Source organism: Streptomyces justiciae, from assembly GCF_015163075.1.
Classification (GTDB): Bacteria; Actinomycetota; Actinomycetes; order Streptomycetales; family Streptomycetaceae; genus Streptomyces; species Streptomyces justiciae.
The window spans coordinates 1-113,120 of sequence record NZ_JADDXU010000009.1 but is presented as its reverse complement, the minus strand read 5'-3'; the positions used below and the strand labels follow the sequence as shown (position 1 = coordinate 113,120).

The following is a 113,120-nucleotide window of genomic DNA, read 5'->3' as shown; positions in this document are numbered from 1 at the left end:
AGGTAAGGGGGTTGCCGGTAATATCCGGCATGTGACGCGCCTCGGGTGCGCCTCCCTTGTTCCGGGTCCCTCCCGTCGGGGCCCGGCCCGAAGCGGGGCGGTTCCGGGTAAAGAAAAAGGCCGCCTCCCTATGGAAAGGGAGGCGCACCCTATGAGACGTCATGCCAGGCCGAAACCGACTCTCGTGTGTCGGCTCACCCGGTGTCTGCCGGAATCGTGGGCCAAGCATGTGAGGCGGTGGTGGCTCTGGTGGCTCGGCAGGTAGCGGGAGATCCCTATACCCAGTAGGGACCTCCCCGTAGCTCCTGGCTGAGCTGAGGCCCCTGTCACGGATTCCGGCCGTGGCGGGGGCTTCTTGCTACCAGGAAAGTACACCGACGGCCCCCTCCGCAACCGGAAGACGCCGTCGGTGTTCAGTTCGACGCGGTGCCCCGCGGACTACTTGCCGTAGTACGCGTTATAGATCGACACCGTCGACTTGTTGTTCTTCTTGTCGGTGATCTTCGCGTGGAACGAGATGCCCTTGCCCTTGTCCGGGTTCTTCACGGTGATCTTGCCGTCCTTGACCGTGACCTTCTTCCAGGTCTGGCCGTAGTCGTACGACACGTACACCGTCAGGGACTTGAGGTTCGAGCCCTTCGCCGCGCCCTCGACCGTGACCGGGAAGGTCACCGTCTTGCCGGCCTCGACCCTGCTGTCCAGGCCCGTCTTGGCACCGAAACGGGCCGTGGAGACCGGGAGGGAGACGAGGTCCGCGGAGGACTTCTTGGAGCGGAACACGAAGCTCGCGTCGATCCGCGTCGACGCCGCCGCCACCTTGACGCTCCGCTTCACGGACGTCGTCAGCTTGTACTCGGCGTCGGAGGCGGGCACCTTGAACAGGCCGTCACCGAACAGCGGGTCGGTGTTGGAGCCGACCTTGGTGCCGTTGCGGTACAGCTCCGTCTTCACCGAGCTGAAGTCGGACGAGCCCGCGTGCTTGCTGCCGTCCGCGAACAGCGGCAGGAAGCCGTAGATGTTGTTGCCCTCGCGGAAGACGCCGTAGTCCTTGCTCAGGTGCGGACCGAAGACCGCGGTGTTGAAGGTCTTCGTGTACTTCTGGCCCGCCTTGAAGGTCTGCGGGTTGCCCAGCGTGTAGTAGGCCTCCGTGATCGGGAAGCCGTCCGCGTCCTTGCCCTTGTACTGCTCGAAGTCCAGCGTCCACTGGATCTTGTCGGACGTCGAGACGTACAGCGTGCGGGCACCGGGCAGCGCCTGCTCCACGGGGACGCCGATCACGACGTCCTCGGGGAAGACACCCCAGCTGGTGAGCCCGCCGGTCTTGCCGGCCGCGGCCGCGCCCAGGTTGTTCTTCACCGTGGCGAGCTCGGACGCCTTGAAGTGGCGGACCTTGTCGCCCTGGATCTTCTTCACCTTGGCGGTCGTGGCGACGTCGTACTCGGCGTCGTCACCCTTGGTCCACTGGCCGCTCCAGGTCTGGCTCAGACCGCTCGCGACCTCCGCGCCCTGGTGCGCCATCCGCAGGTCGGCGAAGGTCGGCAGACCCACCCCGATACCGACGCCGGCCGGCTCGTAGTAGTAACTGGCCATGCCCGACAGCTGCTTGGCGGCGGCGTCCGGCACCGTGATGTCGGCCGACTTCGTCTTGCGGGCGTCGACCGTCACCGAGGAGTTCTTGGTGAGGCTCAGCTTCGGCTGGACCACCCAGTCCAGGCCGCCCTCCAGGTTCACCCAGTCCTTGGCGATCCACGCGTCCAGCAGATACGTGCCCTTCGGCAGCCGCATCTTGGTGGTGCCGGAGTCGTCGATCGTCACCTGGTAACCGCGGTCGGTGGCCAGGCCGCTGTAGCCCATCAGGATCGTGTTGTAGTCCTTCGTCGGCTGACCGTCCTTGCCGATGTGCTTGATCGTGAGGTCGTACGACTCCACCTCACGCTGCACGGCGGCCGCCGTACGGACCGTCTGACCGCCGCCCGTCGCCGTCACGTACGCGGAGTACGCGCCGTCGACCGTGCCGCCAAGCTTGGTGTTCACGGTCGCCTTGACGGTGGCCTTGCCGCCCGCCGGGACCGTCACCTTGCTCGCGCCGAGCTTGAAGAAGCCCGAAGGAGCGGCCTGGCCCTTGGGGTTGGTGGCCTTCACCGACAGGGTGAGGGTCACGTCCTTCGTGCCGAGGTTGCGGTACGTCAGGTCCTTGCTGACCGGCTTGTCGTCGGTGTGCGGCCACGCCTGCGTGCCGAAGCTCACCGACACCGGGTCGGCGATCACGGTCTGCTTGATGGCCTTGTCGACCTGGATACGGCCCGAACCCTGCTCGAACGGGTTGTACTTGCCGCCCTTCGCGGAACCCGTCAGGGCACCCTTCAGCTCGGCGTACGTCCAGTCCGGGTGCTCCTGCTTCAGGATCGCCGCCGCGCCCGCCACATGCGGCGTCGCCATCGACGTACCCGAGATGGTCAGATAGCCGGCCGGCTTCTCGCCGACCTCCTGCTCGATGACGCTGCCCTTGGCCGACGCCGCCGTGATGTCCACGCCCGGCGCGGTCACGTCCGGCTTGATGGCGCCGTCGCCGACGCGCGGGCCGGTGGAGGAGAACGGGGCGAGGACGTCCTTGTCGTCGACGGCGCCGACGGTGAGCGCGGCGTCCGCGCTGCCCGGCGAACCGACCGACTCAGGACCGGAGTTGCCCGCCGCGATCGCGAAGAGGATGCCCTTCTCGGCGGACAGCTTGTTGACCGCCGCCTCCAGCGGGTCGACCTCCGGGGTGTCCTGGCCGCCCAGGCTGAGGTTGACGACGTCGGCGCCCTCCGCGGCCGCCCACTCCATGCCGGCGAGGATGCCGGAGTCGTCACCGGAACCGGTGTCGTCGAGGACCTTGCCGTTGAGGATCTTGGCGCCCGGCGCGACACCCTTGTACTTGCCGTTCGACTTGGCGCCGGTGCCCGCCGCGATCGACGCGACGTGCGTGCCGTGACCGAAGTGGTCGGTGGCGTCGGCGGCCGTGGAGAAGTTCTTGGCGTCGATCACCTGGTCCTTGAGGTCCGGGTGGCTCGCGTCGACACCCGTGTCCAGGACGGCGATCTTGACGCCCTTGCCGTCGTAGCCCGCGGCCCACGCCTTGGGGGCGCCGATCTGCGGGACCGACTTGTCGAGGCTCGCGGTGCGGACACCGTCCAGCCAGACGTGCGCGATGCCGGACGCCGTCTTGTCGCCGTTGGTGACCGCGTCCCACAGCTCGGGCGCGTCGGCGGTCGGGGTCTGCACCGCGTCGGCGTTCAGCGTCTTCAGGGACTGCCGCAGGGTGCCCGCGTCCCGGACGTCGTCCTTCGCGGCGGTGGCGGCGCCCTTGTAGCCGACGATCACCTTCAGGCCCTTGGCCTGAGACTTGCGGGTCGCGGACTTGTTGAGCTCGGTGATGTCGAACAGCCGCTGGTCCAGCTTGCCGGCCGCGACCAGGCGGGCCGCGTCGCCGGGTATGACGAGGGTGTGCCCGTCCGCCTTGCGGACCTGGAAGGGTATCTTCTCCCGCCCCTTGGCCCGCTCCACGCTGACGACCCGGCCCTTGGTGTCGACGGCGACCCGGTCACCCGTGATCAGGGTGATGCGGTGGTGAGCGGTGAACGGCTGGCTCGACCAGCCCGCCGCCTGTGCCTGAGCCTTCGGATTCGCCGCTGCCGGGCTGGTCATGCCCGCGGCGAGAGCGACCGCCGCCCCCGTGGCCACGGTGGCAGCACAAACTCTTTTCACTTGTCTGCGCAAGACTCCCCCTTGCTGAAGGTCCGGGTGAATTCCCCGTTCACCCGGCCGGGGGTGGTCCCGCACAGACAAACGCGCGCCCCCCGGAATACGCAGTATGCCGGGGGGTGATCAGGCACCTCAATAGACAGGTGACGCACAGCGGGCGACTGTTACGCGTTGCTCATACTCAGGGGCACCCGCTCTCGTACTCAGGAGCTCGCGTTCTCCTTCACCGTGATCTTTCCCTTGCGAATGGTGGCCAGGCGCGGGGCCTTCTTCGCGATCGCGGAGTCGTGCGTGACCATGATGAAGGTCAGCCCCAGCTCCTTCCACATGCGTTCGAGTACGTCCATGATCTCGTCGCGCATCGACTCGTCGAGGTTGCCGGTCGGTTCGTCGGCGAGCAGCACCTTCGGCTGCTTGACGAGGGCGCGGGCGATGGCGACGCGCTGCTGCTGGCCTCCGGACATCTCGGAGGGGAGGTGCGCGAGGCGCTCGCCGAGGCCGACCGACTTGAGGGCCTCCGCGGCTCGTTCCCTGCGGTCCTTCACCTTGACGCCGAGCGGGACGAGGGCCGTCTCCACGTTTTCCTGGGCGGTGAGGGTGGGGATGAGGTTGAAGCTCTGGAAGACGAAGCCGATGTTCTCGCTGCGGACCTTGGTGAGCTTGGCTTCGGAGAGCCTTGCCAAGTCGGTGCCGTCCAGGACTACTTCGCCGTCCGTGGGCTTGTCGAGGCCGCCGAGCATTTGGAGGAGGGTGGATTTTCCGCCACCGGTGGGGCCCTGGATGACCAGGCGGTCGCCATCGGCGATGGTGAGGTCGACTCCGTCGAGGGCGTGGACTGTTTCCTTGCCTCGGGTGTAGCGCTTGGTGACGCTTTTGAGTTCGTACATTTTGGGTGGCTCCTGAGTGTTGTTCGACTGCGGGTCGTGGGGGCTGGTCGCGCTCACGCGGCGGAGCCGCATATCAGATACAGCCCCGCGCCCCTAAAAGCCCTCGACTCCCGTCCGTCGAAAAGTGATTGCTACTCGACTCGGCGCAGTGCGTCCGCCGGCCTCAGCCTCGACGCTCGCCAGCCGCCGAACGCTCCCGCGATCAAGCCGCCCGCCACCGCCAGGCCCACCGCGATCGCCACCGTCGTCGTGCTCACCGGGGCCGTCAGGGCGACCTCCAGGGTCTTGGCCGTGGCGCGGCCCGGGCCGCCGCCGAAGCCGCCGCCTCCGCCGGGGCCGCCGCCCATGCCGCCACCGCCTCCGCCGCCCAACTGGGCTTCCAGCGTGGGGCTGATGGCCGTGACGACGTACGCGCCCGCCAGGCCCAGGGCGATGCCCAGTGCGCCGCCGAGGAGGCCGTTGACCATCGCTTCGCCGACCACCTGCCGGGTGACCCGGCCCGAGCGCCAGCCGAGGGCCTTGAGGGTGCCGAACTCGCGGACGCGGCGGGAGACCGCCGAGGAGGTGAGCAGGCCGGCGACCAGGAACGCGGCGACCAGGACCGCGATCGACAGCCACTTGCCGACGTTCGTCGCGAGGGAGGACGCCGTGGAGAGGGAACCGGAGACGGTGTCGGCGAGGTCGGCGGAGGTCGTCACCGTCGTACCGGAGATGTTCTTCTGGATCGTCGACTTGACGGTGTCGATCTGCTTCGAGTCGGTCGCCTTGACGTAGATCGTGGTGACCTTGTTCTTCGAGTCGCTGAGGGTCTGCGCCTGCTTCAGCGGGATGTAGAGGTTGGCCGCCGCGTCACCGCTGCTGGCGGTGGCGATGCCGATCGTCTTGTACTTGGTGCCCTTGATCGTGATCGTCGAGCCGACCTTGTACTTCTTCTCCTTGGCGTACGCCGAGTCGACGACCACGACCTTGGCGTTCGTCTCGGAGGTCTTGAAGGTGCGGCCGCTGGTGATCTCCGAGGAGGTCAGCGGGCCGAGGGCGGGCTCGGTGACGTCGGTGCCGAAGACGGAGTAGTTGTTGACGTCGAAGTCCGCGCCGCCGCCTTGGACTTCACCCTGGGGCTGGCCGGTGCCGCCACCGCCGGGGCCGCCCTGCTGGCCGCCGCCGTTGCCGTTCTGCTGGAACTGGCCGCGCGTGAACTGGCCGCTGACCTTGATGACCTGGAGGCTCAGCCCGCCCACGGCGTCCGAGACGCCCTTCTGGTCGCCGACCTTGGCGACGGTCGAGGTCGCGAGGGTCTGGAAGCCCTGGACCATGACGCGGTCGCTGCTCTGCTCCTCGTCGGAGTCGCTGTCCTGCGCGTCGAAGTTGAAGCGCGGGCGCTCGGAGCCGTTGGCGGAGGGCGCGGCGGCCGCCTTGGTGACCGTCATGTCGGTGCCGAGGCCGTACAGCGACTGGAGGACCTTGTCCTGGGCCTTGCCCATGCCCGAGGACACGGAGTTGACCACGATGACCAGCGCGATGCCGAGCGCGAGCCCGGAGGCGACGACGAGGGCCGCCTTTCTGCGGCGGCGCAGTTCGCGCCTCAGGTAGGTGAAGAACATGGCCGCAAGGTAGGTACGGCGCGTGATGGCTGGATAAGGCTGAAATAAGAGAACGATGAGAAGGCTGTCCACGGGCCAGGAGAGAGCCCGTACGCACCTGTCAGGCGGAGCGGGAGCGTCCGGGGGGTGTGGCGTGTTTGTGTGGGTGCATGACCGCAGAGACCGTCGAATACATCCGTTATCGCATCCCGGAAGACCGTTCGGCCGAGTTCCTGTCCGCCTACACCCGCGCCGCGGCACAACTGGCGGCGGCCCCGCAGTGCGTCGACTACGAACTCGCCCGCTGCGAGGAGGACTTCGAGCACTACGTCCTGCGCATCACCTGGACGTCCACGCACGACCACGTCGAGGGCTTCCGCAAGTCCGAGCTGTTCGCCGACTTCCTCGCCGAGATCCGTGCCTACGTCGGTGACATCGAGGAGATGCGGCACTACAAGCCGACGACGGTACGGGGGACGGGCGCGGCCGTGCCCACCCTGTACGCGTGGGCGGGCGGCGAGGAGGCCTTCGCCCGGCTGACGTCGGTGTTCTACGAGAAGGTCCTCAGGGACGACCTCCTCGCACCGGTCTTCGCGGGGCTCGCGCCCGAGCACGCCTCGCACGTGGCCATGTGGCTCGCGGAGGTCTTCGGTGGCCCGGCGACGTACTCCGAGACCCAGGGCGGCCACGGTCACATGGTCGCCAAGCACATGGGCCGCGGCATCACCGAGCCGCAGCGGCGCCGCTGGGTGAACCTGATCCAGGACGCGGCCGACGAGGCGGGCCTGCCGACGGACGCCGAATTCCGCTCGGCGTTCCTGGCGTACGTGGAGTGGGGCACGCGACTCGCCGTGTACTTCTCCGGCCCGGACGCCAAGCCGCCGACGGAGCAGCCGGTGCCGCGGTGGGGGTGGGGGGTGACGCCGCCGTATCGCGGGTGAGGCCTCGGCCTCAGGTACGCGGTGTCGTGGAGTCCTGGCCCACCCGCGTCGCGTCCGTGCCCCAGCTCGCCAGCAGGCGCAGGGCCTCGGCGGACGGGGAGCCCGGCTCGGCGGAGTAGGTGATCAGGGTCTGCTCCGTGCCGTCCGTCAGGCGGAACGACTCGAAGTTCAGGGCGAGTTCGCCGACCAGCGGGTGCATCAGCCGCTTGACGCCGTAGCTCTTCTCCTTGACGTCGTGGGTGGCCCACAGCCGCCTGAAGTCCTCGCTCTTGACGGAGAGTTCACCGACCAGGGCGGCGAGACGCGGGTCGTCGGGGTGGCAGCCCGCGTCCATGCGCAGGAAGCTGACCATGTCGTACGCCTTCTGGTCCCACTCCACGAACAGGTCGCGGTACTCGGGCCGCAGGAACACCAGCCGCGCCCAGTTCCGCTCCTGCGGCGGCAGCTCCGACCAGTCGCCGAAGACGGCGGCGGCCATCCGGTTCCAGACGAGAATGTCGGAGCGTCGGCCGGTGATGTACGCCGGGACGCCGTCCATCGTGTCCAGCAGCTGTCCGAGCGCCCCGCGCACCTGCTCCGTGCGCGCCGCCTGCTTCTTCTTGTGCTGCTTCGGCTTCGCGAGATGGGTGAGGTGCGCGTGCTCGGCGTCGTTCAGCCGCAGCGCGCGGGCGATGGCGTCGAGGACCTCCGCCGACACGTTCCGCCCGTTGCCCTGCTCCAGGCGGGTGTAGTACGCCACCGAGACGCCCGCCAGCTGCGCCAGCTCCTCGCGCCGCAGCCCCGGCACCCGCCGGTGCCGCCCGAAGTCCGGCAGCCCGACGTCCTCCGGCTTCAGCCGGGCCCGCCGGGTGCGCAGGAACTCGCTGAGCTCGGCCCGCCGGTCCAGCGTGCCCCCGGCTCCGCCGTGCTCCGCAGCCCTCTCGCCCGTCTCGGCTCTCTCGGCCCTTTCGTCCATACGTCAAGTATTCACGGTCGTACGTCCAGCATCCTGTCCCCGCCAGTAGTAGGACCAGCGAACGTACGCAAAGCTGTGACCTGGGTGAACGGCGATCGCTCGGGCACGCTGGACATCGTGCCCGGCCGGAAGGCAGCCGGGTGCGACCCCCCTCTTGAGGAGAACCCCCGCATGACCACCGTTGCCGCGTACGCCGCCCCCGCCGCGAAGGCCCCGCTGGAGCGGACCACCATCGAGCGGCGCCCGGTCGGCGAGTTCGACGTCCTGATCGACATCAAGTTCGCCGGCATCTGCCACTCCGACATCCACCAGGCCCGTGAGGGCTGGGGCGAGGCGATCTTCCCGATGGTCCCCGGTCACGAGATCGCGGGCGTCGTCTCCGAGGTCGGCCCCGGCGTCACCAAGTACGCCGTCGGCGACCGGGTGGGCGTCGGCTGTCTCGTCGACTCCTGCCGGGAGTGCGACAACTGCAAGGCCGGCCTGGAGCAGTACTGCACCGGCGGCAGTGTCCCCACGTACAACGGCGTCGGCAAGGACGGCGAGCCGACCTACGGCGGCTACTCGGAGAAGGTCGTCGTCGACGAGAACTTCGTCGTCCGTATCCCCGACGGCCTGTCCCTCGACGAGGCCGCGCCGCTGCTCTGCGCCGGCATCACCACGTACTCCCCGCTCAAGCACTGGAACGCCGGCCCCGGCAAGAAGGTCGCGATCCTCGGCATGGGCGGCCTCGGCCACATGGGCGTCAAGATCGCGCACGCGCTGGGCGCCGAGGTCACCGTCCTCTCCCAGTCCCTGCGCAAGAAGGACGACGGTCTGAAGCTGGGCGCCGACCACTACTACGCCACCAGCGACGAGGCGACCTTCAAGGAGCTCGCGGGCACCTTCGACCTGATCCTGTCGACGGTCTCGGCCCCGCTGAACCTCGACGCCTACCTGTCCCTGCTGAAGACGGACGGCGCCTTCGTGAACGTCGGCGCGCCCGAGGAGCCGGTCAAGCTCAACCTCTTCTCGGTGATCGCCGGCCGCAAGACCCTCGCCGGTTCCGGCATCGGCGGCATCCAGGAGACCCAGGAGATGCTGGACTTCTGCGCGGAGCACGGGTTCGGTGCGGAGATCGAGCTGATCAGCGCCTCGGAGATCAACGAGGCGTACGAGCGGGTGCTGGCGAGCGACGTCCGGTACCGGTTCGTGATCGACACGGCGACGATCTGACGCCTCCGGCGACGGTCGGTGTGGGGCCGGACGGCGAGAGTAGCCTCGGAACGAGGAGGCCAACACGATGACTGTTCAGCTGAACCACACCATCGTCGCCGCTCACGACAAGCAGGCGTCGGCCCGGTTCCTCGCCGACATCCTGGGACTGGAAGTGGGCCCGCAGTACGGTCCCTTCATCCCCGTCGAGATTCCCAACGGAGTGACCCTGGACTTCATGGAGGCGCCTGGGGACATCACGCCGCAGCACTACGCGTTCCTGGTGTCGGAGGACGACTTCGACACGATCTTCGGCCGTATCGAGAAGCGGGGTCTGACGCACTGGGCGGACCCGTTCCACCGACAGCGGGGCGAGATCAACCACAATGACGGCGGCCGCGGCACGTACTTCGACGACCCGAACGGCCACAACCTGGAGATCCTGACCAGGCCCTACGGCAGTGGCGACTGACGTCTGATTGCGCACGAGTGCCGGGGGCGGAACAGAATCCGCCCCCGGCTGTCACATCGCTCCAGTCCCTCGCGTCATGTCCGCGAAGGCAGTTCCTCGGCTCACAGAACTGGAGCAGTCATGACGACGACCCCCATCCTGATCACCGGCGGCACGGGCACCCTGGGCAGCCACGCGGTTCCGCTGCTGCGGGCGGCGGGCCGCACGGTGCGGGTCCTCAGCCGCCGCGACCGCGAGGACGCGGACGGGGTCGAGTACGTCACCGGCGACCTGATGACGGGCGAGGGCATCGACGCGGCACTGTCGGGTGTCGACACGGTCCTGCACCTCGCGGGCGGCCCGAAGGGCGACGACGAGGCGACCCGCACCCTCGTAAGGGCGGCCCGCGCAGCCGACGTACGGCACCTCGTCTACATCTCGGTCATCGGCGCCGACCGCGTCCCGCTGGCCTGGCTGCGGACCAAGCTGGACTCGGAGCGCGCGATCGCTGACTCGGGCATCCCCTGGACGACGTTGCGGGCCGCCCAGTTCCACGACCTGACCCTGACGATGATCGAGAAGCTGACGAAGCTCCCGGTCCTGCCGATACCGGGCGGACTACGCCTCCAGCCGGTCGACTCGGCGGAAGTGGCGGCGAGGCTGGTCGAGTTGACGCTGGGGGAGCCTGCGGGGCTGGTCCCGGACATGGCGGGGCCGGAGGTGCACGACTTCGCCGAGCTGGCCCGTCCCTATCTCGAACTCCGGGGCGCGCGGGGGCGGTTGCGGCTGCCGGTTCGTATTCCGGGGAAGGCCGGGAAGGCGTATCGGGCGGGGGCGAATCTCACGTTGGAGGGGGCGGAGAGGGGGAAGCGGACTTGGGGGGAGTTCTTGGCGGGGCGGGTGTGATGGACGGGTGCTCCGGGGTGGGAAAGGGGCGCTCCCGCGGCAGTAGCCGCGCCGCTGCGTCGAGGTCGCCGTCCTTGACCAGGGCGTGGATCTCATGGGCGAGCGGTGTCACGTCCCGGATGGCCACCGTCCACTCGTCGGCGTAGCGGCGCGCTGCCTCGCCGGACAGGCCGAGTTGCAGGGAACGGTACGGCAGGGGCTGTAGTCGGAGGTCACGTTCGGGGTCCCACTGCACGCGGGCCGGAGAGCGCTTCAACTGCCGTTGCCAGGTGGCCCGGTCGGGGTGCGCGTCGCGGACGTAGCTCGACAGGCACGAGTTCCGCAGCGCCCACTCGAAGCCGTCGCGGGTGATCTCCACGGCCAGGACGGTCTCCTGGCCTTCCTTGGTGCCCCATCCGCAGCGGTACATCATCCACAGGAAGCTGGGCTTGATCCATGTCATACGGTCGCGCTTCCAGGCGGCGGGGAAGCGGCCGTCGCGGGCGGCGGGGAGGCCGATCGTGGGGGAGTAGGCCTGGTAGACGGTGACGGTGGACGGGGTGTGGAGGGCGCGGATCTGGTGATGCTCGGGTACTTCCATGGCGTACAGGGTGTGGTCGGGGGGTGAGGGGCGACCACTGAATTTCTGCGTCGGTGCTTTTTTTGGGGTGCTTTTAGATGGCGCGAGTCCAGAGCGTGAGGTCGCTGCTGGTGGCGACGGCGAGGGTGCGGCCGGAGGGGGAGAAGCCGACCGCTCGTAGTTCGCTGTAGTGGGAGTGGAAGATGTGCCACCATCCGTCGCCGTGCGGTTCGCGGTGCGGCATGCCGCTGCCGTGGGTGAGCAGGACCCGGTCGTGGGGCCAGGCGGGTTGGACGACCTCAAGTCCCCATCCGCCCGCGGCCGTCATGTGCAGCCCTCCGCCGTAGAGCCCGGCGATGTGCACCCTGGTGCCGGCGAGCGGACCGAGCCCCGGGCAGGTCAGGTCGTCGGTTCCGTCAGGGGCGCAGTCCTCGTCGTCGGGGTCCCGGTCCCGGGCGATCTTCTCCCCGCTGACGGCGTCGAAGAGCCCGTGCCCGTCGTGCGAGACGACCATGACCAGGTCGTTCCCGTTCTCGGGATGCGTCCCGAACCCGATCCCGAGCAGCCCTCCGACCGGTGCGCAGGAGGCGTGACGCGGGGAGAAGACGGGCTGCCAGGGCGCGGGCGCGGGCAGTACGGGGGCGGCGAGGAGCCGGTCGCGGAGGGCCTGTTGGTAGGGGGTGAGGGTGTCCATGGCGTCATGATCCATGACGTACGACTGCTGCGTGCGCCTACCGCTGACCGGTCAGCGCTCGATGAAGCGGGGGTCGGGCCATGCGGTGATCGGTTCGTCGGACACCGAGTAGATCTCCAGGAGGGAGTCGACGATCACGCAACCGCACCGCATCCACACCGCCCCACCACCCGGGCATGCGGAACCTGGGCCAGCAACGCCCTGCAGACACCTGCTCTCCCTTGTCGGCTTGACCCGCCTACCGCCATCCTCCCAGCGCCCGCTCCGCGTTATCCACCAACTCCTTGTACGTCACCGCCTCGACGCGGCTCAGGTGGGTGTTGAGAGTGCGCAGGGCCTCGTTGATGGCTTCCTCGGGCACGTCCGGTTGTAGGGACGGGTGGCCGATCAGTACCAGAGCGCTCGCCCGGCGGGTCTCGATGCCGAGTTCGTCCCTGATCCGCTGTCGATGTTCGTCCAGGCCGACGAGGTAGTTCACCGCTTGGCTCACCGCGTCGTGCACCTCGGCCGTCGGCACCCAACACCCTCGGTGTCTTTTGACGAGGGAGCCCTTGAGGCTCATGGCGCGCTTCAACTCGACGATGTGCAGCGCGCCGTCCCCACGTATCAGAGGGATGTCGACCTCATCGCCCGGCACGAGCCTGCGCTGGACCGCCTGGCCCACGAACTGCCCGCCGAAGATCCAGTGTTGGCCGTCCAGCGCACGCTGCAGATCGCTCTCGCTCGCTCGCGGGTCCTCCACCGTCGTGCGCAGCGCCTTGAGCCCCCGCCGACGCCGTTGGACCTCCGCGGCCCGCAGCAGCAGTTGCCCGTCTCGGTCCGCTGCCAGAACCGCGAGCGACTCCGGGGACATCACGATGCGGCGAGCGGTGGCCTCCGGGTCCTCCACGTCCACCCGCTCCTGGAAGACCTGCTCGAGCCACGCCGCCACCTCGGCGCTGCCCCGCAGGATGCGACAACGGCCCGTCCGTTCCTGCGACTGCTGCATGTAACGCGCGTCCTGGGCAACGCCCTTCACGTGGGTGAGCACTTCGCCCGCGCCCGCGTCGGGATGCTGGGCCAGGTATTCGTCGCCGAGTTGCATGAAGAAGGCGAGCGTCGCGGAGAGCGTTCGTGCCAGGTAGTCCTGATGTGAACTCAGGGGTTCTGTCGACCGTTGGAAGAGCCGGTACCGCTCCTCGAAGTCCGGCCGGAGGATCCGTCCTTCCGCGTAGTCCAGCGAGTCCTGCACCAGCCGTACGACGTGCCATTCGTCGAGCGCCGCCGCGGTGGCCCGCACGTCCCGCAACAGGGCGACGAGCGTGCGGCCTCCCCGGTAGGGGCTTCTGCCGCTGTTCATGTGCCGGACGACCGCTTCAAGGGCGTCCTTGACCTTGGGGTCGCCGGCTTGCTCGGCCACGTGATCCAGCTGGAGCTTCAACGCGAAGTCAGATCTCACATCCACGGACGCGATTATCTGTGGGCGCTGCTATTCCGATGCGATCATCCGGTAACGCGCCATGACGTCGAGAAGCAGCGCGACGCGACTTCGGGTCGGTCCGTCGACGGCCCCCTGCACACTCACCGACACCTCACCGCCGCCCACGGACTGAGCTACGTGCAGCTCGACCCGCCGACGTCCGACGAGCGGGTAGACGTACCAGGCCGAGAGCGGTTGTTCGTCATCCGTGCCCGGGAGCGCCGTGTCGATCGCCAGCCAGTCACTGTCGTCGAAGTCGTAGGCCACCTCCGCGGCGAGCGACTCGCAGAAGGGGCGGAGGTTGGTCTCCCAGATCCAGCCTGCCGCGACGGTCGTGTCCCGAGCCGCTTCGGCCCCTGGATCAAGGGTGTTGAGGTCCTCGTACACGGCACCCAGGACCCGACCCGTCAGCTCGCCGACCGGTGTGGTCTCCACGAGGGCCCAGCCGGGCAGTTGCCGCTGAAGGTCGACGGGGAGGTCGTCGCTGTCCGGGTCCGACAGCCGGTACAGGACGCTGAAGGTGGTCTCCCGCGCGACGGCGCGAGCGATGTCGATGACGTCTTCAGCCTGACTCGTGCCGTACCGAAGGGCAGCGACCGTGACGGCGTCCCAAGCCTGGACATCCTGCGCAAGGGCACGCAGGAGCCGGTACCGGGCCAGTTGCGGAAACCCCTCCCTGACCTCGGACTCCGCCCAGCCCCGTGCGTCGTCGGCGCCGGCACCGAGAGCCGTGAGCAGGCGTACGAGCATCTCGGCGTCCGTCACCTGGCATCAGCCGCCGGCCTTGGCAACGCCGACAGGACAGGACACACCCGTCCCGCCTATGCCGCAGTACCCCGCCGGGTTCTTGTCGAGGTACTGCTGGTGATATTCCTCGGCGGCATAGAAGGGGCGGCCCTCCGCCGGGAGGATCTCCGTGGTGATCGTGGCGTGGTGGCCCGACGCCGTCAGGGCCTTCTGGTAGGCCTCGCGGGAGGAGTGGGCCCTGTCGGCCTGCGCTGGGGTGTGGGTGTGGATCGCTGAGCGGTACTGGGTGCCTACGTCGTTGCCCTGGCGGAAGCCCTGGGTGGGGTCGTGGGATTCCCAGAAGGTTTTCAGGAGGCGGTCGTAGGAGATGACGGTCGGGTCGAAGACCACGCGGACCACCTCCGTGTGGCCGGTGAGGCCCGAGCAGACCTCCTCGTAGGTGGGGTTCTCGGTGTGGCCGCCCTGGTAGCCGACCACGGTCGTGTACACACCGGCCGGGAGCTGCCAGAACTTGCGCTCGGCTCCCCAGAAGCAGCCCAGGCCGAAGTCGGCGATCTCCAGGCCCTCGGGGTAGGGGCCCAGGAGCGGGGTGTTGAGGACGGTGTGGTGGTCGGGGAGGCTGAACAGCGGCTCGGGGCGGCCCTGCAGCGCCTGTTCGGGCGTGGGGAGGACAGGCGTACGGCCGAACAGCATGGCGTGCTCCTTCGTCGGGGGAGGGCGGCGCAGCCGTCAACACCAGGCCGCCGCCCCCGCATTCCGGCGCCCCGCCTCAGTGCGGAAGCGTTGCCGGGCTGCCGCCGTTCGCCTCGTAGCCCGCCACCGCCAGCGCCCGGTAGACCGCGAACTCCGCCGCCGGGTCGGGGGACAGGGTCCACGGCAGGGCGCCCACATGGCCGTCGATGTGGAGGAGCTGGTTCATGGCCTCCGCCCAACGCTCGCCGCGGACCAGGAAGAAGACCAGCATGTGCCGGACGTGCGCCAGCATCGGGTCGTCCGCGCGGGCCGAGTGCACGGCGTGCAGGGCGCCGTGTATCGCCTTCGTGACGACCTCGCTCTGATAGAAGCCGGCGACCAGGTTGACCTCGGGCAGGTGCTCGAAGACCGCGAACAGCGGCATCGCCGAGAGGAGGGAACCCTGGGGCGCGCGGGCCGCGGCCGCCTCCGCGAAGGACATCGCCTGCTCGCGCGAACCGTGCCACTTCTCGCACCAGTAGTGCAGCGCCGCCAGATGCGCGCCCATGTGCGCCGGCGCGCGGTCCAGGATCTTCAGCCAGAGCTGCTCGAACTCCTCACGGGGGTACGCGAGTCCGCGCGCCACCGACAGCTCGACGATGTACGGGATCGGGTCACCCGGAGCCAGCAGCGCCGCCTCGGCGCACGCCGCCTTCGCCTCCTCCATGATGATCCGGAAGTCGTCCGTGCCCGGCGTCGCCGTCCGCCACGCCTGCTGCACCAGGAACTCCGCATGCACCGCCGCGCCGCCCGCGTCCTTCGGTGCCTCGGCCCGCCACACCCGCAGCCACTGCCCGCCCGGCGTCTCGCTCACCCCGCCCGGACGCCGCGCCAGCTCCAGGGAGGCCGCCCCCGCGAACGCCTGCACGCGCTGCCAGCGCAGCTCGCCCGCCGCCTCGGTGCCGGCGAGGAGCTGGGAGGCCGCGCGGTGGTCCTGGGTGCGCTGCACCAGGTCCAGGACGTCCAGCAGGTCCTGGTCGGGGCCGGGCATCCGGACGTCCAGCTCCTCCTGCCGTACGAAACCGTAGTCCGCCGGGTCCGCGGCGTCGGGGTGGCCCGGCGGGACCCGCTCGATCATGCCCCGTCGGCGCCTCAGGACGGGCAGCACCACGAAGCCCAGCATGACCAGCGCCATCAGGACCCAGAGAATCTCCATGCCACAAGCGTTCCAGACGCCGCCGACAATTGGCCAACCCGGTCCCCTGCCTGTGGAAAACCCGGCCCGGACGACTCTCCCGTCGGGGGCATGTACACCTCACCGCCGACATCGGTCCGGAATGCGGACTACGCTCGGGGCCCATGAGCGACAGGCACACCAGTCAGCACTTCGAGACCCTCGCGATCCACGCGGGCAACACCGCCGATCCCCTCACCGGCGCGGTCGTCCCGCCGATCTACCAGGTCTCCACCTACAAGCAGGACGGCGTCGGCGGCCTGCGCGGCGGCTACGAGTACAGCCGCAGCGCCAACCCGACCCGCACCGCCCTGGAGGAGAACCTCGCCGCCCTCGAAGGCGGCCGCCGAGGTCTCGCGTTCGCGTCCGGACTGGCGGCCGAGGACTGCCTGTTGCGTACGCTGCTCAGCCCCGGCGACCACGTGGTCATCCCCAACGACGCCTACGGCGGCACGTTCCGCCTCTTCGCGAAGGTCGTCGCCCGCTGGGGCGTGGAGTGGTCGGTCGCCGACACCAGCGACCCCGCCGCCGTGCGGGCCGCCATCACCCCGAAGACCAAGGCCGTGTGGGTGGAGACCCCCTCCAACCCGCTGCTCGGCATCACCGACATCGCCGCCGTCGCACAGATCGCGCGGGACGCGGGCGCGAAGCTCGTCGTCGACAACACCTTCGCCACGCCGTACCTCCAGCAGCCGCTGTCGCTCGGCGCCGACGTCGTCGTGCACTCCCTGACCAAGTACATGGGCGGCCACTCCGACGTCGTCGGCGGTGCGCTCATCGTCGGCGACGAGGCGCTCGGCGAGGAACTGGCGTACCACCAGAACGCCATGGGCGCGGTCGCCGGGCCCTTCGACTCCTGGCTGGTGCTGCGCGGCACCAAGACGCTGTCGGTGCGCATGGACCGGCACAGCGAGAACGCGACCAAGGTCGCCGACATGCTGACCCGGCACGCGCGCGTGACGAAGGTTCTCTACCCGGGTCTTACGGACCACCCCGGGCACGAGGTCGCCGCCAAGCAGATGCGCGCGTTCGGCGGCATGGTCTCCTTCCAGGTCGAGGGCGGCGAGGAGGCGGCCGTCGAGGTCTGCAACCGCGCCAAGGTCTTCACGCTGGGCGAGTCCCTGGGCGGCGTCGAGTCCCTGATCGAGCACCCCGGCCGCATGACGCACGCGTCCGCCGCGGGCAGCGCCCTGGAGGTGCCCGCCGACCTGGTGCGCCTCTCCGTGGGCATCGAGAACGTCGACGACCTGCTGGAGGACCTCCAGCAGGCGCTGGGTCGGTAACCCGTCCGGCTCACCAGCCGGTCAGCGGTGGAGTCGTCTCCGACGGCGGCTCCACCCAGGGGCGGGCCATCACCGCCCACACCACGAACGCCACGCTCGCCGCGAACAGCAGGAACCACAGCACGCGGCGGGCCGCCCGCCTGCGCCGCAGCATCCGGGCACCCCGGCGCACCACCTCGTCATGCAGCTCCGGCGGCACCGGCGGCGGCACCTGCTCCATGACCCGCCGCACGGCGGCCTCCCGCTCCGGTCGGTTCACGGCCGCCTCCCACGCACGGTGGCCTCACGCTCCGGACGGTTCACGGCCGCCTCCAGCCCGTCGTACGTCCGATCGGCACCGGCCCTCTCATGACGCCGCCACCTTCGCCCCGCCCACCGTCGGGGCCGGGCCCCGTGGCGGGTGGAGCAGCGTCGCCGTGGCCCGGTCGCAGATCGTGTGGACGCGTTCCGTCGGCAGGCCGAGGAGGGCCGCCGTCTGTTCCTCGGCGACACCTTCGTAGAGCCTCAGGACGAGGACGAGCCGCTCCTGCGGCGCCAGTCCGGCCAGCGCGCCGGCGGGATGCGGGCGGGCGCCGAACAGGCCGCCGTACTGGTGCCATGCGCCGCGGGCGAAGCGGGTGGCCAGGTACTGGCGGGTGCGGTCGTACGGGTCCTCGCCGTGCAGTCCGTCCCAGCACGCGTACGTGTGCGCCAGCGACAGCGTGAGCAGGCGCCGCGCGCGCGGGTTGTCGTCCGGGGCCTCCGCCGTGAGGAGCGTCGCGGCATGCAGCAGTCGCCCGGCCGCGCCCGCGACGAACGCCTTGAACTCCCGGGCCCGGCGGGCGTCTTGCGACGCATGCCGTTGTCGCACCGCGCCTCCCGCCTCAGGCCGACCGTACGAGGGAACCGGACCCTGGTCGCGTACGGGATACGGAACCGTGTGCGACTCGGGACCCGGTCTCATATGAGGCCCATGGCGGCCTTTCGGTCAAGAGCCGCGCGCCGTTCCGCCCCGGCGGGTGCGCACGGGAACCCGGGAACCCTCCGGTGTCCCTCAGGAAGCGGTCGGCGCATCCGCCCCCGGCAGCCCCTGTGCCGCCATCCGCGAGGAGAGCGCGGTGTTGAAGCGCGTGAGGAGCGTGCAGAACGCCTCGCGCTCCTCCGGCGCCCAGTCGTGTGTCAGCTCGGCCATCAACTGACGCCGGGAGGAGCGCACTTCCTCCAGGCGCGACAGCCCGCGCGGGGACAGCTGGAGCACCACCGCGCGCCCGTCCTCCGGGTGCGAGGTGCGCTTGACGAGCCCGGTGTCCACGAGCGGCGCCACCTGCCGGGTGACCGTCGACGAGTCGATGCCCATGCTCGCGGCGAGCGCCTTGACGCCCATCGGGCCTTCTTTGTCGAGGCGGTTGAGCAGCAGGTATGCGGCGCGGTCCATGGAGTTGCGCACCTGCCCGACCCCGCCGAGCCGGGTCTGTTCGGCACGGCGGGCGAAGACCGCCACCTCGTGCTGCAGCGTGTCGAGGAGACCGGTGTCACCGACGGTCGTCATGTCCATCGACATTTCAGGTGTTGTGGGCATGGCCGGGGGCTCACTTCAGATAAAGGGTGCTGGGTTGGGGGACAGGGTACGCGGCCGGAAGGCGGGCCGTACCGGCGCTGCGCAAACCGGTCTCGGAGGTTGGTCACAGCGGCCGCTCGCGCCTGTGAACTGCGATGCTTGTGTCATGAGCTACGGCACGGCTGACTCCTTGCACTCCCTGCGGCCCGTCACCCTCGACGACGTGCGCGGCGCCCAGAAGATGCTCACGGGCGTGGCGCGGGTGACCGCGATGGAGGGCAGCCGGCACCTCTCGCAGCTGGTGGGCGCGCCGGTGCACTTCAAGTGCGAGAACCTCCAGCGCACGGGGTCCTTCAAGCTGCGTGGCGCCTACGTCCGGATCGCCGGGCTGCTGCCCGAGGAGCGGGCCGCCGGGGTCGTCGCCGCGAGCGCGGGCAACCACGCGCAGGGCGTCGCGCTGGCGTCGTCGCTGCTGGGCGTGCGGTCGACGGTGTTCATGCCGAAGGGTGCCCCGCTCCCCAAGATCAGCGCGACCCGGGAGTACGGCGCCGAGGTGAGGCTGCACGGGCAGGTGGTCGACGAGACGCTGGCCGCCGCGCAGGAGCACGCGGAGCGGACCGGGGCGGTGTTCATCCACCCCTTCGACCACCCCGACATCATCGCGGGCCAGGGCACGGTCGGCCTGGAGATCCTGGAACAGTGCCCCGAGGTGCGCACGATCGTCCTCGGCATCGGCGGCGGCGGTCTCGCGGCCGGCGTCGCGGTCGCCGTGAAGTCGCTGCGGCCCGACGTACGGATCGTGGGCGTGCAGGCGGCGGGCGCGGCGGCGTACCCGCCCTCGCTGGCGGCGGGGCGCCCGGTGTCGATCGAGAACCCGGCGACGATGGCCGACGGCATGAAGGTCGGACGGCCCGGCGACGTGCCGTTCGAGATCGTCGGCGAACTGGTCGACGAGGTGCGCACGGTCACCGAGGACGAGCTGTCCGCGGCGCTCCTGCTGAGCCTGGAGCGGGCCAAGCTGGTCGTCGAGCCGGCCGGCGCGAGCCCCGTCGCGGCGCTGCTGAGCGACCCCGGCGCGTTCGAGGGACCGGTCGTCGCGGTGCTGTCCGGCGGCAACGTCGACCCGGTGCTGCTCCAGCGCGTCCTGCGGCACGGCATGGCCGCGCAGGGCCGCTACCTGGCCGTACGGCTGCGGCTGACCGACCGTCCCGGTGCCCTCGCCACGCTCCTCGGGGTGTTGTCAGTGGTCGACGCTAACGTCCTCGATGTGAGCCACGTGCGGACCGACCCACGGCTCGGGCTCACGGAGGCGGAGGTCGAGCTGCACCTGGAGACAAAGGGCCCCGAGCACTGCGCCGAGGTCGGCCGAGCCCTGCGGGACGCGGGTTACACGGTCATCGACTGAGGTCAGCGGCTTGGATTCACCCTTTCGGGAAAGTCCGTTGAGACTCGCGATACATCGCGTTATGGTGTGTTGCGGGAAAAGGACAGGCGACAGAACCAGCGCAAACCTAGGCTTTTCGAAGAATCCCCGAAGACGTGGAGACTCATATGCCAGGCGCCATCTACGCCGAAGGTCTCGTGAAGACCTTCGGTGACGTAAGGGCTCTGGACGGCGTCGACCTCGACGTGCCGGAAGGCACCGTCCTGGGCCTGCTCGGGCCGAACGGCGCGGGCAAGACGACGACCGTCCGCTGTCTGACGACCCTGCTGCGGCCCGACAGCGGCAAGGCGGTCGTCGCCGGCATCGACGTCCTCAAGCACCCCGACGCGGTGCGCCGTTCCATCGGACTGTCCGGCCAGTTCGCGGCGGTCGACGAGTATCTGACCGGCCGCGAGAACCTCCAGATGGTCGGCCGCCTCTACCAGATGAGGGCGAAGGCCGCGAAGGCCCGGGCGGCCGAGCTGCTGGAGCAGTTCGACCTCGCCGACGCCGCCGACCGCCCCACCAAGACCTACTCCGGCGGCATGCGCCGCCGCCTCGACCTCGCGGCCGCCCTAGTCGTCTCCCCGCCCGTGATGTTCATGGACGAACCGACGACCGGCCTCGACCCCCGCAACCGCCAGATGCTGTGGGACGTCATCAAGCGACTCGTCTCCGGCGGTACGACACTCCTGCTGACCACGCAGTACCTCGAAGAGGCCGACCACCTCGCCCATGACATCGCCGTCGTCGACCACGGCCGGCTCATCGCCCAGGGCACCTCCGACCAGCTCAAGGCCCGCACCGGCGGCGAGCGCGTCGAGGTCGTCGTCCATGAGCGCGAGGACATCGCGACCGCCTCCGAGGTCCTGCGCGGCTTCGGCAAGGGGGACACCACGGTCGAGGAGCACACCCGCAAGCTCACCGTCCCCGTCACCGGCGGCGCCAAGCTGCTCGCCGAGGTCATCCGCGAGCTCGACACCCGGGGCATCGAGATAGACGACATCGGACTGCGCCGCCCCACCCTCGACGACGTGTTCCTCTCCCTGACCGGCCACGTGGCCGAGGCGAAGGACGAGGAGAACGGCGCCGGGAGCGGCGACGCGAGCGGCAAGGAGGCCGTCAGGAAATGAGCGCCGTCACCGACACCGCACGCGTCGCACCGGCCGGCAACCCGGTCAGCCAGTCCGTCCGGGACTCCATGGTCGTCGCCCAGCGCAACCTGATCCGGATGTCCCGCATCCCCGAGATGATCATCTACGGGCTGATCCAGCCCATCATGTTCGTGGTGCTGTTCACCTACGTCTTCGGCGGCTCCATGCAGATCGGCGGCAGCACCAGCGCCGTCGACTACAAGAACTTCCTGATGGCCGGCATCTTCGCGCAGACCGTCACGTTCGCCACCGCCAGCTCCGGCGCCGGCATCGCCGACGACATGCACAAGGGGCTCATCGATCGCTTCCGCTCCCTGCCCATGGCCAGGGGCGCGGTGCTCACCGGGCGCACCTTCGCCGACCTCGTCCAGACCGCGCTCACCCTGATAGTCCTCGCGGTGGTCGCCCTGCTGGTCGGCTGGCGCGTCGGATCGGACGCGCCCACCAACGCCGGCAAGGTGCTGGGCGCCTTCGGGCTGCTGCTCCTGCTCGGGTACGCCTTCACCTGGATCGGCGCCCTGATCGGCATGTCCGTCCGCACCCCCGAGGCGGCCACCTCCAGCGGCCTGATCTGGCTCTTCCCGGTCACGTTCATCTCGAACGCGTTCGTGGACACCAGCCACATGACCCCGTGGCTGCGCCATGTCGCCGACTGGAACCCGTTCAGCGCCACCGTCCAGGCCTGTCGTGAGCTCTTCGGCAACCCTGGCGTCTCACCCTCCGAGGCCTGGCCGATGCAGCACCCGGTGTGGGCCTCGCTGATCTACTCGATCCTGATCATCGTCGTCTTCAGAACCCTGTCGGTCAGGAAGTACCGCTCGGCGACGGCGTGACAGCGCCGGAATGACTGCGCCGGAATGACCGCGACGGAATGACTGCGACGGCATGACAGAGCCCCCGGCGCCGGGAGGCGCCGGGGGCTCGTCGAAGAGAACGGCTCAGCCGTTGTAGGGCTCCGCCTTGAGGATCTTCACGGACGCCTTCTTGCCGTTGGGCAGCTCGTACTCCGCGTCCTCGCCGACCTTGTGGCCGATCACGCCGGAGCCCAGCGGGGACTGCGGCGAGTAGGTCTCGATGTCGGAGCTGGCGTACTCGCGGGAGGCGAGCAGGAAGGTCATCGTGTCGTCCTCGTCGCCGTCGAAGGCGATCGTCACGACCATGCCGGGGGCCACCGCGCCATCGGCGGACGCCGGGGCCTCGCCGACCTTGGCCTTCTCCAGGAGCTGGGTCAGCTGGCGGATGCGGAGCTCCTGCTTGCCCTGCTCTTCCTTGGCCGCGTGGTACCCGCCGTTCTCGCGCAGGTCGCCCTCCTCGCGCGCGGCCGCGATCTTCGCGGTGACTTCCTCGCGCGCGGGACCAGACAGGTACGCCAGCTCTTCCTTGAGCTTGGTGTACGCCTCCTGCGTAAGCCAGGTGACGTCTTCGCTGGTCTGGGTCACAGGTGCTCCTCGTAGGTACTGGGAATACAAAGCATCGCCCTACCCAGAAGAATGTTCCTTCACGGATGGGCGAAACCACGAGCCTAACAATTCAGCGGCCCAAGGGGGAGGACATAAGCCATCAGAATCACGTCAACGCAGGTCAGCCCCTACGTAATGCGGCTGAACTCAGTCGGCGTGGCAGCCCAGGAGCTCGGCGGTGGTGCCCGGAGACGTCGTACGGAGCGTGACGACCTTGTCGATGCGGGTGGCGTCGCCGGAGAAGCGGAAGTCGGCCCGGCCGACCTCGGCGCCGTTCTCGGCCTGGGAGCGGATCGTGCAGTAGCCGCTGGCGCCGGCGTCCTTGCGGACCTCCAGATGCACCTGCACCGAGTCCTTCTTCTGCTCGAAGGTGATCACCTCGGCACTGATCTTGTTCTGGCCGACGTAGTGCCAGGCGAAATAGCCGATCATCGCGAGCAGCAGGGCCCCGAGGACGGCACCGGCGATCTTGAGCTTGTGGTCGGCGCGCTCGTCCGAGGAGCGGCCGTAACGGCCCTCGGGCAGCTTCGTGGCGGCCGTACTCATGATCGTCCTCCGGACCCCGGAATTATTCGCCCCCCGATTCGGTCACTATAGAAGCGCCGATCGCCCCCGAAGACACCGGGGCGCCGACTTACTGAGGATCGAGTCTTGACTGACCAGCTGCGACTGATGGCCGTTCACGCGCACCCCGACGACGAGTCGAGCAAGGGCGCGGCCACCATGGCGAAGTACGTGTCCGAGGGGGTGGACGTGCTGGTCGTGACCTGCACGGGTGGGGAGCGCGGCTCCATCCTCAATCCGAAGCTGCAGGGCGACAAGTACATCGAGGAGCACATCCACGAGGTACGCAAGAAGGAGATGGACGAGGCCCGCGAGATCCTCGGCGTCAAGCAGGAGTGGCTCGGCTTCGTCGACTCCGGCCTCCCCGAGGGCGACCCGCTGCCCCCGCTCCCCGAGGGCTGCTTCGCCCTGGAGGACGTCGACAAGGCGGCCGGCGAGCTGGTCCGCAAGATCCGCGCGTTCCGTCCCCAGGTCATCACGACGTACGACGAGAACGGCGGCTACCCGCACCCCGACCACATCATGACCCACAAGATCTCGATGGTGGCGTTCGAGGGCGCGGCGGACACCGAGAAGTACCCGGAGGCCGAGTTCGGCCCCGCCTACCAGCCGCAGAAGCTCTACTACAACCAGGGCTTCAACCGCCCCCGCACCGAGGCGCTGCACCAGGCGATGCTGGACCGCGGCCTGGAGTCGCCGTACGGGGAGTGGCTCAAGCGCTGGAACGAGATCGAGCGCACCGAGCGCACCCTGACCACGCACATCCCGTGCGCCGACTTCTTCGAGATCCGCGACAAGGCCCTGATCGCGCACGCCACGCAGATCGACCCCGACGGCGGCTGGTTCAAGGTCCCGATGGAGGTCCAGAAGGAGGTCTGGCCGACGGAGGAGTACGAGCTCGCGAAGTCCCTCGTCGATACCTCCCTCCCCGAGGACGACCTCTTCGCGGGCATCCGCGACAATGCCTGACATGAGCGCAAGCGTGAGCCTGGCAATGACGCATCTCGTCCCCCTCGCCAAGGAGGTGGACGAGAACAAGGTCACCCCCGGTGTCCTCGGCTTCATCGTCTTCGCGGTGATGGCCCTGGCGGTGTGGGGGCTGATGAAGAGCATGAGCCGGCAGCTGGGGAAGGTCGACTTCAAGGAGACCCCGGACCCGGACGCCGAGACCGCCTCCGAGACGGCCTCGGCCAAGCCCGGCGCCGGCCAGAGCTGACGCAGGTCATGGCGGGTGGCGGGCGGAGCTGACCCCGGTCACCCGGCGGTCAGCTCCTCGCCGCCACCGCCACCCCCATGACCTCCCGCGCATGCCGGTTCGGGACCATCCCGAGGCGCCAGGCCTGCCAGCCGGACTCCAGGCTGATGCCCCGTTCCAGTAGCAGCAGGTACGCCTCGACGTAGTCGTCCAGCTTCTCGTCCCGGGACGGATGGCCGCCGCGGGCCAGCTGTGACAGCTCCTCCTGCGCCACCGCCGTACCGATCTCCACACCGCCCGGGGCCGCGTACGGCAGCAGCGTGCAGCGCAGGAAGCGGGCCCAGTCCTCGCCGCGGCGGTCGCCGTACGACGTGAACAGGCCGATCGCCTCGTCGCACAGGGCGAGCGCCTGCGGCGTGCGGGCGTTGCCCGCGTCCACCACCGCCAGCTCCAGGCACGTCCACGCCTCGCCGTGCGCGACGCCGATGCGCTGGAAGTCGGCGCGGGCGTCGACGAGGAGTTGACGGGCGAAGCCGGAGTTGCGCAGGGAACCCGTCTGCGCCGCCCGCTGGTCGCGGGTCACGCGCGCCGAGTGGTGCCGGGCGCAGGCCAGGCCGTACACGTCGCGGATGCGGGAGAACATCGTCCGGGAGCGTTCCAGCTCGCGGACCGCCAGGTCCAGGTTGCCCGTCTCCTCCAGCGCCTGGCCCAGGTAGTACACCGACCAGGCCTCGCCGCGCGCGTCCTCGTTCTCGCGGTGCCGGGACGCCGCCTGGCGCAGACCGTCCACCGCCGGGGAGGGATCGCCGGCGACCAGACGGGCGCGGGCCAGCTGGGTCAGGGCCCAGGCCTCGCCGCGGGCGTCGCGCGTGCGGCCGTAGAGATCCAGGGCGGTGCGCAGCTCCTGCTCGGCTCTGGACACGTCGCCCATGCGCAGGCCCAGCTGGCCGAGCTGGAAGTGGGCCCAGGCCTCGCCGTGCACGGACTCGCCCGCGTGGTGCAGGACCAGGGACTGGGTGAGCAGGTCCATGGCCTCGGACAGGTGGGCGCGGTCGCGTTCCACCGCCGCCAGCGCGTGCATGGTCCAGGCGCGGTCCGTCGCCAGTTCGGGGGCCGCCTGGAGGTCCAGGGCCTCGTGCAGCTTGGTCGCCGCCTCCGTCAGGTTGCCCTGGTGGTGGAGGGTGATGCCGAGGGAGCAGAGGGCGCGGGCCGCGCCCGCGTCGTGGTGGGCCTCCATGTACAGGTCGACCACCGAGGTCAGGGTGGTGCGGGCCTTGTCCAGCTCGCCGAGCTGGCGGGCCGCGATGCCGGTGCGCCACTGGACCGAGCGCACCAGCAGGCCCTGGTCGACGGCCTGCGCCAGCTCGCTGATCTCGCCGAGGCGGTAGAGGTCGCCGCGCAGCAGGCAGTAGTCGCACAGCGCGCCGAGCAGGTTCAGCACCGCCGCCTGGTTCACGCCCTCCGCGTGCCGCAGGGTCGAGGTGATGAAGCTCGACTCGTCGTCCAGCCAGCGCAGCGCCTCGTCGAGGGACGTGAAGCCGTGCGGGCTGAAGCGGTCCGAGCGGGTCGACATGTTGCCGTCGACCAGGCGCAGCACGGAATCCGCCAGCTCGGCGTAGTTCACGATGAGACGTTCCTGCGCCGAGGTGCGCTCCGCCGGTTCCTCCTCGTCGAGGAGGCGGGCCTGGGCGAAGGCGCGGACCAGGTCGTGCAGGCGGTAGCGGTCCCCGCGGACGTGGTCCAGCAGTCCCGCGCGGGAGAGCGCGACGAGCTGCCGGGTCGCCTCCGACTGGTCGGTGGCGAGAAGCGCCGCCGCCGCTGCCGCGCCCAGGGAGGCACGCCCTGCCAGCGCCAGTCGGCGCAGCAGGCGGCGGGCGGTCTCGGACTGGTCGGTGTAGCGCAGCCACAGCACCCGCTCGGCCGGCTCCACCGGGCCGTACGCGCCCAGGTCCGAGGCCAGTTGGCGCGGTGAGCGCGGGCCGAGGGACGAGCCCGCGATGCGCAGCGCGAGCGGCAGGCCGCCGCACAACTCCCTGATCCGGTCGGCGGATTCGGCGTCGTACGGCCCCGACTTGTCCTGCGCGGTCGCGCCCAGCAGCTCTTCCGCGCCCGCCGGGTCCAGGGCCTCGACCGGCAGATGGTGCACCCAGGCCGGCAGATCGGCGGGCAACCGCAAAGGGGTGCGGCTGGTGACCAGGACCAGGCTGTCCGAACGCTCGGGGACGAGGGTGCGGACCTGCTCGGGGTCCGAGGCGTCGTCCAGGACGACCGTCACCGGCAGGCCCGTCAGATGCTGGTGGTACAGCTCGCTCAGCCGCTTGACCTGCTGGTCGGGGGAGGAACGCTCCCGGAACAGCAGCTGCTCGCGGGGCGCGCCGAGCCGGTTCAGCAGATGCAGCAGCGCGTCGCGGGTGGGCAGCGGCGGCTCCTCCGGGCTGTCGCCGCGCAGGTCCACCACGCACGCGCCACGGAAGTAGTCCCGCAGATCGTGCGCGGCGTGCAGGGCCAGGGCGGTACGGCCGCTGCCGGGCGAGCCGTGCAGCACGACCACCGTGGGCCGGGTCTCGGTGCTGGCCCGCGCCGACTGCACCCACTGCCTGATCCGCCCCAGCTCCTGCCGACGCCCCGCGAACTCGGCGACGGGCTCCGGGAGTTGGCCGAACGACTGCTCCAGCACGTTCCGCCCGCGGGCTGCCGCGCTCTTGTCGGCGCCCTTCAGCCGCGGTCCCGTCTTCTTCGGCCCGGTCGACGCGCTCAGCACCCTTTGCTGGTCCAGGAACGGCCGGATGCCCCGCACCTCGAGCGCGGTCAGCCACGACAGCCGCAGCTGCTCGGGCCCGCCCGGCTGACTTGCTGCGCCCGCCTGGTGATGAGCGGCCGGCAGATGCGACCCGGCGACCTTCACCACCGTCGCCGCGGCCCCTACGACACCCACGGTCACCCCGGCGCCCAGGGCCGTCCCCGCGCCGGTCCCCAGCGCCAGGTCGGCGACGACGGCCGCGGCGGCGGCAACTCCGGCCACCAGCAAGGGAGTTCCGCCGCCCTGCTGGGCGTACCGCTGCCCGAACGTCAGCTGCCCGGCCGCCGCCTCGTCCAGCGCGCGCGTATAGGCCTCGTACTCCTCGGCGGCCGTCTCGGCCATGGCGTCCAGCGCGCCGCGCGCCCGGGACAGCAGCACACCCCCGTCGATCCGCCCGCCCGACCGCCGCACCTCCTCCTCCACGGCCCGCACCACCAGCCGCTCGGCCTCCACCCGATGGCTGTCCCGCATGTCCGGTCCCCCTCCGACGACAACGGTTTCTTGGTCAAGTGTGCTGCGGACGGGGCATCGGGGCGAGAGGGCGAGCGGAGTCAACAACTCCGTGGAGGGTTTGTGAATTGACGCTGTGGAACGGCTGTGTGGCTATCGTGATCGCCGACAACGCAGCAAGAGACGGGGAAAACGCATGTCCGCGGACAACACCACACCGGCCCGGCCACCCCAGGGGCCCCATCAGCCGCGCTGGGCCTGGTGGGTCGTCGGAATCGTCATCCCGGTCGTGGGCATCCTCATCACGGTGCTGATGAACGGCCCGGGTTCGTCGGACGACAAAGCCGCGGACGACACCGACACGGTCCGGCCCACCACATCGGCCGACGAGAAGACCGCGACCACGCCGCCCCCCACCAAGAGCCCCGCCGCGGACCGCGTGCTCTACGGCCCGGACGAGGTGAAGGTCGACCTGAGCGGCGGCGGGGCGATGTACATCGACCTCGACACCTCCGAGCCGCTGCTGTCGGGCTCCGACATCAAGGGCGCCGACCTGATCTACCAGACCACCGGCGACGACCCGACGCTGTACACCCCGGACTCCGCGCTGACGCTGGCACCGCTGGCCGGCTCCGGCGACGCCCCCGCCCCCACCGCCTCGGAGTGCGCGGACGCGGTGGAGAGCAACGGTGCCTACACCGGAACGGCACAGCGCGGCGGCCGCTTCTGCCTTCTGACAGGTGAGGGCCGCGTCGCCTACCTCCGTGTCGTCGCCGTGCCCCCGGGCAGGGGCGTCGGCAGGCTCGACGTCACCGTCTGGGACACGCCTGCCGCCTGACCTCCGGGGTACTGCGGCAGGATGGACCCCATGCCGAACCGACTGGCCCAAGAGACGTCCCCCTACCTCCTCCAGCACGCGGACAACCCCGTCGACTGGTGGCCGTGGTCCGGCGAGGCCTTCGAGGAGGCGCGCAAGAGCGGGAAACCGGTGCTGCTCAGCGTCGGATACTCCAGCTGTCACTGGTGCCATGTGATGGCCCACGAGTCCTTCGAGGACCAGGAGACCGCCGACTACCTCAACGCCCACTTCGTCAACATCAAGGTCGACCGTGAGGAACGCCCCGACGTCGACGCCGTCTACATGGAGGCCGTGCAGGCCGCCACCGGGCAGGGTGGGTGGCCGATGACCGTGTTTCTCACGCCCGATGCCGAGCCCTTCTACTTCGGTACCTACTTCCCGCCCGCGCCCCGGCACGGGATGCCGTCCTTCCGGCAGGTGTTGGAGGGGGTGCGCAGTGCGTGGGCCGATCGGCGGGACGAGGTCGCGGACATCGCCGGGAAGATCGTGCGGGATCTCGCCGGGCGGGAGATCTCCTACGGCGACTCGCAGGCACCCGGCGAGGAGGAGCTCGCGCAGGCGCTGCTCGGGCTGACGCGGGAGTACGACCCGCAGCGCGGCGGGTTCGGCGGGGCGCCCAAGTTCCCGCCGTCCATGGTCGTGGAGTTCCTGCTGCGGCACCACGCCCGGACCGGCGCCGAGGGTGCCTTGCAGATGGCGACGGACACGTGTGAGCGGATGGCGCGTGGCGGGATCTACGACCAGCTCGGGGGTGGGTTCGCGCGGTACTCCGTCGATCGGGAGTGGGTCGTGCCGCACTTCGAGAAGATGCTCTACGACAACGCGCTGTTGTGCCGCGTCTACGCTCACCTCTGGCGCGCCACCGGCTCCGAGCTCGCCCGCCGTGTCGCGCTGGAGACCGCCGACTTCATGGTGCGGGAGCTGAGGACCGCCGAAGGCGGGTTCGCCTCCGCGCTCGACGCCGACAGCGACGACGGGAGCGGGAAGCACGTCGAGGGGGCGTACTACGTCTGGACGCCCGCGCAGCTCACCGAGGTGCTGGGCGAGGCGGACGCCGAACTCGCCGCGCAGTATTTCGGGGTGACGGACGAAGGGACCTTCGAGGAAGGGGCCTCCGTTCTTCAACTGCCGCAGCAGGAAGGCGTGTTCGACGCCGAGAAGGTCGCGTCCGTCAAGCGGCGGCTGCTTGACGCCCGCGACGCCCGGCCCGCTCCGGGCCGGGACGACAAGGTCGTCGCCGCCTGGAACGGGCTCGCGATCGCCGCGCTGGCCGAGACCGGTGCCTTCTTCGACCGCCCCGACCTCGTCGAGGCCGCCGTCGCCGCCGCCGATCTCCTCGTACGACTGCATCTCGACGAGCAGGCGCGGCTCGCCCGGACCAGCAAGGACGGTCATGTCGGCGCCAACGCGGGGGTGTTGGAGGACTACGCGGATGTCGCGGAGGGGTTCCTCGCGCTCACGGCCGTGACGGGGGAGGGGGTGTGGCTGGAGTTCGCCGGGTTCCTGCTCGACCATGTGCTGGCGCGGTTCGTCGACCCCGAGTCCGGTGCCCTGTACGACACCGCCTCCGATGCCGAGCAGCTCATCCGGCGGCCCCAGGACCCGACCGACAACGCCGCGCCGTCCGGGTGGACCGCCGCCGCGGGGGCGCTGCTGAGCTATGCCGCGCAGACCGGTGCCGAGCCTCATCGCACCGCCGCCGAGCGGGCGTTGGGCGTCGTGAAGGCGCTCGGGCCGCGGGTGCCGCGGTTCATCGGGTGGGGGCTCGCGGTCGCCGAGGCGCTGCTCGACGGGCCGCGGGAGGTCGCCGTCGTGGGGCCCGCCCTCGATGATCCGGCCACAAAGCTGTTGCATCGCACGGCACTTCTGGGGACGGCTCCCGGTGCCGTCGTCGCCGTGGGAGCCGTGGGGAGTGACGAACTTCCGCTGCTCGCCGACCGGCCGCTCGTCGGCGGTGAACCGGCCGCGTACGTCTGCCGTAACTTCACTTGTGACGCACCGACGACCGAGGTCGAACGGCTTCGATCATCCTTGAACGGGTGAAGTCACCACACCCCTACGAAACATAGTATTTATCGGAAGATCCCTCGCACTTCACAGATCACCCATAACCTCTCCACAGTGACGCGGCAGGAGCGACGACCGGCCTGCCGCGACCGGGGGTTTTCGGGATCTGGGGGGATCTTTGCTGACGTCTGTCTTCATCGCCGCCGTTTCACTGGCCCTGTTCTGGATGGCGGCGTTCACCCTGTGGTGGCAGATGCACGCGTGGCGTACGCCCGAGGTGCTGGCCTCCACCCGGTTCAGCAGACCGGACGGGGGTGAACATGTCTCGTTCTCGCTCCTGCTGCCCGCGCGGCACGAGCAGGCCGTCCTCGACCACACCATCCAGCGCCTGCTGGAATCCAGCCACACCGACTTCGAGATCATCGTGATCGTCGGGCACGACGACCCCGAGACCACGGCGGTGGCCGAAGCGGCCGCCGAGCGCGATCCGCGCGTCCGGGTCGTCGTCGACACCCACGACAAGAAGAACAAGCCGAAGGCGATGAACACGGCGCTGCCGCACTGCCGCGGCGACGTCGTCGGGGTCTTCGACGCCGAGGACCAGGTCCACCCGGAGCTCCTCGCCCACGTCGACCACGCCTTCCGGACCACCGGGGCGGACGTCGTCCAGGGCGGCGTCCAGCTCATCAACTTCCACTCCAGCTGGTACTCCCTGCGCAACTGCCTGGAGTACTTCTTCTGGTTCCGGTCGCGGCTGCACCTGCACGCGCAGAAGGGGTTCATCCCGCTCGGCGGCAACACCGTCTTCGTCCGCACGGACGTCCTCCGGGAAGCCGACGGCTGGGACCCCGACTGCCTCGCCGAGGACTGTGACCTGGGGGTGCGACTGTCGTCCGTCGGCAAGAAGGTCGTCGTCGCCTACGACTCCGACATGGTCACCCGCGAGGAGACCCCGGGCAGCCTGATGTCCCTGCTCAAGCAGCGCACCCGCTGGAACCAGGGCTTCCTTCAGGTCTACCGGAAGAAGGACTGGAAGCAACTCCCGGGCTTCGGGCAGCGGTTGCTCGCCCGGTACACCCTCATGACCCCGTTCCTCCAGGCCTTCTCCGGCGTCGTCATCCCGCTCAACGTGGCGATCGCGCTCTTCCTCGATGTCCCCGTCAGCATCGCCTTCATCACCTTCCTGCCGGCCGTCACCGCACTGGTGACCTTCGTCTTCGAGCTCGTCGGACTGCACGACTTCGGCAAGCAGTACGGCCTGCGGGTGCGCTTCGTGCACTACCTCAAGCTGATCGTGGGCGGCCCCTTCTACCAGGTCCTCCTCGCCGGGGCCGCGATGCGCGCCGTCTGGCGTGAGCAACGCGGCCGCAACGACTGGGAGTTGACCAGCCACGTCGGGGCCCACCTCAACAACACGGCGGTTATCCGAGAGGACGTCCCTGCGTGACCTCCACCCTTCCCGCGGTGACCGCTCCGAAGGTCCCCGCGCAGCGGCAGCCTGCGCCTGAAACGCGTCCGGCCGGTCGAACAACCCCGTCCAGGCGCCCCGACCTCCTCCTCTGCGGTGCCCTCCTCGTCGCGATCCTCGTCGTGCAGGGCTGGAACATCGCCTCCTACCCGACCCTCAGCGACGACGAGGGCACCTACCTCGCCCAGGCCTGGGCCGTCCAGGAGGGCAAGGGCCTCGCCCACTACACCTACTGGTACGACCACCCGCCGCTCGGCTGGATCCAGCTCGCCCTGCTCACCTGGATACCGAAGCTGCTCAGCCCCGACTCGATGACCGTCGGCTCGATGCGGGTCATGATGCTGCTGATCAGCGGCATCAGCGCCGTCCTCGTGTACGTGCTCGGGCGGCGGCTGTCCCTGCCCCGCTGGGCCGCCGGGCTCGGCATGGCCCTGTTCGGGCTCTCGCCGCTCTCCGTCGTCCTCCAGCGGGAGATCTTCCTCGACAACCTCGCGGTGATGTGGACCCTGCTGGCGTTCACCCTCGCCGCCTCCCCGAGCCGCCACCTCTGGCACCACTTCGGCGCGGGCATCGCGGCGGCGACGGCCGTGCTGACCAAGGAGACGATGCTCTTCGTCCTCCCCGCGGTCTTCGTCACCATGTGGCGGCACAGCCACCGCGAGACCCGCAAGTTCGCCCTCACCGGCGCCGTCACCGCCTGCACCCTGATCGGCCTGGCCTACCCCCTCTTCGCCCTGCTGAAGGGCGAGTTGCTCCCGGGCAGCGGGCACGTCTCGCTGTGGGACGGCGTCAAGTACCAGATGACCAGGCCCGGTTCGGGCTTCATCCTCGACGCCGGGTCCGGCTCGCACGGGGTGCTCACGTCCTGGCTCTACTACGACCGGGTCCTGCCCCTCGGCGGACTCGCCGGCGCGCTCCTGCTCCTCGCCACCTGGCGCTGGTCCGTCACCGCCCGCGCGCTCGCCGGACCCTCGCTGGCCGTGGGCATCCTCGCCCTGGTCGCGATGCGGCCCAGCGGCTATCTGCCCGCGATGTACATCATCCAGGCGCTGCCGTTCCTCGCCCTCGTCCTCGCCGGCGGCACCGCCTCGATCGCCCACGCGGTGCTCAACAGGCTGCGCTGGGTGGGCCGTTACGGCATCGCCGCGGTCCTCGCCGTCGCCGCCTGCGTGTACGTCGTACCGCGCTGGTACGACGGTGACCGCACCGCCGTCACCGCCGACGCCAACGCCCCCTACCGGGCCGCCGCGAAGTGGCTGGGGAGCGAGGTGGCCGAGCCGGAGGAAACGCGGGTACTCGTCGACGACGCGCTCTGGCTGGACCTGGTGCACTCCGGGTACCGGCCCGGGCTCGGCGCCATCTGGTTCTACAAGGCCGACCTCGACCCGGCGGTCACGAAGACGATGCCGCGCGGCTGGAAGGACCTCGACTACGTCGTGGCCTCGCCGACCGTGCGCCGCGACGCGGCCGACCTGCCCAACGTCAAGGCCGCCATCCAGCACTCGACGCCGGTCGCCGTCTTCGGCACCGGCGCGGACCGGATCGAGATCCGGCAGATCCAGCACGTCCAGGGAGGCGTCCGATGAGCCAGGAGTACACCGCACCGGTCCCGGACATCGAGGCGGCCGAAGTCGCCGAGCCCGCCGCCGTCACCATCGTCGTACCGACGTACAACGAGTCGGCGAACGTCCGCGAACTTCTGCACCAGATCACCGAGTCGGTGCCCGCGCGGCTGCCCTGTGAGGTCGTCTTCGTGGACGACTCCACCGACGACACCCCCGAGGTGATCCGTGAGGCCGCGAAGGACTGTCCCTTCCCGGTGACCGTCCTGCACCGGGACGAGCCGGTCGGCGGACTCGGCGGGGCGGTCGTGGAGGGCATGAAGGCCGCCGGGTCGGACTGGATCGTCGTCATGGACGGCGACTGCCAGCATCCGCCGTCCCTGGTACCGGAGTTGGTGGCGACCGGGCAGCGGGCGAACGCCGGGCTCGTCGTCGCCTCCCGGTACATCAAGGGCGGCAGCCGCGCCGGGCTCGCCGGCAGTTACCGCGTGGCCGTCTCCCGCGGGGCGACCTGGCTGACCAAGTCCCTGTTCCCGCGCAGACTGCACGGCATCAGCGACCCGATGAGCGGCTTCTTCGCGATCCGGCGCAGCGACATCGCCGCGGAGGCGCTGAGGCCGCTCGGCTACAAGATCCTGCTGGAACTGGCGGTGCGGAGCCGGCCGCGCGCGGTCACCGAGGTGCCGTTCGTGTTCCAGGAGCGGTTCGCGGGCGAGTCCAAGTCCACGGCAGAAGAGGGCCGCCGCTTCCTGCGGCACCTCGCCGGACTGCGCACGGCGACCCCGCTGGCCCGCATGGTCGTGTTCGGGCTGATCGGGCTCACCGGATTCGTGCCCAACCTGGTCGCGCTGTGGGCGCTCACGCACGCGGGCCTGCACTACCTGCCCGCCGAGATCGTCGCCAACCAGTTCGGCGTGGCCTGGAACTTCCTCCTCATCGAGAAGGTGCTCTTCCGGGACCGGCGCCGCCACCGGCACTGGGCCGACCGCACGGTCCGGTTCGCGCTGCTCGCCAACGCGGACCTGGTGCTGCGCATCCCGCTGATCGCGCTGCTGGTCACGCACTTCGGCCTGTCGGCGCTGCCCGCCACCGCGCTGGCCCTGGTCATCACGTTCGTCCTGCGCTTCGTCGGGACCGAAGCGCTGGTCTATCTCCCACGCCGTAGGAGCCGCACCGCATGAAGAACCGCCGCAGACCCGCCCTGTTGGGGGTGACCGCCCTCACGGCCGGTCTCCTCCTCGCCGTACCCCAACCCGCCTCCGCCGCCAACCTCATCAAGAACCCCGGCTTCGAGACCGCCGGCAGCGGCGACATGCCGTACTGCTGGGAGAAGTCCGGCTGGGGCGACAACGACTTCACGTTCACCACCACCGCCGACGCCCACTCCGGCTCCAAGGCCATGAAGGTCGAGCTCACCCGCCGGGTCGAGGGCGACCGCAAGGCGCTGATCACCGAGTCGGCCGAGTGCGCGCCGGGCGTGACGCCGGGCAAGCAGTACGACCTGGGCCTCTGGTACAAGTCGACCACCCCGGACACCGCCGTCACCCTCTTCCGGCACGACACCACCGCCGGCTGGCAGTACTGGACGGATCTGAAGACGCTGGAGATGGCGGGTAGTTGGACGCAGGCGAGCGTCCGCACCCCCGAGGTCCCCACCGGCACCGACCGGATCACCTGGGGCGTCTCCGTCTACGGCACCGGCTCCGCGACCACCGACGACTACACGATGGAACAGGTCGCCGACCCGCTCCCGCCGGCGCAGTGCACCGGCACGGCGAACGAGTGCGCCAACGGCCGCTGGGACGTGCTGCCCACGCAGAACCCGGTGCGCTCCATGCACTCCGTCGTCCTCAACAACGGCAAGGTGCTGCTGATCGCGGGCTCCGGCAACAGCGAGGAGCAGTTCAACGCGGGCACCTTCACCTCGGCCGTCTACAACCCGGCCACCGGCACCTACAAGGTCATCCCGACCCCGAAGGACATGTTCTGCGCCGGGCACGTCCAGCTCCAGGACGGGCGGGTGCTGGTGATGAGCGGCAACAAGGCGTACCCGGTCGTCGGCGGCCACGGCTACGAGGGCTTCAAGGACTCGTACATCTTCGACCCGGTCACCGAGACGTACAGCAAGACGAACGACATGAACGACGGCCACTGGTACCCGTCGGCGACCGTCCTCGGCAACGGTGACGTCATCTCCTTCGGCGGGCTGCGCGAGGACTCGACCGGTTCGGTGACGGCCGAGCTGTTCTCCCAGGCGGAGCAGCAGTGGCAGCCGCTGTGGAAGGTCAACCAGACCTGGTCGTACTGGGGTCTGTACCCGTCGATGATCCTGATGCAGGACGGCCGGCTCTTCTACTCGGGCAGCCATGTCTTCGGCAACAACATCCCGGGCACCGGCAGCGCGATCTACGACTACGGCGCCAACACGGTCACCCAGGTGCCCGGCCTCCAGAACAAGGACGAGCGCGACCAGTCGGCGAGCGTGCTGCTGCCCCCGGCGCAGGACCAGAAGGTCCTCACCCTCGGCGGCGGCAACATCGACTCCAACCCGGAGGCGAACCGGCTGACCGACGTCATCGACCTCAAGCAGCCCAACCCGGCGTACGTCGCCGGTCCGCCGCTCCCGCAGGGCACGGTCGACCTCGGCAACGGCCCGCAGCCGGAGACCGGCAACCAGGGCAAGATGTACGTCTCCGCGGTCCTGCTGCCGGACGGCAAGGTGCTGGAGACCGGCGGCGGTCTGCACAACCGGGCCAACCCCGTCCACGAGTCCTCGCTCTACGACCCCGACACCGGCACGTTCGACCCGGTGGCCGCCGACCCCGAGGCCCGTGGCTACCACTCCTCGGCGTTCCTGCTGCCCGACGGCCGGGTCATGGCGACCGGTGACAACCCGGGCAACGGCACCTGGAACCACAACGTGTCGATCTACACCCCGCCGTATCTCCTCAAGGGCACGCGGCCGTCGATCACTTCGGTCATCGACACCGAGTGGACGTACGGCGACACCCAGCGCATCACCGTCGACCGGCCCATCGCCAAGGCCGAGTTGATCCGCCCGGCCGCGGTGACGCACTCCTCCGACCCCAACCAGCGGTTCGTGGACCTGCCGCTGTCGGTGGACGGCAACAACGTCGACCTGAACGTGACGAGCAACCCCAATCTGGCGCCGCCCGGCTGGTACATGCTCTTCGCGGTGGACGCCAACGGGGTGCCGTCGGTGGCCAAGTGGGTCCACTTGCAAGGCCCGGCCGCGCTGAGTGCGACGGACGCCTCGGCCCACGTCCACTCCTTCGCCGACGACCTCTCCGGCAAGGTCACCGGGCCCGGCAAGAAGCGCACCTCGCAGAAGGTCAGCCCGACCGTCTCCGGCTGCGACCGCCACTACGGCTCGCTCAACGTCTGCGTGCCCACGGCGTTCCCGAAGGAGGTGAAGGCGACTACGTCGGCCCGCTGCACCTGGCTGAAGAAGAACGACTACGGCCGCCTGAAGGTCAACGGCAAGGACGACCCGCTGGGGTTGGACCGGAACAAGGACGGGATCGCCTGCGGAAAGGCGGACATCAGGAAGGGGTAGCCCCCGTAGCCCCCGTAGCCCCTATCCCCTATCCCCTAACCGCCGAACTCTTCCAGGGCGCGCGTCACGATGGCCTCCAGCTGTTCGTGGTGCGCGCCCTTCCAGTACGCCCGCCCGCAGTCCGCGCACTGCGCGAACACGTCGTACGACCGGTGCGTGCCGCCCGCCAGCTGGTCCGCGACCTCCTCCTTCGTGGCCTCCTTGAGCAGGCCGTTGCAGGCGGTGCAGCGGGTCCAGGGCCGCAGCTCGGGGCGGAAGCGGTCGAGGATGTCGTCGAGCTGTTCCTCGGGGCGGGTGCTGTAGACGTACGCGCCGGCCCACAGTTCGCGGCGCCGCAGCAGCCCCCGGTCGCGGCTGAGCATGACGCGCCGCTCGGCGGCGGAGAGTGCGGCGAGGGCCGGGTCGCCGAGGTCCGTCGACTCGTACGCCGTGTCCACGCCGAGCAGCCGCAGCCGGCGGGCGAGGGTGCCGAGGTGGACGTCGAGGAGGAAGCGGAGCGGGGCGCCGGGGACCCGCTGGGGCCGGGTGACGGGCCGGACCTCCACATGGTCGCCCGCCACGGGGACGTACGACGTGGGCACCTCGCGGCCGTCGACCACCAGCGTCCCGGCCTCGGTGAGCGGGACGCCGAGGGACTCGACGACATGGCCGAGGGTGGAGACGCCGTCGGTGGTGACGGGGGTGGCTCCGGACCGGCGTCCGTGCGGGACGAACAGGGCCAGTTCGGGGGCGACTTCGAGGTGGATCTCCGGTCCGTTCACCCGGCCAGGATGTCACGGCCGACGCCCATGGCCTCAGCTGTTTTTCGTGGTGAGGCCGTTGGCGAGGACGTCCAGGGCGCGGTCGAGGAGGTCGGCGAGATCGTCCTGGAAGTCGTTCTCCGCCCAGTAGCGGGAGATCTCCGCGAGTCCGGCGACCACGGACATCGTGTAGACGCGCACCTCCAGGCTGTCCACGTCGCGCCCGGTGCGTTCCGCGATGCCCTCGGCGAGCATGTGGGAGGCGACCGACATGCTCTCCATCATCCGGGCGCGCACGGTGGGGACCTGGACCATCAGGTGCGCCCGGATGCGGGTGATCTCGGGTTCCCGGTCGTGGCCGAGGCGGACGGCCTTGTGCATGATGTGCCGCACCGACTCCGTCCACGGCTCGTCCTTGGGCCGGGCCTTCAGCTCCTCCAGGATGAGCGCGTCGTGCTCGTCCGTGAGGACGATGTCCTCCTTGGTGGGGAAGTAGCGGAAGACCGTGGACGGCGACACCTCGGCGCGGTCGGCGATCTGCTCGATCGTGGTGGCGTCGTAGCCCTGTTCCTCGATGAGGGCGTACGTCGCGTCGCGGATCGCCGTCCGGGTCTTGATCTTCTTCCGCTCACGGAGTCCCAGCTGGGGGACGTCCGTGGGCGGAGAGGTACGTGCGGGTGTCATGGATGCCATTGTCAGGCATCCGCCGGCTCGGGAGCCATGTCCGGGGTGGTCGCGGTCTCCTCGGTCTTCGGGGTTCCGGGCAGGAAGGCCGCCGCGAGGAGTGCCGCTACGAGGGCGGCGGCGCCGCAGACCAGCAGGATGACGCTCATGCCGTGGACGTAGGCGCTGTCGGCGGAGGCCAGCAGGTCGGCCGAGCCGGTCTTCTGGGCCACGAGGTGGGCCGCGATCACGGATTCTCCGGCGGTGTCGGCGGCCTGTGCGGGCAGCCCGGTGACGTCGAGCCGGTCGCGGAAGATGCTCGCGAGCAGGCTGCCGAGGAGGGCGATGCCGATCGCGCCGCCGACCTGGCGCAGGGTGGTCAGGAGGCCGGAGCCGCTGCCGGCGCGGTCGCGGGGCAGGGTGCCGAGGGCGCCGTTCATGGAGGGGATGAGGGAGAGGCCGAAGCCGAGGCCGGTGACCGAGAGCCACAGCGCGGTGAAGCCGTAGCCGGAGTCGGTGGTCGTACGGCTGCCGAGGAACGCGGCGAACGCCAGCACCACCAGTCCGGCGCTGACCGTGGCCCGGGCGCCGAAGCGGGTGACGACCAGTGGGGCGAGGCGGGTGGCGACGAGCAGTCCGCCCATCATCGGCAGCAGCCGCACGCCGGTGCCGAGGGCGTCGTTGCCGAGGACGGCCTGGAGGTAGGGCGGCAGGACGAACAGCAGGCCGGACAGGACGAACATCACCAGGGTCGCGGCGAGGGTGTTGAACAGGAAGCCGCGGTGGGCGAGCAGGGACATGTCGAGCATCGGGCGGGCCTGCCGGCGCTCCCGCAGGACGAGGGCGGTCAGCAGGACGACCGCGCCCGCGATCATGCCGAGGACCAGCGCGTCGGTCCAGCCCCGGGTGGGGGCCTCGATGATCGCGTAGATCAGGGCGCCGAGGCCGGTCGCGGTGAGCGCGGTGGAGACGGTGTCGACCTTGGGGGAGGCGGGGTCGCGGGTCTCGGGGAGCAGCAGCACGCAGGCGATGATGCCGATCGCGGCCATCGGGACGTTGATCAGGAAGACCGAGCCCCACCAGAAGTGGTTGAGCAGCCAGCCGCCCATGATCGGGCCGAGCGGCAGGCCGAGCGCGCTGGCGGCGGAGATGATGCCGACGGCCTTGGCGCGCTCGTCGGCGCCGAACAGCGAGGGCAGCACGGAGAGCGCGAGCGGGGTGACGAGGGCACCGCCGATGCCCATCAGGGCTCGGGCGGCGACGACCCAGTTCACGTCGTCGGCCAGGGCGCCGACCAGGGACGCGGCGAGGAAGACGCCGAGCCCGACGACGAGCATCCGGCGCCGGCCGAACCGGTCGCCGAGGAGGCCGGCGGGGAGCATCAACGCCGCGAAGACGACGACGTACGCGTCCGCCATCCACTGCTGCTCGCCGGTGCTCGCGCCGAGGTTGGCGGCCATGGTCGGCAGTGCCACGTTGAGGATCGTCATGTCGAAGCCGAGGGTCAGCATGCTCGCGACCAGGGCGCCGAGGGCCCACCAGCGGCGGGGGTCCGGAGTGAAGGTGTCCATGAAATGAGAGTAGCTGTCAAAATAGGGCGCCTGTCAATAGGGATTGCATGTCACAAGCTTGGGGGCACGAAAAAGGGCCACGGCTCGCAAGCCGTGGCCCTTCGGGAACTGCGGGTGGGTGCCGCTACGCGTGCTGGTACGCCACCAGGGAGATCCCCACGTAGTGGACGACGAACGCCGCCAGCGTGAACGAGTGGAAGACCTCGTGGAAGCCGAACCAGCGCGGGGACGGGTTCGGACGCTTGATGCCGTAGATGACGCCACCGGCGCTGTAGAGCACGCCGCCGACGATCACCAGGACCAGGACCGCGATGCCGCCGGTGCGCATGAAGTCCGGCAGGAAGAAGACCGCCGCCCAGCCCATCGCGATGTAGCAGGGGGTGTAGAGCCAGCGCGGGGCGCCCACCCAGAACACCCGGAAGATGATGCCGGCGAGCGCCGCGGCCCAGATGCCCCACAGCAGCCACTGCCCCTTCGCGCCGGGCAGCAGCAGCATCGTCAGCGGGGTGTAGGTGCCCGCGATGATCAGGAAGATGTTGGCGTGATCGAGTCTGCGCAGGACACCGTCCATGCGCGGGCTCCAGTTGCCGCGGTGGTAGAGGGCGCTCACGCCGAACAGCAGGCAGGCCGTCAGGGCGAAGATGCCGCAGGCGATCCGGCCCCGGGTCGAGTCGGCGAGGGCGGTGAGCACCAGGCCCGCTATGAGTACGGCCGGGAACATCCCGAGATGCAGCCAGCCGCGGAGCTTGGGCTTGACCGGGTGCGGGAGGGAGAGCGCCACGGGACCACGGCCGGCGGCCGAGGGGTCCAGGGGCGCGTCGGAGGCGGACGCAGTCATGCCCGGCATCGTACCTACGGACCCGTAAGTTGCGGATGAGTAGGGACTGAGAACCGGCCGAGAGTGGCCATCATCTCACGGGAGTTGGCCGCTTGGGAGCCCGGTCAAGGGACCGTCAAGCGAACTCAAAGTGCACGCATGGCAACACTCCGACACGTGGCAATGCTCACTCCGCTCACCTGTGATGCCTTCTGGACAGATGGGCACTCGGGACGGATGATCAGATGAGTGCGGTCGGCACCGGATGAGCGCCTAGGTCACCACCGAGAGGCGCTGGACGCATCCGGGTCGCAGCCCCCACGGGGCCTCCAACAAAAAATCCCTCATTTAGGAGCAATCGTGGCGCGCGACATCGCGGCTCCCCCCGTCATCCCCACCAAGCACCAGGAACTGATCTCGTGGGTGAACGAGATCGCCGAACTGACCCAGCCGGACAACGTGGTCTGGTGTGACGGATCCGAGGCCGAGTACGAGCGCCTGTGCGAGGAGCTCGTCGCGAAGGGCACCTTCAAGAAGCTCGACCCGATCAAGCGCCCCAACTCCTACTACGCGGCCTCCGACCCGACCGACGTCGCGCGCGTCGAGGACCGCACCTTCATCTGCTCCGAGAAGGAGGAGGACGCGGGCCCGACCAACCACTGGAAGGCCCCCGCGGAGATGCGGGAGATCTTCGCCGGCGAGAAGGGCGTCTTCCGCGGCTCCATGAAGGGCCGGACGATGTACGTCGTCCCGTTCTGCATGGGCCCCCTCGGCTCGGACCTCTCCGCGATCGGCGTCGAGATCACCGACTCGGCGTACGTCGCCGTCTCCATGCGCACCATGACCCGCATGGGGCAGCCGGTCCTCGACGAACTCGGCTCGGACGGCTTCTTCGTCAAGGCCGTCCACACCCTCGGCGCGCCCCTCGCGGAGGGCGAGGCGGACGTCCCCTGGCCGTGCAACTCCACCAAGTACATCTCGCACTTCCCCGAGAGCCGCGAGATCTGGTCCTACGGCTCCGGCTACGGCGGCAACGCCCTGCTCGGCAAGAAGTGCTACGCCCTGCGCATCGCCTCCGTCATGGCGCGCGACGAGGGCTGGCTGGCCGAGCACATGCTGATCCTCAAACTGACGCCCCCGCAGGGCGAGTCGAAGTACGTGGCCGCCGCCTTCCCGTCCGCCTGCGGCAAGACCAACCTCGCCATGCTGGAGCCCACGATCTCCGGCTGGACCGTCGAGACGATCGGCGACGACATCGCCTGGATGCGCTTCGGTGAGGACGGCCGCCTGTACGCCATCAACCCCGAGGCCGGCTTCTTCGGCGTCGCGCCCGGCACCGGTGAGCACACCAACGCCAACGCGATGAAGACGCTGTGGGGCAACTCGGTCTTCACCAACGTGGCGTTGACCGACGACGGCGACATCTGGTGGGAGGGCATGACGGAGGAGACCCCGGCCCACCTCACCGACTGGAAGGGCAACGACTGGACGCCGGCGTCCGAGACCCCGGCCGCCCACCCCAACGCCCGCTTCACCACCCCCGCCGCGCAGTGCCCGATCATCGCGCCCGAGTGGGAGGACCCGAAGGGCGTGCCGATCTCGGCGATCCTCTTCGGTGGCCGCCGCGCCTCGGCCGTGCCGCTGGTGACGGAGTCCTTCGACTGGAACCACGGCGTCTTCCTCGGCGCCAACGTGGCCTCCGAGAAGACCGCCGCCGCCGAGGGCAAGGTCGGCGAGCTGCGCCGCGACCCGTTCGCCATGCTGCCGTTCTGCGGCTACAACATGGGCGACTACATGGGCCACTGGGTCGACGTGGCCAAGGACAAGGACGCCACGAAGCTCCCGAAGATCTACTACGTCAACTGGTTCCGCAAGAACGACGAGGGCAAGTTCGTCTGGCCCGGCTTCGGCGAGAACAGCCGCGTCCTGAAGTGGATCGTGGAGCGTCTCGACGGCAAGGCCGAGGGCGTCGAGACCCCGATCGGCATCCTGCCGACGAAGGCCGCGCTGGACACCGACGGCCTCGAACTCGACGACAAGGACCTCGACTTCCTGCTCACCGTCGACAAGGAGGTCTGGCGCGAGGAGGCCGCGCTGGTCCCCGAGCACCTCAACACCTTCGGCGAGCACACCCCGAAGGAACTGTGGGACGAGTACCGGGCACTGGTGCAGCGCCTGGGCTAGAGCCCGCAGGACACAAGGCTCCGCGGCCGGTTGGGGATGTGCCCTGACCAGCGATCGTCACGGCCGGCCGCGGTGTGAACCGACGAGGTTCCGTACAACGGCGTGCGGAGCCATGGGCCTGTCGTTGTGACCCCGTCCGCCCCGATGGGAACACAACGACAGGCCTTCGTCTTTTTCGGTCATCACCTCTGTGCGGGCGGGGATTTCGCGGGACACTCGGGACATCCTGCAACGAACCCCGAAATGAGGTGAGCGGGGTGCGCACACCGGTCAGCGACCCTTTGAAGGTGGGGCCGTACCGTATCGTCGGGCGGCTCGGCTCCGGCGGCATGGGCTGGGTGTATCTCGGGCGCTCGCCCGCCGGGCGTGAGGTGGCGGTGAAGGTGGTGCGCCCCGAGCTGGCGGCGGAGTCCGAGTTCCGGGAACGCTTCGCGCGCGAGGTCGCGGCCGCCCGCGTCGTCAGCGGCGCCTACACCGCTGCGGTCATCGACGCCGACACCGAGGCCGAACTGCCCTGGCTGGCCACGATGTACGTGCCCGGCCCGTCCCTCGCGGAAGCCGTCCGCACGGACGGACCCCTCCCCGAGAACCAGGGGCGCCGGCTCGGCGCGTTCCTCGTGGAGGCCTTGCAGGCCGTGCACGCGGCCGGGGTCGTGCACCGGGACCTCAAGCCGTCCAACGTGCTGCTGGCCTCCGACGGGCCGCGCGTCATCGACTTCGGCATCTCCCGGGTCGCCGGGGCGCCCGGCCTGACCCGGGTCGGACTCGTCGTGGGCACCCCGCCGTTCATGTCGCCGGAGCAGATGAAGGGCGCCCAGGCCGGGCCGGAGAGCGATGTGTTCTCCCTCGGCGGGGTGCTGGTGTACGCCCTCTCCGGGCATCCGCCGCACGGCATGGGGGAGGCCGTCCGCTACCAGGTCGTCTTCGGCGACCCCGACCTCGACGGCGTACCGCAGACCATGCGGCCGTTGATCGCGCACTGCCTCGCCAAACGGCCCGCGGACCGGCCCCGGCTGGCGGAGCTGCTGGCCGAACTCCTCGACGAGGCCCCGCAGTCACCGTCCTGGCCGCCTCCCAAGGTGCGGCGCACCATCGAGGTCCGGGTGAGCGAGCTGAACGCCCGCCGCAAGGCCGGTACGAGCGTCTCGGTGCCGTCCTGTCTGATGCTGCACGCCCAGGCCCTGCTGGACGCCGGGCTCACCGACGCGATGGTCGCCCGGGCGGTGGACCGTGGTACCGCCTGAGCACTCGACCGGCCCCGCCCATGAGATCGGCACGTACTGGCGGCAGTTGGTGCGGAACTGGGCGGCGGGCCGGAATCTGCACATCGTCACCGACACCGATTCCGTGTCCCTGCAATGCGATATCGAGGAAACCGGTCGCCTGCTGACGGTCAGATTCATGACCACGAAACGGCTGCTGGTCGCCTTTGTCACCGACGGGAATTTCCTGCGCCATGACCAACTCGCCGTCGCGGCAGCGGCGTCGAACGCATGGAATACCGAACAACTGAATCCCATGTTGTCCGTGTGGGATGTTCGAGGCCCTCGACCCTGTCTCGCTGGGGTGTGCGATCTGCCTCTGACCTGCCGTATCGCCCAAGCGGACTTCGATGCTTTGGCCAGTGATTGGGTGGAACGGGCGCGGCAGATGTTCACCCGTTGTCATCAGGTGTTCCAGTTGTAGAAGGGAAGGGTGTGAGGTCTTTCAATTGGCCTCAACCCCTTTCGGACAGGCGATGGTTGCCTCCACTATGGGCCAGGGCCTTTGTCGGGCCACGGGGGATGTGGCCGGTGGGTCACAGGGGGTGCCCATGAGGCGTTTTCTCTGTCTCGTTCTGCTGCTGGGTTGTCTCGGCGTTCCGGCGGCCGCGGTTCCCGCGAGCGCCGCCGACTCGTGCGAGGGGACCTTCGCGCAACGGCTGCGCTGCTGGGCCCAGGGGATGGGGGACCACACGGTCGCCGTCACCCTGGACCGCAAGCTCGCGTTCAACGGTGACCAGGCCGACCGCGCAGCCGTCGCCGCGACCGTGCTGAAGCACCGCCACAACCTCGAAGTGCGCGTCCCCGCCGGGGCCACGACCGACCAGGGCGGTACGGCCCTGCTGGTGCTGGCCGGCCACCGGCTCGTCCACCCCGACGCCCACGTCACCCGGCTGACCCAGACGCAGGTCACGGAGCTGAGGAACGCGGGCGCGTGCAGCCCGCGCCCCGGGGATCTGTGCGCGGTGGTCGGCCCGAAGGCCGGCGGGCCCGGCTATCTGACCGGCCGCGACCTGATCGGCTTCGAGGGCATCGCCGCGCTGCCGCAGACCGAGTACTCCCTGGCGGCGCAGGACGACTCGGGCCTCGGCCTCAAGGACTGGCTCCTGATCGGCATGACCGCCCTGCTCGCCCTGCTCCTGGCCGGTTTCGTCCTCGCCGTCCGCCGCTCGTCCACGCCTCAGCCGGCGCTCGCCGGCGCGGGCACCGGCCACCACCGCTCGGCCGACGAGCCGACGGTACGCGTCAGGGCCGCGGCACCCCGCCACGCCCGCAGGCCGACGGGCCCGACGAGCACCGCGGTCGTCCGCACCGACCTGCACCCGCAGGGCTACGTCGAACTCGACCGCGTCCTCTACCGCGCGACCTGGGCGGACCCGAGCCGCCCCCCACCCGCCCCCGGCGCCAAGGTCGACGTCACCCACCCCCGGGACACCGACCTCCTCCACGCCTACCCACCCCAACCAACCGGCCCGGCCTGACGCATCCGCGCCACCAGGAGAAGCCCATGTCCAGCGAATACCCGCCCACCCTGCCGGCGGAGTACGCCGACATCGAGTTCGAGAACAACGCTCAGCGGCTGCCGCTCGTGCTGTGTCTCGACACCTCCAGTTCCATGGCGGGGCCGCCGATCCAGACGCTCAACAACGCCCTCGTGGAGTGGACCCGGGAGCTGCACGACGACGTCTCGCTCAGCTACAGCGTCGAGGTCGCGGTCGTCACCTTCGGTGGGCAGGGTGTGGCCGCCTGGCGCGGGCCGCAGCCGCTCGCGCCCGGGACCCCGGTGAGCCCGTTCGTGCCCGCGCACATGTTCCGGCCGCCGCAGCTAGCCGCCGCCGGCGTGACGCTCATGACCGAGGCCCTGGAGCTGTCGATGCAGATCGTCGCGGCCCGCAAGGCCGAGCTGCGCGCCTCCGGCCTGCAGTACTACCGGCCGCAGATCTGCCTGGTCACCGACGGCATCCCCACCGACGCCACCGGCCACCGCACCGACGCCTGGCACCGGCTGGTCCCCGTCCTCGCCGAGGAGCAGAACGCCCGCCGCTTCCGGCTGTACGCGATCGGCGTCGGCGGCATCACCGACTTCGGCGAGCAGGTCCTGCGCGCGTTCGCCCCGAAGTTCAACGCCACCATCCAGGGCTTCCCGTTCCGCGAGCTGCTCCAGATGATGTCCGCGAGCGCCAACGCCGAGCAGAAGGGCGCGGGCGACGAGGTCTTCGAGAAGATCTTCAGCCAGTTCAAGACCCAGCGCCCGGCCTGGGAGAGCTAGGCGATGGCCGCGGACCGGGCCGGCTGGCGCATCCACGGCATGAGCGTCGAGGGCTACCGGCACCGCCGGGACGGGCTCCCCTGTCAGGACGCGTGCGCGCACACCGACGCGGGCCCGGTCGCCGTGCTCGCCGTCGCGGACGGCGCGGGCAGCCGGCCGCGCTCCGACGAGGGTTCGCGGCTCGCGGTGGAACTGGCCGCCGAGCACTTCGTACGACGGGCCGCCGCGCAGGCCCCGAGTCCGCCCGGCGAGGCCGTGCACGCGCTGCTCGTGGACGCCTACCGCGAGGTCACCAAGGTGTTCCTGGAGACCACGGGCGCCTCGGCCGCGGACTTCGCCACCACCCTCACCGTGGTCGTGCTGGCCCCGGACTGGCTCGGTCACCTCAGCGTCGGCGACGGCTTCGTCGTGCTGCGGGCGGGCAGCGAGGACGGTGAACGGCAGTTCCATCTGCTGCCGCAGCCGGTGGCGGCCGGCGAGTACAGCAACGAGACCGTCTTCCTCACCTCCCCGGACGCCGCCCGCTGGGTGCACACCGACTGTGTCGCCGACCCGGGCATCGACGGCGTACTGCTGTCCACCGACGGGCTCGCGCAGGCCGCGCTCTCCCGCTCCGGCGGCGGCGCGACCACCCCGAACGCCTCCTTCGTCGACGCCGTCTTCCGCTCCCTCGACACCCCCGGACCGGTCTCCGAGGCCGCCCACGACAACCTGGCCGCCCTCCTCAGGTCGGACCGGCTGACCGCGCTGAACGCCGACGACAAGACCCTGCTGCGGGCCGTGCGCAGGACGCGGCGATGAGCGGCCGCGTCGTCCACCTGGACGGGAAACCGGTCGTGCTCGCCGAGGCCCCGCTCAAGGGCGGCGGCCAGGCGGCCGTCTTCCCCGTGGAGGGCGACCACGGCACCGTCGTCAAGCTCTACCGCGACCCGCCGGGACCCGACCAGGAACGCCGGCTGGCCCGCATGCTCACCATGTCGCCGCTCGCCGCCCGCCCCACCGACCGGTCCCAGCCGCCCGAACTGGCCTGGCCGACCGCGCTCGCCCGCAGCCCCGAGGGCGCGTTCCTCGGCTATGCCATGCACCGCTTCGGCGAGCCCGAACACGTCCAGCTGGTCGGCCTGTTCACCCGCGCCCAGCGGCTCAGGCTGTTTCCCGAGGCGGACTGGCGGTTCCTGCTCGGCGTGTCCTGGAACCTCGCCTTCATGACCGCCCGCATGCACCACGACGACCTCGTCATCGGCGACTTCTCCAGCAGCAACGTGGTCGTCGACGGCAACGGCTTCGTCACCTTCCTCGACTGCGACTCCATCGCCTTCACCGACCCCGTCACCGGCGAGCCGTTCCCGTGCCTGATGCACACCACCGACTACTCCGCCCCCGAACGGCAGTCCGGCAGCCCCGCGACCCGCGCCAGCGACGACTTCGCGCTCGCCGTGCTCGTCTACCAGCTCCTCACCGCAGGCAACCACCCCTTCGGCGGCGTCCCGCACGAGAGCACCTCCGAGTCGACCGTCAAGGACAACATCGCCGCCAGCTGCTCCTACGTCGTCCGCCCCGAGCACGTCGTCATCCCGCGCGGCACCGTCGACCCCTCCGTCCTGCCGCCCGGCCTGCTCACCCTGGCCCGCGCCGCCTTCGGCCCCGGCGTCCACGCGCCCGCCGCCCGGCCCCCGGCGGAGGCATGGCTGCGCGCGCTGGACCAGGAGCGCTCACAGATCCGCGTCTGCCAGGCCCGCCCGCTGCACACGTACGGCGCCCATCTGCCGTCCTGCCCCTGGTGCGAGCGCGTCACCCGGACCCGCCACGACGTCTTCAACGGCCCCCGCCCGGTGCCGGTGCCGCCTCCGCCGCCCCCACCGCCTGTGCCCGTCCCGGCCGCGCACCGGTTCGGCGCGCTGAAGGTGGTGTGCGCGCTGGTGCTGCTGCTGGCGTTCATCGTGGTCGTGGCCGGACGGCTGGGCTGACCTCAGCCGGCCCGCCCCCGGTCCTCCAGATACCGCGTGTGCGACTCCTGCCGCCGCGCCTCGGTCTCCCGCAGCGCGCCCGCCAGCCGCTCGGCCTCCTCCTGGAGCAGCGTCAACTGCCGCTCCAGATGGCGTTCCGGCGCCTCCTGCCCCGGCGCGAGACGGGTCCACCACCTTGTGCGTACGAAGGTGTCGACGGCCTCGGGAACGTCCTGCCGTACGGCCCGCGAGAGCGTGTGCACGCCCTCCGGGTCCTGGGCCAGCAGCTCGGTGGCCCAGCCGGGGTCCAGCAACGCGGTGAGCAGCTCGGTCAGTTCGGTGAGGCGCCCGGCGGCGGCCGGGGGCAGCTCGACCTCCGCCAGATAGCCGCACAGCTTCTCGAAGTCACCGCGCAGCGCGTCCAGTTGGGCCGAGGCGTCCGGGAACTCCGGCAGCGCGGGCCGCTCCGGCGGGGCGACGAGGGCGCCCGCGCCGTACAGCCCCGCGACGACGACCGGCCAGTACGGTCCCGCCACCCCGGCCAGCGTGAGCGCCACTCCCACCAGCCCGCACGCGCTGCCCGCGATGTTCTTGCGGGACTCCAGATACCTACTGATAGCCACGGATCTCCTCGAAGGCGCCGTCCAGCGAGCCCTGTTGGGCGTCGAAGAGGCGGCCGCCGGTCAGGTCGGCGATGTGCTCCAGCTCGGACCGGTCGGAGTCGCCGAAGAGGATGGGGAAGACGGGGATCTGCCGTGCGGTGCCGTCGAGTCGCTCGTAGAAGTCGTCGAACTCGCCGGCGTCCGCCCCGGCCGTGTTCTCGCCGTCCGTCATCAGCACGATCGACGTGAACGTGTCCTCGTCGGCGCCCAGCCGGTCGTACGCCTTCTCCAGCGAGGTGTAGATGGCGGTGTCCCCGTCGGCTTCGAGACCCGCGGTGTCCTTCTTGATCGCGTCGAGCCCGGACTTCGGGTCGGCGGGGTCCACCACATGGGTCCGTACGCTCTTCACGTCCGACCCGAACGGCATCAGCGTCACCTCCTCGCGTTCCCGGAAGTCCCCGGTGAGGTCGGTGAGCGCCGCCTTCAGGCCGTCCAGGCGCTCGCCCTCCATGGAGCCCGAGGTGTCCAGGACGTACACGGTCCGCGAGGGGCGGCGCAGTTCGTTCTCGTACGAGTCGAGCAGCCCGTCGGCCACCGAACGGCTGCCGGGGAAGGGCAGTTCGCGCCGCCGGGTGGTGTCGAGCCCGGCCGCGGGCGCCACCCCGGCGACGACCGGGCGGCGGTGGGTGCGCTCGGTGATCTCGCGCTGGACCTCCGGGCTGCGCAGGGCCTCGCCCAGGCGCCGCACGGTGTCACGGTCCGTGGCGTCGGCCGAGGCGAGCGTGGAGAGCGGGTAGTCGGCGGTGACGACGCCGTCGCGGGGGCGGATCACGGTCAGGCCCGGGATGCCCTTGAGGACGGATTCGTAGTTGAGGAGCGCGTCGACGTTGCCGCGCCGCTTGTAGGCCGTCGCCAGCCAGCCCGACGACCCGGAGGTCAGCTTCTGGCCCCGGAAGAACTCCTTCAGCCGCGGGCCGGCCTCGGCGATGTCCGCGTCGGTGAGCGCGGACTGGGCGCCGGAGAGGGCCGAGGCGACCGAGATCAGCGTCGAGAAGCCGGAGTTGGAGCGGGACGGGTCCGTCATGCCGTAGGTCAGCCTGCCGTCCGCGACGGCCTTCTCGACCTGCGCCCAGGTCACGTCCTCGGGCTTCCAGCCCAGGTCGCGCAGGGTGGCGGGCTTGACGCCGAGGGCGACCGGGCTGGCCATGACGGTGGTCTCGGACACGATCTTCCGGGCCGCCTCGGGGCGCAGCCGCAGATAGTCGTTGGAGGACAGCCACACCGCGTCGAACCGCCCGTCCGCCTTGCCCTTCGCGAGCCGGTCGACGGCGTCCAGGGTGCCCGCGTAGGACAGCTCCACGGGGACGCCGAGGTCCGCGCCGACCCGCTCCAGGATCGGCTCCATGTCGCTCAGTTCGCTGGAGGCGAGGATGTGCAGCGCGTCGGGGTCCGACCCTCCGCCCTTCTCCTCACCGGCGGTGCAGCCGGCGAGCAGGGCGACGGCGGTGAGGGCGCACATCAGTGCTCGTCTCATCCGAGGCCCCCTTCCAGCGCACCCTGGGACCGGCTGCGCTCCAAGTACGCCGTGGCGTGCTGGAGTTCGGACGTCAGGGACTCAACCGTCGACGCCATCACCTCGGTCGCCTGCACCTTGTAGGTGTCGATGGCGTCGAGGGTGCGATAGATCTGCTGGAACGCCGACCGCAGGGTCTCCGCGCCCACGGCCGGGTCGGCGGCGATCCGCTGGATCTCCCCGCTCTGCGTGGCGAGCATCTCGGCGTTGCCCCGGATGAGGTCCTCGGTCGTCCCGCGCAACGCGTTGACCTGCTCGATGACCTTCTTCTGGTTGTCGAGCGCGGAGGCCAGCATCACGGAGATCCGCAGCGCCGACACGGTCGTGGTCGCGGCCCGGTCGACGCCCTTGATCAGCTCCTCGTTGTTGCGGCGTACGACGTCCATCGCGAGGTAGCCCTGCGCGCACACCGCCAGCTGGGTCAGCAGGTCCTGGTGCTTCTGCCGGACCGGGAAGAGCACGTCGGCCCGCAGGCTGTCAGCCTGCTGCGGGTCGGCGACCCCGTCGATGTGCTGCTCGACGGCCGTGTCCAGGGCCTCGGTCAGCACGACGTACTCCTGGAGCTTGCCCATGGTCTCCCACAGCCGCACCCTCTCGGTCTGCAACGCCGCGTTGTCCCGCCGCAGTTCGTCCTGCCCGCCGCGCAGCGCACCCACGATCCGGTTCAACGTCCCTTGCGCCGATGCGTACTTGGCCACGTAGTCCCGCACCTTGTTGCCACCCGGCAGCCGGGAGAGGAACTTCCGCCCCTTGGCGACAGCCAGGTCACGCGGGTCCAGGTCCTCGACCACCCGCCGCAGTTCGACGAGCGAACCGGCGACCTGGGCCTGTGCGTCCCCGCCCTTGTCGGGCAGGCTGCGCACGGTCCGTTCCAGCATCCGGTTGGACTGCGCGGCGGCGTTGCGCATGTCCCCGGCGCCCAGTCCGGTGATCTCGCCGACCTTCCCCGCGAACTCGGGGGAGCGGGCGTCGAGCGCCGCGAGCCCGGCCACATAGTCGGCGGCCTTCTGTGCCATCCCCGTACGGACGGAGTCCTCGACGGGCACCAGCCCGCCGGCCCGCTCCCGCGGCACGGCGGCGACGGCGTCGGGCGGCGTCAGCACGAAGTCGTTGTCGATGTCGGTCACTTGTCGTCCCCCGTAGCGCGGCGGGCCAGCTCGTGCAGCACCGCGGAGGTGGGCACGGGAGCCTGGCGGACGCCGGTCAGTTCCTGCTTGAGATGAGCGTCGGCCGAGCCGAACGCGGTGGCCGCCCCCTGCGGCCGGAACCCGTGCCGGACCAGCAGCTTGCGCAACTCCGGGTCGCTGGACAGGAGTTCGGCGAGCGCCCGCCCGTCTTCCGTGAGCGGTACGACGGTGTGGTCGCTGTTGACCGTGGTGTCCGGGTAGAGGACGACCAGGTCACCGGGCTGCTGCCCGCCCGACAGAAGCGAGGCGACCTGCGACTCGTACACCAGGACCAGCGGGTTGCCGACCCCGCTCACGAAGTCCCGGAACGAGGCGTCGGTGCTGGTCTGCTGGGTGCCCTGGACGCTGACGAGCTTCTTCAGCAGCGGCGCGGTGCGCGCGACGTCGGCGTCGCTCGCGACCACCTTGCCGCCGTTGGCGACGTAGGAGGTGGCGGCGAGATAGAGGGCGCCGGAGTTGGAGGACTCCGGGTCGGTGCTGGAGATGTAGAGCGTGCCGCTCAACTCCCCGTACTTCCCGGCCCCCTTGAGCTGCTGCCAGGTCCGCCCGGCGCGGGCCGCGTCGAGATACGCGCCCATGTCCAGGGTGCCGCGGCTCTTCCCGTCCAGCGTGGCCAGCCCGTTGCCCGCGAGCACCTCGGCGGCGCTTCGGTGCGCCACGACGACGAGGGGCGAGTAGAAGGGGCGGGGGAGGGTCCCCCGTACCTTGTACTTCTCGGCGAGCTCGACGGCCGGCGCCTGACTGGAGGGAAGGGCGAAGTCGTACCCCTTGAGGTCCAGCCCCTCCATGGCCCAGGACCCGGAGGTCTCGGCCTTCACGGTGTAGCCCTTGGCGGCGAGGGCCTTCACCACATCGGGATCGGCGAAGAACTCCGCCTTCTCCGACCCGATCACACCTTGCACGGTCTTCGTTGCCGTGCCCGCGTCCCCATCAGTGCGCCCTGCGACGACGGCCACCACCACGCCACCGACCAGCAGGATCGCGAGGACGATTCCGATGATTCGTCTCACAGGGGGAGAGTGCTCGCGGAACAAAACATTCCCCGGCGCGCAGGATGAACGGACGGTGTCCTACCGTCTCCGGTACTGCAACGCCGCTCAGGGGCGCGGGGAACTGCGCGACAAGCCACAACGAACCGGCACCCGCGAACCGGCATGAACCCCTACGGCGAGCAGCAAATCTGTGGCTCCCGGTCCGCGCGTCGCTGCGGGTGCACGCGGACCGGGGCCGTTTCTGGGTGTCAGCCGACGCTGCTCAATGCGTGGGCGTCCATACGCTCGGCGGCGAGGATCGCCACCGCTGTGTCGGCGCGCGATGCGGCAACCACCAGCGCCCGCCCCGCAAGGGCGTGCGCCCGCTCATGCAGAGCTGCGACGTCCCCCGCGCCCGAGGCCACCGCCCGGACCGGCGTACCGCCGCCCCGCAACCGCGTCACCTGCTCGGCGAGCCGCTCCGCGGCGGTGTCCAGGTCCGTGGACGGCTCAAGCGAACGCAGCTCGTCCGTCACCGCGAGCAACGCCGACAGATGCCCGGCGAGCTGGATGTCCAGCTCCTCCTCACGGCTGCGGTGCGGGAAGTCGGTGGTGGTGCCGGCCATCGTGCTGTGGACCGACTTGGTGCGGATCGGTTCGTACATGGGATGGCCTCCTGTGCTGTCAGGAAACCATCCTAGCTTAGATTCATTCTAAAGTTGGCTGCGATCGCGAAACTGAACCTACGGCTGGCTGTAACCGTCCAGGAAGTTCCCGATCCGCGTCACCGCATCCCGCAGATCACGCGCCGTCGGCAGTGTCACCACCCGGAAGTGATCGGGCTCGCTCCAGTTGAACCCGGTCCCCTGCACGACCATGATCTTCTCGCGCCGCAGCAGGTCCAGGACCAGCTGCCGGTCGTCCTTGATCTTGAAGACGTTGGGGTCGAGGCGCGGGAAGAGATACAGCGCCCCCTTGGGCTTCACGCAGCTCACCCCCGGGATCTGCGTCAGCAGCTCGTACGCCACGTCCCGCTGCTCCCGCAGCCGCCCACCGGGCAGCACCAGATCCTCGATGGTCTGCCGCCCACTGAGCGCGGCCACGACCCCGTGCTGCCCCGGCATGTTCGCGCACAGCCGCATGTTGGCGAGGATGGTCAGGCCCTCGATGTAGGAGTCGGCGTGCGCGCGCGGGCCGGAGATGGACATCCAGCCCACCCGGTACCCGGCCACCCGGTACGCCTTCGACATGCCGTTGAAGGTGAGGGTCAGCAGGTCGGGCGCGACGGATGCGGTCGGGATGTGCACCGCGTCGTCGTAGAGGATCTTGTCGTAGATCTCGTCGGAGCAGACCAGCAGGTTGTGGCGGCGCGCGATGTCCGTCAGCCCGCGGATCATGGCCTCGTCGTACACCGCCCCGGTCGGGTTGTTGGGGTTGATGATGACGATCGCCTTGGTGCGGTCGGTGACCTTCCGCTCCACGTCCGCGAGGTCCGGCATCCAGTCGGACTGCTCGTCGCACCGGTAGTGCACGGCCGTACCGCCGGACAGGGACACGGCGGCGGTCCACAGGGGATAGTCCGGGGACGGCACGAGCACCTCGTCGCCGTCATCCAGCAGCGCCTGCATCGCCATCACGATCAGCTCGGAGACGCCGTTGCCGATGAAGACGTGCTCGACGTCGGTCTCGATGCCGAGGGTCTGGTTGTGCATCACCACGGCCCGGCGCGCGGCCAGCAGGCCCTTCGCGTCGCCGTAGCCATGGGCCGACGACACGTTCCGCAGGATGTCCTCGAGGATCTCCGGCGGGCAGTCGAACCCGAAGGCGGCCGGGTTGCCGGTGTTCAGCTTGAGGATGCGGTGACCCGCCGCCTCAAGCCGCATGGCCTCCTCGAGAACCGGGCCCCGGATCTCGTAACAGACGTTGGCGAGCTTGGTCGACTGGATCACCTGCATGTCAGGGAGCTTACGGCCCGGTAACGACCCATGGGCGGTGTTTCCCATCACGTGAGACGGGCGGTTTGGGGGGTTATCGCCGGTAGCTGTCTCTGGGACCCCCTCCGTCCCTACAATGCGCGGCCATGTCCAGGCCACCCCAGTACGACAACGGCATCGGCGCGGCCGGAGAGCCCCAGGGTGCGCCGAACGTGTACCACCCGCAGCCCGAGCCACCCCCCTCCTACGACGAGTACGCCGACCCGGCCATCGCGCACGGCTGGCAGAACGCGTACGACGAGACGGCCGAGCTGCCTTCGGTGGCGGAGGCTCCTGGGGTGACGCGGGCCCTGGACGTTCCGGAGCCGCCGCCCGCCCCGGCCGGCCCCCGCTCCCGTCGTAAGCCCAAGGCCGGCCCCTGGCGCTCGCGGCGCGTGGCGGTCGCGGCCGGGGCCGTGGGCGCGGTGTCGGTGGTGGCGCTGATCGCCGGGTTCTCGCTGTCCGGGTCGTCCGGCGACTCCGAGGGCAAGGAGCGGCGTACGGGGTCGGCGGCGCCCGACGTGTCGACGGAACCTACCGCGGGCCCGCCCGGCGAGACCGAGGGTGACGGGCCGGGCGCCTCCGGGAGCGGTTCCGCGTCGGCTTCCGTTGCGCCGTCCTCGGCGCCCTCGGAGAAGCAGTCGAAGACGGCCGAGCCCTCGGCCGGCGCGTCCGCCACGACGACGACCGCCCCCGCGCCCACGTCGAGCGCGACCCCGTCCGACCCGGGTGGCTCGGGCTCCGACGCCGGCTCCGGTTCCGACGGCAAGCCCGGCAAGGGACAGGGCAGCACCAAACGACCCAGGTAGCCGATGCATGAAGTCCCCAACTGTGGGCAGCAGCTCGCCTGTTGACAGGGGACGCATAGGGAAACCCCCATCGCTCGAAAGAACTCCTTGCCCGGCCGCCCCCACGCGATGAGAATGCGCATGACAACTTGGCGGGTGGCCGGAGATTCTCCGGTCACCCTCGTCGCAATGAGGGGACCCCCACATGAAGAAGCCTCTCGGTGCCGTAGTGATCGCCCTGGCCATGGCCGGGGTCGGCGCGGCACCCGCGGTCGCGGCCCCGGACACCACGAGCGCGGTGGACACCAGCACCGCCGTCTCCACGGTCTGGGACACGGTCACGTCCGCCTCGGCGAGCCTGAACCAGGCGCTCGCGCCCCAGGTCCAGGCCGTCTCCTTCGCCGGCACCGTCTCGCTCAGCAACTGTTCCGGGTCCGTCATCCGCTTCCCCAACTCCGAGGCAGACGACCCCGCGCTGGTCATGTCCAACGGGCACTGCCTGGAGACCGGCTTCCCGGCGGCCGGCGAGGTCATCGTCGACCAGGCCTCGACCCGCAGCTTCGGGCTCCTCAACTCCGCCGGCACCCGGGTCGGCACGCTCCGCGCCAACAAGATCGCCTACGCGACGATGACCGACACCGACGTGTCGATCTACCAGCTCACCCGCACCTACGCGTCGATCAAGAGCACGTACGGCATCGACGCGCTCACCCTGAACGACACCCACCCGGTCGCCGGCACCGCCATCACGGTCGTCTCCGGCTACTGGAAGCGCACGTACGCCTGCAACATCGACGGGTTCGCCTACCGCCTCAAGGAAGGCGCGTGGACCTGGAAGGACTCGGTCCGCTACACCTCCGCCTGCCAGACCATCGGCGGCACCTCGGGCTCGCCCGTCATCGACAACGCCACCGGCAAGGTCGTCGCCGTCAACAACACCGGCAACGAGGACGGCGGCCGCTGCACCGACAACAACCCCTGTGAGGTCGACGCGAGCGGCAACGTCACCGTCCGCGAGGGCATCAACTACGCCCAGGAGACCTACCAGATCCCGGCCTGCTTCGGCCTGGACAACAAGCTCGACCTGAGCAAGAGCGGTTGCACGCTGCCCAAGCCGTAGTACTCACGAGGGGGTTCGCCGGACGGAGCGTCCCGCAAGGACGTCCGTCCGGTGGCCGTCCTCGATCACGAAACGGCCGTCGACCAGGACGTGCGGGATGCCGGTCGGGAGGGCGCGGGGCTCGGCGAAGGTCGAGCCCGCCGCCACCGTCGCCGGGTCGAAGAGGACGAGGTCGGCCTTGTAGCCCTCGCGGACCAGCCCGCGGTCGGGCAGCCGGAGCCGGGCCGCCGGGCGGCCGGTCAGATGCGCGACGCACTCCTCCAGGGACAGCACCCCCAACTCCCGTACGTAGTGGCCGAGGTAGTGCGGGAACGTGCCGTACGCCCGCGGATGCGGCTTCGCGCCCTGGAGGATGCCGTCCGAGCCGCCGGTGTGGACGCGGTGGCGCATGATCTGCCGGACGTTCTCCTCATGGCCCACGTGCTGGATGATCGACGGGGCCAGCCGGTCGGCGAGCAGCAGCCGGCGGGCGGTCGTCCAGCCGTCGACGCGGCGGCCCACATGGTCCGCCAGTGCGGGATCACCGACCCCCGAGATCTCGATCGTCTCCCACTCGACCGGCACCCCGTGGCAGCCGTCCGAGCCGACGACCTCCAAGTGGTGCCGGATGCGCTCGGCGGTGTCGTCGTCCGCGAGCCGCCTGAGGATCTCCTCCGGACCGCCCTCGCTCGCCCAACTCGGCAGCAAGGCAGCGAGAGTTGTGCTGCCCGGTGTGTAGGGATACGTGTCGAGGCTGATGTCGGCGCCGTCCGCCAGGGCCTTGTCCAGCAGGGCGATCAGCTCCGGCGCCCGGCCCTTGTTCACGCCGAAGTTCATGGTGGCGTGGGCGAGATGGAGCGAGCAGCCCGCCTCCCGGGTCAGGGCCACCATCTCCTCGTACGCCTCAAGGGCGCCCGCCCCGTAGGAGCGGTGGTGCGGGCAGTAGTAGCCGCCGTACGACGCCACCACCCGGCACAGCTCGGTCAGTTCGGCGTCCTTGGCGTACATGCCGGGCGTGTAGGTGAGCCCGGACGACATGCCGACCGCGCCCTGCTCCATGCCCTCGGCGACGAGCCGCCGCATCCGGTCCAGCTCGGCCGGGGTCGCCTCGCGGTCCTCCCAGCCGACGGCGAGCATCCGGACCGTGCCCTGGGGGATGAGGTAGGCCGCGTTGACGGCGATGCCCCGGTCGAGCCGGTCCAGGTACTCGCCGACCGTCCGCCAGTCGAAGTCGATGTCGTCGCCGTACCCGTTCCACCCGGTGATCGCGCGGCGCATCTCGGCGAGCGTGCGGTCGTCGACGGGGGCGTACGACAGCCCGTCCTGGCCCAGGACTTCGAGGGTGACGCCCTGCGCGGCCTTCGCGCTGTGGTCGGGGTCGCGCAGCAGGGCGAGGTCGCTGTGGGCGTGCATGTCGATGAAGCCGGGGGAGAGGACGAGACCCTCGGCGTCCAACTCGCGCCGCGCCGTGGGTCGTTGGCAGCCGGCGTCGGCGGCCTCCTTGACGATCGAGACGATCCGGCCGCCGTCGACCACCACATCGGCGCGGTACGAGGGTTCACCACTGCCGTCGACGACGTCCGCGTCCCGGATGACGAGCTCTTCCATGGCGGTCCCTCTCAGAAGTAGGTACGGATGTACTCGACGACCGTGCCGTCCGCCTCGGCCACCGGGATCAGCTGCCACTTGTCGAAGGACGTGCACGGGTGGGACAGACCGAGCCCGACCCAGTCCCCGACCTCCAGGTCCGCCTCCGGGCCGGTACGCAGCCAGGCGTGCTGGTCGGACAGCCCGGTGACCTCGATGCCGGCCGCCGGCCGCTCCGCCCCGTCCCGGCGTACCACCTGGGCGGACGGCAGGCCAAGGTCGTAGGCCGCGTCGCGCTTGCCCGCGTTGGCGAAGGCCTGCTCGGCGGAGGGCCGGGAGACGACCTGCGCCCAGAGCCGGAACGCCGGTTCCAGGGCGCCCTCCTCCGGGACGCGGTTGAAAGGAGTGATCTTCCGGTAGTGCCCGTCGTCGTGCGAGACGTAGGCGCCGGAGCGCAGCAACTTCAGTACGGGAAGGGAGAGTTCGGGGATCTCCGCGAAGACGTCGGCGACCGCGTCGAACCAGGCGCTGCCGCCCGCGCTGACGACGATCTCGTCCACGCCGTTGAAGCGGTCCGCCTTGTCGAAGTCGACGGCGAGCGCGACCAGTCGCCGCAGCCAGGCGTGCACGCGCTCGGGATCGGCCTGCGGCACCTCGCCCTCGTACCCGGCGACCCCCACGAGCCGCAGGGTATCGGTGCCCGCCACGGCATCGGCGACCGCCGCGCACTCGGCTTCGGTACGGACGCCGGTACGCGCCCCTTCACCGGCGGCGAGTTCCACGACGACGTCCACCGGCCGGGCGGCCCCGCGCAGCGCCCGGTCCATCAGCTCGACGCCGCGCACGGAGTCGACGTAACAGATGATCCGGAAGGCGGGGTCCGACTCCAGCTCACCGGCGATCCAGCGGAGCGCGGCGGGGTCGGTCAGCTCGTTGGCGAGGAAGACCCGCTGGATGCCGTATGCCCGGGCGACGCGGACCTGGTGCGGGACGGCGAGGGTGATGCCCCAGGCGCCGTGCTCGATCTGGCGCTGGAAGAGCTGCGGTGCCATGGAGGTCTTGCCGTGCGGGGCGAAGGCGAGACCGTGCCGGACGGCGTACGTCTCCATGAGCCGGAGGTTGTGCTCCAGGCGCTCGGCGGAGAGGGCCAGCACCGGGGTGGTGAAGCCGTCCGTGAAGAGGTTGCGGCGCTGGGCGGCCAGCTCGCCGACGGTGAGGCCGTCGGCGTCCGGGGGGAGGCCCTTGAAGCGGTGGTCGACGCGTTCCTCCGCGAGGCGGGCGAGGGCTTCGGTGCCGGTGTCACGAGACACGGGGCCTCCCTGATCAGGTCGGTTGCACTCTCTGCAACGTCCATTGCGTATGTCGCTCATCGCTGTCTAACATCCAGGCCAACGCCGGGTCAATGGAGCCGCCCGGGCCCGAGACGACGAGGAGCTACGACCATCGTGAACGCCCCGGACGTCGTGGACGTCGTCTCGCTCGGCGAGTCCATGGTCACGTTCCTGCCCACCCGACCGGGCCGCCTCGCCGACGTACCGTCCTTCGACCGTGCGATCGGCGGCGCGGAGTCCAACGTGGCGTGTGTCCTCGCCGCGGCCGGGCATTCCGCGCGGTGGGTCAGCCGGGTGGGGGCGGACGGGTTCGGTGACCACCTGGTCGAGACGATCGGCTCGTACGGCGTGGACGTCAGCGGTGTACGCCGGGACGCCCTGCGGCCGACGGGGGTGTACTTCCGTACGGCGGGGGAGCGGGGGACGTCCGCGCACGAGGTCGCCTATTACCGGGCGGGGTCGGCGGCGTCGGCGATGACGGTGGGGAACGTGGAGGTGGGCGCGGGTCGCGTCCTGCACCTGTCCGGGATCACGGCGGCGCTGTCGGACGGCTGCCTGGAGTTGATGCGTTCCCTGACGGCGCGTTACGAGGGACGGCCTCTGGTGTCCTTCGACGTGAATTATCGGGCGGGACTGTGGCGTTCCACCGAGGGACCGCGAGTGCTGCTGGAGTTGGCGCGCGGGGCGGACGTGGTGTTCGTGGGGGAGGACGAGGCGGAGGAGGCGTGGGGGGTTGCAGACGGACCGGAGGCGGTGCGCGAGCTGCTGCCGGAGCCGGCGGTGCTGGTGGTGAAGCAAGGAGGAAGGGGGGCTACCGCTTTCGTGTCGGCCGCGGGCGAGTGGGGGCTGGTCGCGCAGTTCCCCGCGCCCCTAGGCCCGCTTGACTGCGGGCAGTCGTGCCGCTTGGGCGGCACGGGTGGGCGCAGCGGCACCCCGCCAACGCGGGCGAGTGAAACCCACCCTGCCCCAGCCCCCACCTCCCGCACCTTCGAACCCGCCCCCACCGTCGACATCGTCTCCACCACCGGCGCCGGTGACGCCTTCGCCGCCGGGTTCCTGTCCGGCGTCCTCCGTGGACTCCCCGTGAACACAAGCCTCCGCACCGGCCACCTCTGGGCCGCCGCCACCCTCACCGCCCCCGGCGACCTCGCCGCACCCCCCTCCCGCGCACACGCCGATCGACTGGTCGCACTCGATGAGCGGACGTGGGAGACACTTCGACTCGGCCCCGGCTGGACGCAAGCCGCGCAGGCCCCGGAGGAGGTACGCACCCCATGAGTCAGACCGTCGACCGCGCGCTCAGCATCCTGCCGCTGCTCGCCGAGGGCCCCGCCGATCTCGGCCAGGTCGCCGACCGCCTCGGCGTCCACAAGTCAACGGCGCTCCGCCTCCTCCGTACGCTCCACGAACACGGCATGGTCTACCGCCAGTCCGACCAGCGCTACCGCCTCGGCGCCCGCCTCATCGCCCTCGCCCAGGAGGCGATGGAGAACCTCGACATCCGCGAGATCGCCCACCCCCACCTCGTACGCCTCAACGAACAGGTCGGCCACACCGTCCACCTCGCCGTCTACGAGGAGGAGGACGTTCTTTACATCGACAAGGTCGAGAGCCGGTATCCCGTGCGGATGTACTCGCGGATCGGGAAGCCCGTCGCCATCACCGTCGCCGCCGTCGCGAAGCAGCTGCTCGCCGACCTCCCGGAGGCCGAGCGCCGCGCCCTCGCCGACAAGCTCGACTACCCCCTGTACACGGCCCGTTCGACCCCCAACGCCCCCGCTTTCCTCAAGGAGTTGGAGCGGGTGCGCGAACAGGGCTGGGCCACCGACCTCGGTGGCCACGAGGAGTCCATCAACTGCGTCGCCGCCCCGATCCGCGGCGCCGACGGCCGTGTCGTCGCCGCGATGTCGGTCTCCGCGCCGAACGTCGTCGTCACCGCCGACGAACTCCTCACCCTGCTCCCGCTGGTCCGCCGCACGGCGGAAACGATCAGCGGGGAGTACTCCGGCAGAACCCCCGTCAAGGAAGTCACCCCATGAGCGAGAAGATCGCCCTCACCCCCAAGACCCACACCACCCCGCCCGCGAAGTTCTCGCACGGCGTCAGGAAGGGCAACATCCTTCAGGTCGCCGGGCAGGTCGGGTTCCTGCCGGCGGTGGAGGGGCAGCCCCCGACGCCCGCCGGGCCCACCCTGCGTGAGCAGACCCTCCAGACCCTCGCCAACGTCAAGGCGATCCTGGAGGAGGGCGGCGCCTCCTGGGACGACGTGATGATGATCCGCGTCTACCTCACGGACGTCGACCACTTCGCCGAGATGAACGGCATCTACAACACCTACTTCGAGGAGCAGGGGCTCACCCAGCCGCCTGCCGCCCGTACGACCGTCTACGTCGGTCTGCCCGCCGGGCTCCTCATCGAGATCGACGCGCTCGCCGTCCTCGGCTGAGTCCGCTCTCCCTCAACTCCCGCACGCCGTAAGCAGTCGGCATGGTCCCCCACGGGTGGCCATGCCGCGATTCGCCCTGCCCGAAAGCTTCATGTTCTTACGCAGAGGACCCCCATGTCCCTTCCGCTCGCCGCCACCACACCCACCGAGGCCCCACCCCACACCGGCGGTCTCCTCCTCCTCGTCGACGGCACCGCCGGTCTCCTGACCGTCGCCGCCATCGGCATCGCGCTGCTGCTGTTCCTCATCATCAAGGTCAGGATCCAGCCCTTCGTCGCCCTCCTCGCCGTCTCCATAGCCGTCGGCCTGCTCGCCGGCCTGTCGGTCACCGAACTCTTCGGCACCGTCCAGCGGTCCGACGCCGTCTCCACCATCGAGTCCGGCATGGGCGGCATCCTCGGCCATGTCGCGATCATCATCGGCCTCGGCACGATGCTCGGCGCGATCCTCGAAGTCAGCGGCGGGGCCGAGGTGCTGGCGTCCCGGCTGCTCAATCTCTTCGGTGAGAAGAGAGCCCCGCTCGCCATGGGCCTCACCGGTCTGATCTTCGGCATCCCGGTCTTCTTCGACGTCGGCATCTTCGTCCTGGCCCCGATCGTCTACGCGGCGGCGAAGCGCAGCGGCAAGTCGATCCTGCTGTACTGCCTCCCGCTGCTCGCGGGCCTGTCGATGACCCACGCCTTCCTGCCCCCGCACCCGGGCCCGGTGGCCGCGGCCGGGCTCCTCCACGTGGACCTCGGCTGGGTCATCCTGATGGGCGTCGTCTGCGGCATCCCGGCGGTGCTGGCCGCGTGGGCGTTCTCGGCGTGGATCGGCCGCCGCATCTTCGTCGCCGTACCGCAGGACATGGTCGAGGCGGCGGCGGAGGCACGGCTGGCGGTGATCGAGGAGCAGCGCGCGCAGGGTGTCGTACCGCGTGAGGACCCTGTCCCGCTCGGCACGGTTCTCGGCATCATCGGCACCCCGCTGGTCCTGATCCTCGCCGCGACCTTCTCCTCGATCGCCCTCGACCCCTCCACGGGCCGCTCGGTCATCGAGTTCTTCGGCAGCCCCTTCGTCGCCCTGACGATCGCCCTGCTCCTCGCGTACTACCTCCTCGGCATCCGGCGAGGCTGGTCGCGCAAGTCCCTTGAGACGGTGTCGACTTCGTCCCTCAAGCCGGTCGGCAACATCCTGCTGGTCGTCGGCGCGGGCGGCGTCTTCGGCGCCGTCCTCAAGGCCAGCGGCGTCGCCCAGGCCCTGTCCGACACCTTCAACGACGTCGGTCTCCCGGTCATCGTCCTGGCCTACCTGATCTCGGTGGTCCTGCGGGTCGCCCAGGGCTCGGCCACGGTCGCCATCGTCACCACGGCCGGCATCGTGGCGCCCCTCCTCGCCGAGGGCGACCACTCCCAGGCCTTCGTCGCCCTCGTCATCATGGCCATCTCGGCCGGCTCCATCTTCGCCTCGCACGTCAACGACGGCGGCTTCTGGATGGTCGCCAAGTACTTCGGCATCAGCGAACGCGACACGTTGAAGACGTGGACCGTGCTGGAGACGGTGCTGTCGGTGGTCGGGTTCGTGGTGGCGGCCGTACTCAGCCTCTTCGTCTCGTAACTCCCTTCCCCGAGTCCTGAGCCTCCTTCCTCTCGTAACTCCCTTCCCTGCGCCCTGACTTCGCCCCGGACGCGACCCGTTCGCGACCGGGGCGTGCGCTGGAATGGTTGTACGGAGCGGGCTTGTGAGGGTCGCGACGGCGGTGCGATGCTGATCGTCATGCCGCCGTCGCCTCACGTGCCCGATCACGGAGCGGTTCTCGCGGAGGTGCGGAAGGTGCGGCGGGCCGGAGTCGTCAGGCTGCGCGCGCTCGACGTACCGGCGCTCGCCGGGGCCGCCCGTGAACTCCCGCGGGGAGACGGCGAGTCGCCAGGGGGGCCGGTGGAGAAGGTACTGCGGCTCGCCGTCTCCAGGATGGGCGGCGGCACCCTCCAGACCGCCGCCGAGTACAGCCTCGGCCTCGCCCAGGGCACCCGCGACTGGCCGGCCGCCGACCGGCGCCGGCGGGCCGCCCAGGTGTACGGGGTGAGCGTCGAGCGGTTCCGCAAGCACCACGAGCTCATGGTCCTCGGGCAGGTGGCCGAACAGGTCGTCCAGCTCGTCGCCCAGGGCACGCCCCGGAGAGGATCACCCCCACCTCCGTACGACCGCATGCCCGCCGCCCACCGCGCCCTGCGCCCGCGCATCGACCGCCGTACCGTCCCCGTCACCCTGCACGTCCACTCCGTCGACCTGCTGCGCGACATCGACGTCGTCGTCTCGCCGTCGAACACCTACTTCGCGCTGCCGGCGCCGTACAAGTCGTCCGTCTCCGCCACCCTGCGCCGCGCGGGCGCGCACCGGGACCCCGTCGGGGGACTCGTCGACGACAGGATCGACGACGAGTTACGGGGCTGGACCGCCCGGCACGGGGCTCCCGGCCGGGCGGCACAGCCCGGGACGGTCGCCGTCACCTCCGCGGGCGCGCTGGAGGGCCAGGGCATCCGGCGGATCTACCACGTCGCCGTGGCCGTACCCCGCCCCGAGACCAACGACTACGACGTCCAGCCCGCCGACATCACCCGAGGCGTCGCCCGCGTCTTCGCGCTGCTCGCCGAGGAGTCCGGCGCCCACGACCCGCCCCTGCGGTCCGTCTGCCTGCCCCTGCTCGGCGCCGGGCGCGGCGGCCTCACCCCGCTGGAGAGCTTCGGCGCGCTGTGGGCCGCCGTCGAGGCCGAACTCGCCCGCGGCGCCGACTGGGAGATCCACTTCGTCGTACGCCGCCACGCCCGCGCCGACCTGCTGGAGCGGCTCCTGGCCCCCAACGTGCCCGCGGAGGACGACCGATGAGCGTGCCCGACGATCCGTACGTCGTCCTCGCCGCCGCCGCGGCCCGCTGGGACCGGGTCGCCGGCCGCCTCGGCACCGAGGAACGGGAGCGGCTGACCGGGCTGGTCGCCGTCGTCCGCGACGAGGAGCGGGACGAGCGGCTCCGGTACGCCGCCGCCCAACAGGCCGCCGACCTGCTGGCGGAGTCGGTGCCGGACGAGTTCGGGGCGGACACCGGGGCGCGGTTCACCGGGACGCCGACGACCGGTGGCGGCCGGCCGACCGTGCAGGGCTTCGCCGCCGAGGATCTCGCCGTCCTCCTCATCGACGGGCACCGCATGGTCGGCCCTGTCCTCGGCCCGGTGCGCGAACGGCTGCTCGCGGAGCCCGCGTTGGACGCCGAGACGCTGCTCCAGCGCGGCGGCGCCCCCTTCGCGCCCGAGCTGATCCGGCTGCCCGGCATCGGCGGACGGCTGCGCCTGCCGCGGTTCCAGTTCTCCGAGGACACCCTGCCCTGGCTGGTCGTCCTGGAGGTCAACGCCCTCCTCGCCGCCGACCGCGACCCGTGGGGCGCCGCCGACTGGTGGCTGTCCGCCAACGCCTGGCTCGGCACCAGCCCGGCGAGCCTGCTGGGCACCGGCCGTGACCGTCAACTGGTCGATACGGCAAGGTTTCTGATGGAGAGTGGGGAATGAGCCCGAGGACGGAAGACGGCCCGCCGGATGGGAAGTGACTGACCATGCCCAACTACCGGCCGCCCGAAGCCCTGACCGGCACCCCCGGCAAGGTCACGCTCACCCGCGGCACCCCGCTCTACCGCATCCACGGCTCCCACCGCCCCGCCACCGGCTTCAACCCGAGACCCTCCCACTGCCTCTACGGCGGCGGCCGCTTCGACGCCACCTCCTGCGACACGTACGGCTATCTCTACGCCGGCCTCGGCCCCACGGCCGCCGTCTGCGAGACCCTGCTGCGCTCCCTGCCCTTCGACCCCGCCGGCGGCCCGCGTCTGCTGCCGCGCCGCGCGGTCGAGGGCCGCCGCCTGAGCACCCTGCGGCTCGCCGCCGACCTGAACGTCCTGCCGCTGGTCAGCGCCCAGGACCTGGCCGCGGTCCACCAGGACACCTGGCTGGTGCACACCGAGGCCCACGAGTACCCGTACACCCGCGACTGGGCCCACTGGATCCGCCGCCACACCGAGCCGTGGGCCCAGGGCCTGCTCTGGGCGTCCAAGCGGGAACCGGCCGACCGCACGGTGGTCCTGTTCGGCGACCGCAGCCCGGCCGGCGCCCTGCGCGCCCAGGAGGAGGACACCGTGGACTTCGACACGGCCGAGGGCCGGGAGTGGCTGAACTCCGTACTCCAGCCGTACTACGTCCAATTGGCGCCCTAGGGGACGACGGTCCGCAGGACGACCGTGCGGGTGGCCCAGCGGCCCGGGGTACCCTGGGTCGCCGGTCCGAGGTCGCGTCCGTCGGAGGCTGCACCGAAGCGCAGCACCTCCTCGTCCGCGCCGGACGCCCACGGGCTCCACGCCGGCATCCGGAACGGCACGGTGTTCAACTCGCCCTCCGCGACGATCAGTTTGAGCCAGTCCCGCGCCTCCGCGCCGGACGTGGCGGACCTGGACTGCGGCAGAGCCAGCCGCACCGGCTCCCCGTCCAGGGCGTACCCCGTCCGCCCCGGCCCGATGAAGTGCCCCGGGAACAGCGCCGGATCACTGGCGTAGCTGTCGCTGAGATCGATCAGCGCACACCAAAGAGGGCGCTGTGAACGGTTGGTGATCCGGATGGACACCAACGGCGGTTCCCCGTCCGGCCCGTACGCGCACACGATCTCCCCTCGCCCGTCCGGCACCAGCGCGTCCCCGCCGCCCCACGGGGCGATCTCCACCTGCACCTGGTTGTCCAGGGTGGAGGGCCGGGAGGTGAGATCGCGGAGCCGATGCCAGCGGGTGAGGTGGGTGAGGCAGCCGACGACGCCCTTCCCGTCGTACGGACCGCCGGTCGAACCGTCCCGCATGCCCGACCTCGTGCCGAGCCACAGCGGCTCCACGAACCGCGTCCCGTCCCGCCCCAGCACCTCCACCGCACCGGCGTCCTGCACCACCCGGAAGTGCAGGTCTCCGAACTCTTCGGATCTGTCGACGACTTGGAGCAGGGGAGTGTCGTACGAGGTGATCGCCGCCCGGAGCCGTTCGTCCGCCCCCTCGACGCTCACCGTCGCGGGCGGCGTCGACAGGGCGGTCAGCGCGACCGGGTACACCCGCTCCGGGTCCGGCGCCCAGCCCACCGGCTCCACCAGCGCCCGCTCGGCCCGCACCACGCGAGCCCGTATGACCCGCCCGTCCCCGATCACCGCGAACTCCGTGCCCCCGGCACCCTCCCCGCCCCGCAGCCCGTGCACCGTCCCGCAGTCCACCTCCCACCCCTCCCGCCCGCACCGCAGCAGATGGTCACCGGTGGCACCCTCCGCCACTGCACCCGCGAGGAACGGCAGATCGGCGACCTCGGCCGTCTCCGGAAACAGCACGGGCTGCTGCCGGCCACCGGACCGCCGTACCCGCGCGTCCGCCGCCGCCAGCAGCTGCCGGTAGGTGACGTCCGGGCCCGCCGCCCGTGCCGCGCCCAGCAGGGCGTGCGTGAAGATGCCCTGGCGGCGCCCGTCGAACCAGCCCTCGTAGGAGAGTTGGTCGAGTCGGCTCGCGGCGAGCAGGAGATGGCGGGCGGTGCCTCGCGGGGGTGCCGTGTCGCGGGCGGCCGGCCACTCCGGGCGGGCCGGCGCGTGGCGGGTGGTCAGGTCGGCCGGGACGCGGTCCTCGCGGGTCGCGCCGCCCGAGTAGCAGCAGTCGAGGACCGCCACGACATGCGCCCCGCGCCCCGCCACCTCGTCCAGCAGCGCGCCCAGCCGCTTGTCGGACAGGGGCCCGTCCACGCAGACCAGCGCCTGGCTCCAGCCCGTCGCCTCGACGAGCAACTCCGCACCGGTGGCGACCCGTTCACTGCCGTGCCCCGAGAACCAGAACAACGCCGTGTCGCCGGGCCCGGCCGCCCCGAGGAAGGCCCGGACCCCCTCCTCGACGGCCTCGACCGTGGCCTCCCCGTCCAGGACGGTCCGTACCGTGACGGCGTCCCCGCCGCGCTCCTCCAGCAACTCCCGTGCCGCACGCACGTCGTTGACACAGCCGGACAGCGGCGTGGCGATGTGCGGCGGGTAGGCGTTGACGCCCGCCATGAACGCGTAGATCGTCCCCATGGCCGGACAGTCTGGCAGGCGGGCCGGTCGCGGAGCACGGAGAACCGGTCGACAGCGGGGCGGATGCCGGGCCCCGGCTACCTCGGTAACGGGGCGGATTCCGGCCTCGTGTCCTCCGGCCGGGCGGATTCCAGGCCCCGGCTACCTCGCTAACGGGGCAGATTCCGGCCCCCGTGTCCTCCGGCCGGTCAGCCGAAGGCCTTCTCCGCCTCCAATTCGGCCACCCGCGCCAGGAGTTCGTCCCGCCCGATCGCGTCCGCCCGCGTCGACGGCACCGTGCAGGCGTACGCGCCCGCGACCGCCCCGTACCGCGCACAGCGCAACGGGTCCGCGCCCGCCAGCCGGCCGAGCAGGAACGCGGCGGCGAAGGCGTCGCCCGCACCGTTGGAGTCCACCACCGGAGCGGGCGGCTCGACGGCCGGTACGTGGGTCAGCTCGCCGTCGGCCAGCAGGTACGCCCCCTCCGCCCCGGCGGTCGCGACCACGGCACTCGCCCGGCCGCGCGCGGCGATGTCCCTCATGGTGGCCTCCGGGTCGGCCAGCGCGGTCGTCGACAGGAAGACCAGGTCGGCGGCGAGGGCGAAGGCCTCGTGGTACGGGTTCTCGCCGTCCCAGTTGTGCAGGTCCGTCGAGACCGTCACCCCGGCCTCGCGCAGCACCGGCAGGGCGTGGGCGCACGGGTGGGTGATCACCACGTGCGCGTGCCGGGCGGCGCCCGCCAGGGTGCGCAGGGTGTCCTCGGGGAGCCGGTCGGTGTCCTGGCCGCGCGTGATGTCGTACAGGGAGAGCCTCCGCCCGTCCGGGCCGACCAGGTTGACCGCCCGCTTGGTGCCCGAGGCCGAGCGCACCTCGGTGAATGGGATGCCCCGGTCCCGGTGCAGCGCGCGCACCAGGTCGCCCTCGTGGTCGTCGCCGACGACGTCGATGTGGTGGGCGCGCAGCCCGAGCGCGTGCACGCCGAGCGCGACGAAGTCCCCGCTCTGTCCGGCGCGGCTCACGATGCCCGGCTCGATCATGTAGCTGTCGGCGTAGGGGAGTGGCAGCTCGGGGACGTGGACGATGGTGTCCACGCCGGCGCCGCCCAGGACGAGGACATCGGTCTCGGGGCTCATGAAAGCCGAGTCAAGCAGCCGTGTTTCCGGGCGGGCAAGAACTTGCAGAAATTTTCTGCAAGAGCTTCTCCCGTCGCTTCCGCCCCCGGCGCCCCACGGCACAGCTTCGTCCGCCATACTTCCGACCGTGGAGCAGCGCATAGGTTCGAGCAGCAAGCCCCTGGAAGGCGCCGGATTCGACCCGGCCTTCATCCCCGGGCTGACCTCACCCGTGTCCGGCGAGCCCGAGGACGCCAAGCCGGCGGACGCCGAGGAGCCCCTCGCAGAGAAGGAGGCCGCCCCCGAGGAACCGGAGACGGCCGAAGAGGAGGAGACCGAGGAGGAGGCGGCGGCCGAGGGCCCCGTCTTCGAGGCCTCCGACCGCCGCGCGAAGATCGTCGCCGACGCGAAGGGCGTACGCCTCAGCCTCGACGAGGAGCGGTGCGAGTTCGGCTGGGACGAGATCGGCGCGGTGGAGACGGAGTCCCCCCGCTTCGGCAAGCGATTCACGATCACGGTCCACACCCCTGACCGCCGCTGGTACCCGATCGAGATCGAGGCGACGGCCAGGGCCGATTTCAAGCTGTGGGAAGAGCAGTTGGACGCGGTTCTCGACGAGTACTTCGAAGAGAACGACGACGCGTCCGACGACTAGCTGCAGTACTGGGCCTCTTTCCCGATGGACCGGTACATACAGTCGGCGTTCTCCAACAGCTGCAACACGGCGTCCCGGTTCCTGGCGGTCTCCCGAGCGATCACCTCATCGGGAGGATAGAACCCACCCTGGGAACTGGACGTCGGATACATCTCGAAGGTGTACGCGAAGATCTTCTGGTTCCCCCACAGCCAGTCGTCGATGGACCCGTCGGTGATGTACAGGTCACTCGACTGCTCCGGCGTATAGCCGTTGCTCGCGGCCATCTTCTGCCCCACCGTGGCGAAGGCGTTGCGGTCGTCGGCCGTCATCCCCGTCGCCGTGTCGGCCGTGGTGTACCCGAACGGCCACAACACCAGCTCGCTGTACGTGTGGAAGTCGATCCCGGCCTTGATCTGCTGCACCCCGCCGACCACCCGGCTGCGCACGAAGTTCGCGACGACCTTCACCTCGGGCGCCGACTCGGCGGCCGATCCGCGGTACGTCTCCGAGGACGTCGACCCGGACGAGCCGCCGCAGCAGCCCCACCGGTAGTTCCAGTTGCGGTTGAGGTCCGTGCCGACGTACGAGGAGCCGGAGTTGGGCTGCCGGTTCTTCCGCCAGGAGCGGTACGAGCCGGTGGCGACGTCGTACTCGCCGCCGTCGGGGTTGAGGTCCGGCACGATCCAGATCTCCCGGCTGTTGACCAGGCTGGTCACGCGTGAGTCGGTGCCGTAGCCGGAGGTCAGCTGGTTGAGCAGGTAGAGCGCCATCTCGACGGTGAGATGTTCGCGCGCGTGCTGGTGGTGGGTGAACAGCACCTCGGGCTCGGACTCGTCCGTCGCCACGTTGTCGCTGATCTTGAGGGCGACGATGTTCCGCCCCTGGTAGGACGTGCCGATGACGCGCTGGCTGACGATGTCCGGGTGGGCCGAGACGACGCTGTTGATCTCGTTCGTCATCTCCGCGTAGTTGTGATAGCGCGAGTCGGCCGACGGGAAGTCGTAGAGCCGCAGCTCGTCCTCGGCCAGCCGGTCCGGGGCGGAGCCCAACGCCTCGACCTGGTAGCCGAGTCGGCGCAGCTTCTTGATCTGGTCGGCCCGCCCGGAGACCACCACGGTCTCCTCGTCGGCCTCGTCCACCGTGACGCCGGTCTGCTGGATGGCCGTACGGGTCAGCTGGTCGGTGTGCTGGTGGATCTCGTACTGCCGGATGTCGTCCGCTGAGGGCGCCGCCTTGCCGACGCTGTCGGCGGAGGCGTCCATCGAGGTCAGGGGCGCGGCGAGCGCCAGGGCGAGCAGGGCGGCGAACGCGGCGGTGCGTCTGCCGCCCCGGGCGCCTGCGCCTCGTGTCCGAAGTCGCATGAAGTCTCCTTGTGGGAGTGGGGAGTGGCGATTCAGTGCGACGTACGTGGTGCGGGTGTGCGGCTCATGGTCGAGGCATGGCATGAGCAGGTCAAGGGTGAATAAAGACGCACTGGCGCGAACTGTGCGCTCGAACTCCTGTATGTAGGTAGTGAATCGGGTAGTCCTCCCCGTGTGACACGGCCGTCCGGGTGGACATGCTGGTGCCATGCTGCGTCCCCGGTACGCCTCGTACCCTCAACCCCCGCTGGGGGCAGGCCATCTGAGCGTCGAGTACGAGCCCCGTCCCACCGCGGTCCGCGAGGCCCGCGCCCTGGTCCGACGGCAGTTGGAGGGCTGGGGGCTCGCGGACCTGGACGACCTCACCGACACCGCCGAACTGCTGGTGAGCGAGCTGGCCACCAACGCCCTGCTGCACTCCGCCGGCAGCCGCATCCGCCTCACCCTCACCGCCGCGCACGGCGTCCTGCGCTGCGAGGTCTCCGACGTCGGCCACCGCGTGCCCCGGGTACTGGCGGCCGGCTCCGCCACGAACGGGCGCGGGATGTTCCTGGTCGACGCGCTCGCCCTGCGCTGGGGCTGCCACCAGGACGGTACGGGCAAGACCGTGTGGTTCGAGCTGGGCACCTGCGCGTCGGACGGCTGCGGCCGGGGCCGTGTGTAGGTGCGGCGCAGGCCCGCGCACGCCCTCTTGTCAGTGCTGGATCTTTGCGGTTTGTTGACCTTCATGGCGGACACCACGGGAAACCCCACCGACACCCAGGTATCGACCACCCCCACACCCCGCAAGTCCAGTTGGAAGTACATCGGCCCCGGCATCGTCGTCGCGGCCACCGGTGTCGGCGCGGGCGACCTGGTCGCCACCCTCATCGCCGGCAGCAACTTCGGCTACACCCTGCTGTGGGCCGCCGTGATCGGCTGCCTGGTGAAGATCTCCCTCGCCGAGGCCGCGGGCCGCTGGCACCTCTCCACCGGCCGCACCCTCTTCGACGGCTGGGCGAGCCTGGGCCGCTGGACCACGTGGTTCTTCGTCGTCTACGTCGTGATCTGGGGCTTCGTGTACGGCGCGGCGGCGATGTCGTCGAGCGCGCTGCCGCTCCAGGCGCTGTTCCCGGACGTGATGGACCTCAAGTGGTGGGCGATCGCCTGCGGCCTGGTCGGGCTGGTCTTCGTCTGGTTCAACAAGTACGAGGTCTTCGAGAAGGTCATGACCGTCCTGGTCGGCGTCATGTTCGTGGTGACGGTCTACCTGGCGATCCGCGTCACCCCGAACCTCCCGGACGCCCTCGCCGGCCTCCTCCCCGTCCTGCCGGACGAGAAGGACTCGGTCCTCAACACCCTCGGCCTGATCGGCGGCGTCGGCGGCACCATCACGCTCGCCGCGTACGGCTACTGGGTCAACGCCAAGGGCTGGACCGACACCGGCTGGATGAAGGTCATGCGGCTCGACAACCGCGTCGCCTACGCCACCACCGGCATCTTCGTCATCGCGATGCTCTTCGTCGGCGCGGAACTGCTGCACTCGGCGAACATCGCCATCGCGAGCGGCGACAAGGGGCTGATCCAGCTCAGCGACATCCTGGAGAAGGAGTACGGCTCGGCGACCGCCAAGTTCTTCCTGATCGGCTTCTTCGCCACCTCCTTCACCTCCCTCATCGGCGTCTGGCACGGCGTGAGCCTGATGTTCGCCGACTTCGTGGCCCGCTACCGCACGAGCCAGGAGGCGAAGGGCGAGGAGGTCGCCTCCGGCGCCCGCGAACGCTCCTGGCCCTTCCGCGCGTACCTGCTGTGGCTGACCTTCCCGCCCATCGTCCTGCTCTTCCAGGGCCAGCCCTTCCGCCTGATCATCCTCTACGGCGTCCTGGGCGCGGCGTTCCTCCCCTTCCTCGCCGGCACCCTGATCTGGCTCCTCAACTCCTCGCGCACGCCCACCGAATGGCGCAACGGCCTGCTCAGCAACGCGATGCTGGTGATCGCCGGGCTGCTGTTCCTGGTGCTGTGCGTGAAGCAGATCTGGGATCAGCCCTGGTCGGAGTTCTTCTGATCGTCCTTGTGACCGTAGATGTCCTCGCGGCTCGGCCCCCACGCCGGGCTGAGCGCGATCGTCTTGAGCTGCTCCATCGTGAGGGCGGGCTTGTCGCGGCCCGGCGCGTCGTGCGGTCCGCCCTGGTTGTAGGCGCTGATCACGACCCGCAGACCGTTGATCCGCACCGTGTCGACGGTCCACCGGACCACGCCCGCCACGTCCTTGTCACCGGCGTCCTCACGGGTGACGAGCATCGTGCCGTCGCCGACCTCCTCGGCACCCGCGAACATGCCCTCGCCGAGCAGATCCCCCATGTTCGGCTGCACGTTGATCTCGACAAGGCTCTTGCCCTTGCCGTCGTCCACGACGACATAGCCCCAGCCGGACTCGTCGCCGCCCCGCGAGACCGGTGTGACGCCGGACGGGAGGAGATCGACGAGCGTCTTGCGGATGTCGGTCGTGGGGGCCGTGGTCTCCTCCGGCGCGGGTGACGACGGCTTCTCCGCCTCGGGAATGGCGTCGACCGCCGCCAGCCACACCGGCGCGGTCACCAGCTTCTTCAACTCGGCCGCGTCCAGGGGCGGTTCGGGCCGGGTGACCGGCGAGCCCTTCTCGGCCTCGGCGTTCCACTCGTAGGCCGCGACATGCTGGCCCTTCGCGGTGATCAGGTCGGCGGACCAGAACTTGGTGGGCTCCCGCTTGTCCGGGTACTCGTACCCCTGGAGAATCCTCAGCACCGCGCCGTCGTCCAGCCGACTCGTCGTGCAACTGTCGTACGGCGTGAACGTCTTGTCTGGGCACTCGGCCCACTGCCGGGCGTTCTCACTGCCCGGCTCGACCTTCTCCAGGCTGACGGAGACGGCGGAACCCCCGTCCCCGTCGTCCCACACGAGCGAGGCGTACGGCCCCGGCTTGTCCGCCGTGCCGCGCCCGCTCTCCTGGCTGAACTTGCCGTACCCCAGCTGCTCCTTGAGCGTGCCGATGAGCTCCTGGCCGGACACGGGCGCCACGGTCGACCTGGCACTGGGCGTGGAGGCCACCGACGACTGATCCGCGTCCGACCCCCCACCCGGCAGCAGCAGCGCACCGCCCACCCCCACGAGCGCGAGCGAGGCCGCGCCGCCCACCACCGCGGCCCGGCGCCGCAGTCGCAGCCGTCGCCCGCGGGCCAGGCCGGCCGTGGTGAGCGCGGTGAGGTCGGGTTCGAATCCGCCGCCGGCGGCACGCAGTTCGGCGGCGACGCGGTCCTCGAAGGGATCGCTGTGCTGGTCAACGGGCATGGCAAACCACCGTTTCCGCGAGGTCTGAGTGATGGGAAGTCGTGGGGTGGGGGTGATCAGAAGCGCGCGTACTCGCCGAGATCCTCGCCGAGCAGCTCGCGCAGTCGGCCGAGGGCACGCGTGCAACGGGTACGCACCGCGGCCGAGCTGGCGTGCATCGCGTCGGCGGTCTCCTCGATCGAGCGGTCCTCCCAGTAGCGCAGGACGACCACCGCCCGGTCCTTGGCGGGCAGCCGGGCCAGCGCCTCCAGCAGCGTCAGCCGCAGCGGTACGTCGCGCTGGTCGGCGGCGGCCCGGTCGGGGAACGTGTCGGTGGCCCGCTCGGTGCTGCTGCGCCGCCGCTGGTGGGCGAGGAAGGCCCGGGTGAGCACGGTCTGCGCGTACCCGGCGGGGTTGCCGACCCGGCTCACCCGGTGCCAGGCGATGTAGAGCCGGCCCAGGGTCTCCTGCACGAGATCCTCGGCGAGATGCGTGTCGCCGGCGGTGAGCAGGCACGCGGAGCGGTACAGATGCCCCGCGCGCGCCGCCGCGAACTCCGCGTACTGGTCCGCAAGGACCTGTCTCATGTGATCCCCCTGCTCATGGGCGCCCGGCGTGCACCGTCCTCACTTCTACTGATGCGATGGGCCCGGGGAAATGTTTCACAGGCCTCGGAGAGAGGACGGACAGGGTTACGGAAGGTGGTTGCCGCCCAGGTAGGTTTCGGTACCGAAGCTGTACGACAGTTGTACGAGGCACCCACCGGGGGAAACCGATGACCCAGCCGCCCTACGGCCCACCACCCCCGTCCTACGGCCCCCCGCCCGGAGGCTTCGGCCCACCGCCCCCGCAGTACCCGCCGCAGTACGCACCGCAGCACCCCCCGCAGTACGCGCCCCCGCCGGCGGCCCCCGCCGGCCCGGAGTTCCTGGCCGTGGACCGCCACAACTCCGTGGTCATCGACATGACCGGCGTCGCCTTCGAAATACGCGACGCGGAGGCCGAGTTCAGCTGGCCCGAGATCCACACCGTCCACTACAAGGCCACCCCGAACGGCAAGGCCCTGGTCGTCGCGGTGGTCCTGCACAACGGCCAGTTCTACGAGTGCCAGGTCGAGGCCAAACCCAAGGAACGCCTGCGCGAGTGGTTCACGGGCCTCCAGGCGATCCTCGGCTACTACAAGCCGATGCGATGACCCGCACGCGTACGACACCGCCCCGCCCGCTCGACATCGAGGCCCTGTTCCCCGAACTCGCCGCCCACCGCGGCACCACCACCCGCCTCCACCCCCGCCCCGGCACGCCCACCCCGTACGACAGCTCGGTGGGCGGCCCGCTGCTGTGGCCCGCGGACGAGGCATGGCCGACGTGCACGCAGGAGCACCGGAGGAACAAGGGCCGCAGGATCGAGGACATCCGCGAGGAACGGCGCATCCACGCGGCCGCGCACGACCGCGCCCTCACCGACGAGGAACGCGACCGCCTCACCACCCTCCAACGCCGGCACAAGCTCCCGGACATCGGAGACACCCACCCCGTCCCCCTCCTCGCCCTGGCCCAGCTGTACGCCCGTGACGTGCCGAACCTCCCGGCGCCGCCCGGCCACGACCTCCTCCAGGTGCTGTGGTGCCCCTTCGAGTCCCATGGCCTCCCGCCCACCCCCGGCGTCCACCTGCGCTGGCGCGACTCCGAGGCCGCGATGGACGCCGTACTCACGAACCCGCCGCTCCCACCGGTCGTCGGCTACGAGGGCCTGGTCCCCGAGCCCTGCGTCCTGCACCCGGAGCCAGGGGTCGTGGAGTACGAGTGGCCCGAACTCCTTGATGAAGACCTCCAGTTGAGGATCGAGGAGTGGGAGGAGGAACTCTGGGAGAGCGAAGAGGACGCCGACGACCCCCTCAGCTACGACGCCGACTTCGCGGTGGCCGCCGGCTGGAAGGTGGGCGGTTACGCCTACTGGGGTGTCACCGGCCCGCACTCGATGGTCTGTTCCTGCGGCACGCCCATGGAACTCCTGCTGGCGATCCGCCCCTCGGAACATGGCGGCGCCGCCAGTTGGATTCCCCTGGAGGACCGGGTCCTCGCCCCGACTCACGTCAGCGTGGGCCGGGTCGGCACTCTCAATCTCTTCGTCTGCCCCGCGGACCCGGCGCACGGCCATCGCACGTCCCTGCAAGGCTGACCGGGGCCCGGAAACACGAAAGGCAAGAAGGTGCGGACACCTCTTGCCATATTCAATGTATAGCGCACCGGGGGCCTTGCGGCAAGGCCCCCCTCGTACCGCAGAATCGTCGACCTGAAGCCGGGACCTGCGGAAATGGGGAAAACGCGGATGCGTGTTGTGCTGCTGACGTACGGGTCGCGCGGCGACGTGGAGCCGATGCTGGGCCTCGCCGTGGCGCTGCGGGAACTCGGCGCGGAGGTGCGGGTCTGCGCGCCGCCCGACTTCGAGGAACTGCTGGCCGCAGTCGGCGTCCCGCTGGTGCCGATCGGACAGTCGGTGCGGGCGCTGGCGACGGACGCCCTGACCGGGAAGCCGACCAAGCTGCCCCCGACCATGGCCGAGCGGGCCGCCTGGCTGTTCGACTCGGTGTATGACGCGGTCGCCCCGGTCGCCGAGGGGAGCGACCTGGTGGTGGCGACGGGCCTGCTCCCGGCTGCTGCCGCCGCGCGTGCCGCGGCCGAGAAGGCGGGCGTCCCGTATGCGTTCGTCTCCTACTTCCCGTCCTACCTGCCCTCCCCGCACCACCCCCCGCTCGCCTTCCCCGGTCACCCGCTCCCGGCGGACGTCACCGACAACCGCGAGCTGTGGGACCTGAACACCGAGGTCCTCAACGAGCTGTTCGGCGGCGCGGTCAACGCCCGGCGTGCGGCGCTCGGCCTGCCCCCGGTGCCGGACATCCGCGACCACGTCCTCACCGCCCGCCCGCTCCTGGCGTCCGACCCGGCCCTGAGCCCCTGGCAGGAGCCGGCCGAACTCGACGTCGTCCAGACCGGCGCCTGGATCCGCACCGACGCCCGGCCGCTCCCCGCGGACCTGGAGACGTTCCTGGCGGCGGGCGCCCCGCCGGTGTACGTCGGCTTCGGCAGCATGCCGCTGCGGGACGCGGCGGACGTCTCCCGGGCGGCGGTGGAGGCGGTCCGCGCGCAGGGCCACCGCGTCCTGCTCGGGCGCGGCTGGGCCGACCTGGCGCTGATCGACGGCGAGGACGACTGCTGCGTCGTCGGCGAGGTCAACCAGCAGGAGCTGTTCCGCCGGGTCGCCGCGGTCGTGCACCACGGCGGCGCCGGCACCACCACGACCGCCGCCCGGGCCGGCGCGCCCCAGGTGGTCGTGGCCCAGATGGCCGACCAGCCCTACTGGGCCGGCCGCGTCGCCGAGCTCGGCATCGGCGCGGCCCACGACGGCCCGAACCCGACCTACGATTCCCTGTCGGCCGCGCTCACCGTGGCCCTCGCCCCCGACACCGCCGAACGGGCCAGGTCCCTGGCGGCCACGGTCCGCACGGACGGGGCGACGACGGCGGCGAAGCTGCTGATCGGCATGGCGGGCACCATCGTGGCCTAGAACCGACCCTCATCCTTGAACATCGTCAATCACCCGCATCCGGCCTCCATCGGAGCTGATCAAGTGAACCCCCAGGGAACCGCCGCCTCGGCGTTCGCCCTCCCCGACCGTCTCTCCGCCAAGGCCGATCCCACCCTGATCGCCGGTGACGAGCGGCACTTCGCGGCCATCGCGGCGAGCCTGGAGGAGTCGATCGCCGACCTCTCCGCCCGCCTCGACGCCGAGCTCAAGGCACCCGGCGGCGCGGGCCGGGCCGCGATGGACCGGGACGCGGAGATCCACCGCCTGACCGCCCGGCTGCGCACCCTGCGCCGCTTCGGCCTCGACCTCTGCCTCGGCCGCATGGTCACCGCCGACGACCCCGAGCCCCTCTACGTCGGCCGCCTCGGCCTCACCGACAGCGAGGGCCGCCGGCTGCTGATCGACTGGCGTTCCCCGGCCGCCGAGCCGTTCTTCGCCGCCACCCACGCCAACCCGATGGGCCTGATCAGCCGCCGCCGCTACCGCTGGACCGACGGCCGGATCAGCGACTACTGGGACGAGGTGTTCACCGCCGACGGCCTGGAGCGGCAGGTCGCCCTCGACGACCAGTCCGCCTTCATCGCCAGCCTCGGCAGCAACCGCTCCGACCGGATGCGGGACGTCCTCGCCACCATCCAGGCCGACCAGGACGCCATCATCCGCGCCGGCTCGCGAGGCGCGCTCGTCGTCGACGGCGGCCCCGGCACCGGCAAGACGGTCGTCGCCCTGCACCGCACCGCCCACCTCCTCTACTCCGACCCGCGCCTCGGCCACCGCAGGGGCGGCGTCCTCTTCGTCGGCCCGCACCGCCCCTACCTCTCCTACGTCGCCGACGTCCTGCCCAGCCTCGGCGAGGAGGGCGTGCAGACCTGCATCCTGCGCGACCTGGTCGAGGAAGGAGCGGAGGCGACTCTGGAGACCGACCCGGAGGTGGCCCGGCTGAAGTCCTCGGCGGACCTGGTGAAGGCGATCGAGAAGGCCGTACGGTTCTACGAGGAGCCGCCCGCCGAGGGCCTGACCGTCACGGTCGACCACACCGACCTCCGCCTCACCGCCGCCGACTGGGCCGAGGCCTTCGACGCCCCGGAACCGGGCACCCCGCACAACGAGGCCCGCGGCCAGATCTGGGACAAGCTGGTCGCGATCCTGGAGGAGAAGTACGAGGGGCGCGACGACGTCCCGCCGCAGCTGTTCCGCCGGGTGCTGCGCCAGAACAAGGAGCTGGTGGGCGCCCTCAACGGCGCCTGGCCCCTGCTGGAGGCGGCGGACCTGGTGGGCGACCTGTGGACCGTCCCCGCCTATCTGCGCCTGTGCGCGCCCTGGCTGACCCGCGACGAGGTCCGCACCCTGCAACGCGCGAACCCGGCGGCCTGGACCGTCTCCGACCTGCCCCTCCTCGACGCGGCCCGGCAGCGCCTCGGCGACCCGAAGGCGGACGGCCGCAAGCGTCGCCAAGAGGCCGCGCTCGCCGCCCAGCGTGAGCAGATGGCGCAGGTCGTCGAGAACCTGATCGCGGCCGACCCGGACGGCGAGGGCCTGATGACCCAGCTGCGCCGCGCGGACTTCCAGCGCAACCTGGTCGACGAGTCCGAACTCGCCGTCGCCGAACCGGACCTGCTGGCCGGCCCGTTCGCGCACATCGTCGTCGACGAGGCGCAGGAACTCACCGACGCCGAATGGCAGATGCTGCTGCTGCGCTGCCCGTCCCGCAGCTTCACCATCGTCGGCGACCGCGCCCAGGCCCGCCACGGCTTCACCGAGACCTGGGAGGAGCGCCTGCGCCGCATCGGCCTGACCAGCATCACCATGGCGTCCCTGAGCATCAACTACCGCACCCCGGAAGAGGTGATGACGGAGGCCGAGCCGGTCATCCGCGCCGCCCTCCCGGACGCCAACGTCCCCACCTCCATCCGCAGCAGCGGCATCCCGGTCCTGCACGGACGCGTGGAGGAGTTGACCCCGGTCCTCGACACCTGGCTCGCCGAGCACCCCGCCGAAGGCATCGCCTGCGTCATCGGCGACGAGACCTTCGAGCCCACGGCCCGTGTCCGCTCCCTGACTCCCGAACTGTCGAAGGGGCTCGAGTTCGACCTCGTGATCCTGGTCGACCCGGAGGACTTCGGCACGGGGGTCGAGGGAGCGGTGGACCGCTATGTCGCGATGACACGCGCGACCGAACGGCTGGTTGTTCTGTCCAGCTCCTGACAATGTGGTTCATGACGTCGACCCCTCAGGAGCCCTTCATGCCAGTCGTCCGCGCCCGCAAGCGCCCGGTCACCGTGCGCGCGCTGCTCTGGACGGGCCGCGAAGAGGACCTGCCCGCCGTCCGTGCCTTCCTCGGCGACGACTTCGTCGCCTCGGAAGAGCGGGACGGCGGGCGGGTCCTCCGCATCCGCACCATGGAGCGGGGCTCGGCGCCGGACGAGATCCCGCCCGGCTGGATGCTGATCGAGGGAGTGCGCGGCGAGCACTACGCCTGTGAGGGCGAGATCTTCGCCGAGACCTACGAGATGCTCGACGGCGACTGAGCGGTCCGGCCGCCTACGGCAGCCCGTGCACGTGCGGCCCCACCGCGTTCGACCAGGCGTTCCCGGCCGAGGCGTCCCAGTTCGTCGACCAGGTCATCGCGCCCCGTAGGTCGGGATAGGTCTTCGACGGCTTGAAGGAACCGCACCCCGTGCCCTTGGTCAGGCAGTCCAGGGCGTTGTTCACGACCGTAGGTGACACGTACCCGCTGCCCGCGCCGCTCGTCGAGGCGGGCAGGCCCAACCCCACCTGGGACGGGGCGAGTCCGCCCTCCAACTGGATGCAGGCCAGCGCGGTGAGGAAGTCCACCGAGCCCTGCGAGTACACCTTGCCGTCGCAGCCCAGCATCGAACCGCTGTTGTAGTACTGCATGTTGACGACGGTGAGGATGTCCTTGATGTTGAGCGCGGTCTGGAAGTAGCCGTTCGACGTCGACTGCATGTCGATGGTCTGCGGCGCCATCGTGATGATGAGCGACGAGCCCGCCTTCGAGGACAGCGACCGCAACGCCTGGGTCATGTAGGTGGCGTTGATGCCGTTCTCCAGATCGATGTCGACGCCGTCGAAGCCGTACGTCTGCATCAGGGAGTAGACGGAGTTGGCGAAATTCGTCGCCGACGTCGAGTCGTTGATCGACACCGTGCCGTTCTGGCCGCCGACCGAGATGATCACCTTCTTCCCGGCCGTCTTCTTCGCCGCGATGTCCGCCTTGAACTGGTCGACGGTGTAGCCGCCGAGACCGGCCGAGTCGAGGTTGAAGGTGACGGCGCCCGGCGTCGTCGTCGCGTCCGCGAAGGCCACGGCGATGATGTCGTACTGGGACTGGACGTCGGAGATCTTCTGGACGGTGGCGCCGTTGTTGAAGTTCTGCCAGTAGCCGGTGACCGCGTGCTTCGGGAGCGCGGGGCCGGTCGGGGTCGCCGTCGTTGTCCCCGTCACCGTCGCCGACTTCGGGGACTCACCCGCCGAGTTGGTCGCCGTGACCTGGAAGGAGTACGACGTCGAGGCCGCGAGGCCGGTCACCGTGGCCGAGGTGCCGGTCACCGCCGTCACCTTCGTACCGCCGCGGTAGACGTTGTAACCGGTGGCGCCGGAGACGGTGTTCCAGGTCAGGGACACCGACGAGGAGGACGTGCCGGAGACCGCCAGGCCCGCCGGTGCGGCCGGGATCGTGGGCGTCGGGTCGGTGCCGCCGCCTCCGTCGGGGCCGTAGACCGAGAGGTCGTCGGCGTAGTAGGCGGCCTGGCCGTACCAGCCGTGGGTGTAGACCGTGACCGACGTCGTCGAGGCGCCGGTGGTGAACGTGGTCGACAGCTGCTTCCAGGACGCGGAGTCGGGGGTCCAGGTGGACACGTCCGTCGTGCCGGTGCCGGTGACGCCCAGGTAGGAGTAGCCGCCCTGGACCCAGGCGCTCAGCGTGTACGTCGAGTTGGGCTTCACGGCGACGGACTGGGTGCACTTGGCGTTGTCCTGGCCCGCCGGGGTCGCCTTCAGGGCGGCGGCGCCCGAGTGGACCGGCGAGGAGACGGTCGTACCGCTGCTCGCCGTGCAGGTCCAGTTGGTCAGGCCGGACTCGAATCCGGCGTTCTTGGCGTTGTTGACGTCGGCTGCGGAGGCCTGTCCCGCGCCCGCGAGGGAGAGGGAGAAGGCGACGAGGGCAACGGTGACGACTCCGGACCAGAGCCGGGTCGATCGTCTCTGTGGGGACATGACAATAAGCTGGTCCAGACCAATCCATCTGTCAATAGGTCCAGACCAGTTCGTCCATCTCGATGGGTGAGCCGCATGGGTCCCTGGGCCCACCCGGCGACCCTGGCAAGGGCCCCAGGACCGAAATGTGTCGGGCAAGATGCTCAACCTGCCCCGATTTGGCGCAACTTGTGTAACGGCAGTTCCTCGCCAGCTACACAAACGCTGTTCTCCGGTCACAACCGCGTGGTTAGAGTGCTTGCGTAGTCACGCAGTGAAGTCGACTGGGTGGGTCGGGTAACGCCGGTCGGGCCGGCGGGGCATGGGAACGGGGAGCTGCGCGTGCCAACTGCCATTGCCGTGACCGGTGCCGACATGGCACTGCCGCCGCAGGACGAGCGGACCGTGCCCGCGGTCGTCCTGAAGGACCTCGACCGGCAGCCGCTGGACCAGGCGCTGGCGGCCCTGCAACAGCTGATCGACCAGTGCGGCCATGTGATCGTCGTGTGCTCGCAGGTGGTCGCTCCCGGTGTGGAACGGCGGCTGCACACCATCCGCTCCCTGCTGGAGAGCGACCGGATCGCGCTCTTCCGTCCCGATCTGCCGCCCCTCGGACTGGCCGTCCTGGCCCGCCAGTTGCGGCAGCTCGCCTCCTGCGACCTCAGCCCCGGCGTCCTCGCCTCCGCCGGCCGGCTGCTCACCCACTACATTCACGCCGGTGCCGTCCTCGGCTCCGTCACCAAGCTCGATCGCGTCCCCGTCGGGCTGAAGTCCCACGCCAAGTCCTGGGTGCCCGGCAGCCAGTTCGGCGTGATCGCCCACCCCGAGCCGCAACTAGTCCGCATCGGCCCCGAAGCGTCCCTGTCGGGGCCCGAGTTCGCCACCTCGATGCTCGTCGCCAAGGGCCAGCTCCAGACCGACTGGGTCGCCAACACCCTCGCGCCCGCCTGGAACGTCCAGGGACTGCGCGAGGCGCCGCTGCCCGCCGAGTCCGCCGCCTGGTGGGGCACCGCCAAGCTGGTCGAGTTCTGCACCTTCCTGCCCGACCTGTCGGTCCTCTACCAACTGGTGACGTCCGTACGGCAGTCCAGCTGCCACTGGTGCGGCATCGACGTCATCGGCGACCGCTGTGTCTTCTGCTCCGCGACATCGCCCCTCGAACAGCACCAACTCACCACCGGGTGAGCCCTGCCGACCCACATCCCCCAATGAGGTTGTCCGGTTCATGAACTCCCGTCAGCGCCGCGGCGTCATACTCCTGATCCTGTCGGTCGTCTGCGCCCTGGCGGCCTTCGCCGGTGTGCTGTCCGTCATCAACGACGCGAAGTCCAAGGTCGGCCCCGAGGTCACCGCGTACGAGGTCAAGTCCGAGATCCAGCCCTACACGGCGCTGAGCAGGGCCCAGTTCGAGAAGATCTCGATGCCCGAGCGATGGCTGTCGGCCAACGCCGTCACCGATCTGCGCGACATCGAGGGCAAGATCGCGGTGACCAAGCTGGAGAAGGGCTCCCTGCTGCAGAGCGACATGATCGTGGCACAGCCGGCTCTGCAGCCCGGGCAGCAGGAGGTCGCCATCATGATCGACGCGGCGACCGGTGTCGCCGGCAAGATCACGCCGGGCTCCACGGTCAACGTGTACGCCACCTTCGAGGGCGAGCGGGAGGGTAGCCCCGCCCAGTCCAAGATCATCGTAACGAACGCGAAAGTCCTCGACGTCGGCAGGCTCACCTCGCTCGACCCCGACGAGAGCAACCGGGACCAGCGCTCCAAGGAGGCCGTCCCGATCACCTTCGCCCTCTCCACCCTCGACGCCCAGCGCCTCACCTACGCCGAGTCGTTCGCCGAGCGGGTCCGGCTCGCCCTGGTGGCTTCGGGCGGCGACCAGCCGGTTCCCGACCAGGACCGCACGTACGAACTCGCGAAGGACAAGTGAGAGCCGTATGCCCACGAGGATCCTGCCGGCCGTAGGCGACGCGGACGCCGTCCGCTCCATCACCACCCTCCTCAGCCAGCTCCCGGACGCCGAACCGGTCGCCCCGGTCGTCGACTCCACCCAGCTCGTCGACACCCTGGCCCGCCTCGCCGCCGAGTCCGTCGACGAACTCCCCGAGGTCGTCGTCGTCCACGAACGCATCGGCCCGGTCCCCGCGTTGGAGCTCATCCGCGAAGTCGCCCTGCGCTTCCCGGCGGTGGGCGTCATCCTCGTCACCTCCGACGCGAGCCCCGGCCTGTTCCAGGCGGCCATGGACTACGGCGCCCGCGGCCTGGTCGCCCTCCCGTTGCACTACGACGAGCTCGCCAACCGCGTCCAGGCCGTCGCCGCCTGGTCGGTCGGCGTACGACGTCATCTCGGCGCAGGCGTCGACGTGTTCACCGGCGTCGGCGGCACCGTGGTCACCGTGAGCGGCGCGAAGGGCGGGGTCGGCGCGACCCTCACCGCCATCCAACTCGCCCTGGCCGCCCAGGCGTCCGGCCGCAGCACCGCGCTGGTCGACATGGACCTCCAGACCGGCGACATCGCCTCCTTCCTGGACGTCCAGTTCCGCCGGTCGGTGGTGGACCTGGCGGCGATCACGGACATCTCACCGAGGGTCCTCGCGGACGCCGTCTACCGCCACGACACCGGCGTCGCCCTGCTCCTCGCCCCCGGCGAGGGCGAACGCGGCGAGGAGGTCACCGACCGCGCCGCCCGCCAGATCGTCAGCGCCCTGCGCTCCCGCTACGAGGTGGTCGTCGTCGACTGCGGCGCCCAACTCGGCGGCGCGGGGGCGGCGGCGGTGGAGATGGCGGACGCGGCGCTGCTGGTCACCACGCCGGACGTGGTCGCGGTACGCGGCGCCAAGCGGACCGTACGCATGTGGGACCGGCTCCAGATCCGCAAGGCCGAGGAGACGACCGTCGTCGTCAACCGGCACACCCGCGGTACGGAGATCCAGCCCCACCTGGTCCAGAAGATCACCGGCACGGCCGTCGCCGGAACCGCGATCCCCGCCAACTTCAAGGAACTGCAAGGAGTCGTGGACGCGGGCCGCGTGCACGAGCTGGACAACAAGAGCACGGTGAAGCAGGCGCTGTGGGCCCTGGCGGGGGAGTTGGGGCTGGTCAAGGCGCGGGAGGGGTCCGGTGCACACAAGGGCCGTGACCGGGGTGCGGTGAGCTTCCGCAGGCGCAGGGAGCTCGGGCCGTGAGGCGGCGCCGGTACGGGGACAGCGGCCAGGTGACCATCGAGTTCCTCGGGATGACGCCGCTGATCATCGCCACCTTGGTGCTGGTGTGGCAGTTCGTGCTGGTCGGCTATACGTTCACGCTGGCCGGGCATGCCGCGGACCAGGCGGTACGGGCGGGGACGGCATCGGAGGGCCAGGCGGCCTGCCAGGAGGCGGGCCTCAAGGACCTGCCCGGCGCCTGGCAGGGCGACGCCGAGGTGAACTGCACGGCGGACGGCGACTACGTCACGGCCGACGTGTCCCTGAAGGTGCCCGTGCTCTTCCCCGGCTCGATCGGCTTCCCGTTCACCGTCGAGGGGCACGCGGGGGCCGTGCAGGAGGAGAAGGACTGAGATGTCGTACGACGAGAAAGTCCTCGACGGTCGTGAAGCCCGGCGTGACCGCGGCCAAGTAGCCATCGAGTACCTGGGTTTCATCCCGATCCTGCTCCTGGTCGCCCTCGCCGGCGTCCAGGTCGGACTCATCGCCTACGCCGCCCAGCAGGCCGGCACAGCGGCCAGGGCGGGGGCACGGGCGGCCTCGCTGGAGCGCAGCGCACAGGAGGGCTGCGCGAACGCGGTGAGCGACTGGCTGTCCGTGTCCTGCTCGGCCGCCCAGGGCGACGACACGGTGACGGTCACCGCCACCGTCGACATCCCCCTCCTCGTCTGGGACTTCGGTAACGCGACCAAGACCGCCACCATGCCGCTCGACCATTGAACGAGGTACGACCATGAGCCTGCGCGCACGCATCAGTACCCCCGAGGAGAACGGCGCCCGGGGCGAGGACGGTCACCTCGTCTCGTCGTACCGCGCCAAGCTGCTGGAGGAGATCGACCTCGCGGAGATGAGTTCGCTGGCGGCGGCCGAGCGCCGGGCCCGGCTCGAGCGGGTGCTCGGGCACATCATCAGCCGCGAGGGCCCGGTCCTGTCGACGGTCGAGCGCTCGCAGCTGATCCGCAGGGTCGTCGACGAGGCACTCGGCCTCGGCATCCTGGAACCGCTCCTCGAAGACGCCTCGATCACCGAGATCATGGTCAACGGCCCCGACGCGATCTTCGTCGAACGCGGCGGCAGGGTCGAGCAGTTGCCGCTCCGCTTCCCCTCCCACGACCAGCTGATGCAGACGATCGAGCGGATCGTGTCGACCGTCAACCGGCGGGTGGACGAGTCGAACCCCATGGTCGATGCCCGCCTCCCGTCGGGCGAGCGCGTGAACGTGATCATCCCGCCCCTGTCCCTGACGGGCGCGACCCTGACGATCCGCCGCTTCCCCCGCTCCTTCACGCTGCACGAGATGATCGGCTTCGGCTCGCTGGACGAGCACATGCTGTACCTGCTGGCGGGGTTGGTGCGGGCGAAGTTCAACATCATCGTCTCGGGCGCGACAGGCACCGGGAAGACGACATTGCTGAACGCCCTCTCCGGCCTCATCCCCGAGCACGAACGCATCATCACCATCGAGGACTCGGCCGAACTCCAGCTCCAGCAGGCCCACGTCATCCGGCTCGAGTCCCGACCCCCGAACGTCGAGGGCAAGGGCCAGATCACCATCCGCGACCTGGTCCGCAACTCCCTGCGCATGCGCCCCGACCGGATCGTCGTGGGTGAGGTCCGCGGCGGCGAGTCCCTCGACATGCTCCAGGCGATGTCGACCGGCCACGACGGCTCGCTCGCCACCGTCCACGCCAACAGCACCGAGGACGCCCTGATGCGGCTCAAGACCCTCGCGTCGATGTCCGAGGTCGGTGTCCCCTTCGAGGCGCTGCACGACCAGATCAACAGCGCGGTCGACGTCATCATCCAGCTGACCCGCTTCCCGGACGGGGCCCGCAGGATCACCGAGATCGCGCTGCTGGACAGCCACGGCGGCGAACCGTACCGCCTCGCCACGGTCGCCCGCTTCAACGCCCAGCCGATGGGGGTCGACGGCCGGGTGCACGGCGCCTTCGAGTACTCCCCGCTGCCGCGCCGCACGGCCAACCGCCTCTACATGGCGAGCCAGCCGATCCCGCAGGCCTTCGGCGTGGCCCAGTCCGTGGCCGAGCTGACGACCCGAGAAACCAGGTAGGTGGACTGGCTGATGGAACTGCACACCCTGATCCAGCTGGCCACCGGCCTCACTCTGGTCGCCTGCGGCCTCGCGGTGGCGGGCCTGCACGCGTACGCCATGGGCAAGGCCCAGCGCCAGGCCCTCATCGACCGCCTCTCGGCGACCGGCCAGATCGAGGCGGGCGTCCGCAGGCGCCGCTTCCCGAAACTGGACCGGCGGCTGCGCCGCACACGGTTCGGCAGGAAGCTGGAGCTGCGACTCGCGGCGACCGGCCTCGACATCACGCCGGGCGAGTTCTTCGTCTACATGATGTCGAGCGCGGCCGGCCTGTTCCTGATCGGCCAGGCGTCCCTGGCCCCCTTCTTCGGCCCCCTCGCCGGCCTGCTGGGCATCTGGGCGGCCCTGCAATTCCTCAACTGGCAACGCCAGAAGCGCATCGAGAAGTTCATCAACCAACTCCCGGAACTCTCCAGGATCTTGGCGAACGCCACCCAGGCGGGCCTGGCCCTGCGCACGGCGATCGGCATGGCGGCGGAGGAGCTGGAGGCCCCGGCGGGGGAGGAGCTGGGCAAGGTGGCGAACCAGCTGGCGCTGGGCGCGTCACTGGACGAGGCGCTGGGGGAGATGGCGGAGCGGTTGCCGTCGAGGGAACTGGTGGTCCTGGTGACGACCCTGGTCCTCTCCAACCGAGCAGGCGGCCAAGTGGTAGGAGCCCTGCGGAACTTGACGGAGACGCTGGAGGAGCGGAAGGAGACCCGGCGTGAGGTCCGCACCCAGCTCTCCCAGGTCAACATGACGTCGTACGCGGTCCCGGTCCTCGGCATCGGCTCCCTGTTCCTGATGAACGGGGTGAAGGACGGCGCCCTGGACCGCATGACCGGCTCCCCGGTCGGCCAGGGCGTGGTGATCGTGGCGTTCGCGATGTACGCGGTGGGCTTCATCCTGATCCGCCGTCTGTCCCGTATCGACGTGTGAGGGAGGGGAGGCAAGGCCATGGCGATCGGACTCGCACTGCTGATGGGGCTGTCCGTCTGGGGCGTCTTCGCGGGCATCCGCATGTACAGGGCGGACGCGAAGCTGCCGAGCGACCTGGTGCTGGCGCTGGAGGTCGGCGCCACGCGCACGGGCGCGGTGGACTCGGTGATCGACCGGTTGGGGATGCGGTACGCGCCGGCGGTACTGCGGCTGATGGGCCCGAAGCAGGTGGCGAAGTACCGGCGCAAGATCGACCTGGCGGGCAACCCCGGCGGCCTGACGATAGACCGCTACGCGGCACGCCGGGCGGTGTACGGCTTCCTGGGCGGCTTCGGCGGCCTCCTGTCCGTCATGCGGGGCAGCTGGCTCCTGGCGCTGCTCCTCTTCGCGTTCGGGGCGTTCTGGACGGAGGTCGGCATCTGGTCGGCGATCCGCGTACGCAAGGACGTCATCGAGCGCACGCTGCCGGACTTCCTGGACGTACTGGCGGTGGTGGTCAGCGCGGGCCTGGGCTTCCGCCAGGCGCTGGACCGGGTGGCGACGAAGTACGAGGGCCCGTGGGCCGACGAACTCCGCATCACGCTGCGCCAGATGGACCTGGGCATGAGCCGGCGTGAGGCTTTCGCGGAACTACGTCGCCGCAACGACTCCGAGCAGGTCGCGATGTTCGTGACGGCGCTGCAACAGGGCGAGGAACTGGGCGCCCCGATCGTCGACACCCTCATCGCCCTCGCCAAGGACATGCGCCGCACGGACGCCCAGAACGCCCGCCGCAAGGCCGCCCGCGCGGTCCCCAAGGCCACGATGATGATCACCACGTTCATGGTCCCGGCAACGATGCTCCTCCTGGGCGCGGGCCTGATCCTGGGCTCGGGGACGGACTTCGGCTCGATCACGGGCAAGTAGAGCGGAGGCCGAAGATGACGATGACGAGGCCGAGGGCGGATGGGGCCGGGGGGCTGTGGCGACGTTCGAGAATGGCGGGGGAGAAAGCGCCGGGGCCGGAGATCTCCACGACTGCGCGGTCAGCCGCCGACGGCGCTGAGCCCCCACAGGGGCCACCCGCACCCGAAATCGAAACCCGCACGGGCGGTGCGGGTGGGAACCCAAATCCGGCCGAAGGCCGGATGCCCACCCACGAACCCGCAGCCGCACCCGCACCCGCACCCACAATCCCCCTCCAAGCCAACGCCCTCCAGGCAATGTGCCGCCAGGTCTTCGGCTTCCGCCTGGCCATGATCGCCCTGGCTTCCCCCGCCGCCCTCCTCAACGCCGCCCCCGGCCTAGGCGCCCGCCTCGTCGCCGCAGCCGTACTCGTCACCTTCATGGGCTCCTACGTCCTCTTCAGAGACTGGGAACGCTTCGGCCCCCTACTCCTCCGCCACCCCACCCTCCTCGCCGCAGACACCCTCTTCGGCGCCCTCCTCCTCATCTCGGCCGGCCCCGACACCACCCTCGCCTACGTCAGCGTCTGCACCCCCCTCCTCGCCGGCCTCGTCTACGGCTGGCGAGGCGCAGGCTGCTTCGCCTCCCTCCAGGGCCTGATCCTCGTGACCGTCTACGCCAGCTCGAAGGACCTCCACCCCACGGTCGCCGAGGCGTTGCTCCTCCCCGGCCTCTGCGTGGTCACAGGCGCCATGGGCGTAACCCTGCGCAACCTCCTCCTCCGCTTCGGCGCAGCCACCCAGGCCCTGACCTCGGTCCAGGCCCGCCTCGCAGCAACCGAAGCAGTCGCCACCGAACGCACCCGCCTCGCCCGCGAGATGCACGACTCGGTGGCGAAGACCCTGCACGGCGTGGCCCTGGCAGCAGAAGGCCTGGCGTCCTCAGCCGCAGCGGCGAACACGGACCCGACCCTGCTGAAGAACCAGGCCGACCTGGTGGCCCGCTCCGCCCGCAGGGCAGCCGCGGAATCCCGCGAACTCCTGGCAGACCTACGCCGCCAGGCAACCCCGGACCACCCCACGGACGTGATGGCCGAACTGGCAGCCAGAACAACGGACTTCAGCACCCGCACAAACATCCCGGCCATGTACCACCCCACCGGCGACCACAAGACCACCCTCCCCCCGCTCCCACCCACGGTGACCCGCAATCTCCTCACCATCGCCACGGAGGCCATGGAGAACGCCCACCGCCACGCGTCCCCGACCCAGGTGGACGTGAGCGCAGGCGTCCACGGCGACCTCCTGCGCATCACGGTCTACGACGACGGCCGCGGCCTCCCCGAGAACACCACGCTCGAACAACTCGGCAGAGCAGGCCACTTCGGCCTCGTCGGCATGGTCGAGCGAGCCGCGTCCGTCGGGGCCCGCATCCGCATCGGCCGAGGAGACCACCCCAAGGGCACGGAGGTCCGCCTGGAACTCCCGCTGGCCACGATCCGAGAGGAGGCCGCATGACGCCCGACCAGACGATCCCCCACGACCCGGTAGAGCCGACCGAGCCGATCGAGGCATCCCGACGCACCCACCTCCGGGTCCTGGTGGCGGACGACAACCCGGTGGTCCGCGCGGGCCTCACCGCCCTCCTCTCGGGCCGCGAGGACATCACGGTCGTAGCGGAGGCGACGGACGGCCGAGAGGCGTACGAGGCCGCTCGCCGCCACCGCCCCGACGTGATCCTCCTGGACGTACGGATGCCCGGGGTGGACGGCATCTCGGCCCTCCCGCACCTGGTACCGATCGCCCCGGTGCTGATGCTGACGTACAGCAGCGAGTCGGAGATCGTCCACGAGGCCCTCCGTCGAGGCGCCGGCGGCTACCTGGTCCACGGCGAGTTCACGGCCGACCAACTGATCGCGGCGGTACGGGACATCGGCTCCGGCAGCGCCCACTTCACGGCGTCGGCGGCGGGCGCCGTAATGGCCGGCCTGCGCAGCTCGAAGCCCGCACCCCTGCCGGAGAACCTCGGCCTGTCAAGTGCAACTGCATACGACGCAGAGATCCCAAATCCCCACTCACAAGGGACTTCTGTCAAACCGCTTTCGCAACTGCAACCGTCTATGGCACAGTCTCGGTATCAACTCAGCGCAAGGGAGGCGGAGATCATGGAGCTCATCGCGTCCGGCATGAACAACCAGCAGATCGCCGCCACTTGCTTCATCAGCGAGAAGACGGTCAAGAACCACATCAACCGCATCTTCGCCAAACTCCACAGCACCAGCCGCGCCGAGGCCGCCGCCAAGTGGCTGGGAACGGCCCCGGATTCCCACGGAGACCTGCGGTGAGCGCGTTTTGGGCCCGGATTTGGGCCCTGGGACCCTCTGGCAAGAAGGGCGTCACCTCGTACGTTGCACGCACCACGGACAACGGAGGGCAACGCCATGAGCAACTGGATCAACACCACGGTCTCGTACCTCAAGGCCCGCGTCGAGCGAAACGACAAGGGGCAGACGGCCGTGGAATACCTGGGCATCATCGCGGTGGTCGTCGCGATCATTCTGATTCTTCTCGGCACGAACATCGGCCAGCAGATTGCCGACGCGATCACCACAAAGATCGGAGAGATCACGGGCTGATGCGCAGGCGCGTACGCGGCGATGCAGGGCAGGCGTTCCCCATCTACATCACGGTGGTGGGGGCCCTGCTCTTTCTCGCGTTCGCGTACCTTGCGGTCGGCCAGGCCGCGGCGAACAAGAACGGTGCCCAGACGGCCGCTGATGCGGCGGCCTTGGCGGCAGCCCAGGACCGGCGGGACCAACTCGCGGACCAATGGGTGACGGACGTCCTCGACCCGACCAAGTGGCAGGCCATCTTCAACGGCAACGCGGAGGGGCTCGACCCCTCATGCGGGCGGGCGGACCAACTGGCGGCGCAGAACGACGCCGTGGTGCTGGTCTGCGATCCGGAGGGGCTGTTGGCCTACACGGTAGAGGTGAGGACCAACAAGTCCGTGGGGGAGTCCGTCATCCCGGGCACGGAGGACAAGCAGTCCAAGGCGTCCGCCACCGCCGAGATCGAGTCCCTGTGCACGTTCGAACCCCCGGCGGAGGACGCGGCCGACGACGTACTGCCGCGCCTCACCTGCAAGGACGACCAGATCTGGGACCTGGACCCGGAGCATCTCGACGATCTGCCGGAGCCCGAGGATCTCTTCGACGTCCACCTGGCCGACTGACAAGCGAACGACGAGTGACGAAGGAAGCAGACGCATGAGCAGCATTCGGTTCACTGCGCAGGCCCGTAGAGGGGTGGCCGCGTTGGCGCTCGCGGCCGGACTGGCCGCCGGTGTGGCCGGCTGCGGCGGAGGCGGCGACGACGACAAGAAGCCGGAGACGACGGCATCTGCTCCCCAGAAGGATGGTTCCGCGCCGAGCCCCCAGGAGGGTCAGTCGGACGAGATTCAGGCGGAGTTGAAGGGGGCGAGCGGGCTGGTTCTCCAGATCACCACCGCCGAGCGGGACTCGGGTGGATTCGTCACCGTGAACGGAACGCTGAAGAACGACGCCGCCAAGCCGGTCACGGTGCCTGCGGCGTTGCAGGGCGATGAGACCGAGGTCATGGCCCACGGCAGGTCCCTCGGCGGGGCCACCCTCGTGGACTCGAAGGAGAAGAAGCGCTACTACGTCCTGCGCGACACAGATGGACGCCCCCTGACGACAACAGGTTTCCAGATGCTCAAGGCGGGCGAAGCCGTTGCTGTCTTCATGCAATTCCCCTCCCCACCCGAATCCACCACAGACGTAACCCTCCAACTCCCCACCTTCTCCAGCGCCACGATCAAGATCTCCGGGTGAGGCAGGCCATGACCCTCACCACCCCCCGCGTGGCCTGGGCCGCCGCCACGGTCCTGATCGTCACGAACGTCTACGGCATCACGACCGCGCACGCCGACGAGACCCCCAGCGTCCCCCCAGGCACCGAAGCCACCGCCTCCGCCCCCGTCGAGGTCGACCCGAACGACCCCGACCTCAAACTCCCCGAGGGCGCCACGCTCGCCGAGCCGAAGGTCCTGGACATCAAGCAGGTGGTCGAGGACGAGGGCGGCGAGGAACGCCGCGAGGACACCAACGCAGACGTCAAGTTCGCCCTCCAGGCCGAGGTCCTGTTCAGCAAGGACAGCGCGAAGCTCAGCGACGACTCCAAGGCCCGTATCGCCTCGATCGCCGACGAGATCAAGAAGCAGAACGCGACACGGATCAGGGTCTTCGGCTTCACGGACAACCTGGGTTCGTCGGCCCACGGCGACGTCCTCTCCCGCCAGCGCGCGAACGCGGTCCAGGACGTCCTCGACGAGGAACTGAACGACGCGGGCATCACGTACGAGGTACGCGGCTACGGCGAGCAGTACCCGATCGCCGACAACTCGACGGAGACGGGCCGGAAGAAGAACCGAAGGGTGGAGGTCTCCTTCCCGCGCTCGGAGGGCTGACCGTGACCGTGCTCATGGTGGCCGCCGCCATGTACGGGGTCGTACAACTGCTCCTGCTCTCCGCGCCCACACGTTCCGTGGGCACCGCGACGACGCTGTTCACCGTGCTCGTCGGCGTGTACGCGTGCGGCACGGTGGCGGCGCTCCTGGAACTGACGTACACGCGACTGATCGCCGAGCAGACGGACCAGTCCCTGATCCGGGTCGTGAACACCACCGCGTACACCGCGGCACCATGGGTCGAGGAACTGATCAAGATCTCCCCGCTCCTGCTGGTCGGCCTGTACGCCAAGGTCCGCCGCCAGTGGGGCCTCACCGACTTCACGATCCTCGGGGCCGCCCTAGGCGCGGGTTTCGGTCTGCTGGAGGCGCTGCTGCGGTACGCCCTGGACGCGGACCGGGCCATTGCCGCGCACGGTGGCTGGATCGTGCCGGAGAGCCTGTCGGCGCCGTACGTCCCGGGTCCCGCGCACGTCCTCACGTCCTGGCTGCCCGCGCCGGTCGCACCCCTGGACCTGGGGCGCGGAGGCGAGGTGGCGGTCGGGACGTTCACGCACCTGGTGTGGTCGGCGCTCGCGGGCCTGGGAGTGGGAGTGCTGTGGCGAGCGAGGGGCTGGTGGAAACCCCTGGCACTGCTCCCGCTGGGCGCGGCGGTGGCCCACCACACCCTGAACAACTACGCGGCCACACACGCCCGTACACCCGCGGACGACTGGCTGGAGAACTGCGAGACGCCCCTCCGCCTGGCCCCTCTCGCCGCACTGCTCCTCGCCATGACGGCAGACGTCGTCGCCCTGCACCGAGCGAAACGCCGACTCCCCGACACACTCCTCCCCGCCGAGCGCCGGGACGGCGACACGATCGCGGCGGTACTCCACTACGCGTCGCTGCGCGCCCCCTGGACCCCGCTCATAGCCCTGCGCTTCTTACGCCTGCGCCGCTCTCTGTTCTACGAAGCCGCCGCGGCCCTGCCCCACCCCCAGGACCCGTTACGCCAGGCGGTGGCCGACACGGCCGCCCGCATAGCGGCGACCGACGACCCGAGGACATGGCGTACCCCTGGTGTGAGAGCCCGAATACGCGCAACGGCACACACACCAGCGCGCCCGCCACCGCCAGCACTGCCACGTCTGCCACCACTCGCACGAGACGCGTGCTGACCCTCCTCATCCCCTGCGTCCTGGTCCTCCCGTCCGTCGTCTTCCTCGGTCTGGGCTCGTTCAGATCGACGGCCGAGGTGCAGGAGTTCTTCACGACGGGCACGGGCCCCCAGCTCCTGCGGGCCTTCGCCGTCGCCGCCCTGGCATGGATCGCCTGGCAACTCTCGATCCTGCTCCGCACCTGGCGCCAAGTGGCCACAACCGCCCCCCTCCTCGCCGAGCCCCTCGTCACCCACCGCTTCCGCACCGCCTCGGCCCTGGCATCGGCCACGACCGGAACCCTCCTGCTGTGGCGAAGCCTGGGCGAAGCAGGCCCAGACGGCCAGGCGATCCCACCCGCCCACCTCCTGGACGCCCTGGACCACTTCCTCGTCTACCTGGGCTTCGCCCTGCTCCTCCTCTCCCTCCTGGCTCTGTTCCCACCGAGCGCGGGCCTCGCCTTGGCCGGCGCCACGGCCACGGGGGAGGGCACACTGGGCGCCGCACTCGCCGCGCGACTGGGGTTGGCCGGGATCGCGCTCATGGCGGTGGGCGCCACCGGCTCGGAAGGAGAAGCGGCCGATGGCGAGACGGCGTCGCCGGGCGAGGGCCGGTCACGATCGACGGACCCCGAGCGGGCGGAACGTGTCGGTGCCGCCCGCGAACAGAAGGTCGCGGAGCTGACCGATGGCACGATCCCCTCTGGCGCCCCGGGCAAGCCCGGCATGAAGGTGACCAAGCCGGGCGCGGGAACCACGGACGTCGACGTCATCGGTGGAGACGGGTCGTATATTGCCGTGGGCGGACCGGCCAAGGCCCGGAATCTCGCGAAGTTCGGGGAGAAGTGCCACATCCTGAAATACGCGGCCGAGCAGCAAGGCGTACGGGCACAGGTCTATCTCGAAGAGGGAACGCCTGAGCCTGCCCTGAAGCTCGCCCGGAAGATCCTGGGCGATGCGAACGTGCACACGTTTACGAGGTGATGGTGATTCGCTGTGAGTGACGGCTTTTTCCACTGGTACCGGGGGGCGTGGTCCGCAGACAGTGCGAAGCACCTCGTGGCCACCTTCGAAGCCGCCGGGATCACACTGGCCAACCCGTCGACCGGCGTCATCACGACGATCACCAACGGGCCCGAGTCATGGGGGGAGCAGATCCCGGTCGGACGCTCGGACTTGTTCACCGGCCTGGCACTGCGTTCGGTCGATGAGGCCAACTTCCAGTTGTGGCTGGACGGCGACACGGATGTGTTCACGAGAGTCCGCAGATTCGACCGGCTCCTCAAGCCGGGTGGCGATGAAGTGGTCGTCGAGTTCGGCCTCGACGGTATGACCGCGAAGGAGAGGGAGGCAGTGATCCATGCCGCCTGGCAGGCCGTCGTGTCGGACAGGGAGGACACGATCGGCTTTGTGCTTGACCGCCGCGGGATCACGGAGGACGTGGACTGGGACGGCCTGGTGACCGGGGCGGGTGTGCGGTGGGACGAGTGGCCGGATCTCCTGGGCGTACGTCCGGAGGTGGCGGCCCGGCACCTCCAACTGGCGCAAGCGGTGGGACGAGTGGAGCCGCCCCTCACCATGTTCGGGACGACCCTGGGCACTTGAGGGGGCTGTGACCAGCCGTGAGCACATATGGATTCAGGGTCGACTACCCGCAACTGAGCGGATTCGAGGGAGTGCACCTTGAGAACAGCTTCGTCCTGGACCTGAAGGCCGCCCCGGGTCGGCTCACCCTGGACGTGGAACTGGTCCTGACCCCGGAGCACCCGGCCTACCGTCCACCCGCCCCCGGCGAACAGAACTGCTACGCGCGAGCCAGGATCGACTTTCCGGACGTCCGCAGCCTCACCTGGACCGATCAGGGAACGCCACCCGCTGTGGATGCCTCCGGCGAGACGGACTACGGCGGGATCGACGCCCTCTACTGGGACGGCGCGGCCTTCCATGTGGAAGGGGACTGGGGATCGATCGAAGTGGTGAGCGGACCGCCCGGCATCTCCCGATTCTGAATCTGGCGACCGGTGTTGCTCAGGCGCCCGACGGCTTGATCTCCCCGGCGAAGACGATGATCTGGTCGATGAGGCTACGGCGCAGATGGACGACGTCCGTTCCCGCGAGGCGCGGACCGCCGTCCGGGGTGGTGAAGACCCACTCGTACCGCGCCCACTCATCGGGCATGTCCACCGCAGAGCAGCGCACCATCGTGCCCGCCCCCGCCGGATGCCGCCGGATGTCCAGCACGAACCGCTCGACCGCCTCGATCCCCTCGCTCCGCCCCAACGGCCCCCAGAAGACCACGTCCGAGGTCAGGGCCTGGGACAGCAGCGACGTCACATACGCGTCGTCCGAGGCGTTGAAGGCGGAGATGAACGTGTCGATCGCGGACCGCGCCGTCTCTTCCTGCATGCACCAAGTAATACCAGCCGGTGTACGGGGCTTCTGCGTGGTCGCGCGAGCACGCCCGTTTCCATCACCGGGCGAACATGAACTTCTCGGTCGCGGCGAGGTCGGTGTTCCAGTAGGTGACCTGAGGCGTGGCGCTGACGGCGGGATCGCCGACGTTCAGGAAGTCGGTGCCGTCCGGGAACTCGACGGCGAGCTGCGCGACCCCCGCCTCGACGTTCTCGATGTCCACGAAGCCGATCGTCATCGACTTCACGGCGGTCGTCTCCTCGCCCGCCCGCCAGAGCAGCAGCCCCGCGTACCCCTTCCCACCCGGCGCGACCGTCGCAAGCTTCTTCGGCTTGGACTCCATCTGACCGATCTGCTCCACGGCACCGTCACCGAAGGACACGTTCGGGTAGAGGTACAACGTGCACGTCGAGTCACTGGTGTTCGTGGCTGTGAGCAGCAGATGCCGGGCTTCGTCGTGCGGGTAGACCTTGGTGACGACGGAGACGTCGGAGTCGGTGCAGGGCCTGGCTTCCTCACCGGTGCTCTCGCCGGCGTTCTCGTCGTCGGAGCCGGGAGTGACGGTACCGGGAGCGCTGGGAGTGCTGCTGGACGCACCGGATGCACCGGAGGCACTGGACGAGCTGGACGGCGTAGCGCTCGCCGCAGCGTCACCCGTACCCCCGCCCGCCTCACACGCAGTGGAGGCCAGCAGCGCGACGACGGCCGCGGCGCCGAGGGTGTACGTCTTGAGTCTGGTGCGGGCAGCGCCCATGGTGTTCCCCCGAGTGATGTGGACTGGACTTGTCTGAACCGGCGCTCTGAATTCTGCACAGCGGACCGCACCGATCCAGACACCCTCCGCGATCGTTACGGATCAAGGACACGGCCGGGACGCTTCCGTTTCGCCTGCTCAGCGGCCAGAAGGCGGCTCAAGCGGCAGCCAACTCACACCACACGTACTTCCCACTCCGCCCGTCCCTCGACAGGGGCTGCCACCCCACAGATCGGCACAGGCCCGAATCAGCACGAGCCCCGTCCCTCCTCGCCGAGCCCCAACTCGCTGACAGACTCCGGCGGTTGTGGGTCCGCTTCCCACGCCCGGATCCGCAAGTCGGTGGCCCGGTCCGGAAGCTGGACACCGTGGTGCGCGATGTACCCCACGGCTCGGCCTTCATCGACTGCGAGGCACAACTGGGCGCCTTTCGAACTCGCTTCCGTAAGGTGGAAGGTGTTTCGCTCGCCCCGAACGGTCGCGTGAGTTCATCAACCGGCTGGCGAAGGAACTATGAGGCGTCCCATGGACAACTGGCGCAAGTCGTCACCCGAGCCACGCTCACCATCCCCACCCCCACCTTCACCCTCTTCATAGAGGCCCTCAAGGCTGGCGCCTCGCATTGAATCGGGACTGCCGATATCCGTTGGCGGCGCGCCGCAACGGCATGTGACTCTCCCCCCATGGGCAACTCCAGGGCATACCCGATCCTCCGCACCCCCGACGCGGCGCTGGCATACACACAGGCCAAGCGCCTGGTAGAGCTGCTGGAGTCGGTCGAGGCCGAGGTGTGGCTGATGGCGGAGCTGCACACGGTGGCGGAGGTGCGCGGGATGGCGAAGGTCCTCCCGCAGGGCCCGTACGACTACGCGACCACCCGCAAGGACCCGACCACCGGCGACTACCTCTTCTTCGAGGCGGACGTGACGACAGCGGACGATGCCACGCTGGAAGCGGCGTTGCCGTTGGAGATCTCGGAGGAGTTTCCGCGGGGTGAGGTGGAGGACCTCTTCGTGGCGGCCGTAGGCACCGGAATGGCAGCCATCGAATGGCACGGCACGTGGCCGAAGGACCCGGAGACGGATCACCAGGGCTCGCCGAAATACGACGGCGTCCAGCTCGTCTTCCACGGCGACCACGCGCAATGGGGCACAGGGTCGGAGGACCACACCCTCTTCGTACACGTGGACAAGTGGGGAGACCTGCCGAGGGCACGGAAGCTGGCGGCCTACATCGGCAGCGAGGTGCTGGGCGAGGCACAGCTGGGTTGGTGACGGCCGGTCTCGGCCGGCGCACCCCTACTCGACGGCATCCCCCTCCGCCAGGACCTCCACCCGCACCCCACCCCGCAACCCCCACCCGACCATGGCACCGGCCTCGGCTTCAACAACATGCCGAGCCCGCACCCGCGGCATCCCCAACCGCCCGGGTTTCATGGTCCGTACGGCGATGACGACGAGATCGCGATCGAGATAGGCGACGTCGATCGGAATCCGCATCCGAAAGGTGTGCACGCTGTTGGCAGGCGACAACAGAATCGCCCCGTCAACCCCGTCCCTCCCCAACAGCCCTTTTGTGCGGGCCCGATAGGAGGTGGCGATCTCCAGGGGAACAGAGACACCCCCCACCTCCCCCCGCACAACCAACAACCCGCGCCCATCCCGCAACCGCCGCCCCATACCCGGGCCCCTCTCTTCACACCCTGCAACTGACGTGCCCTGGACAGCGTCACTCCACCCAAGAGAACACACATCCCAGGGAGCCGAAGTGAACGCTCGCCCCAAGAGAAGGCCAGAGACGCAAGGCGACCTCGCCACTTCCTCCTTTGCTCATTCATAAGTGGAACAACCGGTTCGTCGCACGTTACGGAACCGTGACCGCTCAATCGAGCCTGGGTGCAGCCAATTTGGCCCCTTTCGCACCACTGAGTGGGCCGCTTCACCCTGGTGTCGCCCCACCCCGCTGGATAGCGTTGGTTCGCTCAAGAGAAGCCTCGCCTCACCAGGAGCCGATCGTGAATCGCCGCCCCACCCTGATCGCAGCGCTCACGCTGACCGCCGCAGCGGCCCTGACGCTGTCCGCGTGCGGGAGCGATGACAGCTCCAAGAACGACAACGACAAGATCGCGGGAGCCGACACCGGCAACGACAAGTCGGCGTCGCCGAGCCCGAGCGAGTCGGACACCTCCGGCCGCCCGAAGATCACGTTCCCGTCCGACGCCAAGAACGTCTTCGAGTACGAGAAGACCGGCAACGCGGCGAAGGACGCGGCTCTCGCCGACAGCACGCTGAGCGTCAACTCCGTGGACGAGGCCATCTTCGAAGCGAGCACGGGCACGAAGGCGCTCGGCTTCTACAACACGGGCAAGGCGCTGGAGTCGTCGATCACCTACGTGCAGCGATACATCGACGGCGGTGACTCCTGGACCGGGGAGACCCGGTACTTCAATTACAAGGTGACGCTCTCGGGAGCGAACAAGGCCTATGTGACCTACTGCTCCGACGAGAGCAAGTCGTTCATCAAGGACCGGAAGACCAACAAGGTCGACAAGACGCCGAGCGACGACAGCTCCTACGTGCTGTACAACGCCAGCCTCACCAAGAATGCCGAGGGAGTCTGGCAGACCAGCAACATCGCCTCGAACAGGGGGAACAAGGCGTGCCAGCCGTAAGGAAAGTGGCGAGGGCTGCAACAGCTCTGGCGATCATAGGTTTCTCGCTTCTCGCGTCCCAGACGGCCTATGCCGGCCGTGGCAAATACGGAGAGAACGGCGACGGCGCGAATACCGGCGCCAATGCCAACGACGATGGCACCCTCAGTGTGACCGCCGGCGGCGTCGTCTTCGATCGTTCCAAGAACGGCAGCGGCACCTCCACCGGCGCCCTCACGTCGAGCACCTCCTGGACCCCGCCCCCTTGCTGGTACGCCCCGAAGTACACCCCGGAGCAGCTGCAGAAGACGCTCGAGCCGATCTGGGAAGCCGAGTCGACCGGCTACGAGTGGGACGCCGCGCAGCGGAAGAAGTACAACGCGGACGACGAGGAAAAGGGCTTCAACAAGGACAAGACCGGCAAGGGCTATTGGTGGGACTCGTACGTCGACAAGAGCTACCCCCCGGGCTGGGACTCCTGCGACAAGGGCCCCTTCTGGGTGGACACGGGCGACGCCCCGCCCGCCGAGTACGAGAACGCCGTCACCCCTGAGGTCCTCGCCGAACTCGCCTACAACGAGATCCGCGTCCCCGGCACCAAGGTCACCCTGGCCCCCGCAGAGGCGACCAAGGTCAACCTCCCGACCTGGGCCTGGCTCGACGGCGCCGCCTTCAAGCCGGTCTCAGTGACGGCCACCGTCCCGGCGATCAACGTCTCGGCGACCGCGACCGCCGAACCGGTGTCGCTGAAGATCGAGCCCGGAACCGCCGACGCCGTCACCTACCCGGCCTCCGGCGTCTGCGAGATCAACAACGGCCGTATCGGTGAGCCGTACGCCAAGGGCAAGGCCGACGAGACACCGGCCTGCGGAGTGAAGTACCTGCGCTCCTCGGGCGACGCCACCTTCCCCCTCCGGGCAACGGTCACCTGGGAAATCCACTGGACCGGCACCGACGGCGCGGGCGGCGACCTGCCCGACGGCAACTTCGGCGCGACGCAGGATGTCGTCGTACAGGAGATCCAGGCCGTCAACCGCTGACGATCACGACGTCCCACGGTCGGGCGATCACTCCCCACGGGAGAGTGATCGCCCGACTTGTCGTGCGGGCGGCGTGGATAGAGTCCGTCACTCGCGCACACGGTGAGAGCGGGGAGCGAGCGCATGGCGGGTCGGCTGGCCGTTGACGGTGATGAACTCTCCGACTTCATGGGGAAGTTGAGAAAGTCGACGAACAAGCTCGCCGGGGTCCGCAAGGCACTGTCGGACGCCGGCGTCCGAGGCCTCGGCACGGACGATCTCGACTCCGCGTGCGAGGACTTCCAGGACGAGTGGAAGTACGGCGCCGAGGAGATCGGCAAGCAGACGGAGGACCTCGCCGAGATCATCGGCAAGAGCAGGGACAGCTATCGCGAGGTGGACAAGGCGCTGGAAGCGGCGCTGGAGAAGGCCGCCCGGGAAGCGAAGCGCGGGGGCGGGAAGTGACCCTCACGCCAGGTGTCGAGCGACCCCGCTCGACCGACTCCCGCTACCGCCGGCACGACGACGACCTCAGGAAGCCCCAGGGCCTGCAGACGACGTCTCCCGTCCCGAACCCGCACTACCCGCACTTGGGCTTCAACCCGGTACCGGGTGACACGGAGACCGTCCGGGGACTGCACAAAAAGCTCAACGACTGCGCCAAGACCCTCGAAGGCGCCCATGACTTGGTGACCAAGCTGCTCGACGGCAGCTACTGGAAGGGCGACGCGGCGGTCGCGTTCCGTGAACAACTTGACGGCGGCCCACTGCCGTTGAACCTGAAGAACGCCGCCCATTCGATCCGCAAGGCGGCCAAGCAGCTCGTTAGCTGGGAAGGCGAGCTGGACGACTACCAGCGGCGGGCCAGGAAGCTCGAAGAGGACGCGAAGGACGCCCGGGCGGCGGTCGACCGGGCGGAAGGACGGGCGGCTGAAGCGGCGGACGACCCCCACCTGAGGGGGAAGGGGGCCGACAGCGATGCCGCACAGAAGACACTGACCCACGCCAACAGCGACGTCAAAGAGGCCCAGGCCGAACTCGACAAAGTCATCGGCAGGGCGAAGAAGCTCGCCGAGGAACACGAGAGCACGGCCAAGCGTCGCGCGGGCAAGATCCGCGACGCGACGAAGAAGCTGGTCCCACACGAACCGGGTTGGTTCGACGAGGCCCTCGACTGGCTGAGCGACAACCTGCCGGACATCCTGAGCTTCGTGGCTGGAGCGATCGCGGTGGCGGTGCTACTGCTCTCCGGACCTCTTGGCTGGACGATGGCCACCATCGCAATGCTCATGCTCACATCGTCGGCAGTCAGCCTGGCGGCCTTTGCACTGAGGGGCTCGGATCCGGAGGTGCGCGCCTCGCTCTGGGACGGGGTGACCAAAGGCGAACTGGACGCCGACTTCTGGAGCAACACGGTATCGGTGGGGGCGGATCTTGCCGGGGCGCTTCCCGGTCTGGGCGCGGTGGTCAAGGGAGGTGCGGAGGCGACGCAGGCGATTCGGTCGGGCGCTCAAAGTCTTGGCTTCTGGGAGAAGGCAGCGACGTACGGGTCGAAGACCGTCGAACAGACGCGGATCATCTCCGAACTGGGCAATCCGTTGATCGCTAGAGCTGTCCGCGGCTGCAGCGACCCCGAGAAGGCGGCCCGCGTGATCGAGGGCGCCTCGGGGCTGACCGGTGTCGGCACCGGCGGATTCGGCCTTCACAACAAACTGGTCGACGCCGACGCCAGTGACATCAAGGACGGATCGGTCGCAGGCATCGACGGTACGCGTCTCGTCCTCGACAACGCCGGAATCTTCAAGCTGGCCACTCATGTCTTCTGAGGTTCCACAGGAGGGAAGAACTCGATGAACCCCGCTCACCATCCCACTGCGTGGGCCCACCCGCCTACGCGTCGTGCCTGGGCACGGCACATGATCATGAACGTCATCGGTCTGGTCGGCTGGATTGGCGGTTGGATCGTCCTCCTCGGCGTGTCCCTTCACACTCCGGACTGGGTCGTCTGGATCTGCATGCCGTACTTCGTCTACGGGGCGTACCGGACCGTGACCCAATACCACTACTTCGGAGCAGCACTGTGGATGCGCCGGATCCTGCGCACGTACCCGTGGCAGGTCGTTCCCGATATTCCGCACGGGCTGACCAAGCGGCCAGAAGTTGTCGGCCGCCAGTACGGATGGTTCGAGCTTCCCAACCCTGCCCGTACGGATCAGCAGTTGCCGCTTGTCTTCGCCGAACATCTGCGCACCGAGTGGTGGAGCCGTCGTATGGCGCCTCGCGCGAAACCTCAGCTCAAGGCCGAGATCGAAACGGTCTGGTTTGCGGGCGATCCGCGCTTCGTCGGGCTGATCGGGGCGCCTACCGCAGAGGGGACGGCTCCTCGCCGGCTGCACATCGTCGAGCAGAAGACCGATGTCCGCAGTGGGCAACGCTTCGCGGACTGGGGTGCCACACCGGTGGACATCGAGCGTGGCAGACAGGCAGGTGTGACACCGGCCCACCCTTGACCGTACGGAGCGACGCGCTGTGACGACCCCCACGATCCTTCTCGACGACTCCCTCAACGACCCTCTTGCGGAACTCTGGTTCGCCGAGCCCGCCGGCTTCACCACCCTGCCTGTGGACGCCCTGCTCCCGACACCGGACTCGGCGGCCGCCGACGCCCTACGGGAAGCAGCCGCTCCGCTGCTGAGCTCAGCACCCGACGACGTGGCCCGCCAACAGTTCATCGCCCACATCGCGTCGGGGCAGCAGGCGCTGGCCGCACTCCGCGATGCCGGGACGGTGCACTGTGCCGTCGGCCTCCACCGTGACGATGTGGAGGAGGCAGGCGCAGGTGGCCGCCGCCTTCTGTTCTCCTTCTTCACCATCTCCTGGTGCGACTCCAATGTCGCTCCGCGTGGTGTCACCGCCGCCCGGGCGGTCACATCGGCCGCCGGTCACACTCACATCGAGTGCCTCGAACTGCCCTGCGGACCAGCAGCCTTGAGCGAGCGAACGCTGAGGTCGACGGCCGCGGAGAGGCTCCCACAGCAGCCTCTGCTGCAGGTTCATGCGTATCTGCCCCACCCCGACTGTAAGCGCCTGGCCGTGCTCACCCTCAGCACGACGGCTGTCGCGCGTCGGAGTGAGTACCGCGTCATCCTCAGGCAGATCGCGGAGACGGTTCGATTCGAGCCTCCGGCCGAGATCGGACCGGCGGCCCGTAAAGAGGTTGCCCGCCGTCCACCCCATGGGTAGGAAGACCACCATGACCGACCTCGGCGCAGTCTTCCGTCCCCAACTACCCCCCGAACGCCTCCGCGACATCGCCCGCCTCGCCGACGATTCGGGCCTCGAAGAGCTCTGGCTCTGGGAGGACTGCTTCAGAGAGGGCGGTATCTCCACCGCCGCCGCCGCGCTCGCCTGGAGCGAGCGGGTCAAGGTCGGGGTCGGGCTGCTTCCCGTGCCGTTGCGGAACGTTGCCATCGCCGCCATGGAAGTCGCCTCGCTGCACCGGATGTTCCCGGGGCGGGCCGTCGTCGGGGTCGGGCATGGGGTGCAGGACTGGATGGGGCAGGTCGGGGCGCGGGTCGAGTCGCCGGTGACGCTGCTGCGGGAGCATCTCGTCGCGCTGCGGGCGTTGTTGAGGGGGGAACGCGTCACCTGCGACGGGCGGTACGTGCGGCTCGACGACGTCGGTCTTGACTGGCCGCCCGCCACCCCCGTACCCGTCCTCGCCGGCGCCACCGGCCCCCGTACCCTGCGCCTCACCGGCGAAGCCGCCGACGGCACCATCCTCACCGCCTCCACCACCGCCGACGGCGTACGACGGGCACGGCAACTCATCGATGAGGGGCGGGAGGCTGCCCTGCGCAGCGGGGTGAACCTCCCCGAGTCCCATCGCGTCGTCGTCTATCTCCTCACCGCCACCGGGCCCGACGCCGCCCGGCGTCTGCACGCCGAGCTCGTCGACGAAGGGCTCCAAGACGTGCCCGACCTCGGTGTCGCGGGTGACGCCGGCGCCGTCGCCAAAGCCGTTCAGCGGCTCGCTGAGGCCGGTGCCGACGCCGTCATTCTGCAACCGACCGGCGACGAACCCGATCCGGAAGGCTTCGTACGGTTCGCCGCCGAGGAGGTCCGGCCCCTCGTGCCGTGACATGAGCTACCCGGACGACACCCTCACAGTCCGGTTGCGGGGCGTCCGTGACACCGACCTCGAAGCGTTCCTCGCCTTCGAGCACGACGGCGAGGCCCTACGGCGGTCCCGGTTCACACCCCGGCCCCGCGACCGGTTCATGGCCCACTGGCGCGACAGCGTCCTCGGAGACGAGACCTGTCTCGTCCGTACCGTCACCGTGGGCGGTCAGCCCGCCGGTCATGTCGTCAGCTGGTGGGAGGGCGAGCGGCGGTTTCTCGGGTACTGGCTCGGGCGGCCGTACTGGGGGAAGGGGATCGGCACCGCCGCCCTGCGGCGCTATCTAGATGACGAGGAACCCGTGCGGCCGCTGTACGCCGACCCCTTCAACGGCAACACCGCCTCCGTACGGCTCCTCGAGAAGCTCGGCTTCCAGCACGCCGGCACCCTCCGCCACGGCGACGACGAACACACCCTCCTCGTCCTGCCGCCCACGCCACAGGCCGACCTGCCGCCCACGCCGTAGGCCGACCTGTCACCCCCCGGCCACAGGCCAGCCCGTCACCCCCACCCCCCACCAGACCAGACCCGTCACCCCGGCCGATGATCCCCCGTAGCCCCGTCGATCAACTCCCGCACCACATCCATGTGTCCCGCATGCCGAGCCGTCTCCTCGATCATGTGGACCAGGACCCAGCGCAGGGACACTTCGTGGTCACGCCACGACGGGCGGCCCAGCCCCTCCAGTGGCACCCGCGCGATCACCGCATCCGCCGCCGCTCTCGCGCGGCCGTAGAACTCGACGATCTGCGCCGTCGTCTCGCCCTGGTCGGCCCGCATGTCCTCGTCCGTGTCGGGGTCGAACCAGAACTCCTCGACCTCGCCGCCGAAGGTCTCCGCGAACCAGCCGTACTCCACCGATCCCAGATGCTTGACCAGGCCCAGCAGACTCGTGCCGGACGGGGTCATCGGGCGGCGCAGCTGCTCGTCGTCCAGTCCCTCCAGCTTCCACAGCACCGCGTCCCGATGCCGGTCCAGGCTCGCCCGCAGCGTCTCCTTCTCGCTGCCGCGGTACGGCATGCCGGCCGCCCTGTCCTCCGTGACCTCAGCATTCGTCATGCCGGAAAAATTAGCAGCGCCCACTGACATCGCTCTGCGACGATCGATCGCATGCCCGACACCCCTCGACACCACGATCACCGGACCTTCGACGACCTCCTCGCCGAAGGCGCCGCCGTCCCCACCGCCGGCTGGGACTTCTCCTGGTTCGAGGGGCGGGCCACCGAGGCGCGGCCCTCGTGGGGGTACGCCACCGCCATGGCAGCCCGGCTCGCCGGCGCGACCGCCGCCCTCGACATCCAGACCGGGGGAGGAGAGGTGCTCGACTTCGCCCTCGCCCAGGTCGAGCCGAAGGCTCCCGTCCTCGCCGTCGCCACCGAGGGCTGGCCGCCGAACGTAGCCAAGGCCACCGCCCTGCTCCGCCCCCGCGGCGTCGCCGTCGTCGCCGCGCCCGAGGACGCGCCGCTGCCGTTCGCGGACGAGGCCTTCGACCTGGTCAGCAGCCGGCATCCGGTGAGCCCCAACTGGCCCGAGATCGCGCGCGTACTGCGGCCCGGCGGGACCTATTTCGCCCAACACGTGGGCGCTCGCAGCGCGTTCGAGCTCGTCGAGCACTTCCTCGGGCCGCTGCCGGAGGAGCAGAGCGCCGCCCGCCTTCCCGAGCGGGAGCGCGCCGGGGCCGAGGCCGCCGGTCTCGAGATTGTCGACCTGCGCTCAGAACGGCTCCGGATGGAGTTCTACGACATCGCCGCCGTCGTCCACTTCCTGCGCAAGGTGGTGTGGATGGTCCCGGACTTCACCGTCGAGAAGTACGAGCCCCAACTCCGGTCCCTGCACGAGCGGATCGAGGCCGAGGGGCCCTTCGTCGCCCACAGCACCCGCCACCTCTTCGAGGCCCGCAAGCCCCACCACCCGGCCTGACGCGTCACGCGTGCGGACCCGTCAGGCCCGCAAGCCCCACCACCCGGCCTGACGCGTCACGCGTGCGGACCCGTCGTCACCGCCCCCACCACCAACTCCGCCCGCTCCGCCTCCAGCACCGCCCCCACCCGCTCCACCCGCTCACCCAACTCCCGTTCCTGACGGGCCGTCAGCCGCACCAGCGGCTCCACCGTCACCGTCGTACGCCGCCCCTGGCGCCGCTGATGCCAGACCCCGGTCACCACACCGTCCACCAGCAGCACCGGGTAGTTGCCGGCCTGGCCGCCCGCCAGCGCCCTGCGGTACGCGTCGCCGGGGAACAGCCGTTCCCGGGGTTGCGCGGCGATGCCGTACGCGTCGAAGTAGGGCAGCAGCCGCACCCCACGCACTCGCCTGTCGGCCGGGAACGCCAAGTCCCCAGCGGCCACCCACGCGTCTCCCGCCCCCTCGAACCCGACCTTCTCGATCTCCCCCGCCTCCGCCAGCCGGCCGAACAGCTTCGCCGCCCAACCCCCGGGCGCCGCCAGCCACTTGGCGAACCAGGCCGGTGTGGAGGGGCCGTAGGCGTGCAGATAGCGGCGTACGAGTTCACGTACCGCCTCTTCCTGCGGCAGCGGGTCGAAAAGGGGCGGGCGGGTGTACGTCACCTTGCGGCCGCGGTTCGGGCCGAAGCACAGGGCGCCGGACTGACCGGCTCGGTGCAGCACCTGGCGCCAGCGTGGCCAGAGCGTCTGGAACGCCGGCATCACGAGGTCGCCGGCCCAGGGGCCGGTGCGGGCGACGACCTCCTCGCTCAGTTCGTCGATGGTGAGGTGCACGCCGTCCAGGGCGTCCGCGATCGCCGCCACGATCTCGTCGGCCTGCCGCTCGGTCACCCGTACGTCGGCGGCCTGGCCGCTCGTTCCGGACGGTACGGCGGACAGGGCGGCGCACCAGAGGGGGAGTTCTTCGGCGGGGAGGAGGTGGACGGTGCCGCGTGGGCCGTGCATCTTCACCAGCGTGCGGTCCTCCCACAGCGCCTTGCGCACGTCCGCCCGGGTCAGGGTGTCGCCGCGCACCCCCACCGAGAGCTCGGCCGCGGACATCACCTGCGCGTGCGCCCCGAGCATCGCGGCGACCACCTCGGCGGCCGGGACGCCCTCCGGCGCGGAAGTGGCCAAGAACTGCCGGTCGAGTCGGCGCGCGTTCGCCTGGTCCCACGTGATGCTCGTCGTCATGAGCCGACGCTAGGGCCGATAGAGGTCAGAAGGTGTCCTAAGGGGGCGAGTGGTCTTCGGGGTGACAGGATCGCAAATCGGGCAATCGGTGCATCGAGTCCCCATTCCCCCTTCGCTTCCATGGGATTCAGGAGGTTTCCACATCGTTATCACCGTCAGCTCGCTTCTTACCTTCGTCTCACGTAAGTTCAGACCAAGGTAATTCGCGTGAGCAAAGCTGCGCGGGCGGCACCGCGCGGCGGAGGGGGCTGCGCGGTGCCCTGCCTTGCAGCTCGTGGGGGTTGACCGGGCGCGTCAAGGGGGTGCGCGAGGGTGGGGTCACTCGGGTGGGGGATGCGAAGGTGACGCGTCGGCGTGGCGTCGGAAGTGTCCTGGGCCCTCTGGATCTCACCGCGACTCACACGTTTGCCCTGGGAATCCGCTGTGTTCCGGCCATGAGCCCGCCGTGAATGGGGCGTTTCGCGCCCAGCGGGCCGTCGCCGCATGACTCCGGAGAGTAGTTGTGGCACGCCGATGCACGCAGCATCACTTACGAAGGGTTATGGTGGAAACCCCCCCTCGGGCCGGTCCGTCTCCCCCCCACGGACCGGCCCGTTTTTCATGTCTCGACGCCCCTGCCGCGAGCCCCGCCGGCCCCCTCGCCCGCCCCCGCATTCGACCCACGCTCAAGCCTCCCTCCGTCACCCCGGTAGGCTTCCGCGCGCGGGGACCGTATCTGTACGGAGGGGCTGACAATCACGTGAACCTGCGCGACAAGCTGCGCGGCCTGCTGGTCAGGCTCTACGCACGCCGGGTGGAAGGCCACCTGGACCACGCTCAGGTGCCCAAGCACATCGGCGTCATCATGGACGGCAACCGCCGCTGGGCGAAGGCCTCCGGCTCCACCACCGTGCACGGTCACCGGGCGGGTGCCGAGAAGATCGAGGAATTCCTCGGCTGGTGCTCCGAGACGGACGTCGAGGTCGTCACGCTGTGGCTGCTGTCGACGGACAACTTCGACCGGGCGCAGGAGGAACTCGGGCCGCTGCTCGGCATCATCGAGGACGTCGTACGCACGCTCGCGGCCGACGGACGCTGGCGGGTGCACCACGTCGGAACCCCCGACCTGCTGCCCTCCCAGATGCAGACGGCGCTGAAGGAAGCCGAGGAGACCACCGCCCACGTCGACGGGATACTCGTCAACGTCGCCATCGGCTACGGCGGCCGCCAGGAGATCGTCGACGCGATGCGCTCGATGATGCTCGACGCCGCCGACAAGGGCACCTCGCTGGAGGAGCTCGCCGAGTCCGTCACCATCGACGCGATCGGCCGCCACCTCTACACCGGCGACCAGCCCGATCCCGACCTCGTCATCCGCACCAGCGGCGAACAGCGGCTGTCCGGATTCATGCTGTGGCAGACGGCCCACTCCGAGTACTACTTCTGTGAGGTCTTCTGGCCGGCCTTCCGCAAGGTCGACTTCCTGCGCGCCCTGCGCGACTACGCGGCCCGCCACCGGCGTTACGGCGGCTGACACACGCACTCCCCCGAGGAGTGCGCCGAGTACCCCGTTTGGGACGGAAGTAACAGAGAGTTCACCAGCGCGCCGTCATATGCGCTGGCATGGCACCGCATGTTCGAGGGCATAAGCCAAGCAGGTCGACACCCGAACCACGGGTGTCGGATCCTCAGCGGACGGCACGGGGCCGTCCGCCCGGGAGGCCCTTTGCACCAGCCCGATCGTGCGGCGACCGCACGGACGAACAGGCGGAGGGCCGGTTCCCGGCCCGTGCAGACGGGCCGTCGACCGGTCCAGCTCCACTCCGTCGCTCCCCGACCTCATCCGAGGGGGTACGTCCTTCCGTGGTGACCAGCACAAAGCGCCACAAGCCAGACCGGCGCACCTATGTTCTCGACACCAGCGTTCTGCTGGCCGACCCGAACGCCCTGAGCCGCTTCGACGAGCACGAGGTCGTGCTCCCCATCGTCGTGGTGACGGAGTTGGAGGCCAAGCGGCACCATCCCGAGCTCGGCTACTTCGCCCGGCAGGCCCTGCGCCTGCTCGACGAGTTCCGGGTCAGGCACGGTCGCCTCGACGCCCCCATCCCGATCGGGGAACTCGGCGGCACCGTCCGTGTCGAGCTCAACCACTCGGACCCCAGCGTTCTGCCGACCGGCTACCGCCTGGGGGACAACGACTCCCGCATCCTCGCGGTCGCCCGCAATCTGCAGGCCGAGGGGTTCGACGTCACCGTCGTGTCGAAGGATCTCCCGCTCAGGATCAAGGCGTCCTCGGTCGGTCTCCTCGCCGAGGAGTACCGCGCCGAACTCGCCATCACGGACTCCTCCGGCTGGACCGGAATGTCCGAACTGACCCTGCCGGGCGACCAGGTGGACGTCCTCTTCGAGGAAGGGCACGTGTATGTGCCCGAGGCGTCCGACCTTCCCGTGCACACCGGGCTGACCATCCACTCCGAGCGCGGCAAGGCGCTCGGCCGGGTCACCGCCGAGGGCAACATCCGGCTGGTGCGCGGCGACCGGGAGGCGTTCGGCATCAAGGGACGCAGCGCGGAGCAACGTATCGCGCTGGACCTGCTCCTCGACCCGGACGTCGGCATCGTCTCGATGGGCGGCCGGGCCGGCACCGGCAAGTCGGCGCTCGCGCTGTGCGCGGGCCTGGAGGCGGTGTTGGAGCGCCGCCAGCACCAGAAGGTCATGGTCTTCCGTCCGCTGTACGCGGTCGGCGGGCAGGAGCTCGGCTATCTGCCGGGTTCCGAGGCCGAGAAGATGAGCCCCTGGGCGCAGGCGGTCTTCGACACGCTGTCCGCGGTCACCAGCCGCGAGGTCATCGAGGAGGTCACCGCGCGCGGGATGCTGGAAGTCCTGCCGCTCACCCACATCCGCGGCCGCTCGCTGCACGACGCGTTCGTGATCGTGGACGAGGCCCAGTCGCTGGAACGGAATGTGCTTCTCACCGTGCTGTCCCGGATCGGCGCCAACTCGCGGGTGGTCCTCACCCATGACGTGGCCCAGCGGGACAACCTGCGGGTGGGGCGGTACGACGGTGTCGTCGCCGTCGTGGAGAAGCTGAAGGGACACCCCCTCTTCGCCCACGTCACGCTGACGCGGTCCGAGAGGTCCCAGATTGCCGCCCTTGTGACCGAAATGCTCGAAGACGGCCAAATCTGAGGTAGTACCCGTCAGTTGGCGCCGTCCGAAAAGGCCTAGAGCCTAGTCGGGCGGCGCCTTCGCATGTTGCGGTTTCTCAAAATCCCTGGGGTCAAACGGGATGTGAGCTTTCACACGCAACTCAGAATTGCCACCCGGCGTCCGGTTACGGCAGAGTCTCACTCCTGTCAGGCCCCGCATACGACACACCTGTACCGCCAGCGGTACGGCACCACAGCAACACCAGCTTCAACTCCATAGTCGACGTCGTATGCCGCCCGAGCACCACGCGGCGCCTCCCGCACGGGAGTTGCCCACCGGGCCCGTACCTCCCGTGACCCAGCAGTTGGGAGGTCAGCGCCAGGGGCAAGATTGCGTCCGCCAGGGTCACCGAAGCGGACGACGCTGGAAGGAAACCGTGTGAGTCCGATT

The 113,120-nt window shown here is 70.0% G+C and carries 109 protein-coding genes and 2 pseudogenes; 71 read left to right on the top strand and 40 right to left on the bottom strand.

The annotated features are described in order from the left end of the window. Positions 1-438 precede the first annotated feature (438 nt). From IQ210_RS24910 to IQ210_RS24900, 3 genes are all read right to left on the bottom strand, one after another. A complete protein-coding gene (locus tag IQ210_RS24910; RefSeq protein WP_228048339.1) occupies positions 439-3,687 on the bottom strand; it encodes a S8 family peptidase in 3,249 nt (1,082 codons plus the stop codon). A 260-nt stretch (positions 3,688-3,947) separates the two neighbouring features. Next, positions 3,948-4,631, bottom strand: a complete 684-nt coding sequence (locus IQ210_RS24905) for an ABC transporter ATP-binding protein (RefSeq protein ID WP_194081335.1) — start codon at positions 4,629-4,631, stop codon at positions 3,948-3,950. Positions 4,632-4,762: 131 nt separating this feature from the next. Beyond that, a complete protein-coding gene (locus IQ210_RS24900) occupies positions 4,763-6,232 on the bottom strand; it encodes an ABC transporter permease (RefSeq protein WP_194081334.1) in 1,470 nt (489 codons plus the stop codon). Positions 6,233-6,381: 149 nt separating this feature from the next. Here IQ210_RS24900 and IQ210_RS24895 point away from each other — a divergent pair, with 149 nt between their 5' ends. Further along, positions 6,382-7,152 carry a group II truncated hemoglobin gene (locus IQ210_RS24895; RefSeq protein ID WP_194081333.1) on the top strand — a complete coding sequence of 257 codons (771 nt, stop codon included), beginning with the start codon at positions 6,382-6,384 and terminating at the stop codon, positions 7,150-7,152. Positions 7,153-7,162: 10 nt separating this feature from the next. Here the strand turns inward: IQ210_RS24895 and IQ210_RS24890 are convergent, their stop codons facing one another. Then, positions 7,163-8,107 (bottom strand): helix-turn-helix transcriptional regulator, encoded by a 945-nt coding sequence (locus IQ210_RS24890; RefSeq protein ID WP_194081332.1) that lies wholly within the window; start codon positions 8,105-8,107, stop codon positions 7,163-7,165. Positions 8,108-8,278: 171 nt separating this feature from the next. Between IQ210_RS24890 and IQ210_RS24885 the strand changes: the two genes are divergently transcribed. The 3 genes from IQ210_RS24885 to IQ210_RS24875 all read left to right on the top strand — a co-directional run bounded on the left by IQ210_RS24885 (position 8,279) and on the right by IQ210_RS24875 (position 10,655). After that, on the top strand, positions 8,279-9,319 hold the full coding sequence (locus IQ210_RS24885) for an NAD(P)-dependent alcohol dehydrogenase (RefSeq protein WP_194081331.1): 1,041 nt from the start codon (positions 8,279-8,281) through the stop codon (positions 9,317-9,319). Between the two features lie 67 nt (positions 9,320-9,386). Next, positions 9,387-9,770 carry a VOC family protein gene (locus tag IQ210_RS24880; RefSeq protein ID WP_194081330.1) on the top strand — a complete coding sequence of 128 codons (384 nt, stop codon included), beginning with the start codon at positions 9,387-9,389 and terminating at the stop codon, positions 9,768-9,770. A gap of 120 nt (positions 9,771-9,890) precedes the next feature. Continuing rightward, complete coding sequence (locus IQ210_RS24875; protein WP_194081329.1) at positions 9,891-10,655, top strand: SDR family oxidoreductase; 765 nt, start codon at positions 9,891-9,893, stop codon at positions 10,653-10,655. Here IQ210_RS24875 and IQ210_RS24870 read toward each other — a convergent pair. From IQ210_RS24870 to IQ210_RS24845, 6 genes are all read right to left on the bottom strand, one after another. Further along, positions 10,591-11,235 (bottom strand): DUF4291 domain-containing protein, encoded by a 645-nt coding sequence (locus IQ210_RS24870; RefSeq protein ID WP_194081328.1) that lies wholly within the window; start codon positions 11,233-11,235, stop codon positions 10,591-10,593. The two genes, IQ210_RS24875 and IQ210_RS24870, sit on opposite strands and share 65 nt — an antisense overlap. 73 nt (positions 11,236-11,308) lie before the next feature. Continuing rightward, entirely contained in the window at positions 11,309-11,908 is a 600-nt protein-coding gene (locus IQ210_RS24865; RefSeq protein ID WP_194081327.1) for a hypothetical protein, read from the bottom strand. A 238-nt stretch (positions 11,909-12,146) separates the two neighbouring features. Further along, positions 12,147-13,352: a Shedu anti-phage system protein SduA domain-containing protein gene (locus IQ210_RS24860; protein ID WP_322656671.1), complete on the bottom strand. Its 1,206-nt coding sequence runs from the start codon at positions 13,350-13,352 to the stop codon at positions 12,147-12,149. A 24-nt stretch (positions 13,353-13,376) separates the two neighbouring features. Next, positions 13,377-14,132 carry a hypothetical protein gene (locus tag IQ210_RS48260; protein ID WP_322656669.1) on the bottom strand — a complete coding sequence of 252 codons (756 nt, stop codon included), beginning with the start codon at positions 14,130-14,132 and terminating at the stop codon, positions 13,377-13,379. A 6-nt stretch (positions 14,133-14,138) separates the two neighbouring features. Next, complete coding sequence (gene msrA, locus IQ210_RS24850; protein WP_194081326.1) at positions 14,139-14,807, bottom strand: peptide-methionine (S)-S-oxide reductase MsrA; 669 nt, start codon at positions 14,805-14,807, stop codon at positions 14,139-14,141. 76 nt (positions 14,808-14,883) lie between these two features. Beyond that, positions 14,884-16,002: a hypothetical protein gene (locus IQ210_RS24845; protein ID WP_194081325.1), complete on the bottom strand. Its 1,119-nt coding sequence runs from the start codon at positions 16,000-16,002 to the stop codon at positions 14,884-14,886. Positions 16,003-16,145: 143 nt separating this feature from the next. On the opposite strand from IQ210_RS24845, the gene IQ210_RS24840 reads away from it, so the two are divergent. Further along, entirely contained in the window at positions 16,146-17,303 is a 1,158-nt protein-coding gene (locus tag IQ210_RS24840) for a cystathionine gamma-synthase (protein WP_194081324.1), read from the top strand. A gap of 10 nt (positions 17,304-17,313) precedes the next feature. On the opposite strand, the gene IQ210_RS24835 is transcribed toward IQ210_RS24840, so the two are convergent. The 3 genes from IQ210_RS24835 to IQ210_RS24825 form a co-directional block, all read right to left on the bottom strand. Continuing rightward, the gene (locus tag IQ210_RS24835) at positions 17,314-17,562 is read right to left on the bottom strand and encodes a hypothetical protein (protein ID WP_194081323.1); all 249 of its coding nucleotides are present in this window, start codon (positions 17,560-17,562) and stop codon (positions 17,314-17,316) included. 87 nt (positions 17,563-17,649) lie between these two features. Continuing rightward, positions 17,650-18,153, bottom strand: coding sequence for a sigma factor-like helix-turn-helix DNA-binding protein (locus IQ210_RS24830; RefSeq protein ID WP_194081322.1), 504 nt, complete (start codon positions 18,151-18,153; stop codon positions 17,650-17,652). A gap of 183 nt (positions 18,154-18,336) precedes the next feature. Next, a complete protein-coding gene (locus tag IQ210_RS24825; protein WP_179143498.1) occupies positions 18,337-18,843 on the bottom strand; it encodes a MarR family winged helix-turn-helix transcriptional regulator in 507 nt (168 codons plus the stop codon). Between the two features lie 163 nt (positions 18,844-19,006). Here IQ210_RS24825 and ilvA point away from each other — a divergent pair, with 163 nt between their 5' ends. From ilvA to IQ210_RS24810, 3 genes are all read left to right on the top strand, one after another. Next, entirely contained in the window at positions 19,007-20,245 is a 1,239-nt protein-coding gene (gene ilvA, locus IQ210_RS24820) for a threonine ammonia-lyase (RefSeq protein ID WP_194081321.1), read from the top strand. A 146-nt stretch (positions 20,246-20,391) separates the two neighbouring features. Then, a complete protein-coding gene (locus tag IQ210_RS24815; protein WP_194081320.1) occupies positions 20,392-21,396 on the top strand; it encodes an ATP-binding cassette domain-containing protein in 1,005 nt (334 codons plus the stop codon). Beyond that, the gene (locus IQ210_RS24810; RefSeq protein WP_194081319.1) at positions 21,393-22,250 is read left to right on the top strand and encodes an ABC transporter permease; all 858 of its coding nucleotides are present in this window, start codon (positions 21,393-21,395) and stop codon (positions 22,248-22,250) included. Before IQ210_RS24815 ends, IQ210_RS24810 begins: the two co-directional genes overlap by 4 nt. 105 nt (positions 22,251-22,355) lie before the next feature. Here the strand turns inward: IQ210_RS24810 and greA are convergent, their stop codons facing one another. After that, positions 22,356-22,856 (bottom strand): transcription elongation factor GreA, encoded by a 501-nt coding sequence (gene greA, locus IQ210_RS24805; protein WP_079310968.1) that lies wholly within the window; start codon positions 22,854-22,856, stop codon positions 22,356-22,358. 168 nt (positions 22,857-23,024) lie between these two features. Next, positions 23,025-23,423, bottom strand: a complete 399-nt coding sequence (locus tag IQ210_RS24800; RefSeq protein WP_194081318.1) for a DUF4307 domain-containing protein — start codon at positions 23,421-23,423, stop codon at positions 23,025-23,027. Positions 23,424-23,528: 105 nt separating this feature from the next. Here IQ210_RS24800 and mca point away from each other — a divergent pair, with 105 nt between their 5' ends. Both mca and IQ210_RS24790 read left to right on the top strand, forming a co-directional pair. Beyond that, positions 23,529-24,410: a mycothiol conjugate amidase Mca gene (gene mca, locus IQ210_RS24795; protein WP_194081317.1), complete on the top strand. Its 882-nt coding sequence runs from the start codon at positions 23,529-23,531 to the stop codon at positions 24,408-24,410. Continuing rightward, positions 24,403-24,657, top strand: a complete 255-nt coding sequence (locus IQ210_RS24790) for a hypothetical protein (RefSeq protein WP_194081316.1) — start codon at positions 24,403-24,405, stop codon at positions 24,655-24,657. Before mca ends, IQ210_RS24790 begins: the two co-directional genes overlap by 8 nt. Before the next feature lie 49 nt (positions 24,658-24,706). Here the strand turns inward: IQ210_RS24790 and IQ210_RS24785 are convergent, their stop codons facing one another. Beyond that, complete coding sequence (locus tag IQ210_RS24785; protein ID WP_194081315.1) at positions 24,707-27,907, bottom strand: tetratricopeptide repeat protein; 3,201 nt, start codon at positions 27,905-27,907, stop codon at positions 24,707-24,709. Positions 27,908-28,082: 175 nt separating this feature from the next. On the opposite strand from IQ210_RS24785, the gene IQ210_RS24780 reads away from it, so the two are divergent. From IQ210_RS24780 to IQ210_RS24755, 6 genes are all read left to right on the top strand, one after another. Then, on the top strand, positions 28,083-28,724 hold the full coding sequence (locus tag IQ210_RS24780; protein WP_194081314.1) for a hypothetical protein: 642 nt from the start codon (positions 28,083-28,085) through the stop codon (positions 28,722-28,724). 30 nt (positions 28,725-28,754) lie between these two features. Beyond that, positions 28,755-30,788, top strand: a complete 2,034-nt coding sequence (locus IQ210_RS24775) for a thioredoxin domain-containing protein (protein ID WP_194081313.1) — start codon at positions 28,755-28,757, stop codon at positions 30,786-30,788. Positions 30,789-30,930: 142 nt separating this feature from the next. Continuing rightward, complete coding sequence (locus IQ210_RS24770) at positions 30,931-32,199, top strand: glycosyltransferase (RefSeq protein ID WP_194081312.1); 1,269 nt, start codon at positions 30,931-30,933, stop codon at positions 32,197-32,199. Further along, the gene (locus IQ210_RS24765; RefSeq protein ID WP_194081311.1) at positions 32,196-33,806 is read left to right on the top strand and encodes an ArnT family glycosyltransferase; all 1,611 of its coding nucleotides are present in this window, start codon (positions 32,196-32,198) and stop codon (positions 33,804-33,806) included. Before IQ210_RS24770 ends, IQ210_RS24765 begins: the two co-directional genes overlap by 4 nt. Beyond that, positions 33,803-34,963 carry a glycosyltransferase gene (locus IQ210_RS24760; RefSeq protein ID WP_194081310.1) on the top strand — a complete coding sequence of 387 codons (1,161 nt, stop codon included), beginning with the start codon at positions 33,803-33,805 and terminating at the stop codon, positions 34,961-34,963. Before IQ210_RS24765 ends, IQ210_RS24760 begins: the two co-directional genes overlap by 4 nt. After that, complete coding sequence (locus tag IQ210_RS24755; RefSeq protein WP_194081309.1) at positions 34,960-37,359, top strand: galactose oxidase-like domain-containing protein; 2,400 nt, start codon at positions 34,960-34,962, stop codon at positions 37,357-37,359. Before IQ210_RS24760 ends, IQ210_RS24755 begins: the two co-directional genes overlap by 4 nt. Positions 37,360-37,394: 35 nt before the next feature. On the opposite strand, the gene IQ210_RS24750 is transcribed toward IQ210_RS24755, so the two are convergent. The 4 genes from IQ210_RS24750 to trhA form a co-directional block, all read right to left on the bottom strand. Continuing rightward, on the bottom strand, positions 37,395-38,120 hold the full coding sequence (locus IQ210_RS24750; protein ID WP_194081308.1) for a Mut7-C RNAse domain-containing protein: 726 nt from the start codon (positions 38,118-38,120) through the stop codon (positions 37,395-37,397). A 33-nt stretch (positions 38,121-38,153) separates the two neighbouring features. After that, positions 38,154-38,783 carry a TetR/AcrR family transcriptional regulator gene (locus IQ210_RS24745; RefSeq protein ID WP_194081307.1) on the bottom strand — a complete coding sequence of 210 codons (630 nt, stop codon included), beginning with the start codon at positions 38,781-38,783 and terminating at the stop codon, positions 38,154-38,156. An 11-nt stretch (positions 38,784-38,794) separates the two neighbouring features. Continuing rightward, positions 38,795-40,333, bottom strand: a complete 1,539-nt coding sequence (locus IQ210_RS24740; protein ID WP_194081306.1) for a DHA2 family efflux MFS transporter permease subunit — start codon at positions 40,331-40,333, stop codon at positions 38,795-38,797. Between the two features lie 124 nt (positions 40,334-40,457). Beyond that, positions 40,458-41,171 carry a PAQR family membrane homeostasis protein TrhA gene (gene trhA / locus IQ210_RS24735; RefSeq protein WP_194081305.1) on the bottom strand — a complete coding sequence of 238 codons (714 nt, stop codon included), beginning with the start codon at positions 41,169-41,171 and terminating at the stop codon, positions 40,458-40,460. A 339-nt stretch (positions 41,172-41,510) separates the two neighbouring features. Between trhA and IQ210_RS24730 the strand changes: the two genes are divergently transcribed. The 7 genes from IQ210_RS24730 to IQ210_RS24700 all read left to right on the top strand — a co-directional run bounded on the left by IQ210_RS24730 (position 41,511) and on the right by IQ210_RS24700 (position 48,832). Next, on the top strand, positions 41,511-43,334 hold the full coding sequence (locus IQ210_RS24730) for a phosphoenolpyruvate carboxykinase (GTP) (protein WP_194081304.1): 1,824 nt from the start codon (positions 41,511-41,513) through the stop codon (positions 43,332-43,334). 287 nt (positions 43,335-43,621) lie between these two features. After that, positions 43,622-44,578 (top strand): serine/threonine-protein kinase, encoded by a 957-nt coding sequence (locus tag IQ210_RS24725; protein WP_322656662.1) that lies wholly within the window; start codon positions 43,622-43,624, stop codon positions 44,576-44,578. Continuing rightward, positions 44,565-45,020, top strand: a complete 456-nt coding sequence (locus IQ210_RS24720; RefSeq protein WP_194081302.1) for a hypothetical protein — start codon at positions 44,565-44,567, stop codon at positions 45,018-45,020. Before IQ210_RS24725 ends, IQ210_RS24720 begins: the two co-directional genes overlap by 14 nt. A gap of 127 nt (positions 45,021-45,147) precedes the next feature. After that, positions 45,148-46,077, top strand: a complete 930-nt coding sequence (locus IQ210_RS24715) for a hypothetical protein (RefSeq protein WP_194081301.1) — start codon at positions 45,148-45,150, stop codon at positions 46,075-46,077. Between the two features lie 26 nt (positions 46,078-46,103). Beyond that, positions 46,104-46,865, top strand: coding sequence for a vWA domain-containing protein (locus IQ210_RS24710; RefSeq protein ID WP_194081300.1), 762 nt, complete (start codon positions 46,104-46,106; stop codon positions 46,863-46,865). Between the two features lie 3 nt (positions 46,866-46,868). Further along, a complete protein-coding gene (locus IQ210_RS24705) occupies positions 46,869-47,666 on the top strand; it encodes a PP2C family serine/threonine-protein phosphatase (protein ID WP_194081299.1) in 798 nt (265 codons plus the stop codon). Next, positions 47,663-48,832, top strand: a complete 1,170-nt coding sequence (locus tag IQ210_RS24700; protein ID WP_194081298.1) for a hypothetical protein — start codon at positions 47,663-47,665, stop codon at positions 48,830-48,832. Before IQ210_RS24705 ends, IQ210_RS24700 begins: the two co-directional genes overlap by 4 nt. Positions 48,833-48,834: 2 nt before the next feature. Here IQ210_RS24700 and IQ210_RS24695 read toward each other — a convergent pair whose 3' ends face one another. The 6 genes from IQ210_RS24695 to IQ210_RS24670 all read right to left on the bottom strand — a co-directional run bounded on the left by IQ210_RS24695 (position 48,835) and on the right by IQ210_RS24670 (position 55,099). Next, positions 48,835-49,434 (bottom strand): hypothetical protein, encoded by a 600-nt coding sequence (locus tag IQ210_RS24695; protein ID WP_194081297.1) that lies wholly within the window; start codon positions 49,432-49,434, stop codon positions 48,835-48,837. After that, positions 49,421-50,947 carry a substrate-binding and vWA domain-containing protein gene (locus IQ210_RS24690; protein WP_194081296.1) on the bottom strand — a complete coding sequence of 509 codons (1,527 nt, stop codon included), beginning with the start codon at positions 50,945-50,947 and terminating at the stop codon, positions 49,421-49,423. Before IQ210_RS24690 ends, IQ210_RS24695 begins: the two co-directional genes overlap by 14 nt. Beyond that, on the bottom strand, positions 50,944-52,113 hold the full coding sequence (locus IQ210_RS24685) for a toxic anion resistance protein (RefSeq protein ID WP_194081295.1): 1,170 nt from the start codon (positions 52,111-52,113) through the stop codon (positions 50,944-50,946). Before IQ210_RS24685 ends, IQ210_RS24690 begins: the two co-directional genes overlap by 4 nt. After that, complete coding sequence (locus IQ210_RS24680; protein ID WP_194081294.1) at positions 52,110-53,183, bottom strand: substrate-binding domain-containing protein; 1,074 nt, start codon at positions 53,181-53,183, stop codon at positions 52,110-52,112. The genes IQ210_RS24685 and IQ210_RS24680 overlap by 4 nt, the downstream gene beginning before the upstream one ends. Positions 53,184-53,413: 230 nt before the next feature. Next, entirely contained in the window at positions 53,414-53,809 is a 396-nt protein-coding gene (locus IQ210_RS24675; protein ID WP_194081293.1) for an SCO4983 family protein, read from the bottom strand. A gap of 78 nt (positions 53,810-53,887) precedes the next feature. Further along, positions 53,888-55,099 carry a pyridoxal phosphate-dependent aminotransferase gene (locus IQ210_RS24670; protein ID WP_194081292.1) on the bottom strand — a complete coding sequence of 404 codons (1,212 nt, stop codon included), beginning with the start codon at positions 55,097-55,099 and terminating at the stop codon, positions 53,888-53,890. Between the two features lie 125 nt (positions 55,100-55,224). On the opposite strand from IQ210_RS24670, the gene IQ210_RS24665 reads away from it, so the two are divergent. Both IQ210_RS24665 and IQ210_RS24660 read left to right on the top strand, forming a co-directional pair. Further along, on the top strand, positions 55,225-55,926 hold the full coding sequence (locus tag IQ210_RS24665; RefSeq protein WP_194081291.1) for a hypothetical protein: 702 nt from the start codon (positions 55,225-55,227) through the stop codon (positions 55,924-55,926). Between the two features lie 184 nt (positions 55,927-56,110). Next, positions 56,111-57,025 (top strand): S1 family peptidase, encoded by a 915-nt coding sequence (locus IQ210_RS24660; RefSeq protein ID WP_194081290.1) that lies wholly within the window; start codon positions 56,111-56,113, stop codon positions 57,023-57,025. A gap of 3 nt (positions 57,026-57,028) precedes the next feature. On the opposite strand, the gene IQ210_RS24655 is transcribed toward IQ210_RS24660, so the two are convergent. Together IQ210_RS24655 and IQ210_RS24650 are read right to left on the bottom strand one after the other, a co-directional pair. Beyond that, positions 57,029-58,612, bottom strand: a complete 1,584-nt coding sequence (locus IQ210_RS24655) for an N-acyl-D-amino-acid deacylase family protein (protein ID WP_194081289.1) — start codon at positions 58,610-58,612, stop codon at positions 57,029-57,031. Positions 58,613-58,623: 11 nt separating this feature from the next. Continuing rightward, positions 58,624-59,901, bottom strand: a complete 1,278-nt coding sequence (locus IQ210_RS24650; RefSeq protein WP_256784196.1) for an amino acid deaminase — start codon at positions 59,899-59,901, stop codon at positions 58,624-58,626. Positions 59,902-60,081: 180 nt separating this feature from the next. Between IQ210_RS24650 and IQ210_RS24645 the strand changes: the two genes are divergently transcribed. The 7 genes from IQ210_RS24645 to IQ210_RS24615 all read left to right on the top strand — a co-directional run bounded on the left by IQ210_RS24645 (position 60,082) and on the right by IQ210_RS24615 (position 66,605). Beyond that, on the top strand, positions 60,082-61,200 hold the full coding sequence (locus IQ210_RS24645; protein ID WP_228048329.1) for a sugar kinase: 1,119 nt from the start codon (positions 60,082-60,084) through the stop codon (positions 61,198-61,200). Then, positions 61,197-61,961: an IclR family transcriptional regulator gene (locus tag IQ210_RS24640; protein ID WP_194081286.1), complete on the top strand. Its 765-nt coding sequence runs from the start codon at positions 61,197-61,199 to the stop codon at positions 61,959-61,961. The genes IQ210_RS24645 and IQ210_RS24640 overlap by 4 nt, the downstream gene beginning before the upstream one ends. Continuing rightward, complete coding sequence (locus IQ210_RS24635; RefSeq protein WP_194081285.1) at positions 61,958-62,368, top strand: RidA family protein; 411 nt, start codon at positions 61,958-61,960, stop codon at positions 62,366-62,368. Before IQ210_RS24640 ends, IQ210_RS24635 begins: the two co-directional genes overlap by 4 nt. A 114-nt stretch (positions 62,369-62,482) precedes the next feature. Further along, positions 62,483-63,964, top strand: coding sequence for a GntP family permease (locus IQ210_RS24630; protein WP_194081284.1), 1,482 nt, complete (start codon positions 62,483-62,485; stop codon positions 63,962-63,964). A 159-nt stretch (positions 63,965-64,123) separates the two neighbouring features. Continuing rightward, on the top strand, positions 64,124-65,233 hold the full coding sequence (locus IQ210_RS24625; RefSeq protein WP_194081283.1) for a macro domain-containing protein: 1,110 nt from the start codon (positions 64,124-64,126) through the stop codon (positions 65,231-65,233). Continuing rightward, positions 65,230-65,907 carry a hypothetical protein gene (locus IQ210_RS24620; protein ID WP_194081282.1) on the top strand — a complete coding sequence of 226 codons (678 nt, stop codon included), beginning with the start codon at positions 65,230-65,232 and terminating at the stop codon, positions 65,905-65,907. Before IQ210_RS24625 ends, IQ210_RS24620 begins: the two co-directional genes overlap by 4 nt. A 44-nt stretch (positions 65,908-65,951) precedes the next feature. Beyond that, positions 65,952-66,605 (top strand): RES family NAD+ phosphorylase, encoded by a 654-nt coding sequence (locus IQ210_RS24615; RefSeq protein WP_194081281.1) that lies wholly within the window; start codon positions 65,952-65,954, stop codon positions 66,603-66,605. On the opposite strand, the gene IQ210_RS24610 is transcribed toward IQ210_RS24615, so the two are convergent. Beyond that, positions 66,602-68,467 carry a caspase family protein gene (locus tag IQ210_RS24610; protein ID WP_194081280.1) on the bottom strand — a complete coding sequence of 622 codons (1,866 nt, stop codon included), beginning with the start codon at positions 68,465-68,467 and terminating at the stop codon, positions 66,602-66,604. The two genes, IQ210_RS24615 and IQ210_RS24610, sit on opposite strands and share 4 nt — an antisense overlap. Before the next feature lie 188 nt (positions 68,468-68,655). Next, entirely contained in the window at positions 68,656-69,579 is a 924-nt protein-coding gene (locus IQ210_RS24605) for an adenosine kinase (protein WP_194081279.1), read from the bottom strand. Positions 69,580-69,706: 127 nt separating this feature from the next. On the opposite strand from IQ210_RS24605, the gene IQ210_RS24600 reads away from it, so the two are divergent. Continuing rightward, entirely contained in the window at positions 69,707-70,213 is a 507-nt protein-coding gene (locus IQ210_RS24600) for a hypothetical protein (protein ID WP_194081278.1), read from the top strand. Here IQ210_RS24600 and IQ210_RS24595 read toward each other — a convergent pair. Beyond that, complete coding sequence (locus IQ210_RS24595) at positions 70,210-71,556, bottom strand: M14 family metallopeptidase (protein WP_194081277.1); 1,347 nt, start codon at positions 71,554-71,556, stop codon at positions 70,210-70,212. The genes IQ210_RS24600 and IQ210_RS24595 overlap by 4 nt on opposite strands. A gap of 208 nt (positions 71,557-71,764) precedes the next feature. On the opposite strand from IQ210_RS24595, the gene IQ210_RS24590 reads away from it, so the two are divergent. Both IQ210_RS24590 and IQ210_RS24585 read left to right on the top strand, forming a co-directional pair. Beyond that, the gene (locus tag IQ210_RS24590; RefSeq protein ID WP_194081276.1) at positions 71,765-72,220 is read left to right on the top strand and encodes an ATP-binding protein; all 456 of its coding nucleotides are present in this window, start codon (positions 71,765-71,767) and stop codon (positions 72,218-72,220) included. Positions 72,221-72,283: 63 nt separating this feature from the next. Beyond that, positions 72,284-73,600 carry an Nramp family divalent metal transporter gene (locus IQ210_RS24585; RefSeq protein WP_194081275.1) on the top strand — a complete coding sequence of 439 codons (1,317 nt, stop codon included), beginning with the start codon at positions 72,284-72,286 and terminating at the stop codon, positions 73,598-73,600. Here the strand turns inward: IQ210_RS24585 and IQ210_RS24580 are convergent. Next, entirely contained in the window at positions 73,576-74,862 is a 1,287-nt protein-coding gene (locus IQ210_RS24580; RefSeq protein WP_194081274.1) for a hypothetical protein, read from the bottom strand. The two genes, IQ210_RS24585 and IQ210_RS24580, sit on opposite strands and share 25 nt — an antisense overlap. Positions 74,863-74,918: 56 nt before the next feature. Beyond that, complete coding sequence (locus IQ210_RS24575; RefSeq protein WP_194081273.1) at positions 74,919-75,428, bottom strand: SigE family RNA polymerase sigma factor; 510 nt, start codon at positions 75,426-75,428, stop codon at positions 74,919-74,921. Between the two features lie 188 nt (positions 75,429-75,616). On the opposite strand from IQ210_RS24575, the gene IQ210_RS24570 reads away from it, so the two are divergent. The 5 genes from IQ210_RS24570 to IQ210_RS24550 all read left to right on the top strand — a co-directional run bounded on the left by IQ210_RS24570 (position 75,617) and on the right by IQ210_RS24550 (position 80,957). Then, positions 75,617-76,036, top strand: coding sequence for a hypothetical protein (locus IQ210_RS24570; RefSeq protein ID WP_194081272.1), 420 nt, complete (start codon positions 75,617-75,619; stop codon positions 76,034-76,036). Next, positions 76,033-77,022, top strand: a complete 990-nt coding sequence (locus IQ210_RS24565; RefSeq protein ID WP_194081271.1) for a hypothetical protein — start codon at positions 76,033-76,035, stop codon at positions 77,020-77,022. The genes IQ210_RS24570 and IQ210_RS24565 overlap by 4 nt, the downstream gene beginning before the upstream one ends. A gap of 150 nt (positions 77,023-77,172) precedes the next feature. Next, positions 77,173-78,408 (top strand): glycosyltransferase, encoded by a 1,236-nt coding sequence (locus IQ210_RS24560; RefSeq protein ID WP_194081270.1) that lies wholly within the window; start codon positions 77,173-77,175, stop codon positions 78,406-78,408. Between the two features lie 63 nt (positions 78,409-78,471). Continuing rightward, positions 78,472-80,634, top strand: a complete 2,163-nt coding sequence (gene helR, locus IQ210_RS24555; RefSeq protein WP_194081269.1) for an RNA polymerase recycling motor ATPase HelR — start codon at positions 78,472-78,474, stop codon at positions 80,632-80,634. An 11-nt stretch (positions 80,635-80,645) separates the two neighbouring features. Further along, a complete protein-coding gene (locus IQ210_RS24550; RefSeq protein WP_194081268.1) occupies positions 80,646-80,957 on the top strand; it encodes a hypothetical protein in 312 nt (103 codons plus the stop codon). A gap of 13 nt (positions 80,958-80,970) precedes the next feature. Here the strand turns inward: IQ210_RS24550 and IQ210_RS24545 are convergent, their stop codons facing one another. Then, a complete protein-coding gene (locus IQ210_RS24545) occupies positions 80,971-82,665 on the bottom strand; it encodes a chitinase (protein WP_194081267.1) in 1,695 nt (564 codons plus the stop codon). Between the two features lie 321 nt (positions 82,666-82,986). Between IQ210_RS24545 and IQ210_RS24540 the strand changes: the two genes are divergently transcribed. The 18 genes from IQ210_RS24540 (at position 82,987) to IQ210_RS24455 (ending at position 97,398) form a co-directional block, all read left to right on the top strand. Next, the gene (locus tag IQ210_RS24540; RefSeq protein ID WP_194081266.1) at positions 82,987-83,829 is read left to right on the top strand and encodes a hypothetical protein; all 843 of its coding nucleotides are present in this window, start codon (positions 82,987-82,989) and stop codon (positions 83,827-83,829) included. A 40-nt stretch (positions 83,830-83,869) separates the two neighbouring features. Beyond that, positions 83,870-84,577: a Flp pilus assembly protein CpaB gene (gene cpaB, locus IQ210_RS24535; RefSeq protein ID WP_194081265.1), complete on the top strand. Its 708-nt coding sequence runs from the start codon at positions 83,870-83,872 to the stop codon at positions 84,575-84,577. Positions 84,578-84,584: 7 nt separating this feature from the next. After that, a complete protein-coding gene (locus IQ210_RS24530; protein ID WP_194081264.1) occupies positions 84,585-85,832 on the top strand; it encodes an AAA family ATPase in 1,248 nt (415 codons plus the stop codon). A gap of 50 nt (positions 85,833-85,882) precedes the next feature. Beyond that, positions 85,883-86,203 carry a pilus assembly protein gene (locus IQ210_RS24525; protein ID WP_228048325.1) on the top strand — a complete coding sequence of 107 codons (321 nt, stop codon included), beginning with the start codon at positions 85,883-85,885 and terminating at the stop codon, positions 86,201-86,203. 1 nt (position 86,204) lies between these two features. Beyond that, a complete protein-coding gene (locus tag IQ210_RS24520; RefSeq protein WP_194081262.1) occupies positions 86,205-86,570 on the top strand; it encodes a TadE/TadG family type IV pilus assembly protein in 366 nt (121 codons plus the stop codon). Between the two features lie 13 nt (positions 86,571-86,583). After that, a complete protein-coding gene (locus tag IQ210_RS24515; RefSeq protein ID WP_194081261.1) occupies positions 86,584-87,921 on the top strand; it encodes a CpaF family protein in 1,338 nt (445 codons plus the stop codon). Positions 87,922-87,933: 12 nt separating this feature from the next. Further along, positions 87,934-88,878: a type II secretion system F family protein gene (locus IQ210_RS24510; protein ID WP_194081260.1), complete on the top strand. Its 945-nt coding sequence runs from the start codon at positions 87,934-87,936 to the stop codon at positions 88,876-88,878. A gap of 18 nt (positions 88,879-88,896) precedes the next feature. After that, complete coding sequence (locus IQ210_RS24505) at positions 88,897-89,784, top strand: DUF5936 domain-containing protein (RefSeq protein ID WP_194081259.1); 888 nt, start codon at positions 88,897-88,899, stop codon at positions 89,782-89,784. A gap of 71 nt (positions 89,785-89,855) precedes the next feature. Continuing rightward, complete coding sequence (locus tag IQ210_RS24500; RefSeq protein WP_228048303.1) at positions 89,856-91,280, top strand: sensor histidine kinase; 1,425 nt, start codon at positions 89,856-89,858, stop codon at positions 91,278-91,280. Then, a complete protein-coding gene (locus IQ210_RS24495; protein ID WP_194081257.1) occupies positions 91,277-92,107 on the top strand; it encodes a response regulator transcription factor in 831 nt (276 codons plus the stop codon). Before IQ210_RS24500 ends, IQ210_RS24495 begins: the two co-directional genes overlap by 4 nt. Before the next feature lie 96 nt (positions 92,108-92,203). Then, positions 92,204-92,398, top strand: a complete 195-nt coding sequence (locus IQ210_RS24490) for a Flp family type IVb pilin (RefSeq protein WP_132799273.1) — start codon at positions 92,204-92,206, stop codon at positions 92,396-92,398. Beyond that, complete coding sequence (locus IQ210_RS24485) at positions 92,398-92,997, top strand: pilus assembly protein TadG-related protein (protein ID WP_194081256.1); 600 nt, start codon at positions 92,398-92,400, stop codon at positions 92,995-92,997. The genes IQ210_RS24490 and IQ210_RS24485 overlap by 1 nt, the downstream gene beginning before the upstream one ends. A gap of 34 nt (positions 92,998-93,031) precedes the next feature. Further along, positions 93,032-93,616 carry a hypothetical protein gene (locus IQ210_RS24480; protein ID WP_194081255.1) on the top strand — a complete coding sequence of 195 codons (585 nt, stop codon included), beginning with the start codon at positions 93,032-93,034 and terminating at the stop codon, positions 93,614-93,616. An 8-nt stretch (positions 93,617-93,624) separates the two neighbouring features. Beyond that, a complete protein-coding gene (locus IQ210_RS24475; protein ID WP_194081254.1) occupies positions 93,625-94,251 on the top strand; it encodes an OmpA family protein in 627 nt (208 codons plus the stop codon). Between the two features lie 2 nt (positions 94,252-94,253). After that, positions 94,254-95,411 carry a PrsW family glutamic-type intramembrane protease gene (locus IQ210_RS24470; protein ID WP_194081253.1) on the top strand — a complete coding sequence of 386 codons (1,158 nt, stop codon included), beginning with the start codon at positions 94,254-94,256 and terminating at the stop codon, positions 95,409-95,411. After that, the gene (locus IQ210_RS24465) at positions 95,405-96,373 is read left to right on the top strand and encodes a hypothetical protein (protein ID WP_194081252.1); all 969 of its coding nucleotides are present in this window, start codon (positions 95,405-95,407) and stop codon (positions 96,371-96,373) included. Before IQ210_RS24470 ends, IQ210_RS24465 begins: the two co-directional genes overlap by 7 nt. Positions 96,374-96,448: 75 nt before the next feature. Further along, on the top strand, positions 96,449-96,994 hold the full coding sequence (locus tag IQ210_RS24460) for a hypothetical protein (RefSeq protein ID WP_194081251.1): 546 nt from the start codon (positions 96,449-96,451) through the stop codon (positions 96,992-96,994). Positions 96,995-97,011: 17 nt separating this feature from the next. Beyond that, the gene (locus IQ210_RS24455; RefSeq protein ID WP_322656639.1) at positions 97,012-97,398 is read left to right on the top strand and encodes a hypothetical protein; all 387 of its coding nucleotides are present in this window, start codon (positions 97,012-97,014) and stop codon (positions 97,396-97,398) included. Between the two features lie 19 nt (positions 97,399-97,417). Here the strand turns inward: IQ210_RS24455 and IQ210_RS24450 are convergent, their stop codons facing one another. The 3 genes and pseudogenes from IQ210_RS24450 to IQ210_RS47295 form a co-directional block, all read right to left on the bottom strand. Further along, on the bottom strand, positions 97,418-97,795 hold the full coding sequence (locus IQ210_RS24450) for a nuclear transport factor 2 family protein (protein WP_079308016.1): 378 nt from the start codon (positions 97,793-97,795) through the stop codon (positions 97,418-97,420). A gap of 64 nt (positions 97,796-97,859) precedes the next feature. Continuing rightward, positions 97,860-98,555: a DUF4232 domain-containing protein gene (locus tag IQ210_RS24445; RefSeq protein ID WP_194081250.1), complete on the bottom strand. Its 696-nt coding sequence runs from the start codon at positions 98,553-98,555 to the stop codon at positions 97,860-97,862. A 157-nt stretch (positions 98,556-98,712) separates the two neighbouring features. Further along, positions 98,713-98,893: pseudogene (locus IQ210_RS47295) on the bottom strand (ATP-binding protein); the annotation flags it as partial. On the opposite strand from IQ210_RS47295, the pseudogene IQ210_RS24440 reads away from it, so the two are divergent. Both IQ210_RS24440 and IQ210_RS24435 read left to right on the top strand, forming a co-directional pair. Continuing rightward, positions 98,894-99,072, top strand: a pseudogene (locus tag IQ210_RS24440) (transcriptional regulator); the annotation flags it as partial. Positions 99,073-99,238: 166 nt separating this feature from the next. Next, positions 99,239-99,829 carry a hypothetical protein gene (locus tag IQ210_RS24435; protein ID WP_194081249.1) on the top strand — a complete coding sequence of 197 codons (591 nt, stop codon included), beginning with the start codon at positions 99,239-99,241 and terminating at the stop codon, positions 99,827-99,829. Between the two features lie 24 nt (positions 99,830-99,853). On the opposite strand, the gene IQ210_RS24430 is transcribed toward IQ210_RS24435, so the two are convergent. Then, complete coding sequence (locus tag IQ210_RS24430; protein ID WP_194081248.1) at positions 99,854-100,234, bottom strand: DUF192 domain-containing protein; 381 nt, start codon at positions 100,232-100,234, stop codon at positions 99,854-99,856. Positions 100,235-100,566: 332 nt separating this feature from the next. On the opposite strand from IQ210_RS24430, the gene IQ210_RS24425 reads away from it, so the two are divergent. The 8 genes from IQ210_RS24425 to IQ210_RS24390 all read left to right on the top strand — a co-directional run bounded on the left by IQ210_RS24425 (position 100,567) and on the right by IQ210_RS24390 (position 106,870). Further along, positions 100,567-101,226: a hypothetical protein gene (locus IQ210_RS24425; protein ID WP_194081566.1), complete on the top strand. Its 660-nt coding sequence runs from the start codon at positions 100,567-100,569 to the stop codon at positions 101,224-101,226. Further along, positions 101,214-102,245, top strand: a complete 1,032-nt coding sequence (locus tag IQ210_RS24420) for a hypothetical protein (RefSeq protein ID WP_194081247.1) — start codon at positions 101,214-101,216, stop codon at positions 102,243-102,245. Before IQ210_RS24425 ends, IQ210_RS24420 begins: the two co-directional genes overlap by 13 nt. 168 nt (positions 102,246-102,413) lie before the next feature. Next, a complete protein-coding gene (locus IQ210_RS24415; protein ID WP_228048301.1) occupies positions 102,414-102,689 on the top strand; it encodes a hypothetical protein in 276 nt (91 codons plus the stop codon). After that, the gene (locus IQ210_RS24410) at positions 102,686-104,050 is read left to right on the top strand and encodes a putative T7SS-secreted protein (RefSeq protein ID WP_194081245.1); all 1,365 of its coding nucleotides are present in this window, start codon (positions 102,686-102,688) and stop codon (positions 104,048-104,050) included. Before IQ210_RS24415 ends, IQ210_RS24410 begins: the two co-directional genes overlap by 4 nt. A 90-nt stretch (positions 104,051-104,140) precedes the next feature. Next, positions 104,141-104,734 (top strand): hypothetical protein, encoded by a 594-nt coding sequence (locus IQ210_RS24405; protein WP_194081244.1) that lies wholly within the window; start codon positions 104,141-104,143, stop codon positions 104,732-104,734. A 19-nt stretch (positions 104,735-104,753) separates the two neighbouring features. After that, positions 104,754-105,467 (top strand): hypothetical protein, encoded by a 714-nt coding sequence (locus IQ210_RS24400; protein WP_194081243.1) that lies wholly within the window; start codon positions 104,754-104,756, stop codon positions 105,465-105,467. 10 nt (positions 105,468-105,477) lie between these two features. Then, entirely contained in the window at positions 105,478-106,365 is an 888-nt protein-coding gene (locus tag IQ210_RS24395) for an LLM class flavin-dependent oxidoreductase (protein WP_194081242.1), read from the top strand. 1 nt (position 106,366) lies between these two features. After that, positions 106,367-106,870 carry a GNAT family N-acetyltransferase gene (locus IQ210_RS24390; RefSeq protein ID WP_194081241.1) on the top strand — a complete coding sequence of 168 codons (504 nt, stop codon included), beginning with the start codon at positions 106,367-106,369 and terminating at the stop codon, positions 106,868-106,870. Positions 106,871-106,935: 65 nt separating this feature from the next. On the opposite strand, the gene IQ210_RS24385 is transcribed toward IQ210_RS24390, so the two are convergent. Continuing rightward, positions 106,936-107,463, bottom strand: a complete 528-nt coding sequence (locus tag IQ210_RS24385; protein ID WP_228048300.1) for a DinB family protein — start codon at positions 107,461-107,463, stop codon at positions 106,936-106,938. Positions 107,464-107,514: 51 nt separating this feature from the next. Here IQ210_RS24385 and IQ210_RS24380 point away from each other — a divergent pair, with 51 nt between their 5' ends. Beyond that, positions 107,515-108,324, top strand: a complete 810-nt coding sequence (locus tag IQ210_RS24380) for a methyltransferase domain-containing protein (RefSeq protein ID WP_194081240.1) — start codon at positions 107,515-107,517, stop codon at positions 108,322-108,324. A 56-nt stretch (positions 108,325-108,380) separates the two neighbouring features. Here the strand turns inward: IQ210_RS24380 and IQ210_RS24375 are convergent, their stop codons facing one another. Beyond that, positions 108,381-109,541, bottom strand: coding sequence for a winged helix DNA-binding domain-containing protein (locus IQ210_RS24375; protein ID WP_194081239.1), 1,161 nt, complete (start codon positions 109,539-109,541; stop codon positions 108,381-108,383). Positions 109,542-110,280: 739 nt separating this feature from the next. On the opposite strand from IQ210_RS24375, the gene IQ210_RS24370 reads away from it, so the two are divergent. After that, positions 110,281-111,054 (top strand): isoprenyl transferase, encoded by a 774-nt coding sequence (locus IQ210_RS24370; RefSeq protein ID WP_194081238.1) that lies wholly within the window; start codon positions 110,281-110,283, stop codon positions 111,052-111,054. 329 nt (positions 111,055-111,383) lie between these two features. Further along, complete coding sequence (locus tag IQ210_RS24365; protein ID WP_194081237.1) at positions 111,384-112,709, top strand: PhoH family protein; 1,326 nt, start codon at positions 111,384-111,386, stop codon at positions 112,707-112,709. The last annotated feature ends 411 nt before the right edge of the window (positions 112,710-113,120 follow it).

Bases quoted from the DNA above. Each gene is read 5' to 3' on its own strand.
- IQ210_RS24905 (WP_194081335.1), bottom strand. From the start codon at position 4,631: ATGTACGAACTCAAAAGCGTCACCAAGCGCTACACCCGAGGCAAGGAA.
- IQ210_RS24550 (WP_194081268.1), top strand. From the start codon at position 80,646: ATGACGTCGACCCCTCAGGAGCCCTTCATGCCAGTCGTCCGCGCCCGC.
- IQ210_RS24445 (WP_194081250.1), bottom strand. From the start codon at position 98,555: ATGGGCGCTGCCCGCACCAGACTCAAGACGTACACCCTCGGCGCCGCG.
- IQ210_RS24380 (WP_194081240.1), top strand. From the start codon at position 107,515: ATGCCCGACACCCCTCGACACCACGATCACCGGACCTTCGACGACCTC.
- IQ210_RS24740 (WP_194081306.1), bottom strand. From the start codon at position 40,333: ATGGACACCTTCACTCCGGACCCCCGCCGCTGGTGGGCCCTCGGCGCC.
- IQ210_RS24610 (WP_194081280.1), bottom strand. From the start codon at position 68,467: ATGGGGACGATCTACGCGTTCATGGCGGGCGTCAACGCCTACCCGCCG.
- IQ210_RS24640 (WP_194081286.1), top strand. From the start codon at position 61,197: ATGAGTCAGACCGTCGACCGCGCGCTCAGCATCCTGCCGCTGCTCGCC.
- IQ210_RS24585 (WP_194081275.1), top strand. From the start codon at position 72,284: ATGGCGGACACCACGGGAAACCCCACCGACACCCAGGTATCGACCACC.
- IQ210_RS24515 (WP_194081261.1), top strand. From the start codon at position 86,584: ATGAGCCTGCGCGCACGCATCAGTACCCCCGAGGAGAACGGCGCCCGG.
- IQ210_RS24450 (WP_079308016.1), bottom strand. From the start codon at position 97,795: ATGCAGGAAGAGACGGCGCGGTCCGCGATCGACACGTTCATCTCCGCC.
- IQ210_RS24705 (WP_194081299.1), top strand. From the start codon at position 46,869: ATGGCCGCGGACCGGGCCGGCTGGCGCATCCACGGCATGAGCGTCGAG.
- IQ210_RS24545 (WP_194081267.1), bottom strand. From the start codon at position 82,665: ATGTCCCCACAGAGACGATCGACCCGGCTCTGGTCCGGAGTCGTCACC.
- IQ210_RS24885 (WP_194081331.1), top strand. From the start codon at position 8,279: ATGACCACCGTTGCCGCGTACGCCGCCCCCGCCGCGAAGGCCCCGCTG.
- IQ210_RS24605 (WP_194081279.1), bottom strand. From the start codon at position 69,579: ATGAGCCCCGAGACCGATGTCCTCGTCCTGGGCGGCGCCGGCGTGGAC.
- IQ210_RS24785 (WP_194081315.1), bottom strand. From the start codon at position 27,907: ATGCGGGACAGCCATCGGGTGGAGGCCGAGCGGCTGGTGGTGCGGGCC.
- IQ210_RS24525 (WP_228048325.1), top strand. From the start codon at position 85,883: ATGACGCCGCTGATCATCGCCACCTTGGTGCTGGTGTGGCAGTTCGTG.
- IQ210_RS24580 (WP_194081274.1), bottom strand. From the start codon at position 74,862: ATGCCCGTTGACCAGCACAGCGATCCCTTCGAGGACCGCGTCGCCGCC.
- IQ210_RS24375 (WP_194081239.1), bottom strand. From the start codon at position 109,541: ATGACGACGAGCATCACGTGGGACCAGGCGAACGCGCGCCGACTCGAC.
- IQ210_RS24870 (WP_194081328.1), bottom strand. From the start codon at position 11,235: ATGGAAGTACCCGAGCATCACCAGATCCGCGCCCTCCACACCCCGTCC.
- IQ210_RS24815 (WP_194081320.1), top strand. From the start codon at position 20,392: ATGCCAGGCGCCATCTACGCCGAAGGTCTCGTGAAGACCTTCGGTGAC.
- IQ210_RS24480 (WP_194081255.1), top strand. From the start codon at position 93,032: ATGAGCAGCATTCGGTTCACTGCGCAGGCCCGTAGAGGGGTGGCCGCG.
- IQ210_RS24755 (WP_194081309.1), top strand. From the start codon at position 34,960: ATGAAGAACCGCCGCAGACCCGCCCTGTTGGGGGTGACCGCCCTCACG.
- IQ210_RS24800 (WP_194081318.1), bottom strand. From the start codon at position 23,423: ATGAGTACGGCCGCCACGAAGCTGCCCGAGGGCCGTTACGGCCGCTCC.
- IQ210_RS24505 (WP_194081259.1), top strand. From the start codon at position 88,897: ATGGCGATCGGACTCGCACTGCTGATGGGGCTGTCCGTCTGGGGCGTC.
- IQ210_RS24560 (WP_194081270.1), top strand. From the start codon at position 77,173: ATGCGTGTTGTGCTGCTGACGTACGGGTCGCGCGGCGACGTGGAGCCG.
- IQ210_RS24670 (WP_194081292.1), bottom strand. From the start codon at position 55,099: ATGCAGGTGATCCAGTCGACCAAGCTCGCCAACGTCTGTTACGAGATC.
- IQ210_RS24700 (WP_194081298.1), top strand. From the start codon at position 47,663: ATGAGCGGCCGCGTCGTCCACCTGGACGGGAAACCGGTCGTGCTCGCC.
- IQ210_RS24810 (WP_194081319.1), top strand. From the start codon at position 21,393: ATGAGCGCCGTCACCGACACCGCACGCGTCGCACCGGCCGGCAACCCG.
- IQ210_RS24510 (WP_194081260.1), top strand. From the start codon at position 87,934: ATGGAACTGCACACCCTGATCCAGCTGGCCACCGGCCTCACTCTGGTC.
- IQ210_RS24495 (WP_194081257.1), top strand. From the start codon at position 91,277: ATGACGCCCGACCAGACGATCCCCCACGACCCGGTAGAGCCGACCGAG.
- IQ210_RS24825 (WP_179143498.1), bottom strand. From the start codon at position 18,843: ATGTCGATGGACATGACGACCGTCGGTGACACCGGTCTCCTCGACACG.
- ilvA (WP_194081321.1), top strand. From the start codon at position 19,007: ATGAGCTACGGCACGGCTGACTCCTTGCACTCCCTGCGGCCCGTCACC.
- IQ210_RS24500 (WP_228048303.1), top strand. From the start codon at position 89,856: ATGGCGGGGGAGAAAGCGCCGGGGCCGGAGATCTCCACGACTGCGCGG.
- IQ210_RS24620 (WP_194081282.1), top strand. From the start codon at position 65,230: ATGAGCGTGCCCGACGATCCGTACGTCGTCCTCGCCGCCGCCGCGGCC.
- IQ210_RS24745 (WP_194081307.1), bottom strand. From the start codon at position 38,783: ATGACACCCGCACGTACCTCTCCGCCCACGGACGTCCCCCAGCTGGGA.
- IQ210_RS24760 (WP_194081310.1), top strand. From the start codon at position 33,803: ATGAGCCAGGAGTACACCGCACCGGTCCCGGACATCGAGGCGGCCGAA.
- IQ210_RS24530 (WP_194081264.1), top strand. From the start codon at position 84,585: ATGCCCACGAGGATCCTGCCGGCCGTAGGCGACGCGGACGCCGTCCGC.
- IQ210_RS24485 (WP_194081256.1), top strand. From the start codon at position 92,398: ATGCGCAGGCGCGTACGCGGCGATGCAGGGCAGGCGTTCCCCATCTAC.
- IQ210_RS24430 (WP_194081248.1), bottom strand. From the start codon at position 100,234: ATGGGGCGGCGGTTGCGGGATGGGCGCGGGTTGTTGGTTGTGCGGGGG.
- trhA (WP_194081305.1), bottom strand. From the start codon at position 41,171: ATGACTGCGTCCGCCTCCGACGCGCCCCTGGACCCCTCGGCCGCCGGC.
- IQ210_RS24595 (WP_194081277.1), bottom strand. From the start codon at position 71,556: ATGCGACTTCGGACACGAGGCGCAGGCGCCCGGGGCGGCAGACGCACC.
- IQ210_RS24405 (WP_194081244.1), top strand. From the start codon at position 104,141: ATGATCATGAACGTCATCGGTCTGGTCGGCTGGATTGGCGGTTGGATC.
- IQ210_RS24880 (WP_194081330.1), top strand. From the start codon at position 9,387: ATGACTGTTCAGCTGAACCACACCATCGTCGCCGCTCACGACAAGCAG.
- IQ210_RS24565 (WP_194081271.1), top strand. From the start codon at position 76,033: ATGACCCGCACGCGTACGACACCGCCCCGCCCGCTCGACATCGAGGCC.
- IQ210_RS24875 (WP_194081329.1), top strand. From the start codon at position 9,891: ATGACGACGACCCCCATCCTGATCACCGGCGGCACGGGCACCCTGGGC.
- IQ210_RS24415 (WP_228048301.1), top strand. From the start codon at position 102,414: ATGGGGAAGTTGAGAAAGTCGACGAACAAGCTCGCCGGGGTCCGCAAG.
- IQ210_RS24895 (WP_194081333.1), top strand. From the start codon at position 6,382: ATGACCGCAGAGACCGTCGAATACATCCGTTATCGCATCCCGGAAGAC.
- IQ210_RS24385 (WP_228048300.1), bottom strand. From the start codon at position 107,463: ATGACGAATGCTGAGGTCACGGAGGACAGGGCGGCCGGCATGCCGTAC.
- IQ210_RS24690 (WP_194081296.1), bottom strand. From the start codon at position 50,947: ATGAGACGAGCACTGATGTGCGCCCTCACCGCCGTCGCCCTGCTCGCC.
- IQ210_RS24865 (WP_194081327.1), bottom strand. From the start codon at position 11,908: ATGGACACCCTCACCCCCTACCAACAGGCCCTCCGCGACCGGCTCCTC.
- IQ210_RS24910 (WP_228048339.1), bottom strand. From the start codon at position 3,687: ATGACCAGCCCGGCAGCGGCGAATCCGAAGGCTCAGGCACAGGCGGCG.
- IQ210_RS24775 (WP_194081313.1), top strand. From the start codon at position 28,755: ATGCCGAACCGACTGGCCCAAGAGACGTCCCCCTACCTCCTCCAGCAC.
- IQ210_RS24635 (WP_194081285.1), top strand. From the start codon at position 61,958: ATGAGCGAGAAGATCGCCCTCACCCCCAAGACCCACACCACCCCGCCC.
- IQ210_RS24590 (WP_194081276.1), top strand. From the start codon at position 71,765: ATGCTGCGTCCCCGGTACGCCTCGTACCCTCAACCCCCGCTGGGGGCA.
- IQ210_RS24520 (WP_194081262.1), top strand. From the start codon at position 86,205: ATGTCGTACGACGAGAAAGTCCTCGACGGTCGTGAAGCCCGGCGTGAC.
- IQ210_RS24395 (WP_194081242.1), top strand. From the start codon at position 105,478: ATGACCGACCTCGGCGCAGTCTTCCGTCCCCAACTACCCCCCGAACGC.
- IQ210_RS24900 (WP_194081334.1), bottom strand. From the start codon at position 6,232: ATGTTCTTCACCTACCTGAGGCGCGAACTGCGCCGCCGCAGAAAGGCG.
- cpaB (WP_194081265.1), top strand. From the start codon at position 83,870: ATGAACTCCCGTCAGCGCCGCGGCGTCATACTCCTGATCCTGTCGGTC.
- IQ210_RS24780 (WP_194081314.1), top strand. From the start codon at position 28,083: ATGTCCGCGGACAACACCACACCGGCCCGGCCACCCCAGGGGCCCCAT.
- IQ210_RS24390 (WP_194081241.1), top strand. From the start codon at position 106,367: ATGAGCTACCCGGACGACACCCTCACAGTCCGGTTGCGGGGCGTCCGT.
- IQ210_RS24475 (WP_194081254.1), top strand. From the start codon at position 93,625: ATGACCCTCACCACCCCCCGCGTGGCCTGGGCCGCCGCCACGGTCCTG.
- IQ210_RS24660 (WP_194081290.1), top strand. From the start codon at position 56,111: ATGAAGAAGCCTCTCGGTGCCGTAGTGATCGCCCTGGCCATGGCCGGG.
- IQ210_RS24715 (WP_194081301.1), top strand. From the start codon at position 45,148: ATGAGGCGTTTTCTCTGTCTCGTTCTGCTGCTGGGTTGTCTCGGCGTT.
- IQ210_RS24675 (WP_194081293.1), bottom strand. From the start codon at position 53,809: ATGTACGAACCGATCCGCACCAAGTCGGTCCACAGCACGATGGCCGGC.
- IQ210_RS24615 (WP_194081281.1), top strand. From the start codon at position 65,952: ATGCCCAACTACCGGCCGCCCGAAGCCCTGACCGGCACCCCCGGCAAG.
- IQ210_RS24665 (WP_194081291.1), top strand. From the start codon at position 55,225: ATGTCCAGGCCACCCCAGTACGACAACGGCATCGGCGCGGCCGGAGAG.
- IQ210_RS24630 (WP_194081284.1), top strand. From the start codon at position 62,483: ATGTCCCTTCCGCTCGCCGCCACCACACCCACCGAGGCCCCACCCCAC.
- IQ210_RS24435 (WP_194081249.1), top strand. From the start codon at position 99,239: ATGGGCAACTCCAGGGCATACCCGATCCTCCGCACCCCCGACGCGGCG.
- IQ210_RS24570 (WP_194081272.1), top strand. From the start codon at position 75,617: ATGACCCAGCCGCCCTACGGCCCACCACCCCCGTCCTACGGCCCCCCG.
- IQ210_RS24845 (WP_194081325.1), bottom strand. From the start codon at position 16,002: ATGGAGATTCTCTGGGTCCTGATGGCGCTGGTCATGCTGGGCTTCGTG.
- IQ210_RS24645 (WP_228048329.1), top strand. From the start codon at position 60,082: ATGGTCACGTTCCTGCCCACCCGACCGGGCCGCCTCGCCGACGTACCG.
- IQ210_RS24890 (WP_194081332.1), bottom strand. From the start codon at position 8,107: ATGGACGAAAGGGCCGAGAGAGCCGAGACGGGCGAGAGGGCTGCGGAG.
- msrA (WP_194081326.1), bottom strand. From the start codon at position 14,807: ATGCTGTTCGGCCGTACGCCTGTCCTCCCCACGCCCGAACAGGCGCTG.
- IQ210_RS24655 (WP_194081289.1), bottom strand. From the start codon at position 58,612: ATGGAAGAGCTCGTCATCCGGGACGCGGACGTCGTCGACGGCAGTGGT.
- IQ210_RS24710 (WP_194081300.1), top strand. From the start codon at position 46,104: ATGTCCAGCGAATACCCGCCCACCCTGCCGGCGGAGTACGCCGACATC.
- IQ210_RS24575 (WP_194081273.1), bottom strand. From the start codon at position 75,428: ATGAGACAGGTCCTTGCGGACCAGTACGCGGAGTTCGCGGCGGCGCGC.
- IQ210_RS24790 (WP_194081316.1), top strand. From the start codon at position 24,403: ATGCCTGACATGAGCGCAAGCGTGAGCCTGGCAATGACGCATCTCGTC.
- IQ210_RS24840 (WP_194081324.1), top strand. From the start codon at position 16,146: ATGAGCGACAGGCACACCAGTCAGCACTTCGAGACCCTCGCGATCCAC.
- IQ210_RS24625 (WP_194081283.1), top strand. From the start codon at position 64,124: ATGCCGCCGTCGCCTCACGTGCCCGATCACGGAGCGGTTCTCGCGGAG.
- IQ210_RS24490 (WP_132799273.1), top strand. From the start codon at position 92,204: ATGAGCAACTGGATCAACACCACGGTCTCGTACCTCAAGGCCCGCGTC.